General features: G+C 71.7%; 98 protein-coding genes, 1 tRNA gene and 3 pseudogenes. 41 read left to right on the plus strand and 61 right to left on the minus strand.

Annotated elements, in window-relative coordinates:
* Positions 1 to 260: 260 nt before the first annotated feature.
* Entirely contained in the window at positions 261 to 1,805 is a 1,545-nt protein-coding gene (locus ABT123_RS23215) for a serine hydrolase (protein ID WP_351317818.1), read from the plus strand.
* Positions 1,806 to 1,841: 36 nt separating this feature from the next.
* Positions 1,842 to 2,807 (plus strand): RluA family pseudouridine synthase, encoded by a 966-nt coding sequence (locus tag ABT123_RS23220; protein ID WP_351317820.1) that lies wholly within the window; start codon positions 1,842 to 1,844, stop codon positions 2,805 to 2,807.
* Here ABT123_RS23220 and ABT123_RS23225 read toward each other — a convergent pair.
* The 13 genes and pseudogenes from ABT123_RS23225 to ABT123_RS23285 form a co-directional block, all read right to left on the minus strand.
* Positions 2,765 to 2,973 (minus strand): annotated as a pseudogene (locus ABT123_RS23225) (hypothetical protein); the annotation flags it as partial. The gene ABT123_RS23220 and the pseudogene ABT123_RS23225 sit on opposite strands and share 43 nt — an antisense overlap.
* Positions 2,974 to 3,052: 79 nt before the next feature.
* On the minus strand, positions 3,053 to 5,908 hold the full coding sequence (locus tag ABT123_RS23230; protein WP_351317822.1) for a DEAD/DEAH box helicase: 2,856 nt from the start codon (positions 5,906 to 5,908) through the stop codon (positions 3,053 to 3,055).
* Positions 5,909 to 5,954: 46 nt separating this feature from the next.
* Positions 5,955 to 6,872, minus strand: a complete 918-nt coding sequence (locus ABT123_RS23235) for a diacylglycerol kinase (RefSeq protein ID WP_351317824.1) — start codon at positions 6,870 to 6,872, stop codon at positions 5,955 to 5,957.
* Between the two features lie 17 nt (positions 6,873 to 6,889).
* Positions 6,890 to 7,855, minus strand: coding sequence for a twin-arginine translocase subunit TatC (gene tatC / locus ABT123_RS23240; RefSeq protein ID WP_351317826.1), 966 nt, complete (start codon positions 7,853 to 7,855; stop codon positions 6,890 to 6,892).
* A 59-nt stretch (positions 7,856 to 7,914) separates the two neighbouring features.
* Complete coding sequence (gene tatA / locus ABT123_RS23245; RefSeq protein ID WP_351317828.1) at positions 7,915 to 8,211, minus strand: Sec-independent protein translocase subunit TatA; 297 nt, start codon at positions 8,209 to 8,211, stop codon at positions 7,915 to 7,917.
* Positions 8,212 to 8,395: 184 nt separating this feature from the next.
* Entirely contained in the window at positions 8,396 to 8,596 is a 201-nt protein-coding gene (locus ABT123_RS23250) for a hypothetical protein (RefSeq protein ID WP_351317830.1), read from the minus strand.
* 26 nt (positions 8,597 to 8,622) lie between these two features.
* The gene (locus ABT123_RS23255) at positions 8,623 to 8,889 is read right to left on the minus strand and encodes a CpXC domain-containing protein (protein WP_351317832.1); all 267 of its coding nucleotides are present in this window, start codon (positions 8,887 to 8,889) and stop codon (positions 8,623 to 8,625) included.
* Positions 8,890 to 9,465: 576 nt separating this feature from the next.
* Positions 9,466 to 10,455 carry a helix-turn-helix transcriptional regulator gene (locus tag ABT123_RS23260; protein WP_351317834.1) on the minus strand — a complete coding sequence of 330 codons (990 nt, stop codon included), beginning with the start codon at positions 10,453 to 10,455 and terminating at the stop codon, positions 9,466 to 9,468.
* 17 nt (positions 10,456 to 10,472) lie between these two features.
* Entirely contained in the window at positions 10,473 to 11,429 is a 957-nt protein-coding gene (locus tag ABT123_RS23265; protein WP_351317836.1) for a helix-turn-helix transcriptional regulator, read from the minus strand.
* A 156-nt stretch (positions 11,430 to 11,585) separates the two neighbouring features.
* Positions 11,586 to 11,963: an FKBP-type peptidyl-prolyl cis-trans isomerase gene (locus tag ABT123_RS23270; protein ID WP_351317838.1), complete on the minus strand. Its 378-nt coding sequence runs from the start codon at positions 11,961 to 11,963 to the stop codon at positions 11,586 to 11,588.
* 42 nt (positions 11,964 to 12,005) lie between these two features.
* On the minus strand, positions 12,006 to 13,013 hold the full coding sequence (locus ABT123_RS23275; protein ID WP_351317840.1) for an FKBP-type peptidyl-prolyl cis-trans isomerase: 1,008 nt from the start codon (positions 13,011 to 13,013) through the stop codon (positions 12,006 to 12,008).
* 147 nt (positions 13,014 to 13,160) lie between these two features.
* Positions 13,161 to 14,522 (minus strand): Pup--protein ligase, encoded by a 1,362-nt coding sequence (gene pafA / locus ABT123_RS23280; RefSeq protein WP_351317842.1) that lies wholly within the window; start codon positions 14,520 to 14,522, stop codon positions 13,161 to 13,163.
* Positions 14,523 to 14,531: 9 nt separating this feature from the next.
* Positions 14,532 to 15,807: pseudogene (locus ABT123_RS23285) on the minus strand (MFS transporter).
* A gap of 147 nt (positions 15,808 to 15,954) precedes the next feature.
* Here ABT123_RS23285 and ABT123_RS23290 point away from each other — a divergent pair.
* Positions 15,955 to 16,959: a LacI family DNA-binding transcriptional regulator gene (locus ABT123_RS23290; RefSeq protein WP_351317844.1), complete on the plus strand. Its 1,005-nt coding sequence runs from the start codon at positions 15,955 to 15,957 to the stop codon at positions 16,957 to 16,959.
* Positions 16,960 to 17,015: 56 nt separating this feature from the next.
* Here ABT123_RS23290 and prcA read toward each other — a convergent pair whose 3' ends face one another.
* From prcA to arc, 6 genes are all read right to left on the minus strand, one after another.
* The gene (gene prcA / locus ABT123_RS23295; protein ID WP_351317846.1) at positions 17,016 to 17,777 is read right to left on the minus strand and encodes a proteasome subunit alpha; all 762 of its coding nucleotides are present in this window, start codon (positions 17,775 to 17,777) and stop codon (positions 17,016 to 17,018) included.
* Between the two features lie 45 nt (positions 17,778 to 17,822).
* The gene (gene prcB, locus ABT123_RS23300; RefSeq protein ID WP_351317848.1) at positions 17,823 to 18,662 is read right to left on the minus strand and encodes a proteasome subunit beta; all 840 of its coding nucleotides are present in this window, start codon (positions 18,660 to 18,662) and stop codon (positions 17,823 to 17,825) included.
* Positions 18,643 to 19,218: an endonuclease VII domain-containing protein gene (locus tag ABT123_RS23305; RefSeq protein WP_351317850.1), complete on the minus strand. Its 576-nt coding sequence runs from the start codon at positions 19,216 to 19,218 to the stop codon at positions 18,643 to 18,645. The genes prcB and ABT123_RS23305 overlap by 20 nt, the downstream gene beginning before the upstream one ends.
* Before the next feature lie 5 nt (positions 19,219 to 19,223).
* A complete protein-coding gene (locus tag ABT123_RS23310) occupies positions 19,224 to 19,436 on the minus strand; it encodes a ubiquitin-like protein Pup (protein WP_351317852.1) in 213 nt (70 codons plus the stop codon).
* A 172-nt stretch (positions 19,437 to 19,608) separates the two neighbouring features.
* The gene (gene dop / locus ABT123_RS23315) at positions 19,609 to 21,120 is read right to left on the minus strand and encodes a depupylase/deamidase Dop (protein WP_351317854.1); all 1,512 of its coding nucleotides are present in this window, start codon (positions 21,118 to 21,120) and stop codon (positions 19,609 to 19,611) included.
* A gap of 174 nt (positions 21,121 to 21,294) precedes the next feature.
* Entirely contained in the window at positions 21,295 to 23,061 is a 1,767-nt protein-coding gene (gene arc / locus ABT123_RS23320; protein ID WP_351317856.1) for a proteasome ATPase, read from the minus strand.
* 222 nt (positions 23,062 to 23,283) lie between these two features.
* Here arc and ABT123_RS23325 point away from each other — a divergent pair, with 222 nt between their 5' ends.
* Positions 23,284 to 23,616 (plus strand): ferredoxin, encoded by a 333-nt coding sequence (locus ABT123_RS23325; protein WP_351317858.1) that lies wholly within the window; start codon positions 23,284 to 23,286, stop codon positions 23,614 to 23,616.
* Between the two features lie 4 nt (positions 23,617 to 23,620).
* Here ABT123_RS23325 and ABT123_RS23330 read toward each other — a convergent pair whose 3' ends face one another.
* The 3 genes from ABT123_RS23330 to ABT123_RS23340 form a co-directional block, all read right to left on the minus strand.
* The gene (locus ABT123_RS23330) at positions 23,621 to 24,241 is read right to left on the minus strand and encodes a hypothetical protein (RefSeq protein WP_351317860.1); all 621 of its coding nucleotides are present in this window, start codon (positions 24,239 to 24,241) and stop codon (positions 23,621 to 23,623) included.
* A gap of 261 nt (positions 24,242 to 24,502) precedes the next feature.
* The gene (locus ABT123_RS23335) at positions 24,503 to 25,402 is read right to left on the minus strand and encodes a tRNA (adenine-N1)-methyltransferase (protein WP_351317862.1); all 900 of its coding nucleotides are present in this window, start codon (positions 25,400 to 25,402) and stop codon (positions 24,503 to 24,505) included.
* 18 nt (positions 25,403 to 25,420) lie between these two features.
* On the minus strand, positions 25,421 to 26,617 hold the full coding sequence (locus tag ABT123_RS23340) for a site-2 protease family protein (RefSeq protein ID WP_502971026.1): 1,197 nt from the start codon (positions 26,615 to 26,617) through the stop codon (positions 25,421 to 25,423).
* Positions 26,618 to 26,785: 168 nt separating this feature from the next.
* Between ABT123_RS23340 and ABT123_RS23345 the strand changes: the two genes are divergently transcribed.
* A complete protein-coding gene (locus ABT123_RS23345; protein ID WP_351317864.1) occupies positions 26,786 to 27,718 on the plus strand; it encodes a RecB family exonuclease in 933 nt (310 codons plus the stop codon).
* Positions 27,719 to 27,785: 67 nt separating this feature from the next.
* Positions 27,786 to 28,457, plus strand: coding sequence for a response regulator (locus ABT123_RS23350; protein ID WP_351317866.1), 672 nt, complete (start codon positions 27,786 to 27,788; stop codon positions 28,455 to 28,457).
* A 92-nt stretch (positions 28,458 to 28,549) separates the two neighbouring features.
* On the opposite strand, the gene ABT123_RS23355 is transcribed toward ABT123_RS23350, so the two are convergent.
* The 4 genes from ABT123_RS23355 to metH form a co-directional block, all read right to left on the minus strand.
* Positions 28,550 to 30,130 (minus strand): ABC transporter substrate-binding protein, encoded by a 1,581-nt coding sequence (locus tag ABT123_RS23355; RefSeq protein WP_351317868.1) that lies wholly within the window; start codon positions 30,128 to 30,130, stop codon positions 28,550 to 28,552.
* 80 nt (positions 30,131 to 30,210) lie between these two features.
* Entirely contained in the window at positions 30,211 to 31,815 is a 1,605-nt protein-coding gene (locus tag ABT123_RS23360; RefSeq protein ID WP_351317870.1) for an ABC transporter substrate-binding protein, read from the minus strand.
* A gap of 491 nt (positions 31,816 to 32,306) precedes the next feature.
* The gene (locus ABT123_RS23365; protein ID WP_351317872.1) at positions 32,307 to 33,008 is read right to left on the minus strand and encodes an HAD family hydrolase; all 702 of its coding nucleotides are present in this window, start codon (positions 33,006 to 33,008) and stop codon (positions 32,307 to 32,309) included.
* A gap of 114 nt (positions 33,009 to 33,122) precedes the next feature.
* The gene (gene metH / locus ABT123_RS23370; RefSeq protein WP_351317874.1) at positions 33,123 to 36,632 is read right to left on the minus strand and encodes a methionine synthase; all 3,510 of its coding nucleotides are present in this window, start codon (positions 36,630 to 36,632) and stop codon (positions 33,123 to 33,125) included.
* Between the two features lie 248 nt (positions 36,633 to 36,880).
* Between metH and ABT123_RS23375 the strand changes: the two genes are divergently transcribed.
* From ABT123_RS23375 to ABT123_RS23395, 5 genes are all read left to right on the plus strand, one after another.
* The gene (locus ABT123_RS23375; RefSeq protein WP_351317875.1) at positions 36,881 to 37,657 is read left to right on the plus strand and encodes an IclR family transcriptional regulator; all 777 of its coding nucleotides are present in this window, start codon (positions 36,881 to 36,883) and stop codon (positions 37,655 to 37,657) included.
* A gap of 329 nt (positions 37,658 to 37,986) precedes the next feature.
* Positions 37,987 to 38,769 carry an MIP/aquaporin family protein gene (locus tag ABT123_RS23380; RefSeq protein WP_351317877.1) on the plus strand — a complete coding sequence of 261 codons (783 nt, stop codon included), beginning with the start codon at positions 37,987 to 37,989 and terminating at the stop codon, positions 38,767 to 38,769.
* Between the two features lie 53 nt (positions 38,770 to 38,822).
* Positions 38,823 to 40,349 (plus strand): glycerol kinase GlpK, encoded by a 1,527-nt coding sequence (glpK, locus tag ABT123_RS23385; protein ID WP_351317879.1) that lies wholly within the window; start codon positions 38,823 to 38,825, stop codon positions 40,347 to 40,349.
* Positions 40,350 to 40,397: 48 nt separating this feature from the next.
* Entirely contained in the window at positions 40,398 to 42,011 is a 1,614-nt protein-coding gene (locus ABT123_RS23390) for a glycerol-3-phosphate dehydrogenase/oxidase (protein ID WP_351317881.1), read from the plus strand.
* 157 nt (positions 42,012 to 42,168) lie between these two features.
* Positions 42,169 to 43,164 (plus strand): PAC2 family protein, encoded by a 996-nt coding sequence (locus ABT123_RS23395; RefSeq protein WP_351317883.1) that lies wholly within the window; start codon positions 42,169 to 42,171, stop codon positions 43,162 to 43,164.
* Between the two features lie 67 nt (positions 43,165 to 43,231).
* On the opposite strand, the gene mshC is transcribed toward ABT123_RS23395, so the two are convergent.
* The 4 genes from mshC to ABT123_RS23415 form a co-directional block, all read right to left on the minus strand.
* Positions 43,232 to 44,461, minus strand: coding sequence for a cysteine--1-D-myo-inosityl 2-amino-2-deoxy-alpha-D-glucopyranoside ligase (gene mshC / locus ABT123_RS23400; protein ID WP_351317885.1), 1,230 nt, complete (start codon positions 44,459 to 44,461; stop codon positions 43,232 to 43,234).
* Between the two features lie 109 nt (positions 44,462 to 44,570).
* Positions 44,571 to 45,380 (minus strand): SCO1664 family protein, encoded by an 810-nt coding sequence (locus ABT123_RS23405; RefSeq protein WP_351317887.1) that lies wholly within the window; start codon positions 45,378 to 45,380, stop codon positions 44,571 to 44,573.
* A gap of 5 nt (positions 45,381 to 45,385) precedes the next feature.
* A complete protein-coding gene (locus ABT123_RS23410) occupies positions 45,386 to 45,976 on the minus strand; it encodes a DUF3090 domain-containing protein (protein ID WP_351317889.1) in 591 nt (196 codons plus the stop codon).
* Between the two features lie 110 nt (positions 45,977 to 46,086).
* On the minus strand, positions 46,087 to 46,791 hold the full coding sequence (locus ABT123_RS23415) for a histidine phosphatase family protein (RefSeq protein WP_351317890.1): 705 nt from the start codon (positions 46,789 to 46,791) through the stop codon (positions 46,087 to 46,089).
* Between the two features lie 55 nt (positions 46,792 to 46,846).
* Between ABT123_RS23415 and corA the strand changes: the two genes are divergently transcribed.
* Entirely contained in the window at positions 46,847 to 47,839 is a 993-nt protein-coding gene (gene corA, locus ABT123_RS23420) for a magnesium/cobalt transporter CorA (protein ID WP_351317891.1), read from the plus strand.
* A 33-nt stretch (positions 47,840 to 47,872) separates the two neighbouring features.
* On the opposite strand, the gene ABT123_RS23425 is transcribed toward corA, so the two are convergent.
* Entirely contained in the window at positions 47,873 to 48,661 is a 789-nt protein-coding gene (locus ABT123_RS23425) for a ferritin-like domain-containing protein (RefSeq protein WP_351317892.1), read from the minus strand.
* 218 nt (positions 48,662 to 48,879) lie between these two features.
* A complete protein-coding gene (locus ABT123_RS23430; RefSeq protein ID WP_351317893.1) occupies positions 48,880 to 49,929 on the minus strand; it encodes an LLM class F420-dependent oxidoreductase in 1,050 nt (349 codons plus the stop codon).
* Between the two features lie 100 nt (positions 49,930 to 50,029).
* Here ABT123_RS23430 and ABT123_RS23435 point away from each other — a divergent pair, with 100 nt between their 5' ends.
* Positions 50,030 to 51,013, plus strand: a complete 984-nt coding sequence (locus ABT123_RS23435; RefSeq protein WP_351317894.1) for an aldo/keto reductase — start codon at positions 50,030 to 50,032, stop codon at positions 51,011 to 51,013.
* Complete coding sequence (locus ABT123_RS23440; protein ID WP_502971027.1) at positions 51,010 to 53,487, plus strand: helix-hairpin-helix domain-containing protein; 2,478 nt, start codon at positions 51,010 to 51,012, stop codon at positions 53,485 to 53,487. Before ABT123_RS23435 ends, ABT123_RS23440 begins: the two co-directional genes overlap by 4 nt.
* A 69-nt stretch (positions 53,488 to 53,556) precedes the next feature.
* On the opposite strand, the gene ABT123_RS23445 is transcribed toward ABT123_RS23440, so the two are convergent.
* On the minus strand, positions 53,557 to 54,195 hold the full coding sequence (locus ABT123_RS23445) for a hypothetical protein (protein ID WP_351317895.1): 639 nt from the start codon (positions 54,193 to 54,195) through the stop codon (positions 53,557 to 53,559).
* 47 nt (positions 54,196 to 54,242) lie between these two features.
* Here ABT123_RS23445 and ABT123_RS23450 point away from each other — a divergent pair, with 47 nt between their 5' ends.
* Entirely contained in the window at positions 54,243 to 54,431 is a 189-nt protein-coding gene (locus tag ABT123_RS23450; protein WP_351317896.1) for a DUF5703 family protein, read from the plus strand.
* Between the two features lie 97 nt (positions 54,432 to 54,528).
* On the opposite strand, the gene ABT123_RS23455 is transcribed toward ABT123_RS23450, so the two are convergent.
* From ABT123_RS23455 to ABT123_RS23465, 3 genes are all read right to left on the minus strand, one after another.
* Positions 54,529 to 55,428, minus strand: coding sequence for a chaplin (locus tag ABT123_RS23455; protein WP_351318003.1), 900 nt, complete (start codon positions 55,426 to 55,428; stop codon positions 54,529 to 54,531).
* Positions 55,429 to 55,636: 208 nt separating this feature from the next.
* Positions 55,637 to 55,870 carry a chaplin ChpH gene (chpH, locus tag ABT123_RS23460; protein ID WP_351317897.1) on the minus strand — a complete coding sequence of 78 codons (234 nt, stop codon included), beginning with the start codon at positions 55,868 to 55,870 and terminating at the stop codon, positions 55,637 to 55,639.
* A gap of 149 nt (positions 55,871 to 56,019) precedes the next feature.
* The gene (locus ABT123_RS23465; protein WP_351317898.1) at positions 56,020 to 57,345 is read right to left on the minus strand and encodes a M20/M25/M40 family metallo-hydrolase; all 1,326 of its coding nucleotides are present in this window, start codon (positions 57,343 to 57,345) and stop codon (positions 56,020 to 56,022) included.
* A 164-nt stretch (positions 57,346 to 57,509) separates the two neighbouring features.
* Between ABT123_RS23465 and ABT123_RS23470 the strand changes: the two genes are divergently transcribed.
* A tRNA-Leu gene (locus ABT123_RS23470) sits at positions 57,510 to 57,594 on the plus strand.
* A 117-nt stretch (positions 57,595 to 57,711) separates the two neighbouring features.
* On the opposite strand, the gene ABT123_RS23475 is transcribed toward ABT123_RS23470, so the two are convergent.
* From ABT123_RS23475 to ABT123_RS23485, 3 genes are all read right to left on the minus strand, one after another.
* Positions 57,712 to 59,163 (minus strand): amino acid permease, encoded by a 1,452-nt coding sequence (locus ABT123_RS23475; RefSeq protein ID WP_351317899.1) that lies wholly within the window; start codon positions 59,161 to 59,163, stop codon positions 57,712 to 57,714.
* 241 nt (positions 59,164 to 59,404) lie between these two features.
* Positions 59,405 to 60,949 carry an APC family permease gene (locus ABT123_RS23480; protein ID WP_351317901.1) on the minus strand — a complete coding sequence of 515 codons (1,545 nt, stop codon included), beginning with the start codon at positions 60,947 to 60,949 and terminating at the stop codon, positions 59,405 to 59,407.
* 30 nt (positions 60,950 to 60,979) lie between these two features.
* Complete coding sequence (locus ABT123_RS23485; protein ID WP_351317903.1) at positions 60,980 to 61,927, minus strand: hypothetical protein; 948 nt, start codon at positions 61,925 to 61,927, stop codon at positions 60,980 to 60,982.
* A gap of 207 nt (positions 61,928 to 62,134) precedes the next feature.
* Between ABT123_RS23485 and ABT123_RS23490 the strand changes: the two genes are divergently transcribed.
* Positions 62,135 to 62,578 (plus strand): ASCH domain-containing protein, encoded by a 444-nt coding sequence (locus tag ABT123_RS23490; protein ID WP_351317905.1) that lies wholly within the window; start codon positions 62,135 to 62,137, stop codon positions 62,576 to 62,578.
* A gap of 288 nt (positions 62,579 to 62,866) precedes the next feature.
* On the opposite strand, the gene ABT123_RS23495 is transcribed toward ABT123_RS23490, so the two are convergent.
* Positions 62,867 to 64,522: an FAD-binding dehydrogenase gene (locus ABT123_RS23495; protein WP_351317907.1), complete on the minus strand. Its 1,656-nt coding sequence runs from the start codon at positions 64,520 to 64,522 to the stop codon at positions 62,867 to 62,869.
* 56 nt (positions 64,523 to 64,578) lie between these two features.
* Between ABT123_RS23495 and ABT123_RS23500 the strand changes: the two genes are divergently transcribed.
* The 7 genes from ABT123_RS23500 (at position 64,579) to ABT123_RS23530 (ending at position 69,613) form a co-directional block, all read left to right on the plus strand.
* On the plus strand, positions 64,579 to 65,103 hold the full coding sequence (locus tag ABT123_RS23500) for an NUDIX hydrolase (protein WP_351317909.1): 525 nt from the start codon (positions 64,579 to 64,581) through the stop codon (positions 65,101 to 65,103).
* Between the two features lie 9 nt (positions 65,104 to 65,112).
* Positions 65,113 to 65,511, plus strand: coding sequence for a YidH family protein (locus ABT123_RS23505; protein ID WP_351317911.1), 399 nt, complete (start codon positions 65,113 to 65,115; stop codon positions 65,509 to 65,511).
* Positions 65,508 to 65,858 carry a DUF202 domain-containing protein gene (locus ABT123_RS23510; protein WP_351317913.1) on the plus strand — a complete coding sequence of 117 codons (351 nt, stop codon included), beginning with the start codon at positions 65,508 to 65,510 and terminating at the stop codon, positions 65,856 to 65,858. The genes ABT123_RS23505 and ABT123_RS23510 overlap by 4 nt, the downstream gene beginning before the upstream one ends.
* Positions 65,859 to 65,920: 62 nt before the next feature.
* Complete coding sequence (locus tag ABT123_RS23515) at positions 65,921 to 66,217, plus strand: hypothetical protein (RefSeq protein ID WP_351317915.1); 297 nt, start codon at positions 65,921 to 65,923, stop codon at positions 66,215 to 66,217.
* Between the two features lie 72 nt (positions 66,218 to 66,289).
* Entirely contained in the window at positions 66,290 to 67,201 is a 912-nt protein-coding gene (locus ABT123_RS23520; RefSeq protein WP_351317917.1) for an MBL fold metallo-hydrolase, read from the plus strand.
* Between the two features lie 140 nt (positions 67,202 to 67,341).
* On the plus strand, positions 67,342 to 68,379 hold the full coding sequence (locus ABT123_RS23525; protein WP_351317919.1) for a phosphotransferase family protein: 1,038 nt from the start codon (positions 67,342 to 67,344) through the stop codon (positions 68,377 to 68,379).
* A gap of 13 nt (positions 68,380 to 68,392) precedes the next feature.
* On the plus strand, positions 68,393 to 69,613 hold the full coding sequence (locus tag ABT123_RS23530; protein WP_351317921.1) for an acyl-CoA dehydrogenase family protein: 1,221 nt from the start codon (positions 68,393 to 68,395) through the stop codon (positions 69,611 to 69,613).
* Between the two features lie 62 nt (positions 69,614 to 69,675).
* Here ABT123_RS23530 and ABT123_RS23535 read toward each other — a convergent pair whose 3' ends face one another.
* The 3 genes from ABT123_RS23535 to ABT123_RS23545 are packed head-to-tail and all read right to left on the minus strand — an operon-like array spanning position 69,676 to position 72,863.
* Positions 69,676 to 70,290: a TetR/AcrR family transcriptional regulator gene (locus ABT123_RS23535; protein ID WP_351317923.1), complete on the minus strand. Its 615-nt coding sequence runs from the start codon at positions 70,288 to 70,290 to the stop codon at positions 69,676 to 69,678.
* A gap of 33 nt (positions 70,291 to 70,323) precedes the next feature.
* On the minus strand, positions 70,324 to 72,093 hold the full coding sequence (locus tag ABT123_RS23540; RefSeq protein WP_351317925.1) for a class I adenylate-forming enzyme family protein: 1,770 nt from the start codon (positions 72,091 to 72,093) through the stop codon (positions 70,324 to 70,326).
* A complete protein-coding gene (locus ABT123_RS23545; RefSeq protein ID WP_351317927.1) occupies positions 72,090 to 72,863 on the minus strand; it encodes an SDR family oxidoreductase in 774 nt (257 codons plus the stop codon). The genes ABT123_RS23540 and ABT123_RS23545 overlap by 4 nt, the downstream gene beginning before the upstream one ends.
* Before the next feature lie 99 nt (positions 72,864 to 72,962).
* On the opposite strand from ABT123_RS23545, the gene ABT123_RS23550 reads away from it, so the two are divergent.
* From ABT123_RS23550 to ABT123_RS23565, 4 genes are all read left to right on the plus strand, one after another.
* Positions 72,963 to 74,219 (plus strand): exo-beta-N-acetylmuramidase NamZ family protein, encoded by a 1,257-nt coding sequence (locus ABT123_RS23550; protein WP_351317929.1) that lies wholly within the window; start codon positions 72,963 to 72,965, stop codon positions 74,217 to 74,219.
* A gap of 98 nt (positions 74,220 to 74,317) precedes the next feature.
* Positions 74,318 to 75,601 (plus strand): serine-threonine protein kinase, encoded by a 1,284-nt coding sequence (locus ABT123_RS23555; RefSeq protein WP_351317931.1) that lies wholly within the window; start codon positions 74,318 to 74,320, stop codon positions 75,599 to 75,601.
* 89 nt (positions 75,602 to 75,690) lie between these two features.
* Positions 75,691 to 76,260, plus strand: a complete 570-nt coding sequence (locus ABT123_RS23560) for a hypothetical protein (RefSeq protein ID WP_351317933.1) — start codon at positions 75,691 to 75,693, stop codon at positions 76,258 to 76,260.
* A 10-nt stretch (positions 76,261 to 76,270) separates the two neighbouring features.
* Positions 76,271 to 76,930: a 3-keto-5-aminohexanoate cleavage protein gene (locus tag ABT123_RS23565; RefSeq protein WP_351317936.1), complete on the plus strand. Its 660-nt coding sequence runs from the start codon at positions 76,271 to 76,273 to the stop codon at positions 76,928 to 76,930.
* Here ABT123_RS23565 and soxR read toward each other — a convergent pair.
* Positions 76,927 to 77,370 (minus strand): redox-sensitive transcriptional activator SoxR, encoded by a 444-nt coding sequence (gene soxR / locus ABT123_RS23570; protein WP_351317938.1) that lies wholly within the window; start codon positions 77,368 to 77,370, stop codon positions 76,927 to 76,929. The two genes, ABT123_RS23565 and soxR, sit on opposite strands and share 4 nt — an antisense overlap.
* A 261-nt stretch (positions 77,371 to 77,631) precedes the next feature.
* Here soxR and ABT123_RS23575 point away from each other — a divergent pair, with 261 nt between their 5' ends.
* Entirely contained in the window at positions 77,632 to 78,093 is a 462-nt protein-coding gene (locus ABT123_RS23575) for a MaoC family dehydratase (protein WP_351317940.1), read from the plus strand.
* Here ABT123_RS23575 and ABT123_RS23580 read toward each other — a convergent pair.
* Genes ABT123_RS23580 through ABT123_RS23590 form a run of 3 tightly spaced genes read right to left on the minus strand, consistent with a single transcriptional unit; the run spans position 78,084 to position 80,302 of the window.
* On the minus strand, positions 78,084 to 78,728 hold the full coding sequence (locus ABT123_RS23580; RefSeq protein WP_351317941.1) for a TetR/AcrR family transcriptional regulator: 645 nt from the start codon (positions 78,726 to 78,728) through the stop codon (positions 78,084 to 78,086). The genes ABT123_RS23575 and ABT123_RS23580 overlap by 10 nt on opposite strands.
* A 59-nt stretch (positions 78,729 to 78,787) precedes the next feature.
* Positions 78,788 to 79,087, minus strand: coding sequence for a YiaA/YiaB family inner membrane protein (locus tag ABT123_RS23585; RefSeq protein ID WP_351317943.1), 300 nt, complete (start codon positions 79,085 to 79,087; stop codon positions 78,788 to 78,790).
* Between the two features lie 60 nt (positions 79,088 to 79,147).
* Entirely contained in the window at positions 79,148 to 80,302 is a 1,155-nt protein-coding gene (locus ABT123_RS23590; RefSeq protein WP_351317945.1) for an acyl-CoA dehydrogenase family protein, read from the minus strand.
* A 69-nt stretch (positions 80,303 to 80,371) separates the two neighbouring features.
* Between ABT123_RS23590 and ABT123_RS23595 the strand changes: the two genes are divergently transcribed.
* Positions 80,372 to 81,010: a TetR/AcrR family transcriptional regulator gene (locus ABT123_RS23595; protein WP_351317947.1), complete on the plus strand. Its 639-nt coding sequence runs from the start codon at positions 80,372 to 80,374 to the stop codon at positions 81,008 to 81,010.
* Positions 81,011 to 81,088: 78 nt separating this feature from the next.
* Here ABT123_RS23595 and ABT123_RS23600 read toward each other — a convergent pair whose 3' ends face one another.
* The 6 genes from ABT123_RS23600 to ABT123_RS23625 all read right to left on the minus strand — a co-directional run bounded on the left by ABT123_RS23600 (position 81,089) and on the right by ABT123_RS23625 (position 89,545).
* The gene (locus ABT123_RS23600; protein WP_351317949.1) at positions 81,089 to 82,168 is read right to left on the minus strand and encodes a Zn-dependent alcohol dehydrogenase; all 1,080 of its coding nucleotides are present in this window, start codon (positions 82,166 to 82,168) and stop codon (positions 81,089 to 81,091) included.
* A 22-nt stretch (positions 82,169 to 82,190) separates the two neighbouring features.
* Positions 82,191 to 83,603 carry an aldehyde dehydrogenase family protein gene (locus ABT123_RS23605; protein ID WP_351317951.1) on the minus strand — a complete coding sequence of 471 codons (1,413 nt, stop codon included), beginning with the start codon at positions 83,601 to 83,603 and terminating at the stop codon, positions 82,191 to 82,193.
* 80 nt (positions 83,604 to 83,683) lie between these two features.
* The gene (locus ABT123_RS23610) at positions 83,684 to 85,114 is read right to left on the minus strand and encodes a CitMHS family transporter (RefSeq protein ID WP_351317953.1); all 1,431 of its coding nucleotides are present in this window, start codon (positions 85,112 to 85,114) and stop codon (positions 83,684 to 83,686) included.
* 73 nt (positions 85,115 to 85,187) lie between these two features.
* Positions 85,188 to 87,467 (minus strand): molybdopterin oxidoreductase family protein, encoded by a 2,280-nt coding sequence (locus tag ABT123_RS23615; protein ID WP_351317955.1) that lies wholly within the window; start codon positions 87,465 to 87,467, stop codon positions 85,188 to 85,190.
* Between the two features lie 86 nt (positions 87,468 to 87,553).
* Entirely contained in the window at positions 87,554 to 88,183 is a 630-nt protein-coding gene (locus ABT123_RS23620) for a TetR/AcrR family transcriptional regulator (protein WP_351318005.1), read from the minus strand.
* A 21-nt stretch (positions 88,184 to 88,204) separates the two neighbouring features.
* The gene (locus ABT123_RS23625) at positions 88,205 to 89,545 is read right to left on the minus strand and encodes a hypothetical protein (RefSeq protein WP_502971028.1); all 1,341 of its coding nucleotides are present in this window, start codon (positions 89,543 to 89,545) and stop codon (positions 88,205 to 88,207) included.
* Between ABT123_RS23625 and ABT123_RS23630 the strand changes: the two genes are divergently transcribed.
* Positions 89,501 to 89,695 (plus strand): hypothetical protein, encoded by a 195-nt coding sequence (locus ABT123_RS23630; RefSeq protein ID WP_351317959.1) that lies wholly within the window; start codon positions 89,501 to 89,503, stop codon positions 89,693 to 89,695. The genes ABT123_RS23625 and ABT123_RS23630 overlap by 45 nt on opposite strands.
* Positions 89,696 to 89,786: 91 nt before the next feature.
* Here the strand turns inward: ABT123_RS23630 and ABT123_RS23635 are convergent, their stop codons facing one another.
* Together ABT123_RS23635 and ABT123_RS23640 are read right to left on the minus strand one after the other, a co-directional pair.
* Positions 89,787 to 90,605, minus strand: a complete 819-nt coding sequence (locus ABT123_RS23635) for a cupredoxin domain-containing protein (RefSeq protein ID WP_351318007.1) — start codon at positions 90,603 to 90,605, stop codon at positions 89,787 to 89,789.
* A gap of 161 nt (positions 90,606 to 90,766) precedes the next feature.
* Positions 90,767 to 93,166 carry a right-handed parallel beta-helix repeat-containing protein gene (locus ABT123_RS23640; protein WP_351317961.1) on the minus strand — a complete coding sequence of 800 codons (2,400 nt, stop codon included), beginning with the start codon at positions 93,164 to 93,166 and terminating at the stop codon, positions 90,767 to 90,769.
* 149 nt (positions 93,167 to 93,315) lie between these two features.
* Here ABT123_RS23640 and hmgA point away from each other — a divergent pair, with 149 nt between their 5' ends.
* Positions 93,316 to 94,671 carry a homogentisate 1,2-dioxygenase gene (hmgA, locus tag ABT123_RS23645; protein WP_351317963.1) on the plus strand — a complete coding sequence of 452 codons (1,356 nt, stop codon included), beginning with the start codon at positions 93,316 to 93,318 and terminating at the stop codon, positions 94,669 to 94,671.
* 52 nt (positions 94,672 to 94,723) lie between these two features.
* Positions 94,724 to 95,473, plus strand: a complete 750-nt coding sequence (locus tag ABT123_RS23650; protein WP_351317967.1) for a GntR family transcriptional regulator — start codon at positions 94,724 to 94,726, stop codon at positions 95,471 to 95,473.
* Positions 95,474 to 95,486: 13 nt separating this feature from the next.
* On the opposite strand, the gene ABT123_RS23655 is transcribed toward ABT123_RS23650, so the two are convergent.
* A complete protein-coding gene (locus ABT123_RS23655; RefSeq protein ID WP_351317969.1) occupies positions 95,487 to 95,651 on the minus strand; it encodes a hypothetical protein in 165 nt (54 codons plus the stop codon).
* A gap of 115 nt (positions 95,652 to 95,766) precedes the next feature.
* Between ABT123_RS23655 and ABT123_RS23660 the strand changes: the two are divergent.
* Positions 95,767 to 96,877 (plus strand): annotated as a pseudogene (locus ABT123_RS23660) (type ISP restriction/modification enzyme).
* 25 nt (positions 96,878 to 96,902) lie between these two features.
* On the opposite strand, the gene ABT123_RS23665 reads toward ABT123_RS23660, so the two are convergent.
* Positions 96,903 to 97,622 carry a TetR/AcrR family transcriptional regulator gene (locus ABT123_RS23665; RefSeq protein ID WP_351317971.1) on the minus strand — a complete coding sequence of 240 codons (720 nt, stop codon included), beginning with the start codon at positions 97,620 to 97,622 and terminating at the stop codon, positions 96,903 to 96,905.
* 71 nt (positions 97,623 to 97,693) lie between these two features.
* On the opposite strand from ABT123_RS23665, the gene ABT123_RS23670 reads away from it, so the two are divergent.
* The 3 genes from ABT123_RS23670 (at position 97,694) to ABT123_RS23680 (ending at position 100,725) form a co-directional block, all read left to right on the plus strand.
* Positions 97,694 to 98,659, plus strand: coding sequence for an ATP-binding cassette domain-containing protein (locus ABT123_RS23670; protein WP_351317973.1), 966 nt, complete (start codon positions 97,694 to 97,696; stop codon positions 98,657 to 98,659).
* The gene (locus ABT123_RS23675) at positions 98,656 to 99,444 is read left to right on the plus strand and encodes an ABC transporter permease (RefSeq protein ID WP_351317975.1); all 789 of its coding nucleotides are present in this window, start codon (positions 98,656 to 98,658) and stop codon (positions 99,442 to 99,444) included. The genes ABT123_RS23670 and ABT123_RS23675 overlap by 4 nt, the downstream gene beginning before the upstream one ends.
* A gap of 84 nt (positions 99,445 to 99,528) precedes the next feature.
* Positions 99,529 to 100,725 (plus strand): CaiB/BaiF CoA transferase family protein, encoded by a 1,197-nt coding sequence (locus tag ABT123_RS23680; protein WP_351317977.1) that lies wholly within the window; start codon positions 99,529 to 99,531, stop codon positions 100,723 to 100,725.
* A 38-nt stretch (positions 100,726 to 100,763) separates the two neighbouring features.
* Here ABT123_RS23680 and ABT123_RS23685 read toward each other — a convergent pair whose 3' ends face one another.
* Positions 100,764 to 101,033: a hypothetical protein gene (locus ABT123_RS23685; protein WP_351317979.1), complete on the minus strand. Its 270-nt coding sequence runs from the start codon at positions 101,031 to 101,033 to the stop codon at positions 100,764 to 100,766.
* Positions 101,034 to 101,305: 272 nt separating this feature from the next.
* Between ABT123_RS23685 and ABT123_RS23690 the strand changes: the two genes are divergently transcribed.
* Positions 101,306 to 102,328, plus strand: coding sequence for a serine/threonine-protein kinase (locus ABT123_RS23690; protein WP_351317981.1), 1,023 nt, complete (start codon positions 101,306 to 101,308; stop codon positions 102,326 to 102,328).
* 23 nt (positions 102,329 to 102,351) lie between these two features.
* Here the strand turns inward: ABT123_RS23690 and ABT123_RS23695 are convergent, their stop codons facing one another.
* Positions 102,352 to 103,158 (minus strand): SGNH/GDSL hydrolase family protein, encoded by an 807-nt coding sequence (locus tag ABT123_RS23695; RefSeq protein ID WP_351317983.1) that lies wholly within the window; start codon positions 103,156 to 103,158, stop codon positions 102,352 to 102,354.
* A 246-nt stretch (positions 103,159 to 103,404) separates the two neighbouring features.
* Between ABT123_RS23695 and ABT123_RS23700 the strand changes: the two genes are divergently transcribed.
* Entirely contained in the window at positions 103,405 to 104,511 is a 1,107-nt protein-coding gene (locus ABT123_RS23700; RefSeq protein WP_351317985.1) for a DUF5925 domain-containing protein, read from the plus strand.
* Positions 104,512 to 104,616: 105 nt separating this feature from the next.
* On the opposite strand, the gene ABT123_RS23705 is transcribed toward ABT123_RS23700, so the two are convergent.
* Positions 104,617 to 105,003 (minus strand): GntR family transcriptional regulator, encoded by a 387-nt coding sequence (locus ABT123_RS23705; protein WP_351317987.1) that lies wholly within the window; start codon positions 105,001 to 105,003, stop codon positions 104,617 to 104,619.
* Positions 105,004 to 105,075: 72 nt separating this feature from the next.
* On the opposite strand from ABT123_RS23705, the gene ABT123_RS23710 reads away from it, so the two are divergent.
* On the plus strand, positions 105,076 to 106,029 hold the full coding sequence (locus tag ABT123_RS23710) for a GNAT family N-acetyltransferase (protein ID WP_351317989.1): 954 nt from the start codon (positions 105,076 to 105,078) through the stop codon (positions 106,027 to 106,029).
* A complete protein-coding gene (locus ABT123_RS23715; protein ID WP_351317991.1) occupies positions 106,026 to 106,517 on the plus strand; it encodes a ribonuclease FAU-1 family protein in 492 nt (163 codons plus the stop codon). Before ABT123_RS23710 ends, ABT123_RS23715 begins: the two co-directional genes overlap by 4 nt.
* 10 nt (positions 106,518 to 106,527) lie before the next feature.
* On the opposite strand, the gene ABT123_RS23720 is transcribed toward ABT123_RS23715, so the two are convergent.
* A complete protein-coding gene (locus ABT123_RS23720) occupies positions 106,528 to 106,980 on the minus strand; it encodes a GNAT family N-acetyltransferase (RefSeq protein WP_351317993.1) in 453 nt (150 codons plus the stop codon).
* Positions 106,981 to 107,226: the final 246 nt, after the last annotated feature.

Raw genomic sequence — 107,226 nt, forward strand, 5'->3', positions numbered from 1 at the left:
AGCCCGGCACGGGATCGGGGCACAGCCCCAGGATTCGGGCGCAGCCCGGCACGGGATCGGGGCACAGCCCCAGGATTCGGGCGCAGCCCGGCACGGGATCGGGGCACAGCCCCAGGATTCGGGCGCAGCCCGGCACGAGTGCCGCGGCGCGGCCCCTGCCCTTCGGGCGCAGCCCGACAGGAGGCCGGGGCGCAGCCCCGGGCTTCGGGCGGGGCGGAGTCCCGCAGGCGGTGGGGTGGCGTCGGCGGGAGAATGGGCGCATGGATCGGAGGCTGCGTGCGCTGACGGTCGCCGGGGTCGCGCTCCTGATGGCCGCGGGCACCGCGATGGCCCCGAGCCCCCCACCCCCGCCCAAGCCGCAGTTGAGCGACGCCCAAGTGGACACCGCGCTCGCCCGCCTGGACACCGCCATCGCCGAAGGCATGGCCGAGACCGGAGTCCCCGGCGCCGCCGTGGCCGTGGTCCGCCAGGACAAGGTGGTCTACCTCAAGGGCTTCGGCCTGCGGAAGGCCGGCCAGACCGACCGCGTCGACGCGGACACCGTCTTCCAGATCGCCTCCCTGTCCAAGCCCATCGCCTCCACCGTCGTCGCCGGCACCCTGAACGACCCCGCCGACTGGGACCGCCACACCACCCTCCCCGGCTTCGCCCTCAAGGACCCGTGGGTCACCGCGCACCTCACCACCGCCGACCTGTTCTCCCACCGCAGCGGCCTCCCCGACCACGCCGGCGACCTCCTCGAAGACCTCGGCTACGACCAGGCGTACATCCTCGGCCACCTCCGCGAGGAACCCCTCGACCCGTTCCGCGCGAGCTACGCCTACACCAACTTCGGTCTGACCGCCGCCGCCGAGGCGGTCGCCCGCGCCCACGGCGTCAGCTGGCAGAAGCTCAGCGAGGACACCCTCTTCAAACCGGCCGGAATGAACCGCACCGCCACCACCTTCGCCGCCTTCGAGCAGGCCACGAACAAGGCCGTCACCCACGTCCGCGCCGCGGACGGCACCTGGAGCGCCCGCTTCGTCCGCGACCCCGATGCCCAGTCCCCGGCCGGCGGAGTCAGCTCCACCGCCCGCGACATGGCCCGCTGGCTGCGGCTCCAGCTCGGCACCGGCACCCTCGACGGCAAGCAGATCGTCAAGGCCGGCCCCCTCGCCCGCACCCACCTGCCCGAGATCGTGTCCCAGCCGCCGCGCTCCCCCGACGGCCGCGCCGGCTTCTACGGTCTCGGCTGGAACGTCTCCTACGACGACGCCGGCCGGCTCCGCCTGTCCCACTCCGGTGCCTTCGCCCTGGGCGCCAACACCAACGTGACCATGCTCCCGCTGGAACAGCTCGGCATCGTGGTCCTCACCAACGGCGCACCGGTCGGCCTGGCGGACGCCATCGCCCTCGACTTCTTCGACACCGCCGAACACGGCAAGCCCACCACCGACTGGCTGGCGCTGGCCGGCTCCCTGTACGCGCAGGAGGAAGAGGCCGCCCGCTCCGACACCGACTACACCAAGCCGCCCCCCGACCCCCGGCCGGCCCGCGCGGACAGCGCCTACACCGGCACGTACGAGAACCCGTACTACGGCAGGCTCACCGTCACCACGGCGGCCGACGGCAAGGGCGGACTCACCCTGGCCCTCGGCCCCGCCCCGATGCGGTTCCCGCTCACCCACTACAACGGCGACACCTTCAGCTTCGAGACCACCGGCGAGAACGCGGTCGGCCGCACCGGGGTCACCTTCGCCGAGAACGGCACGGTCCGCATCGAATACCTGGACGCCAACGGCCTGGGCACCTTCACCCGCGGCTAACCGTCTCTTCCGGATCTTGCCTAGGCTGGGGCCGAGATGAGACGCCGCACCCCCCTCCCGCCTTCCCCGCTGCCCCAGCGGGCCGGTATCGACCCGGTCCGGCTGCGGATGCCCGCCGAGGCCGGGTACCCGACCGTCGGGGCCTTCCTGGCCGCCCACTACGCGGGCGGCGCCGGCGCCATGGCCGTCGCCGAACTGCTGCGCACCGGCGGGGTGGTCGGGCCCGACGGCCGGAGCCTGCGCGCGGAGGACCCGTACACGCCCGGCGGTTATCTGTGGTTCCACCGCGAGCTGCCGCCGGAGGCCCCGGTGCCCTTCGCACTGCCCGTCGTGTACCGCGACGCACACCTGCTGGTCGCCGACAAGCCACATTTCCTGGCCACCACCCCGCGCGGCAGCCACATCACCCAGACCGCCCTGGCGCGGCTGCGCCACGAGCTGGAACTGCCGGATCTCTCCCCCGCGCACCGGCTGGACCGGCTGACCGCGGGTCTGGTGATGTTCAGCATCCGTCCCGAGGACCGCGGCGCCTACCAGCTGCTGTTCCAGCGGAAGGCAGTGCTCAAGGAGTACGAGGCGCTGGCCCGGTACGATCCGGCGGCCGACTTCCCCCGTACCGTGCGCAGCCGGATCGAGAAGACCCGCGGGGTCATCGCCGCCGCCGAGGTCCCCGGCGAGCCCAATGCGCAGACCACGGTGGAACTGCTGGAGCACCGGCCCGGGCTGGGCCGCTACCGGCTGATCCCGCACACCGGCCGCACCCACCAGCTGCGGGTGCACATGAACAGCCTCGGCCTGCCGATCCTGGGCGACCCCGTCTACCCGAAGGTCACCGACCCGGCGCCGGACGACTACCGCCGTCCGCTGCAACTCCTCGCCCGCAGGCTGGAGTTCACCGATCCGGTGACCGGACTGACACACCGCTTCGAGAGCGGGCGGACCCTGCGGGCCTGGACGGACTACCGGGCCTGGTCGGAGGGGAGCGAGGGCCCCGAGGCCTGAGGCTGGCTGACGCCCGCGATCCGCAGGGCCGCGTCCGCGGTCGCCTCGGCGAAGATCTGCACCGGCCGGTCCGGGGCGCGAGTTCGGCCCGCATCCGGCGGAACGGGGCGAACCGTTCGCCGCTCACCTCGGGCAGCAGGTAGAGCGCGCCCGGATGGTGGTGGCCGCGTACCCGTTGCGGGTGAAGAGCTCGGCCGCCGCGTCGAGGAGTTCCTCGCGCGGCGGCCGGCCGCTCACCGGTCTCGCTAGCCCACCGAGCTGTAGGCCACCACACCGCGCAACAGGGCGTCCACGGCCTTGCGCGCATTCCGCGCCACCGTGCTGCCGTTGCCACCCTCCGCCGAAGCCGGACCCGAGGCCGGAGCCGCCGCCGCGATCTGCCCGAGCACGTCGATGACCTGCTTGCACCAGCGGACGAAGTCCCCGGCCGGCATCTCCGCCTCGCGCAGCACCTCGTCCAGGCTCTTGTCGGAGGCCCACTGGTACACCGGCCACGCGAAGCCGAGGTCCGGCTCCCGCTGGCCCACGCCCTCCGTCTGGTTGATCCGGTGCTCCTCCTCCAGCGCGTCCAGCCGGCCCCAGATCCGCACCATCTCACCGAGCGCCGCCTTGGCCGCGCCACCCGGCACCTTCGGTGCCACCGCGTCGTCGGACTGCCGCGCCTCAAACACCAACGCCGAGACGCAGGCGGCCAGTTCGGCCGGGGACAGCCCCTCCCAGATGCCCGCCCGCAGGCACTCCGAGGCCAGCAGGTCCAACTCCCCGTACAGCCGGGCCAGTCGCCTGCCGTGCTGGGTGACCTCGTCCTCGCGCAGGTAGTCCAGCTCGGTCAGCAGCGCATGGATCCGGTCGAAGGTGCGGGCGATCGTGTTCGTCCGGCCCTCGATCCGCCGCTCCAGCTGCTTGGTGTCCCGCTGCAGACGGAGGTACCGCTCCGCCCAGCGGGCGTGGTCCTCCCGCTCGTCACAGCCGTGGCAGGGATGCGCCCGCAGCGCCGCGCGCAGCCGCGCGATCTCACGGTCGTCGGCCGCCTCGGCCCGGCCGCGCCGGTGGCGGTCCGGCACGATGTGCCCGGCCTTGGTGCGCAGCGCCGAGGCCAGGTCCCGACGGGACTGCGGGGAACGCGGGTTGAAGGACTTGGGGATCCGCATCCGCTCGACGGGCTCCACCGGCACCGGGAAGTCGATCCCGGCCAGCCGCTTGACCTGCCGCTCGGCGGTCAGCACCAACGGCCGCGGCCCCTCCTGGTATTCGTGCCCGCGGTGCCCGTTGGACCGCCCGGCCGGCACGCCCGGGTCCAGCACCAGCGCCAGCCCGGCGAACTTGCCGGTGGGCACGTGGATGACATCGCCCGGCTTGAGCCGCTCCAGCGAGGCGGCGGCCTGGGCCCGGCGCTGGGCCGCGCCCTGCTTGGCCAGATCCGTCTCCCGGTCCTTGAGGTCGCGGCGCAGCTGCGCGTACTCCTCGAAATCCCCGAGATGGCAGGTCATGCCCTCGCGGTAGCCCTCCAGGCCCTCCTCGTTGCGCTGCACCTGCCGGGAGATCCCGACCACCGAGCGGTCCGCCTGGAACTGCGCGAAGGAGGTCTCCAGCAGCTCGCGCGACCGGTGCCGGCCGAACTGCTGGACCAGGTTGACCGCCATGTTGTACGAGGGCTTGAAGCTGGACCGCAGCGGATACGTACGGGTACCCGCGAGGCCCGCCAGGGCTCCCGGGTCCATCCCGCGCTGCCACAGCACCACCGCATGGCCCTCGACATCGATTCCGCGCCGCCCGGCCCGGCCGGTCAGCTGGGTGTACTCACCCGGGGTGATGTCGGCGTGCTGCTCGCCGTTCCACTTGACCAGCTTCTCCAGGATGACTGTCCGCGCGGGCATGTTGATGCCCAGCGCCAGCGTCTCGGTGGCGAACACGGCCTTCACCAGGCCCCGGACGAACAGCTCCTCCACGACCTCCTTGAAGGTCGGCAGCATGCCGGCGTGGTGCGCGGCGATGCCCCGCTCCAGGCCTTCCAGCCACTCGTAGTAGCCGAGTACGTTCAGGTCCTCGGCGGGGATGGCGGCGGTCCGCTCCTCGACGATCTCGCGCACCTTCAGGCGCGCCACGTCGTCGTTGAGCCGCAGGCCCGCGTACAGGCACTGCTGTACGGCGGCCTCGCAGCCGGCCCGGCTGAAGATGAAGGTGATGGCGGGCAGCAGGCCCTCGCGGTCGAGCCGCTCGATGACCTCGGGGCGGCCCGGGGTCCAGATCCGGTTGCGGGAGCGGCGCTCCCGCTCGCGGTCGGCCTCCCGGACCATCTTGCCGCGCCGCCGCTCGCGCGGGTTGTACGTCCGGCTGTTCTCCTCCCGCGCCATGCGCAGCAGGTCGGGGTTGACCTCGCGGCGGGCGGAGCCGCGACCGCCGTGGTCGGACTCCTCCTCGAAGAGGTCGTAGATCCGCCGGCCGGCCATGACGTGCTGCCACAGCGGAACCGGCCGTTCCTCGGAGACGATCACCTCGGTGTCGCCGCGCACGGTGTCCAGCCAGTCGCCGAACTCCTCGGCATTGGAGACCGTGGCCGACAGCGACACCAGGGTCACCGACTCGGGGAGGTGGATGATCACCTCTTCCCAGACGGCCCCGCGGAACCGGTCGGAGAGGTAGTGCACCTCGTCCATCACCACATAGCCCAGGTTGAGCAGCGACTGCGAGCCCGCGTACAGCATGTTGCGGAGCACCTCGGTGGTCATGACCACGACCGGCGCCTCGGAGTTGACGCTGTTGTCACCGGTGAGCAGGCCGACCTTCTCGGCGCCGTAGCGCTTGACGAGGTCGGCGTACTTCTGGTTCGACAGGGCCTTGATGGGGGTGGTGTAGAAGCACTTGCGGCCCTGGGTCAGGGCGAGGTGGACGGCGAACTCGCCGACGATGGTCTTGCCCGAACCGGTGGGGGCGGCGACAAGCACGCCCTTTCCGGTCTCCAGGGCCTTGCAGGCGTCGATCTGGAACGGGTCCAGATCGAATTCGTACATCTCGCGGAAGGGGGCCAGGGCAGTGGCCTCCTCTGCGGCGCGGATCCGGGCAGCGGCGTACCGCTCGGCGGGAGAGAGGTCCTCGGTCATCTTGCAGTCGAGCCTACCCGCCCCCTCTGACAACAGTCGCGATCATTTACATGATCAGCTGCACCGCACCCGGCACGCATTCGGCGGTCACCGGAAGCGGCCCCTGCGGCTCGCCGTCGGCGTAGGCGGTGATCCCCGGCGCCGCCAGGGTGATCTTCGCGGCGCGGTGCACGGTCACTTTGGGGTGGCCGAGGTGGGTGCCCTTGTACACCTGCGGGAACACCTTCAGCAGGGTGGCCCGGGAGCAGTCGCCGACCACCGTGATGTCGAAGAGCCCGTCGTCGGGGACCGCGTCCGCGCAGATCTGCATGCCGCCGCCGTACGAGGACCCGTTGCCGACCGCGACCAGCGTGGCCTCGGTCTCGATCACCGGACCGTCGTCCAGGGTGATCCGGTACGGGAAGGGCCGGAAGGCGGCCAGTTCGGCGACCATCGCGAGGTCGTACTTGAACCGGCCGGACGGCCACCGCATCCGGTTGCCCCGGTCGTTGACCCGCGAGTCGAAGCCGGAGCACAGCACGGTCCCGTACCAGCGGCCCGCGGAGTCCGACATGGGGTCCGCCGCGGAGCCGATCCGGCCCAGGTCGATCTCCCGGACCCGGCCCTCCTTGAGCGCCTCGGCGGCCAGCCGGCCCGCCCCGGCCGGATCCCGTACGGGCAGCCCGAGCGCCCGGGCGAAATCGTTGCCGGTGCCCACCGCGATCACCCCGAGCGGGGTCAGGGTCCCGGCCAGCGCCTGCAGCGCGAGGTGGACCACCCCGTCGCCGCCGACGGCGATCACCGCGCCGGTGCCCTCGCGTACGGCGGTCCGCAGCCGGGCCAGCGCGTCAGCGGCGTCGGTGCCGACGACCGTCCGTACCGAATAGCCGGCGGCCCGGAGTGCGGAAGCGGCCGGCTGCGCGGCGTGCGCGCCCCGGCCGCGTCCGGCGGTGGGATTGACGAAGAGGGTGATCTCGGCGCTCACCCACCGAAATGTACCTGTCAGGTCGCGTCGTCGTAACCGTTGATCCGGTGCCGGCCCCCGTCGGCCTGCTCGGGCAGCGCGGCCGGGGCTGCCACCGATTCGATCTCGCCGAGGGGGGCGGGGGTCAGATCCAGCTCCGCGGCCTCGTCGTCGTCGAGCCCTGCGTTCGGGTCGTTCCGCTGCCGCCGCTTGTCGTTGATCAGGCAGATGCCAAGCGCAATGAAGTAGAGGGCCACGATCGGGGCGGCCAGCGACAGCATGGTGAGCGGGTCACCGGTGGGCGTCGCGAAGGCCGAGAAGACCGTGATGCCGAGGATGAAGGCACGCCACCAGCCGGCCAGCCGCTTGGCGGTCAGCACTCCGGTGAAGTTCAGCAGGACCAGTAGCAGCGGCAGCTCGAAGGCCAGCCCGAAGACGAGCACCATGCGAGTGACCAGGTCGAGGTAGTCGTCGACCGGCAGCAGGTTGCGCGCGTGCTCGGGGGTGAAGTCGAGCAGGATCGTGGCGGTCTGCGGAAGGATCGTGTACGCGAGCACCGCGCCGCCCGCGAACAGGGGCGCGCCGATCGCGACGAAGCTCATCGCGTACTTCTTCTCGTGGCTGTGCAGGCCCGGGGCGGCGAACGCCCACAGCTGGTACAGCCACACCGGTGCGGACAGCACCACACCGGCCATCAGGGACACCTTGAGGGCGATCGAGAACGGCGCGATGAGGCCGTTCACGGTCATGTCGGCACAGGGCCGGCCGTTGCGCTGGTCCACCACTCCGTCCGTACAGCCGACGGAGTCCAGCATCGGCTTCAGCAGGAAGTCGATGAGGTCCTTGTAGAAGAAGGCCGCGACGATGGTGATCACGAGGATCGCCAGGACCGACTTCAGCAGGCGGTTTCGCAGCTCACGCAGGTGCTCGACAAGCGGCATCCGCCCTTCGGCGTCCTTCTCCTGCTTGCCTGGTTTCTCCTGCTTGCGGGCAGACTTGAGCAACCCACGTCCCTTGTCTCGTTGCAGCTGGCTGACGGTGCGTCCGGGGCGTCCGGCGGGGATCAGCCCTGCGTGGTGCGGTTGGGCTCGTTGACCGGGCGCGAGCTGGTGACATCACCGGGCGCGGCCTGGATCGTACGCGGGGCAGCCTGCTGCGGGGCGTCGGCGGTGGGCGCGGCCGGCGTGGCGTCGGCCTGCGGGTCCTCGCCGTCCTTCTTCATGGCCTTGGCCTCGCTCTTGAGGATGCGGGCCGACTTGCCGAGGGAACGGGCCATCTCCGGCAGCTTCTTGGCACCGAACAGCAGCAGGATGACAGCGATGATCAGAATGATCTCGAGAGGCTTCAGATTGCCGATCATGTGTGACTTCCTTCTCACCGAAGCGGCTGGAGGTGGTGATGGCGGCCGGTCCGGACGGAAGTCCGGAAGCCGTACTGCCAAGGATCGTAACCCGCAGGGGTAAACGCGCGGCAATCCCCCGGGGTACCCCTGCTTGCCTGGGACCGGGAGAGTGAACGGCGTGAGAACGGGGAGCTACGGGAGGCTACGGCCGTACGGCGTGGCCGGTCCGCGCCAGGTCCTCGGCGGCGCGCTCGAGGTCGCCGGAGGCGTCCCCGATCCTGCGCGCCGACTCCGCGACCTGCCCGGACAGCCGTCTGACCTCGATGCCGACCTTCAGGGCCAGCACGGCGAGGACGGCGAGCCCGAGGAATCCCAGGGCGATTGCGAGCATCGGCCACAGCATGGACCGAGCCTAGGGCACCGACCGGATCAGATGCTGCGCAGGGTGCTCACGCCGCCACCGGTGAGGAGCTCGACGATGCGCTCCCCGGCGGGTTTGCGGACCGCGGCGCCGCACTCGGGGCAGGTGAAGGAGTAGAAGGTGGTGCGGCGGCTGCCGCCGATGGCCAGGCGCAGGGCGCCGGCGGCAAGCTCGAAGCGGGCGCGGCAGTCGGGACAGGCCGCTTTGAAGCTGACGCGCCCCGCGCCCGTGCCGGCCTGCCCGGCCACCCCCGACCACCCGAAATCCCCTGCCATCCCCGCAGCCCCCTCACTCCCGCCACCCCGACCACCCGGGGCCTAGCCCGGCCCCACCATCCCACCCAACCCCCCACCCCCGCCGGATTTCCCCCCACCTCACCCACCCGGGGCCCCACCCGGCACCCGCCCTGGCCGGTACGCCCGGCCCCGTGGCCCGGCGGGAAGGCGGGCCCGGCGCCCGGCCCCGGACACGGCTCGGGCGGTACGGCCGGCCCCCGTACCGCCCGGCCCGGGACGGCGCAGCGATGCCCTGGGCCGGATCCGGCCATCCGTGCCGGAGCCCCGAGCCGTAAGGCAGGATGCCGACCACCGTCGGCGCGACCGGCCTGCGCCGTGGCCCGGCGTCCTGCCGTACGACCCAGCCGGACTCGCCCACCCGCCGGGCTCGATCGGGGGGCCGGCACCGGCCCGGCCGGAGTACCAGCTCCGCCAAGGCACAGCCGGCGCTCCGACCCGCCGGGGCCCGCCTGGGCCCTGCCCGGGGCCGGCCCCGACACGAAACCCCGGCCCGGGCACCGGCCCGGCAGGCGCAGGCCTGCCCCAGTGCCGCCGGAGCGCCGGCTCAGCCGAGGCTCAGCCTGCCGGCGGCACGCCATGGCCGTAGTGGGCCAGCGCGTCCGTGGCCGCCTGCCTGGCGCTCTCCGCCAGGCCGGCCGGCGCCACGATCCGGCCGTCCCGGCCCAGCCGCAGCGCCAGCCGCCGCAGGCTCGCCGGGTCCGGGGTCCGCAGGGTGATCCGCAGGCCGCCGTCCGGCAGCTCGGCCGCGCTGTCGTGCGGGTAGTACTCGGCGACCCAGCGACCGCCCGGCCCCACCTCGACCACCACCTCCGGGTCCTCGGCCGCCGGCTGCACCAGCCCCTCGGACAGATCGCGCGGCTCGATGGCCGGTGGCTCGGCCCGCTCGTCCAGCAGCCGGATCTCCGCCACCCGGTCCAGCCGGAAGGTCCGCCGAGCCTCCGACAGATGGCACCAGCCCTCCAGGTAGGTGTGGCCCACCGCGAACAGCCGGATCGGGTCCACCGTCCGCTCGGTCAGCTCGTCCCGGGCCGGCGAGTAGTACCGCAGCCACAGCCGCCGCCCCTCGGTGATCGCCCGGTCGACGTCCGCGAAGACCCCGCCCTCCGATTCGAAGGTCACCGACAGCCTGGCGCTGGCCCCGGCCGCCTCTCCCGCCGCCGCCTCCAGCTTCGCCGTGGCCCGCAGCAGCGCATCCCGGTCGCTCTCCCGGAGCCCCGGCAGGGTCGCCACCGCCCGCGCCGCCACCAGCAGCGCGGTCGCCTCGTCCGCGGCCAGCCGCAGCGGCTCCGCCGTGGACTCCCCCGACGCGTCCGGGTTGCGCCACCAGATGCGCTCCCCGTCCGTGTCGATGTCCAGCAGGTCCCCGCCCCGGAAACTGGTCCCGCACATGGGCAGAACGTCCAGGTCCGAGATCAGCTCGTCCTCGGTGATCCCGAAGGCCCGCGCCACATCGGCAATGTGCGCCCCCGGGCGCTCGCGCAGATACGTCACCAGGGACAGCATCCGGCGGGTCTGGTCAATCGCGTTCGCAGCCTTCGCAGCCATCGCGGTACGAATCCCCCTCAGCCCTTGGCCACGGCACGCAGCCGGTCCACCACATCGGCCCGCAGATCAGCGGGTTCCACCACCACCACGTCCGGCCCGAACTCCACCAGCCAGGCGTCCAGCCCGTGCCCGTACGGGATCTCCAGCTCGTCCCAGCCGTCCCCGCCCTCCCGGACCACGGTCGCCCGCGCCCGCAGCGGATAGCCCGCCCCGGCCCGCAGCCGGATCCGCGCCGTCCGGTCCGTGATGTCCCCGGCCCACTCGGCCACCGTCTCCCGTACGGTCACCACGTCCGGCACCTCGGCCGTGTACCGGCCAGCCCGCGAGCGGACCTTGCCGGTGATCCGGGACAGCCGGAACACCCGCTCCGCGCCACGGTCGCGGTCGAAGCCCGCCAGGTACCAGTGGCCGCGCCAGCACTCCAGCGCCCACGGCTCCACCTGACGCGGCTCGGGGCGCGCCGCATTGGACTTGCGGTAGTCGAAGACCACCGGCCGCCGGTCCCGGCAGGCCAGCATGAGCGGCTCGAACGCCGCCTCGTGCACGGGGATCCGCGGCTCGATCGCGCTGTGCCGGCCCTCGTACGGGTCCTCGGCCTCCGGCATCCCGCCGGCCCTCAGCTTCTGCAGCGCGCCACTGGCGGCACCGGCCAGCCGGGCCTGCTGCCACACCTTGGCGGCGAGGCCCAGCGCGGCGGCCTCCTCGGCGTCCAGCGAGACCGGGGGCAGGGTGTTGCTGTCCCGCCGGGCGAGATAGCCGATCTCCCCGTCCAGGTTCTCCACGGTCTCGATCACCAGGCCGAGTTCCCGCAGATCGTCCTTGTCCCGCTCGAACATGCGGTTGAAGGACTCGTCGTTGCCGGCCTCCATGTACGCCTCGATGGACCCCCGCAGCTCGCGCTTGCTGAGCGGCCGGCGGGTCCCCAGCAGACACAGTGCCAGGTTCATCAACCGCTCGGCCTTGGCAATCGCCATCGACGCCCGCCCCACCCTTCTCCGCACGTACAGAAGCAGAACTCACCAGAACTCACCAGTCGTGACCGCTGACCGTACCGCCCCGGCGCGCCCGGGCAAAAGCGAGGGCCCCCGCCGTACGGCGGGGGCCCTCACAACCGATCACGCGTACGCGGATCAGGCGCCCATCAGGTCGCAGACGAAGATCAGCGTCTCGCCCGGGGCGATCGCGTTGCCCGCGCCACGGTCGCCGTAGGCGAGGTGCGCGGGGATCGTCAGCTTGCGACGGCCGCCGACCTTCATGCCCTGGACACCCTGGTCCCAGCCCGCGATGACCTGGCCGACACCGAGCTGGAACTGCAGCGGCGCGCCGCGGTTCCAGGACGCGTCGAACTCCTCGCCGGTGGAGAAGGCCACGCCCACGTAGTGGACCGAGACCCGGGAACCGGCCTTGGCCTCGGTGCCGTTGCCCTCCCAGAGGTCCTCGATGACAAGGTCCTTCGGGGCCGCGCCCTCGGGGAAGTCGATCTCGGGCTTCTCGAGCTTGTCGCTCACTGCACTGCTCCTCAGACGTACGAACCGGTCAAGGGGACAGTCTTACATTGCCCCGACGATGTCGACGACGAACACCAGCGTCGAGTTGGCCGGAAGCTCCGGGCCCTTGTCCTGGTCCTTGTACGCCTGCGCCGGCGGGATCACCAGCAGCACCCGGTCACCGACCTTCTTGCCGACCAGACCCTTGTCCCAGCCCTCGATGACCTGGCCCTGGCCGATCACCGTGGTGAACGGCGCGCCGGTCTTCCAGGAAGTGTCGAAGAGGGTCGCCTTGTCCTTGCCCTCGTTGACCTTCCAGGCGGCACCGCTGTACTGCATGTACACCGTCTGACCGCTCTTGACCTCGGCACCCTTGCCCTCGATCAGCACCTTGCTGACGAGCTCCTTCGGCGGGTCGTTCTTGGGGATCTTGATCTCGGCGGCCTCGTCCTTGTCCGCCTTGATCTGCGGCAGCTCGGCCGGGATCGACGCCTGCGTACCCTCGGCCTTCTTCGGCATCAGCTCGGCCACATCGAGCACGAACACCAGGTTGTCGGTCGGGGCGACGCCCAGCTCCTGCTTGCCCTGCTCACCGAAGGCCGCCGACGGCGGCGCCACGACCAGCACCCGGCTGCCGACCTTCTTGCCGGTCACGGCCTCACTGAACATCGGCAGCATGGTCGGCGCGCCCGCCGTCACCACCAGCGAGGTGCCGCCCTGGTCGTAGGAGCCGGGAGCCAGCTCCTTGCCGCTCTTCCAGACCTTGCCGGTGTACTTCGTGACCACCAGGTCGTTCTTCTGCACCACCGGCCCCGAACCCTCGGTGAGGGTGGCCACCACGAACTTCCCGCTCGGGTCACCCTTGGGCACGGTGATCTCCGGCTTCTTGCCCGCCTCCCCGGCCACCGTCGGCATCGGGTCGGCCGCAGCGACCGGCTTGGGAACCTCGGGCATCTGGGGCGACTGCGAAGCCTCGGCGCCCTTCGTCTTCCCGGAATCGTCGCTCTCTCCGCAGGCCGCGGTGAGCATCAGGGCCGGCACGATGAGCGCGGCAGCAAGTCGGCGTCGCACAGTGGTCCTCGGGGTAGCAGGGGGTGGTCGTCGGTCCCAGCCACTCTACGGGCTGGTAGCCGACAACCAAGCCCCCGGCAGCACACCGGCCCCGTGCACCACATGCACGGGGCCGGCGCAACGTCCGACATGCCGACTGCATACCGCCTACATACCGGCGATCAGCTTCTCCACCCGGTCGTCCACCGAACGGAACGGGTCCTTGCACAGCACCGTGCGCTGCGCCTGGTCGTTCAGCTTCAGGTGCACCCAGTCCACCGTGAAGTCCCGGCGCTGCTCCTGCGCCCGCCGGATGAAGTCGCCGCGCAGCCGCGCCCGGGTGGTCTGCGGGGGCACCGACTTGCCCTCGAAGATCTTCAGGTCATTGCAGATCCGCGCCGTCTGCCCCTTGCGCTCCAGCAGGTAGTACAGCCCCCGCCGACGGTGGATGTCGTGGTACGCGAGGTCTATCTGGGCCACCCGCGGATTGGACATGGTCATGTTGTGCTTGGCCCGGTACCGCTCGATGAGCTTGTACTTGATCACCCAGTCGATCTCGGTGTCGATCCGGTCCAGGTCCTCCTGCTCGATCGCGTCGAGCGTGCGGCCCCACAGCTCCAGCACCTGCTCCACCGTGCCGGTACGGATCCCCCGGCGCTCGGCGAAGTCCACGGCCTTGTCGTAGTACTCCCGCTGGATCTCCAGCGCAGAGGCCTCCCGGCCGCTGGCCAGCCGCACCTTCCGCTGACCGGTGATGTCATGGCTGACCTCCCGGATCGCCCGGATGGGGTTCTCCAGGGTGAGGTCCCGCATCACCGTGCCCGCCTCGATCATGCGCAGCACCAGGTCGGTCGCGCCGACCTTGAGGAGCATGGTCGTCTCGGACATGTTCGAATCGCCGACGATCACGTGCAGGCGCCGGTAGCGCTCGGCATCCGCGTGCGGCTCGTCCCGGGTGTTGATGATCGGCCTGGACCGGGTGGTCGCGGAGCTGACGCCCTCCCAGATGTGCTCGGCCCGCTGGCTGACGCAGTAGACCGCACCCCGGGGCGTCTGCAGCACCTTGCCGGCCCCGCAGATCAGCTGCCGGGTCACCAGGAACGGAATGAGAATGTCCGCCAGGCGGGAGAATTCCCCGTGCCGTGCCACCAGATAGTTCTCGTGGCAGCCGTAGGAGTTGCCCGCAGAGTCGGTGTTGTTCTTGAAGAGGTAGACGTCGCCCGCGATTCCCTCCTCGTGCAGGCGGCGTTCGGCATCGACGAGCAGGCCTTCGAGAATGCGCTCGCCGGCCTTGTCGTGGGTGACCAGTTCGGTCACGTTGTCACATTCGGGAGTTGCATATTCCGGATGTGAACCCACATCGAGGTACAGGCGGGCGCCGTTCCGCAGGAAGACATTGCTGCTGCGGCCCCATGACACAACACGGCGGAAGAGGTAGCGCGCCACTTCGTCAGGAGACAGTCGGCGCTGTCCCCTGAACGTGCACGTGACGCCGTACTCGTTCTCCAGCCCGAAAATGCGGCGGTCCATGACTGAACATTACGCCTTCTGCTGTGTTCTGAAACCGGGTTCGAGAGCGCCGTTTCGATCAGTTTTCCATGAGCACACCCGCGGAGCCCGCCACCGTACGCGCCCGGGCAGGAGCCGCCAGGACCTTCTGAGTGACCATCAGGACCAGCAGGGCCAGGCCCCCGCCCACACTCGCCACCCCGAAGCTCGCCGCCGTACCGCCCAGTTCCACGGCCGGCCCCGCCACCGCCGTACCGATCGCCGCGCCCACCCCGAAAAAGGTCACCAGCCAGGAGAACGCCTCCGTGACCGTACCCACCGGAGCATGCCGGTCCACCACGATGAACGCACAGGCGATGGCCGGCGCCAGGAACACCCCCGCCAGCGCGGCGAGAGCCGTCATCGCCACCGGACCCGGCGTCAGCATCAGCGGCAGATAACACACGGCCAGCAGCGCCACCAGCGCCCGCAGCCGCCGCTCCGGCGCCCCCGCCCACTCCCGCGCCCCGTAGGCCACCCCGCCGATCAGCGCGCCCAGCCCCAGCGCCGCCATCAGCCACCCGTACACGGCCTCGTTCCCGTGATCGTCCGCATAGGCCACACCCGCGACGGTGATCGACCCCAGCGCCGTCCCCACGAAGAAGAACGCACCCAGCAGCGCCAGCAGCCCGCCCGAGCGCAGCGCCCCCAGCCAGTGCGCCTCACGCGGCTCCGACCGCCAGGTGCGGGAGGGCTCCGACACCACCACGGAGAGCGCCCCGAGCACGCCCACCGCATTGAGCACCAGCAGCGCCACACCCGCGTCCCACACCGCCACGCACAGCGTCACCAGCAGCGGTCCGACCGTGAACATGACCTCCTGGGCCACCGCATCCATGGCGTACGCCTTGTGCACCTGCTCCTCCCGGCCGCCCAGCACCTTCGGCCACAGCGCCCGCAGCCCGCCCTCCAGCGGCGGCGTGAAGAGACCGGCGACCACCACCGCGGCATACGCCGCGACCGGCGCACCCGTACCCGCGGCCACCAGCCACACCATGCCGAGCGCGGACAGCAGCGCCGCCGGCAACTGGACCCGGGGCTGCCCGAAGAGGTCCACGGCCCGGCCCAGCAGCGGCTGGCCCACGGCGTTCGCCACGCCGTACACAGCCGCGAGGGCGCCCGCCAGGCTGTAGCTGCCACCCTCCGCCCGGGTGAACAGCACGATCGCGATCGGCGCCGTGCCATTGGGCAGCCGGCCCACGAGAGTGCCTATGAGCAGCCTCGCCGCGTGCCGGGTTCTGAGCAGTTCCGCGTATCCAGCGGCCATGGAACGCCCCTTTCCGCCATTTCGCCCCGGAGCCTACTACCGAGGTAATACGTATAACGTGACGGGTCATACGTACCATGGCCACAATCCCCGGGTCCACCCCGAGAACCCCGACCCACCCGCGACCTCGCACAACAGGAGCCGCATGTGACGAGACCCACCAGCCGGGACGTCGCCCGCCGGGCCGGCGTCTCCCAGGCCACCGTCTCCCTCGTCCTCGGCGACAAATGGCGCGGCCGGGTCTCCGAACGCACCGCCGAACAGGTCCGCCACGCCGCCACCGAACTCGGCTACCGCCCCAACCTCGCCGCCCGCAGCCTCCGCCTCGGCTCCACCCGCACCGCCCTCCTCGTCGTCCCCGCCCTCACCAACGAATTCTTCGCCCGCGTCTACACCGGCGCCGCCCAGATCGCCGCCGAACACGGCTTCAGCGTGGTCCTCTACCTCTCCCCCGACGGCACCGGCCCCGCCCGCAACCCCTTCGCCTCCGCCAGCGCCGCCCTCGACGGAGTCATCGCCTCCTCCATGGCCGCCGACGCCCTCGCAGCCATCAGCGGAGCCGGCACCGAACTCCCCCTCGTCATGCTCGACAGCGACCCCACCACCGGCGGAGCCGCCGCCTTCGTCAACCTCGCCCTCGCCGACGGCACCCGCCAAGCCACCGAACACCTCCTCGGCCTCGGCCACCGCAGCTTCCTGCACCTCGCCTCAGCAGTGGACTCCTGGACCTTCGACGTCCGCGCCAGAGCCCTCACCGAGGCGCTCGGCCCTCACACCCGGCTGCGCACCGTCCGCTCCGCACTCGACGTCCCCGCCGCCACCGCCGCCATGGAAACCGCCCTCTCCGGCCCCGGCCCCCACCCCACCGCCGTGATCTGCGACGACGACATCCTCGCCGTCGGCGCCTGCAAAGCCGCCCGCCGACTCGGCCTGCGCATCCCCGAAGACCTCTCCGTCACCGGCTTCGACGACCTCGCCCTCGCCACCGCCGTCGAACCCGAACTCACCACCGTCTCCCTGCCCGCCGAACACGTCGGCCGACAGGGCATGAGCGCCCTCCTCGCCGTCCTCGACGGCCAGACCTGGACCGCCCCCGACATCCCCGTCCACCTCGTCGTCCGCGGCTCCACCGCCCCGCCACCGACCCCCTGAACACAACAGCGCCCCGGCCCGCCGAACGGCGGACCAGGGCGCTGTCATACGACCTGCTACTCGGAATCCTCGGGCGCCTCGTCGTTCGAGACGGCATCCGCCTGCGCAGCCGGCGTCACCTCCGGCTCCAGCAGCCGCGCCAGCTGCCGGCCCCGGATCCGCTTGAACTTCCGCTGCTGGGTCCGCGTACGGTCCAGCACCGCAACCTCCAGCCGCTCCGCCGGAATCTCCCGGTCGGCACCATTGGCCTGGCTGGACAGCGCCTGCACCGCCAGCTTCAGCGCCTCGGGCAGGGACATCCCGTCCTGATGGCGCTGGTCCAGGTAACTGCTGATCTGCTCGGCATTGCCGCCGACCGCCACCGAACCGTGCTCGTCCACGATCGAGCCGTCATGCGGCAACCGGTAGATCTGGTCCCCGGCGGCCGTGGCCCCGACCTCCGCCACCACCAGCTCCACCTCGTACGGCTTCTCCCCGGCCGAGGAGAAGATCGTGCCGAGCGTCTGGGCATAGACGTTGGCCAGCCCACGGGCCGTCACATCGTCCCGGTCATAGGTGTACCCGCGCAGATCGGCATAGCGCACACCGCCGATCCGCAGGTTCTCGTACTCGTTGTACTTGCCGGCCGCGGCGAAGCCGATCCGGTCATAGATCTCGCTGAACTTGTGCAGCGCACGGGACGGGTTCTCACCGACGAACACGATGCCGTCGGCGTACTGGAGCACAACCAGGCTGCGACCGCGCGCAATGCCCTTCCGGGCGTACTCGGCCCGGTCGGCCATGGCCTGCTGAGGTGAGACGTAGAACGGAGTCGACACCGGCTATCCGCCCCTTTCTTCTTCTGGGCTGACGACAACTTACGCTTACAGAAGGGCGGCACGCGGGCCGTCGGGCTGCTCCATCCGCCGTTCCGTGACCGAACGCGCCAGCGCCGAGGACTCCTCTTCGGAGAGCCTGCGGAAGCCCTCGTCGGTGATGACGGTGATGATGGGGAAGATCCGCCGGTACAGGTCCGGCCCACCGGTCGCCGAGTCGTCGTCGGCGGCATCGTAGAGGGCCTGCACGACCAGGGTGGTCGCCTGCTGCTCCGTCAGATCGCTGCGGTACAGCTTCTTCATGGAACCCCGGGCGAAGATCGACCCGGAGCCGGTGGCGGCGAACCCGTGCTCCTCGGAGCGACCGCCGGTCACGTCGTAGGAGAAGATCCGGCCCTTCTCCTTGCCCTCGTCCCAGCCGGCGAACAGCGGGACGACGGCGAGACCCTGCATGGCCATGCCGAGGTTGCTGCGGATCATGGTGGACAGGCGGTTGGCCTTGCCCTCCAGGGAGAGCGTCGCGCCCTCCACCTTCTCGAAGTGCTCCAGCTCCAGCTGGAACAGCTTGACCATCTCGACGGCGAGACCGGCAGTGCCGGCGATCCCGACGGCCGAGTACTCATCGGCCGGGAACACCTTCTCGATGTCCCGCTGCGCGATCATGTTCCCCATGGTCGCCCGCCGGTCACCGGCGAGCACGACCCCGCCGGGGAAGGTGGCGGCCACGATGGTCGTCCCGTGCGGCGCCTCGACGATCCCTTCCGGCAGCTGACGGTTGCCGGGCAGCATCTCGGGCGAGTGCGCACCCAGGAAGTCCATGAAGGATGAAGAGCCCGGCGTCAGGAAGGCAGCCGGCAGACGCCCCGCATTACGTGTGTTGGCTTCCACGCGATCCCTCCAGGTATTGGATGGCCCGACGAATACGGTCGGGGCTCTCCTTCAATAGGCCAAGGCCCGTGTTGCAGTTGAGGCAAAGTACGCCTCGGACCCTACCCGTCTTGTGGCAGTGATCCACATGCGCGGCCGGCGCTCGAAGGCAGATGATGCAGAGACCACCCTGGGCACGGACCATTGCGTCCCGCTCGGCCTCCGTAATGCCGTACTTGCGCTTCAGGTGCCCTTCACGATCCCTGGGCTTTCGACACGCCTTGCAACGCGAGGACAGCCCGTCGGGAGCGCTCTTCCTCCGATACCACTCGCCGTGAGGCTTGACCTCACCGCAGGTCCGGCACAGCTTGTGCCCCGTGGGCACCTCGACCTTCTCCCGGACCTGCTTGCCCTCTGCCGCCCGGCGAGCTCGGTAGCGCTGCGCACAGTACTCGGACACGCACTGACGACAACGCGTCTGGAGCCCGTCGGGGCGGCTCCGATCCGCCGCAAAGGAAGCAGGGTCAAGCACCTTGAAGCAGCATCGACACTGCCTCCCGTTCGGCGAATCGGACATTTACCTCATTGCCCACCTTTCTGCACAAATGAGCGCACGAAGTCCTCTGCGTTCTCCTCGAGTACATCGTCAATCTCGTCAAGAACTGAGTCGACGTCGTCCGACAGCTTTTCCTGTCGTTCCTTGAGGTCGGAGCTCGCCTCGGCAGCCGTCTCCTCGACCTCCTCGGTCGAGCGCGTTGCCTTCTGCTGTCCGCCGCCGGTGTCCTTGGTCGCCATGTCTACCTCACCCCGCTCGGTTCGCACGCTCACGATGAGAGACCCCGGATCGGGATCTCTCAAGATCAGACCTTATGTCGGACCCTACAAGGAGGGTCCGACATTCGTCCCCGCACTTTCATAACGTCCGGGTTCCTTCATGATTCCCGGCCGCGCGGCCTTTCAGCCGCGATCAGCCCCCGGAAAGAACCCGGACCAGGTCCTCCGCCGTACGGCAGCGGTCCAGGAGCTCCTTCACGTGGTTCCGGGTACCCCGCAGGGGTTCCAGGGTCGGAACCCGCTGGAGCGAATCGCGGCCCGGGAGGTCGAAGATCACCGAGTCCCAGGAGGCCGCGGCCACATCGTCCGCGTACTGCTCCAGGCACCGGCCCCGGAAATACGCCCGGGTGTCCTCCGGAGGCTTGCTCTGGGCCCGCTGCACCGCCGGCTCGTCCAGCAGCCGCTTCATCTTGCCGCGGGCGGCCAGACGGTTGTAGAGGCCCTTGTCCTGGCGTACGTCGGAGTACTGGAGGTCGACCAGGTGCAGCCGGGCCGCGTCCCAGCCCAGGCTGTCGCGACGCCGGTAGCCCTCGAGGATCTCCCGCTTGGCGATCCAGTCCAGCTCGCCCGCCAGGCTCATCGGGTCGCTCTCCAGCCGACCCAGCACGTCCTCCCAGCGCGAGAGGACGTCCTTGGTCTGTTCGTCCGCGTCCGCGCCGAACCGCTCCTCCACGTACTTCCGCGCCAGCTCGAAGTACTCCATCTGGAGTTGTACGGCGGTCAGCGTGCGCCCGCTGCGCAGCGTGATCAGGTGCTGGAGGTCCGGGTCGTGGGAGACCTGGTGCAGGGTGCGCACCGGCTGGTCCACGGCCAGGTCCACGTTGATGAAGCCGTCCTCGATCATGGACAGCACCAGGGCCGTGGTGCCGAGCTTCAGGTAGGTCGAGATCTCGGAGAGGTTCGCATCGCCGATGATCACGTGCAGTCTGCGGTACTTCTCCGCGTCCGAGTGGGGCTCGTCGCGGGTGTTGATGATGGGCCGCTTGAGGGTGGTCTCGAGGCCGACCTCGACCTCGAAGTAGTCCGCGCGCTGGCTGATCTGGAAGCCGTGCTCGCGGCCGTCCTGGCCGATGCCGACGCGGCCGGCGCCGGTCACCACCTGGCGGCTGACGAAGAACGGGGTGAGGTGCCGCACGATGTCCGAGAAGGGGGTCTCCCGCTTCATCAGGTAGTTCTCGTGCGTGCCGTAGGAGGCGCCCTTGTTGTCGGTGTTGTTCTTGTAGAGGTGGATCGGCTGGGCGCCGGGCAGCTGGGCCGCCCGTTCGGCCGCCTCGGCCATGATCCGCTCGCCGGCCTTGTCCCAGAGGACGGCGTCGCGCGGGTTGGTGATCTCGGGCGAGCTGTACTCGGGGTGGGCGTGGTCGACGTAGAGCCGGGCGCCGTTGGTGAGGATGACATTGGCCAGGCCGATGTCCTCGTCGGTCAGCTGGCTGCTGTCGGCGGCCTCGCGGGCGAGGTCGAAGCCGCGGGCGTCCCGCAGCGGGTTCTCCTCCTCGAAGTCCCAGCGGGCGCGTCGCGCCCGGTGCATCGCCGCCGCGTACGCATTGACGATCTGGGACGAGGTGAGCATGGCATTGGCGTTCGGGTGACCGGGGACGGAGATCCCGTACTCCGTCTCGATCCCCATTACGCGCCGTACGGTCATGCGGCCCTCCTTGCCCGGCGGCGCTCCCGACCGGGAGCGGTACGGAAGAGCCTAGAGCGGCTCCGCGCTGGTGGGGAGATCATTTCTGTCATTGAATTGTGGTCCGGGCGGCTGAAAAGCAGGCGGCTGCGGTCGCCCTTTTCAGGGCCTCCGCAGCCGCCCCGCTCCGGTCGGTCAGAGGTACTGACCGGTGTTGGCCACCGTGTCGATGGAGCGTCCGGTGTCCGCGCCCTGCTTTCCGGTGACAAGGGTGCGGATGAAGACGATCCGCTCGCCCTTCTTTCCGGAGATCCGGGCCCAGTCGTCGGGGTTGGTGGTGTTCGGCAGGTCCTCGTTCTCCTTGAACTCGTCCACGCAGGCCTGGAGGAGGTGGGAGACGCGGAGGCCCTTCTGGTTGTGCTCGAGGAAGGCCTTGATGGCCATCTTCTTTGCACGGTCGACGATGTTCTGGATCATGGCGCCGGAGTTGAAGTCCTTGAAGTAGAGGACTTCCTTGTCGCCATTGGCGTACGTGACCTCGAGGAAGCGGTTCTCCTCGGTTTCCGCGTACATCTGCTCCACAACGGTCTGGATCATGCTGTGGACCGCGACCTCGGCGGATCCCTGGTGCTCGGAGAGGTCCTCCGTGTGCAGGGGCAGCGAGGCCTTGAGGTACTTGGCGAAGATGTCCCGGGCCGCCTCGGCGTCCGGGCGCTCGATCTTGATCTTCACGTCGAGCCGGCCGGGGCGCAGGATGGCCGGGTCGATCATGTCTTCGCGGTTGGAGGCGCCGATGACGATGACGTTCTCCAGGCCTTCCACGCCGTCGATCTCGGCGAGCAGCTGGGGGACGATGGTGTTCTCCACGTCCGAGCTGACGCCGGATCCGCGGGTGCGGAAGAGGGATTCCATCTCGTCGAAGAAGACGATGACGGGGGTGCCTTCGCTCGCCTTTTCGCGGGCACGCTGGAAGACGAGGCGGATGTGCCGCTCGGTCTCGCCGACGTACTTGTTGAGGAGCTCGGGTCCCTTGATGTTGAGGAAGTAGGACTTCCCGGCGGCTTGTCCGGTCACCTCGGCGACCTTCTTGGCAAGGGAGTTGGCCACCGCCTTGGCGATGAGCGTCTTGCCGCATCCGGGGGGGCCGTAGAGCAGGATGCCCTTGGGCGGCCGGAGTTCGTGCTCCTTGAAGAGGTCGGGGTAGAGGTACGGGAGCTCGACGGCGTCGCGGATCAGCTCGATCTGGTCGCCCAGGCCGCCGATCTTGTCGTAGTCGATGTCGGGGACCTCTTCGAGGACGAGGTCCTCGACTTCGCTCTTCGGGACGACCTCGTAGACGTAGCCGGAGCGGGGTTCGAGCAGGAGGGCGTCGCCGGGGCGGATGGTGATGTCCAGGAGCGGCTCGGCGAGCCTCACCACCCTTTCCTCGTCGGTGTGCCCGACCACCAGGGCGCGCTCGCCGTCCTCGAGGATTTCCTTGAGGGTGACGATGTCCCCGGCCCGCTCGAATTCCATGGCTTCGACCACGTTGAGCGCTTCGTTGAGCATGACCTCCTGGCCGCGCCGGAGGTCTTCCGGTTCGACGCTGGGGCTGACGTTCACGCGGAGCTTTCGGCCGCCGGTGAAGATGTCGACGGTGCCGTCTTCGTTCGCCTGAAGGAAGACACCGAAGCCGGCCGGCGGCTGGGCGAGCCGGTCGACTTCCTCCTTGAGTGCCACGATCTGGTCGCGGGCTTCACGGAGGGTATTGGCCAGTCGCTCGTTTTGTGCGGAGACGCCGGCCAGGTTTGTCTGGAGCTCGACGATCCGCTCTTCGAGAATCCTCGTGTGTCGCGGAGAGTCGGCGAGCTTACGTCGCAGGACGGCGATTTCCTGCTCGAGATAGGCAACCTGGCCGGCGGGGTCATCGGACCCCCGACCGGGCCGGATGCCGCGGTTGATGTCGTCGTCGTGGGCTGCCACGGTCCTCACCTCCTCCAAGGGGAGCTGGACGCTTCCTGACCCTACCTGGGCTGGTGGTGATTGAAACCCCTAGATCACAAAGACGGTAGGGGCGTGTCCGATCTTCACCCTTGCGTATCCCCTCACGCCAGGTGAATACCCACCCATCAACATCGGAAAGCGGCCAGTTGTAAGGTCGAACTGTTCAACACCCGCGCACAGCACAAGGGGACGGCAGAGGATATGACCGTGCAGCAGGAGGCTCCCGTCGACGGAACCGCAGGATCCGGAGGCGTCGCCGGAGAGCCGCTGGAGGTCTGGATCGACCAGGACCTGTGCACCGGCGACGGCATCTGTGTCCAGTACGCGCCGGAGGTGTTCGAGCTGGACATCGATGGTCTGGCGTATGTGAAGAGCGCGGAGGACGAGCTGCTGCAGGAGCCGGGGGCGACTGCTCCGGTTCCGCTGGTGCTGCTCCAGGACGTGGTGGACTCGGCCAAGGAGTGCCCGGGCGACTGCATTCATGTGCGTCGGGTTTCGGACCGGGTCGAGGTGTTCGGGCCGGACGCCGAGTAGCCGGTCAGGCACTCCGCGCTTCGGTGGTTGTCAGCTGCAAGCTGAATTTTCCGGCGGTCCATGCCCACTTGGCGTGCTCGCGGGTGTCGGGGCAGCAGCGCGGGACCTCGGGGGCGGAGTAGCCGAGGAGGGTCGCAGTGACGGCTCCGTCACGTACCGCGAGCTCGGTGACGTGGCGGCGCCGCTCGGCCGGGAGCAGGGTGGCGACGACCCGGGAGCGGGTGCGGTCGGCGGGGTCGGGGGCGAGGACGTAGAGGGCGTTGGGCGGGGTTCCCAGGCCTGCTTCGCAGCGGACGGCGACCACGGTGTCGGGGTGTCCGTCGCCGTCGAGGTCGCCTTGGGCGGTGCCGGTGATCTGGTGGGGTCCGCCTCGGCAGTCCAGGGGGTACGCGGCGGCCTGGGGGTCGGGTGCGGGGGCCTGGGGGGCGGGTTGGGTGCCGGGGGCCTGGGGGCCGGGTGCGGCGGCGGCCTTGGGGGTGGGGGTGGGGGTGCGGGCGCCGGCTGCGGGGGTGGGCTGGAGGAGTCCGGCTGCGGCGATGATGGCGGCCATGGCGGCGGCGGTGGTGAGCCAGTGCAGGGGCCGGGCGTGGGTGTGCGGGAGGGCGGGCTCGGCGGGGTTGTGCACGGGGGCGTCTCCTGCGCGGGGGATGACGGGGAGCCAGCATCGTGCCATATCGCTGCGCTGGGCGATGGGGGTACCCCCTGCTCGAGCGAAGCCGAGAGCTTGGGGGAGGGTGGGTCCGGGCCCGTGGGTGCCGTGTGCCCACCCGTGCCGCCCTGCGGCACGATTGCCCACACGGCGGGTTCGTGTAACGCGGAGGCGCCGTGCTGCAGTTCCGGGAAATGTCCCGGAACTGCAGCACGGCGCCTTGGGGTTGTGGTGGGGCTAGCCGCGGCTGGAGCTGCTGCCGGGGCCCTCGTAGTCCTCGCCGTAGGCGCCCTTGGCGGGGCGGCGGCGGCGCAGCGGGGGCTCGACGCCGTCCGCGAGGCGGCGGGCGGTGACGAGGAAGCCGGTGTGCCCGATCATGCGGTGGTCGGGGCGGACGGCGAGGCCTTCCACGTGCCAGTTGCGGATCATCGATTCCCAGGGCTGCGGCTCGGCGAAGCAGCCGATCTCGCGGATGGACTCGACGGTCTTGGACAGCTGGGTGGTGGTGGCCACGTAGCAGCAGAGGATGCCGCCGGGGACCAGGGCCTTCTTGACCGCGTCCAGGCATTCCCAGGGGGCGAGCATGTCGAGGATCACGCGGTCGACGTCGGTGTCGGACAGGTTGTCCTGGAGGTCGCCTACGGTCAGCTGCCACGCGGGGTGCGGGCCGCCGAAGTAGCGCTCGACGTTGTCCTTGGCGATCTCGGCGAAGTCTGCGCGTCGCTCGTAGCTGTGGAGCATGCCCTGGTCGCCGATGGCGCGCAGCAGGAAGCTGCTGAGCGAGCCGGAGCCCACGCCTGCTTCCACGACGCGGGCGCCGGGGAAGATGTCGGCGAAGGCGAGGATCTGGCCTGCGTCCTTGGGGTAGACCACGGCGGCGCCGCGGGGCATGGACAGGACGTAGTCGGGGAGCAGGGGTCGCAGCGCAAGGTACGCGACGTTCCCCGTGGTACGGACAACACTGCCCTCGGGAGCGCCGATCAGCTCGTCGTGCGGGAAGGAACCCTTGTGGGTGTGGAAATTCTTCCCGGCTTCGAGCGTGAACGTGTAGTGGCGTCCCTTGGGGTCGGTGAGCTGGACCTGGTCCCCGACCTTGAAGGGCCCGCGTCTGCGGGCGGCACCGGTCGGTTCGGACATGTGAACAGTGTATTGGCTTCAGGAGTGGGGCCGTGCCATGGCCTTGAAGAAGGCCTTTTCGACGTCGAGGGTGGACAGGACGCCGTAGATGGATCCGTCGGGCTGGAGGACGAGGTATTCGGTGGCGGGGGTGGTGCGGAGGTGGTCGAGGAGTTCTTCGCCGGCGAGGTCGGCGGAAACCTTCATGCCCTCGCCGAGGTCCTGGGCGAGGGTGCTGACGGCGACCCAGGGGCGGCGGTGTTCGGGGACGGAGGCGATGGAGGTTTCGCGGACGATGGCGGTGGGGTCGCCGTGGCCGTCGGTGACGACCAGGGCGCGGGCGCCTGCTTCGTTGGCGCGGCGGAGGGCCTCGGAGAGCGGGGTGGCGGCTTCGACGGGGATGGCGCGGCGGGTGAGGGCGCGGGCGCGGAGTTCGGGGAGGTGTTCGCGGAGGCGGGCCATGCGGAGGCTGTTGCCGGCGCCGGTCCACATGATCGCCGCGAGGATGGCGGCGAGGAGGGCGTTCATGACGGTGTCCATGCCGCCGGCCTCGTCGTTGCCGGAGCCGATGACTCCGGTCTCGGTGAGGAGGGGGAGGCCGAGGAGGACGGCGACGGCGATGGCGCGGCCGACCCAGGCGGCGGCGACGGTGCCGGACATGGCGCGGCCGGTGATGCCCCAGATGACGGCGCGGAGCATGCGACCGCCGTCCAGGGGGAGGCCGGGGAGCAGGTTGAAGACGGCGACGATCAGGTTGGCGATCATCAGGCCGGCCAGCAGGACGCCGGGGACGGTGCCGGGGTCGACGGCGTTCATGCCGAGGTAGAAGGCGCCGGCCAGGAGGAGGGAGAGGAGGGGGCCGACGCCGGCGAGGACGAATTCGCGGCCGGGGGTGCCGGCCTCGTCGACGTGGGTGGCGCCGCCGACGAACTGGAGCTGGATGCGGCGGACGGTGAGTTTGAAGCGGAGTCCGGCGACGGCGTGCGCGAGTTCGTGGACGAGTACGGAGGCGTAGAAGGCGATGGCGAAGAAGAGGGCGATGAGGTAGCGGACGGCGCCGAGGTCGGGCAGGACCTGGCCGAGGCGGTCGCCGAAGATCCAGGTGATGAGGGCGGCGACCACGAACCAGCTGGGCGAGACGTAGACGGGTACGCCGAAGGGGCGGCCCATGAGGAGTCCGCCGCCCGGTTCGGAGCGCCGGCCTGGGCGCTCGCCGGTTTCGTCGGTGTCTGCCACGGCCTGTCCTTCGTTCGGTGAGCGTCGGCCGGCGGGGGCCGCTGTGTCTGGTGTGTCCCGGCGGGGTCCCCGCCGTTGCACGGGGTGATGCTCCGATCATGCAGTGCGAGGGGTGCTGCCGTCGATGGTATGCCCGTGCTGTCGGTGGCGGGTCGTAGGGTCTTGGACATGACGACGAGTCCCGGTGCGGTGCCAGGTGCCGCGAATCCCGATGCCGCAGGTGCCGATGGCGCAGGTGCCGATGGCGCGCCGGTCGCTGCCCGGCCCAGTTCGCTGTCCCCGTCGCGGGCGAGCGATTTCATGCAGTGCCCGTTGCTGTACCGGTTCCGGGTGATCGACAAGCTGCCGGAGAAGCCGAGTGCGGCGGCCACGCGGGGGACGCTGGTGCATGCGGTGCTGGAGCGGCTCTTCGATCATCCGGCGGAGGAGCGGACGGCGCCGCGGGCGAAGGCATTGGTTCCGGGGCAGTGGGACCGGCTGCTGGAGTCGCGGCCGGAGCTGTCGGGGCTGTTTCCGGCGGATGACGGGGGTGCGGGGCTGGCGCGGTGGCTGACGGAGGCCGAGGCGCTGGTGGAGCGCTGGTTCTCGTTGGAGGACCCGACTCGGCTGGAGCCGGTGGAGCGGGAGTTCTTCGTGGAGACGGAGCTGGAGTCGGGGCTGCGGCTGCGCGGGATCATCGACCGGGTGGATGTGGCGCCGACGGGTGAGGTGCGGATCGTCGATTACAAGACGGGGAAGGCGCCGCGGCCGGAGTATGCCGAGGGTGCGTTGTTCCAGATGAAATTCTATGCGCTGGTGGTGTGGCGGCTGAAGCAGGTGGTGCCGCGTCGGCTGCAGCTGGTGTATCTGGGCAGCGGGGATGTGTTGACGTACGACCCGGTGATTGCGGATCTGGAGCGGGTGGAGCGGAAGCTGCATGCGCTGTGGGAGGCGATCAAGGAGGCGACGGAGTCGGGTGACTGGCAGCCGCGGCCGACGAAGCTGTGCGGCTGGTGTGATCATCAGGCGGTGTGTCCGGAATTCGGGGGTACTCCCCCGGCCTACCCGTTGGTGATCATCCCCAGGTCCGATGCGGCGGGGGTCGGCCCGGAGGAATCCTGATCGTCCGATGAGGGCAGAATGGGCGGCGTCCGTCGAAGCCGCCGTACGAAATTCCGAGGGAGATCCTGTGGCGATCCGCGTCCTTCTGGTCGACGACCAGCCGCTGCTGCGTACCGGGTTCCGGATGATCCTGGAGGCCGAGCAGGACCTTGCGGTCGTCGGCGAGGCCGGGGACGGTCTGCAGGCGCTGGACCAGGTGCGTGCGCTGCAGCCGGATGTGGTGCTGATGGACATCCGGATGCCGCGGATGGACGGGGTGGAGGCCACCCGGCAGATCACCGGGCCGGGCCGGGACGGTCCGGCGAAGGTGCTGGTGCTGACCACGTTCGATCTGGACGAGTACGTGGTGGAGGCGCTGCGGGCGGGGGCGAGCGGGTTCCTGTTGAAGGATGCGCCGGCCAATGAGCTGGTGCAGGCGATCCGGGTGGTGGCGGGCGGCGAGGCGATGCTCGCGCCGTCGATCACGCGGCGGCTGCTGGACAAGTACGCGGGGCACCTGCCGTCCGGTGAGGAGAGTGTTCCGGACACGCTGGGGACGTTGACCGAGCGTGAGGTCGAGGTGCTGAAGCTGGTGGCCCGGGGTCTGTCGAACGCGGAGATCGCGGCGGATCTGTTCGTGAGCGAGACGACGGTGAAGACGCATGTCGGGCATGTGCTGACGAAGCTGGGGCTGCGGGACCGGGTGCAGGCGGCGGTGTACGCGTACGAGAGCGGGCTGGTCCGGCCGGGCGCGCAGTAGTCGCCCAGCAGGCGCACAGCGGGCGCGCAGTAGCCGAATACGCCGGAGGGGCCGGATCGCGGTGCGATCCGGCCCCTGCTGCGTGTGCGGGCTCAGCCCTTGCTGATCTCCCAGAAGCGGAAGACCGTGGAGGCGTCCAGGGACCACTGGATGCCGGTGACGTTCGGGCGGGCGACCGCGTACTGCTTGCTCTGCCAGAGCGGGAGGATCGGCAGTTCGTCGGCGACGATGTCCTGGAGGCGGGCGTAGTCGGTGGAGGTGGCGGTGCGGTCGGAGACGGCCGAGGTGGCCGGGATGATCCGCTCGCTGATCTCCTTGTTGAGGTAGTTGTTCTTCAGGACGTTGTCCTTGCCGAAGAACGGCTGGGTGAAGTTGTCGGCGTCCGGGTAGTCCGGCACCCAGCCCTTGACGTAGACGCCGTACTTGCCGGCCTCGATGTCCTTCTCGTACTGGCCGAACTCGACGGACTTGACCTCGGCCTGGAACAGCCCGCTGTCGTTGAGCTGCTTGGCGATGACCTGGAACTGCTGGTCGGTGGCCGGGCCGTAGCGGGTCGGGGTGGACCACAGGGTCAGCTTGACCTTGCCCTTGATGCCGCCCTTCTCCAGGACCTCCTTGGCCTTGTCGGGCTGCGGGGAGGAGCCGTACTTGTCGAAGAAGGCGGTGGTGTGGCCGCTGATGCCGGCCGGGACCATCGAGTAGAGCGGGGTGGCGGTGCCCTGGTAGACGGCCTTGGTGAGGGCCTCGCGGTCCAGCAGGTAGGCGATGGCCTTGCGGACGGGGAGCTTGCCCGCTACGGGATCGTTCATGTTGAAGACGAGGTGCTCGACCTCGGCGCCGGTGCCCTGGACCGCGGAGGGCTTGCCGTCGGAGCCGTTGGAGGCGGCGGGCGCCGGGATGTCCTGGGGGGCCAGGCCGCGGAAGGCGAAGTCGACCGAGCCGCCGTCGAGGGCCTTCTTCAGGGCGGCCTGGTCCTCGTTGAAGAACTTGATGGTGACGCCGGTGTTCTTGGGCTTGGCCTGGCCCTTGTAGGAGTCGTTGACGGAGAGGCTCGCGTCCTTCTCGCCGAAGGAGTCCAGCTTGTACACGCCGGAGCCGACGGCCTTGCCGTCGGTGCGGAGCTTGTCGGCCGGGTATTCGCGGTGGTCGACGATGGAGCCCGCACCCGAGGCGATCTTGCTGGGGAAGGTCGCGTCGGAGGTCTTGAGGCGGAAGACGACGGTCTTGTCGTCGGGGGTGTCTATCCCGGCGATGGACGAGAGCATCACGGCCGGGCCGTTCTCGTCGTTGATCTTCAGCGTGCGCTCGAAGGAGTACTTGACGTCCTTGGAGGTGAGGGCGTTGCCGTTGCTGAACTTCAGCCCGTCGCGCAGGGTGCAGGAGAAGCGCTTGCTGTCGCTGCCGTCGAAGCTGCAGGCCTCGGCGGCGTCGGGGGACGGGGTGGTGGAGCCCTTGGGGAAGTGCAGCAGGGACTGGAAGACGTTGTTGAACAGCAGCCAGGAACCCGGGTCGTAGCCCGACGCGGGGTCGGTCGCCTTCACCTCGTCGGACATTCCCATGACCACCGACTTGTTGCCTGCGCCGGTGCTCTCCTGCGCGCCGCAACCGCTGAGCAGCGCCGCTGCGGTGACCGCGCCGAGCGGGGCCACCAACCACTGGTTACGAATCTTCACGGAAATGTCCTTCACAGTGTTGTACGCCTTGTACGCCTTGATCGCCGGCCGCGACGCCCGCTGCCGGTTGCCCGCAGGTCTCAGCCGCTGACGCCGCGGCCGAGTTCCCACAGCTGGAGGTCGGAGATGGAGTTGACGGACCACTCCACTCCGGTGATGCCGTCGCGTGCGGCGACGTACTGCTTGCCCTGCCAGAGCGGCAGGACGGGCACGTCCTCGGCGACGATGTCCTGGATGTCCCCGATGGCGGAGGCGGCGAGGTTCCGGTCGGCCGCGCGCCGGGATTCGGGGATCAGCTTGGTGCGCACCGTGCTGTTCGCGTACGGCGTGCCCAGGAAGTTGTCCTGCTCCAGGAAGGGAGCGAGGAAGTTGTCGGCGTCCGCGTAGTCGGGGAACCAGCCGAGCCCGTAGGCGGCGTAGTCGCCCTTCTTCTGGGCCGGCCGGAAGTCGGCCCAGTCGGTGCCCTGGACGGTCACGTCGAACAGCTTGGTGGCGTTGAGCTGGGCCTTGATGGCCTCGAACTCGGCGGCCGTGCCGTCGCCGTAGTGGTCCTTGGTGTAGTTGAGGGTGAGCTTGACCGGGGTCTTGATGTTGGCCTGGCGCAGCAGGTTCGCGGCGGCCTGCGGGTCCGAGTCGCCGTACTTGTTGTAGAACGAGTTGACGTGCCCGGAGACGCTGCTGGGGACGAGCGAGTACAGGGGCTGGGCGCTCTTGCCGTAGACCGCGCCGATGAGCTTGCCGCGGTCGATGGAGGCGGCCAGCGCCTGGCGGACGGCCTTGTCCTTGACCACGGGGGCTTCGGTGTTGAAGCCGATGTAGCGGATCTCCAGGCCGGGCAGCGGGACCAGCTTGACGCCCTTGGGCGGGGTGGTCGAGAACTGCTGGATCTGGGCGGGCGACAGGGTGCGGGAGACCATGTGGATGTTCCCGTCGGTGAGCGCCTTGCCCATGGACTCGGAGTCCTCGAACATGCGCAGTTCGACCTTGTCGTTCTGCGGCTTGAGGTCGCCCTGGTAGCGGGTGTTGCGGCTGAAGACGGCCCGGACCAGCTGGTTGTCCTTGACTTCGGCCTTCATGGTGTACGGGCCGGAGCCGTCGACCTCGAAGCCCTCGCGGAGCTTCCGGGCGTCGTAGGTCTTGCTGTTGACGATGCCGGTGGCGGGGGTGGCGAGCTTGTGCGGGAAGGTCGCGTCGGGGGTCTTGAGGTGGAAGACCACCGTGTCCTCGCCCTTGGTCTCGACCTTGTCGAGGGTGGAGAGGAGGCTCGCGGGGCCGTTCTCGTCCTTGATGGCGAGGACCCGGTCGATGGAGAACTTGACGTCCTTGGCGCCGAGCGGGTCGCCGTTGGCGAAGGTCATGTCGGGCCGCAGGGTGCAGCGGTAGGTCTGGTTGCCGGTGTCGGTGAACCGGCAGTCGGAGGCGGCCTCGGGGACGGGCTGGCCGCCGCCGCGGGGGGTGTGCATCAGGGTCTGGACGGTCTGGCGGAGCACGTTCCAGGCGCCGGCGTCGTAGGCGTAGGCCGGGTCGAAGGGTGCGGGGGCGAATTCTGCGGCCTCGAACCGGTCGGTGGTTCCGACGACGATCGCTCCTGAGCCTGCTCCTCCGCCGCCGGCGCTGCCGCATGCGGTCAGCACGGGGGTGAGCAGACCGGCCGCGGCCGTCAGCACCATGGTCTTGCGGTTCATCCTGGAAGTTCTCCCTCAACCGGCACTTGCTCACAGCGGTACAGAGGGCGTGTCGCGGCGGTCGCCCGTTCTGGGCGGAACGATCGGGCCGGTGTAAAGACGATCGGTCCAGGCGGTCCCGGCACGTGGGTGTGTGTCCGGGGCGGCTGAGGTGCGGCGAGGTGCCCGCGACGACATTAGTGGCCTGGGACGGGATGGCTGGAACTGGCCGGACTTGGGGTGTAATCGCACCGTGATGGGAGGGAACTGCCTGGTCACCCCCAGGCCCCCGCAGATTCGGTCAGGGGCTGATCAATCCGGACACAAGGGAAGCATCGAGGGGGTCGGGAGGCGTCCCGGGGCACCTGCACGGGTGACCAAGCTCACCCCGGACAACTCGCCGGGCAAGGATGGAATTTCGGCCTCCGGTCCTCTGTACGAGAGATCCTTCCGCGAGACCGGGGGTGGGGCGGTGTTCCGTTCGGCTACGGCCTGGTACGCAGCGTGCGCGGTCAGTTCATCCGGGTGATGAGGGAGCGGAGGAACGGAAGGTCCACGTCCTCCAGCGAGCCGACGACGGTCCGGCCGGGGGCGGGGGCGATCAGGCCCACCGAGGGAACGGCCACGACGGGGCAGCCGGCGGCCTCGGCGGCGGCGACTCCGGTGGCGGTGTCCTCGACCACGGCGCAGCGCGAGGGGTGGGCTCCCAGTGCCTGGGCGGCGAACAGGTACGGGTCGGGGTGCGGCTTGGTGCGGGGCACCTCGTCGCCGGCGACGGTCAGGGCGAACCGGTCGGGGCCGAGGGACTGCAGGATGCGGTCGATGACCCGGCGGTGGGAGGCCGAGACCAGGGCGGTGGGTACGTTGTTCCGGGCCAGCTCGGACAGCAGCCGCTCGGCGCCGGGCATCAGCGGCACCTGGTCGGCGATCCGCGCCTCGAAGCGCTCGTTGAGCAGCACGCTCAGCTCGCCGACGGAGATGTCCGCTCCGGTGGAGTCGATGAGGAAGCGGGCGCTGCGGGTCATCGGGCCGCCGACCACGATGGACCGCCAGGACTCGTTGAGCCGGTGACCGAGCTCGCCGAAGACCGCCACCTCGGCGTCCCACCAGAAGTCCTCGGTGTCGACGAGGGTGCCGTCCATGTCCAGCAGCACCGCCTGGAGGGCCGAGCCGTCTGCCGTCCGGGCGACGGCGGCGGAAACGGTGCTGGTCATGCGCTACGACCTCTCGGAAGGGACGAGAAGGCCGGTCACCTCTCTCCCCTGGGCGTGCCCGGGAAAGACAGGCGACCGGCCTGTATGGGACCGACAAGTGTACGTCGATCCGTCTCAGCGTGCGTTGAAATACTTCGCTTCGGGGTGGTGGATCACGATCGCGTCGGTCGACTGCTCGGGGTGGAGCTGGAACTCCTCCGAGAGGTGGACCCCGATCCGCTCCGGCTGGAGCAGGTCGGCGATCTTGGCGCGGTCCTCCAGGTCGGGGCAGGCCCCGTAGCCCAGGGAGAACCGGGCGCCCCGGTACTTGAGCGCGAACATGTCCTCGACGTCGGCGGGGTCCTCGCCGGCGAAGCCGAGCTCGGAGCGGACCCGGGCGTGCCAGTACTCGGCCATGGCCTCGGCGAGCTGGACGGAGAGGCCGTGCAGCTCCATGTACTCGCGGTAGGCGTTGTCGGCGAAGAGCCGGGCGGTGGCCTCGCCGATCTTCGAGCCGACGGTGACCACCTGGAGGCCGACGACGTCGGTCTCGCCGGACTCCTCCGGGCGGAAGAAGTCCGCGAGGCAGAGGCGGCGCCCGCGGCGCTGGCGCGGGAAGGTGAACCGGGTGCGCTCGTTGCCCTGCTCGTCGAGGATGATCAGGTCCTCGCCCTTGGAGACGCAGGGGAAGTAGCCGTAGACCACGGCCGCTTCCAGCAGGTTCTCGGTGTGCAGCTTCTCCAGCAGGCCGCGCAGCCGGGGCCGGCCCTCGGTCTCCACGAGCTCCTCGTACGTGGCACCGCCGGCGCGGGCCTGCTTGAGGCCCCACTGGCCCTTGAACAGGGCGCCCTCGTCCAGCCAGGAGGCGTAGTCCTTCAGCGGGATGCCCTTGACCACGCGGGTGCCCCAGAACGGCGGGGTGGGGACCGGGTTGTCGACGGCCACGTCGGAACGGCCGCCCGGCTCCGGCTCCGCCACCTCCAGGACCGGCACGTCGCGCTTGGCGACCCGGCGCTGCTTGAGCTCGGGCAGGGCGGCGCCGGGGACTCCGCGCTTGACGGCGATCAGGGCGTCCATCAGGCGCAGGCCCTCGAAGGCGTCGCGGGCGTAGCGGACCTCGCCCTCGTAGATCTCGTGGAGGTCCTGTTCGACGTAGGCGCGGGTGAGGGCGGCACCGCCGAGGATGACCGGGTAGTCGGCGGCCATCTTGCGCTGGTTCAGCTCCTCCAGGTTCTCCTTCATGATCACGGTGGACTTCACCAGCAGGCCGGACATGCCGATGACATCGGCCTTGTGCTCCTCGGCGGCTTCCAGGATCGCGGAGACGGGCTGCTTGATGCCCAGGTTGACCACGTTGTAGCCGTTGTTGGAGAGGATGATGTCCACGAGGTTCTTGCCGATGTCGTGGACGTCGCCGCGGACGGTGGCGAGCACGATGGTGCCCTTGCCTTCCGCGTCGGACTTCTCCATGTGCGGCTCGAGGTAGGCCACGGCGGTCTTCATGACCTCCGCGGACTGGAGCACGAACGGCAGCTGCATCTGGCCGGAGCCGAAGAGCTCGCCGACCACCTTCATGCCTTCGAGCAGGGTGTCGTTGACGATGTCGAGGGCGGGGCGGGTCTGGAGGGCCTCGTCGAGGTCGGCCTCCAGGCCGTTCTTCTCGCCGTCGATGATGCGGCGCTGGAGGCGCTCGTCCAGCGGCAGGGCGAGGAGTTCCTCGGCGCGGCCGGCCTTCAGCGACTTGGTGTTGACGCCCTCGAAGAGCGCCATCAGCTTCTGCAGGGGGTCGTAGCCCTCGGCTCGCCGGTCGTAGATCAGGTCGAGGGCGGTGGTGACCTGCTCCTCGTCGAACCGGGCGATCGGCAGGATCTTGGAGGCGTGCACGATCGCCGAGTCCAGGCCGGCCTTGACGCACTCGTCGAGGAAGACGGAGTTCAGCAGGACGCGGGCGGCCGGGTTGAGGCCGAAGGAGATGTTGGACAGGCCGAGGGTGGTCTGGACGTCCGGGTGGCGGCGCTTGAGCTCGCGGATCGCCTCGATCGTCGCGATGCCGTCCTTGCGGGACTCCTCCTGGCCGGTGCAGATGGTGAAGGTGAGGGTGTCGATGAGGATGTCCGACTCGAGGATGCCCCAGTTCCCGGTCAGGTCGTCGATCAGTCGTTCGGCAATGGCGACCTTGTGCTCGACGGTGCGGGCCTGGCCGTCCTCGTCGATGGTGAGGGCGATCAGCGCGGCGCCGTGTTCCTGGGCCAGTCGGGTGACCTGGGCGAACCGGGACTCGGGGCCGTCGCCGTCCTCGTAGTTGACCGAGTTGATGACCGCACGGCCGCCGAGCTTCTCCAGGCCGGCCCGGATGACGCCGACCTCGGTGGAGTCCAGCACGATCGGCAGGGTGGAGGCGGTCGCGAAGCGGCCGGCCAGCTCCTCCATGTCGGCGACGCCGTCGCGGCCGACGTAGTCCACGCACAGGTCCAGCATGTGCGCGCCCTCGCGGATCTGGTCGCGGGCCATCTCCACGCAGTCGTCCCAGCGGGCCTCCAGCATGGCCTCGCGGAACTTCTTCGACCCGTTGGCGTTCGTCCGCTCGCCGATCGCCATGTACGAGGTGTCCTGGCGGAACGGGACGGTCTGGTAGAGGGAGGAGGCGCCCGGCTCGGGGCGCGGCTCGCGGGCCACCGGGGCGAGCTCGTGGACCCGCTCGGCGACCTGGCGCAGGTGCTCGGGGGTGGTGCCGCAGCATCCGCCGACCAGCGACAGGCCGTACTCGCGGACGAAGGTCTCCTGGGCGTCGGCGAGCTCGCTCGCGGAGAGCGGGTAGTGCGCGCCGTCCTTGCCGAGGACGGGCAGGCCGGCGTTGGGCATGCAGGAGAGCGGGATGCGGGCGTGCCGGGCGAGGTAGCGCAGGTGCTCGCTCATCTCGGCCGGGCCGGTGGCGCAGTTCAGGCCGATCATGTCGATGCCGAGCGGTTCCAGCGAGGTGAGGGCCGCGCCGATCTCGGAGCCGAGCAGCATGGTGCCGGTGGTCTCGACGGTCACCGAGCAGATCAGCGGGACGTTCACGCCGAGGGCCTCCATGGCGCGGCGGGCGCCGATGATGGAGGACTTGGTCTGCAGCAGGTCCTGGGTGGTCTCCACCAGGAGGGCGTCAGCGCCGCCGCTGATCAGGCCTTCGGCGTTGATCTGGTAGGCGTCGCGGATGGTGCCGTACGAGATGTGGCCGAGGGTGGGCAGCTTGGTGCCGGGGCCCATGGAGCCGAGAACCCAGCGCTGGCGGCCGGTTTCGGCGGTGAACCGGTCGGCGACCTCGCGGGCGATGCGTGCGCCCGCCTCCGACAGCTCGAAGTTGCGTTCGATGATCTCGTACTCGGCCAGTGCCGCGTAGTTGGTGCCGAAGGTGTTGGTCTCGACGCAGTCGACGCCGACGCCGAAGTACGCCTCGTGGACCGAGCGCACGATGTCCGGGCGGGTGACGTTGAGGATCTCGTTGCAGCCTTCGAGCTGCTGGAAGTCGTCGAGCGTCGGGTCCTGCGCCTGGAGCATGGTCCCCATGGCCCCGTCGGCCACGACCACACGGGTGGCGAGCGCCTCTCGGAGGGCGTCGGCCCGGGTCTGGGTGTCGGCGGGCGGGTTCGGCAGCGAGGCCATGGTGTAGCTCCCTGGGATGCGACGGCTGTCGGCTTTGCGTCTTCGTTCTCATCGAAGGCGCACGCGGTCAGGGTAACCGCGCCGGGCACGGCCCGGTTAGGGCGTCCCACGGGCCGGACTGCATTCTGTGCGCGGGGGACTGTCCCCGTCGACGCGGCCTTGACAGACTTTGTCAACAGTGCGCGAGGTCGGCATCGACCGATAGTGTTCAGCATTGTCGAACTACGTGAGCAGGAGGAGGCTGCCCGATGGCACGGAACATCCAGTCGCTCGAACGAGCCGCTGCGATGCTGCGGCTGCTGGCCGGCGGGGAGCGCCGGCTGGGGCTGTCGGACGTGGCGTCCTCGCTCGGCCTGGCGAAGGGGACGGCGCACGGCATCCTGCGCACGCTCCAGGCCGAGGGCTTCGTCGAGCAGGACCCCGCCTCCGGCCGGTATCAGCTGGGCGCCGAGCTGCTGCGGCTGGGCAACAGCTATCTGGACGTGCACGAGCTGCGGGCCCGCGCCCTGGTGTGGACCGACGACCTGGCCCGGGCCAGCGGCGAGAGCGTGTACGTGGGGGTGCTGCACCAGAGCGGGGTGCTGATCATGCACCACGTGTTCCGGCCGGACGACAGCCGCCAGGTGCTGGAGGTGGGGGCCATGCAGCCCTTGCACTGCACGGCCCTGGGCAAGGTGCTGTCGGCCTACGACCCGGTGGCGCACAGCCAGGCCCTGGAGGCCGAGCGGGAGGCGTTCACGCCCCGTACGGTGACCGATCCGGAGGGCTTCGAGTCGGTGCTGGCGCTGACCCGGGCCCGCGGCTGGGCCGCGGACGTCGAGGAGACCTGGGACGGCATCGCCTCGGTGGCCGCCCCGATCCTCGACCGGCGCCGGATGCCGGTGGGCGCAGTGGCCGTGGCAGGCGCCGTGGAGCGGGTCTGCGGGGGCCCCGGAGAGTCCGGCGAGCCGCGGCCGGCCCTGGTAGCAGCCGTTCGGGATTGCGCAAGAGCGGTTTCCCGCGATCTCGGCGCAGGCCGGTTCTGACCTTCCCCTCATACGCCCAGAGGCCACCTTGTGGCCTCTTTTGGCGTTTTTTCGGCCGGTTCTCGCCGCGTTCTGGCCATCAGATGGCTTGATTTGGGCGATCGTACCTAGTGGTAACGATCCGGCAATCTGACCTGACCGGGTCTTGACGCTTTATTCACCTGGCCGGAAAACTGCCGTTCATCGGTCGGCATTGTCGAACACCTACCGGCAATACGCGCTAGGGTGTAGCAAGGCCAGGACCGGTGAAGCACTCACCGAGTGCGGCGGACGACCGGGCGGGACCGGTCTCCAACCCACCCTCTGGACGTAGGACAAAGGAGTCGCGGGTGTCCACCTCCGACATCTTCATCGGCGAGACCATCGGTACCGCCCTGCTCACTCTGCTCGGCGGTGGCGTCTGCGCCGCGCTGACGCTCAAGGCCTCCAAGGCCCGTAACGCGGGCTGGCTCGCGATCACCTTCGGCTGGGGTTTCGCCGTTCTGATCGCGGCCTACGTGTCCGCGCCGCTCTCCGGCGCGCACCTGAACCCCGCCGTCACCGTCGGCATCGCCGTCAAGACCGGGGTCTGGAACGACGTCCCCGTCTACTTCGCCGGCCAGATGCTCGGCGCCATGCTCGGCTCGGTCGTGATGTGGATCGCGTACTACGGCCAGTTCCAGGTGCACCTCGCGGACCCGGACAACATCCGTGACGCCAAGCTCGGCCCCGAGGACCCGCACCCGCACGACCAGGCGGGCCCGGTGCTCGGCATCTTCTCCACCGGTCCGGAAATCCGTCACGTCGTGCAGAACCTCGCCACCGAGATCATCGGTACCTTCGTTCTGGTCCTTGCGATCCTCACCCAGGGTCTGCAGGGTGACGGCAAGGGTCTCGGCGTCATCGGCGTCCTCATCACCTCCTTCGTGGTCGTCGGCATCGGCCTCTCGCTCGGCGGCCCGACCGGCTACGCCATCAACCCGGCCCGTGACCTCGGTCCGCGCATCGTGCACGCCCTGCTGCCGCTGTCCAACAAGGGCGGCTCGGACTGGGGATACTCCTGGATCCCGGTGGTCGGCCCGCTCGTCGGTGCCGTCCTCGCCGGCGGTCTGTACAACATCGCGTTCGCCTGATCAGCCCCCGCGTCAGCATCAGCCACTCACGAGACTTGTCAGGAGCAGCCACCATGACCAGCAGCACCGGCCCCTTCATCGCCGCGATCGACCAGGGCACCACCTCCTCCCGCTGCATCGTGTTCGACCGCGACGGCCGCATCGTCGCCGTCGACCAGAAGGAGCACGAGCAGATCTTCCCGAAGCCGGGCTGGGTCGAGCACGACGCCAAGGAGATCTGGACCAACGTCCAGGAGGTCGTGGCCGGCGCCATGGCCAAGGCCGAGATCACCTCCGCCGACGTCAAGGCGGTCGGCATCACCAACCAGCGCGAGACCACCGTCCTGTGGGACAAGAACACCGGTGAGCCGGTGCACAACGCGCTGGTCTGGCAGGACACCCGTACCGACGCCCTCTGCAAGGAGCTCGGCCGCAACGTCGGCCAGGACCGCTTCCGCCGCGAGACCGGCCTGCCGCTGGCCAGCTACTTCGCCGGCCCGAAGGCCCGCTGGCTGCTCGACAACGTCGAGGGCCTGCGCGAGCGCGCCGAGGCGGGCGACATCCTCTTCGGCACCATGGACTCCTGGGTCATCTGGAACCTCACCGGCGGCGCCCAGGGCGGTGTGCACGTCACCGACGTCACCAACGCCTCGCGCACCATGCTGATGAACCTGCACACCCTGGCCTGGGACGAGAAGATCGCCGAGTCCATGGGCGTCCCGCTCAACGTCCTCCCGGAGATCAAGTCCTCCGCCGAGGTCTACGGCGAGGTCAAGGAGGGCGTCCTCGCGGGTGTGCCGGTGGCCTCCGCGCTCGGCGACCAGCAGGCCGCCCTGTTCGGCCAGACCTGTTTCGCCGAGGGCGAGGCCAAGTCCACGTACGGCACCGGCACGTTCATGCTGATGAACACCGGCGACAAGATCATCAACTCCTACAGCGGCCTGCTGACCACGGTCGGCTACCAGATCGGCGACCAGAAGCCGGTCTACGCGCTGGAGGGCTCCATCGCCGTCACCGGCTCGCTCGTCCAGTGGATGCGCGACCAGATGGGCCTGATCAAGTCCGCGGCCGAGATCGAGACCCTGGCCTCCTCCGTCGAGGACAACGGCGGCGCCTACTTCGTGCCCGCCTTCTCCGGCCTGTTCGCCCCGTACTGGCGCTCCGACGCCCGCGGTGTGATCGCCGGCCTCACCCGGTACGTCACCAAGGCGCACATCGCCCGTGCCGTCCTGGAGGCCACCGCCTGGCAGACCCGTGAGATCACCGACGCCATGACCAAGGACTCGGGCGTCGAGCTCGCCGCCCTCAAGGTCGACGGCGGCATGACCTCCAACAACCTGCTGATGCAGACCCTCTCGGACTTCCTGGACGCCCCCGTGGTCCGTCCGATGGTCGCCGAGACCACCTGCCTCGGTGCCGCCTACGCCGCCGGCCTGGCCGTCGGCTTCTGGCCCGACACCGACGCGCTGCGCGCCAACTGGCGCCGGGCCGCGGAGTGGACCCCGCGGATGCCCGCCGACCAGCGGGAGCGCGAGTACAAGAGCTGGCTCAAGGCCGTTGAGCGGACCATGGGCTGGGTCGACGACGAAGACGCCAGCTGACCGCCGCACTGGTTGAGCTGACGCAAGCGACGACGAGGAGCTAAGACAATGAGCAGCCTGCAGAGCGTGCCCGCCTCCCTGGGCACGCACCCGACCGCCGGTTCCAACGCGAGCCGTGCCGAGACCCGCGAGCAGCTGGCGAAGGCCACGTACGACCTGCTGGTCATCGGCGGTGGAATCCTGGGCACCTCGGTGGCCTGGCACGCCGCGCAGTCGGGTCTGCGGGTCGCCATGGTGGACGCCGGCGACTTCGCCGGCGCCACCTCCTCGGCCTCCTCCAAGCTGGTCCACGGCGGTCTGCGCTACCTGCAGACCGGCGCGGTCAAGCTGGTCGCCGAGAACCACCACGAGCGCCGGGTGCTGGCCAAGGACGTGGCCCCGCACCTGGTCAACCCGCTCACCTTCTACCTGCCGGTCTACAAGGGCGGACCGGTCGGTGCGGCCAAGCTGGGCGCGGGCGTCTTCGCCTACTCCGCCCTCTCGGCCTTCGGCGACGGCATCGGCAAGGTCATATCCCCGGCCCGTGCCGCCGCCGACAACCCGGGCCTGCGCACGGACAACCTGAAGGCCGTCGCGGTCTACTACGACCACCAGATGAACGACTCCCGGGTCGCCGTCATGACGGTCCGCGCGGCCGTCGAGTCCGGCGCGGTGGTCCTCAACCACGCCGAGGTCACCGGCCTGCGGATGACCCAGGGCCGGGTCTCCGGCGCCGAGCTCAAGGACCGCCTGGACGGCACCGAGTTCGGGATCGACGCGCGCGTCGTGCTCAACGCCACCGGCCCGTGGGTGGACCACCTGCGGCGCATGGAAGACAAGCACTCGATGCCGTCGATCCGCCTCTCCAAGGGCGCGCACATCGTGATGAAGCGCAAGTCGCCGTGGAAGGCCGCCATGGCCACCCCGATCGACAAGTACCGCATCACCTTCGCCCTGCCGTGGGAGGACCAGCTGCTGCTGGGCACCACCGACGAGAAGTACGAGGGCGACCCGGCGGACGTGCGCGCCACCGAGTCCGACATCGCGCAGATCCTCGACGAGGCCGCGTTCTCGGTGAAGGACGCCGACCTCGACCGGTCCCTGATGACCTACGCCTTCGCCGGCCTGCGGGTGCTGCCGGGCGGCCCCGGCGGCGTGGAGAAGGCCAAGCGCGAGACCGTGGTCTCCGAGGGCAAGGGCGGCATGCTGTCGGTCGCCGGCGGCAAGTGGACCACGTACCGCCACATCGGCCGCGTGGTGATGGACAAGCTGGCGAAGCTCCCGGGCAGCCCGCTGACCGAGGACATGGAGCCGGTGAAGTCCCTGGTCCGCCGGGTCCCGCTGCCCGGTGTCGCCAACCCGAACGCGGTCGCGCACCGGCTGCTGGTGGACCGCGAGCCGGGCATGCGGATGGACCCGCTGACCGCGCGGCACCTGGCCTCCCACTACGGTTCGCTGGCCTTCGACATCGCCCGCATGGTCAACGAGCGCCCCGAGCTCGGCGAGCGGATCCACGAGGACGGCCCGGAGATCTGGGCGCAGGTCGCCTACGCCCGCGACTTCGAGTGGGCCCAGACCGTCGACGACGTGCTGCGCCGGCGGACCACGGTGACGGTCCGCGGCCTGGACGACGACGCCGTGCGGGCGCGCGTCGAGGAGATGCTCGCGGCCCGCAAGGTGTAGCAAGGCATGGCTTAGGCGGGGGCTGCCGCGCAGGCTCCCGCGTAGCGGCGAAGGGGCGGTTCCGGACGGGACCGCCCCTTTGCCGTGGGCTGTAACAGGCGTCGTTTCAAGGCATAGGCTGGCCCTTGTACACGAGGAACTTCGGAAGGAGACCTGGGTGATCGAGCTGGAGGGCATGCCCGAGCTGATCGACCCGGTCATGGTGGCCGCGTTCGAAGGATGGAACGACGCGGGCGACGCGGCCTCCGGTGCGGTGGCGCACCTGGACCGGGAATGGAAGGGCGAGGTCTTCGCGGCGCTCGACGCCGAGGACTACTACGACTTCCAGGTCAACCGGCCGACGGTGTGGCTGGACAACGGAACGCGGAAGATCACATGGCCGACGACGCGGCTGTCGGTGGTGCGGATCGGCGGGGCCAAGCCGCGGGACCTGGTGCTGGTGCGCGGGATCGAACCGTCCATGCGGTGGCGGTCGTTCTGCAACGAGATCCTCGGCTTCGCCCACGAGTTGGGCGTGGAGATGGTAATCGTCCTGGGCGCCCTGCTGGGCGACACCCCGCACACCCGGCCGGTGCCGGTGTCCGGGGTGACCTCGGACCCGGATCTGGCGCGGACGATGGACCTGGAGGAGACCCGGTACGAGGGCCCGACGGGCATCGTCGGCATCCTCCAGGAGGCCTGTACGCACGCGGGTGTTCCGGCGGTCTCGCTCTGGGCGGCGGTCCCCCACTACGTGTCGCAGCCGCCCAATCCGAAGGCCACGCTGGCGCTGCTGAACCGGCTGGAGGACCTGATCGACATCAGGATCCCGCTGGGTGAACTGCCGGAGGACGCGCGGGCCTGGCAGTTGGGCGTGGACCAACTGGCCGCGGAGGACAGCGAGGTGGCGGAGTACGTCCAGACGCTGGAGGAGGCGCGGGACACCGCTGACCTGCCGGAGGCCTCGGGCGAGGCGATCGCCCGCGAGTTCGAGCGCTACCTGCGGCGCCGGGACCCGGCCGCAGGTCCCGGTCCCGGGTCCGGGCCGGAGCCGTCGGACGGCTCGTACTTCCGCGACCCGTCGAGCGGGCGGGGGGCCCAGCCGCCGCTCCGCCGCCCGGAGGACCCGGGCGACCTCCCCGGCCCGGAAACCCCTGACACGCCCGAGTCCTGACGAGCGTGACGAACTCCGCCCCGGCCCGCATCAGATCGGGCCGGGGCGGAGCTTCGGGATGTGGGAGCTAGAGGGCGACGCCCAGCAGTGCGTCCACGGTGCGGGAGACCAGCCCCGGGGCCGACTCGTCCTCGCCGTCCGTGACGAGCTGACGCTCGACCCAGTGGTCCACGGCCGCCAGCGCCGCCGGCGCGTTCAGGTCGTCGGCAAGGGCCTCCCGGACCTCCTCGACCAGCGCGTCCGCCGGAATGCCGTCCGGCCGGGACACGGCCGCCCGCCAGCGGTCCAGCCGGTCCACGGCCTCGGCGAGGACCTCGTCCGTCCACTCCCAGTCCGCCCGGTAGTGGCGGGACAGCAGGGCGAGGCGGATCGCGGCCGGGTCCACGCCGGCCCGCCGCAGCGCGGAGACGAAGACCAGGTTGCCCTTGGACTTCGACATCTTCTCGCCGTGCAGGGCGACCATGCCGGCGTGTACGTACGCCTTGGCCATCGGGAACTCGCCGGTCAGCACCTGCGCGTGCGAGGCGCCCATTTCGTGGTGCGGGAAGGCCAGGTCGGAGCCGCCGCCCTGGATGTCGAAGCCCATGCCCAGGTGGTCCAGGGCGATGGCGACGCATTCGATGTGCCAGCCGGGCCGGCCGCGGCCCAGCGAGCCGCCGTCCCAGCTCGGCTCGCCGTCGCGTGCGGCCATCCACAGCATCGGGTCGAGGGGGTTCTTCTTGCCGGGGCGCTCGGGGTCGCCGCCGCGCTCCGCGGACAGCAGCCGCATCGCCTCGGCGTCGAGGCCGGAGACCCCGCCGAAGTGCGGGTCGGCCTCGACCGAGAAGTAGATGTCACCTTCGAGCTCGTACGCGGCGCCCGCCTCCCGGAGCCGCTCCACCAGCGGAACGATGCCCGGTATGGCTTCGACCGCGCCGATGTAGTGCTGCGGCGGCAGCATCCGCAGGGCGGTCATGTCCTCGCGGAAGAGCGCGGTCTCGCGTTCGGCGAGCTCGGTCCAGTCGTGGCCGTCGCGCAGGGCCCGCTCCAGCAGCGGGTCGTCCACGTCCGTGACGTTCTGGACGTAGTGGACCTGCCGCTTGGTGTCGAGCCACACGCGCTGTACGAGGTCGAACGCGTTGTAGGTCGCCGCGTGACCCAGGTGGGTCGCGTCGTACGGGGTGATGCCGCAGACGTAGATACGGGCGACGGGACCGGGGGAAAGGGTGACCTTCCCGCGGGTCGCGGTGTCGTGGATCTGGAGGTCGCGGCCCTTGCCGGGCAGGGCGGGAACCTCAGAAGCGGGCCAGGCATGCATGTCTTGAGCCTAACCGGACGGATGTTCCGGAAACGAACCGGATCCGGAGTGTTGGCCGGATCGGCGCTCTTGTGCTCCTGCCGGTTCTGTGCATGGGCCGCTGCCCAGGTCAGACGGGTGGCCAGGGAATCGAGGGCCACTGCCCGGAGGGGCTCGGGTGCGTCCGTGTACGCAGCAGTCCGGCCACTCGCTCCCGTACGGCATCCAGCTCGGCGGCGGTGATCAGTTCGGCCAGTCGGGTGGCGAGCGGGGCCCCCTCGGCGAGTTGCCCGGCCAGCGAGCCCAGCACGTCGACGGCCTCCTCGGTGAGCGGCTCCCCCGCCCAGCCCCACAGCAGGGTCCGCAGTTTGTCCTCGGCGTGGAAGGTGACCCCGTGGTCGATGCCGTACAGCCGTCCGCCGGGGGCGGGCAGCAGGTGCCCGCCCTTGCGGTCGCCGTTGTTGATCACTGCATCGAGGACGGCGAGCCGCCGCAGCCGGGCGTCGTCGGCGTGCACCAGCAGCGCCGTGCGCCCCTCGCCGACCTCGGCGAAGGCGACCGGTTTCCAGCCTTCGCCCGCTTCCTCGCCTTCGACCAGGGCGAGCAGAGTGCCGTCCGGGGACTGCTCTTCGGCGCCCTCGATGCCCTCGATCCAGTGCTGGACCATGCCCTCGCCGTAGGGGCCGTCGCGCAGCACGGTGGGCGGGATCAGCCCCCATCCGGTCGCCTGGGAGACCAGGTAGGCGGCCACCTCGCGCCGGGCGAGGTTGCCGTCGGGGAAGTCCCACAGCGGTCGCTCGCCCTTGACCGGCTTGTACACGCATTCGGCGGTCGCGCCGTCGAGGCGGACCGTGCACAGCAGGACGGCGTTGGAGGCCCCGGCGATCCGGCCGCGGACGGTGAGCTCACCGCGGGTGAGCAGCTCCTCGATCGAGGTCATGGTGGTCACACCTGACGCCGGTACCCGTTCTGGCGCGGACACACATGTCCTTCCGGGTCCAGGGGCAGGCTGCACAGCGGGCAGGGCGGCCGGCCGGCGTTGACCACGTCCAGGGCCCGCTTGGCGAAGGCGCGGGCCTGTGTCCCGGTGAGGCGGACCCGCAGCATCGGCGGGCCGTTCTCCTCGTCCTGGAGCAGCCGCTCCTCTGCCTCGGCGAGGTCCTCCTCCGAGTCCGCGTCGAGCTCGACCAGGGCCTGTGCCTCGACGATCATGCGCTGTTCCTCGCCGTCCCAGGCCAGGGCCATGGTGCCGACGCGGAACTCCTCGTCCACCGGTACGTCCAGCGGGGCGGTGTCGGCGCCCTCGGCGGGGGCGACGGCCGGGACGGGGGCGTTGCCGCCGGTGCGGCGTACGACCTCGTCGAGCAGCTCGTCCATGCGCTCGGCCAGCGCGGCGACCTGGGTCTTCTCCAGGGAGACGCTGGTGACGCGGGGGCCGGAGGAGGCCTGCAGGAAGAACGTACGGCGTCCAGGCAGCCCGACCGTACCCGCAACGAAGCGGTCCGGCGGGTCGTAGAGGAACACCTGACGGGGCACGTCCAGTCTCCAAGTCTCGGCGGCGGGGCCAGGCGCAGGTCCGGCCCTCAGTGGCGCCGGCGGCAGGTCTGCGTACGCGGTCGGTCAGTCCACCCTACTGCGCCGTTGGATCACCCGGCGCCCGCGCCGCCGCCCACGACCGCGTTCCCGCCGTCTTCGACGGCTTTGTCCGCGTTGCTGTCGCGCGGGGCGAAGGAGTCGAAGTCCCCGGTGTCGCCGAGCCGGAGGAGGAAGGGCCGGGAGGGGGTGTAGCGGATGGCGGTGACCGAGCAGGGGTCGACGTGGAGGCGCTGGAACAGGTCGAGGTGCATGCCGAGGGCGTCGGCGACGAGCGACTTGATGATGTCGCCGTGCGAGCACATCAGGTAGACGGCGTCCTGGCCGTGTTCCGCGTCCATGCGGGCGTTCCAGTCGCGGACCGCGTCCACGGCGCGGGCCTGCATGGCGCGCATGGATTCGCCGCCGGGGAAGGCGGCGGCGGACGGGTGCTGCTGGACGATCTTCATCAGCGGTTCGTCGGCGAGTTCGGAGAGTTTGCGGCCGGACCAGTCGCCGTAGTGGCATTCGCCGATCCGCTCGTCGGTGTGCAGGACGAGTCCGGGGCGGGCGGCGAGCAGCGGTTCCAGGGTCTGCCGGCAGCGCTCCAGCGGGCTGGTCACGGCAGCCGCCAGCGGCAGCCCGGCGAGTCGTGCGGGCAGGGCGGCGGCCTGCGCGGCGCCCCGCTCGTCGAGGACCACTCCGGGGGTCCAGCCGGCGAGCAGCCCTGCGGTGTTGGCGGTGGACCGCCCGTGTCGTACGAGGATCAGCGTGGCCATGCGGCCAAGGGTAGGTGGTGGGCCCGGCGTGCGGGGGCGGGCGAGGCAGGGAAGAATGCCCCGCGTGATTGTCGACTGCGCGATTTACCGGGACGGCCGGCGGACGGAGGGGCCGGAGGACTTCTCCGATGCCCTGGACGAGGCACGGGCCACGGGCGACGCCTTCCTGTGGGTGGGCATGTACGAGCCCACGGAGAAGGAGTTCGATCATGTGAGCCGGGAGTTCGGGCTGCACCCGCTGGCGGTGGAGGACGCGCTGACCGCACACCAGCGTCCGAAGCTGGAGGTGTACGACGACTCGATGTTCGTGGTCCTCAAGCCGGTCCTGTACGACGACGACACGGACACGGTGAGCGCCGGCGAGCTGATGGTGTTCGTCGGCGACTCCTTCGTGGTGACCGTGCGGCACGGCGAGGGCGGGGCGCTGACCGCCGTGCGCAAGCGCCTGGAGCGGGAGCGGACGGTGCTGCGGCACGGGCCGACCGCGGTGCTGTACGCGGTGAGCGACGCGGTGGTGGACCACTACATCGAGGTGGCGGCGGAGCTCCAGTCGGATCTGGAGGAGCTGGAGGCGGAGGTGTTCGCCCCGAATCCGACCGATGCGAAGACGATCGCGGGGCGGATCTACGGTTTCAAGCGGCAGGTGCTGGAGTTCCGGCGGGCGACCAGTCCGCTGCTCCAGCCGATGAACCGGCTGGCCTTCGGCAATGTGCCGTTCGTCGACGAGCATTCGCGGCCGTTCTTCCGGGATGTCGCCGACCACCTGACCAAGGCCAACGAGTACATCGAGGGGCTGGACCGGCTGCTGTCGGACGCGCTGGCGGCGCATCTGGCGCAGATGGGGGTCCGGCAGAACGACGACGTGCGGAAGATCTCGGCCTGGGCGGCGATGGCGGCCGTCCCGACGATGGTCGCGGGGATCTACGGCATGAACTTCGACCACATGCCGGAGCTCCGGCAGTGGTGGGGCTATCCGGCCGTGCTGCTGGTGATGGCGGGGGCCTGCCTCGGCCTGCACCGGTTGTTCAAGCGCCGCGGCTGGCTGTAGCGACAGGCGGGGCCCCCGCGGGCCGGCCGGCGCTCAGGCGAACTCGGGGGCGGTGGTGACCGGTCCGCCCAGCGCGTCGAGCCGCTCCGGCATCCGCAGGCCGACCATCCGGTGCCAGCCGCTGAACCGTTCGTACGCGTACATGCCGCGGATTCCGGCGGCCAGGACGGCGGCCTTGGGCCTCGGCCACTTCAGGATGCGGCCCATGTGGTCCATGACGGCCAGGCTCACGTCCCGGTAGATGCCGATCTCGGTGAGGGCGCTGTCCCGGAGCACCCGCTGGATGGTCCGGCCGTGGCCTGCGCGGGCGAGCCGGAGCAACTCCTCGTGGCAGTAGGCGAGGTGGTTGTCCTCGTCGTGGCTGATCAGGCGGATGGCCTTGCCGAGCTCGGGGTGCTCGCCGAAGTGCCTGACCAGCATCTCCATCTGGTCGGCGGCGCGTTGCTCGGTGACCCGGCTGTGCGCGAGGTAGACGACGATGTCCTGCTCGGTGAGCGGCTCGTCGCCACGCAGCTTGGAGTGGGCGAGGCCGATGCCGCGCCGCTCCAGCAGCATGGTGTAGTCGGTCTCCGGCGGTACCGGGACCGGCGGCAGCCCGCGATTGCGCAGCAGCGCGTTGAAGATCCGGCCGTGCTTGTCCTCGTCGGCACCGTGCCGGGTGATCTTGGGGGCCATGTCGCGCATGGCCTCCGGCACCAGGGCGGCGATCCGGGCGTTCTCCCAGCCGCCCTGGGTCTCACCGCTGGCGGCGATGGAGCAGAACAGCTGGAAGGAGTCGTCATCGTCGACGATCTCCTGGAACAGGCTGCGGGCTGAGAGCACGGTCCACCTCCGGGCGTGAACACCCCCTGGAAGCTCACTCAAGTCCCGATCGGACGAACGGGCAACCGGATACGTCGCACTACTCGGCCGAACGAAGGACCCGAAGGGGTGCCCGCGGGGGCGTAACCCGGCGGGCGGGCCGCGCGTTGATGGGGGTGACGGCCGTGGCGGGGAAGACCCCCGAGCCCCCACCACGGCCGCAGTGCTTCGGATCTCTCCTAGGCCAGGCCGGCCCGCTCCAGGGCCTCGGTGCCGGCCCGCAGGGCGGTGAGGCGCTCGTCGAGGGTGAACCCGGCCGGAGCGAGGGTGAGGGTGGTGACCCCGGCCTCCGCGTAGGCCCGCATCCCGTCGGCGATCCGCTCCACCGGCCCGAGCAGGGCGGTGGAGTCGATCAGCGAGTGCGGAACGGCGGCAGCCGCGCCCTGCTTGTCGCCGGCCAGGTACTTGTCCTGGATCTCGGCGGCTTCCTTCTCGTAGCCCATGCGCTGGGCGAGCTGGTTGTAGAAGTTCTGCTTCCGGCTGCCCATGCCGCCGACGTACAGGGCGGTGTACGGGCGGAACATGTCGGCGAGGCCGGTCACGTCCTCGCCGACGGCGAGCGGCACGGTCGGGCAGACGTCGAAGCCGTCCAGGGTCAGCCCGGCCTTCTCCCGGCCGGCCCGGATGTGCCGGAGCGCGGTGTCCTCGAGGTGCGCGGCGGACGGGAAGATCAGCAGGGCTCCGTCGGCGATCTCGCCGGTCTGCTCCAGGTTCTTCGGGCCAATCGCGGCGATGTAGAGCGGGATGTGCTCGCGCTCCGGGTGCACGGTCAGCTTGATCGGCTTGCCGGGGCCGCCGGGCAGCGGCAGGGTCCAGTGCTCGCCGTCGTGGGTGAGGCGCTCGCGGCTCATCGCCTTGCGGACGATCTCCACGTACTCGCGGGTGCGGGACAGCGGCTTGTCGAACTTCACGCCGTACCAGCCCTCGGAGACCTGCGGTCCGGAGACGCCGAGGCCGAGCCGGAACCGGCCGCCGGAGAGCGAGTCGAGGGTGGCGGCCGTCATCGCGGTCATGGCGGGCTGGCGGGCCGGGATCTGCATGATCGCGGAGCCGACGTCGATCCGCTCGGTCTGGGCGGCGACCCAGGCCAGCACGGTCGGCGCGTCGGAGCCGTAGGCCTCGGCGGCCCAGCACACGTCGTAGCCGAGGCGGTCCGCCTCCCGGGCGACGGCCAGGTTGTCGGCGTCCATGCCCGCACCCCAGTAGCCGAGATTGATGCCGAGCCGCATAGGTCGTCCCCTTACCGGTTTACCGATCAGTAACGTAGGTCTGCGGGGACTGTAGCGCGCCGGAGTGCCGTCCGTCAGTGCCCCAGTAGTCTCAGCGCTCATGGAGCAGAGGCATCTCGGCCGCACCGGCCTGCGCGTGTCCCGGATCGGCCTCGGCACGCTGACCTGGGGACGGGACACCGGTGACCAGGCCGCTGCCGACCAGCTGAAGGCCTTCTGGGAGGCGGGCGGCACGCTCGTCGACACCGCCGACGCGTACGGCGGTGGGGAGGCGGAGTACCTGCTGGGGCAGCTGGTCGGCGGGCTGGTTCCGCGCCAGGACCTGGTGATCGCCACCAAGGCGGGCTCGGTACGGGACCCCGACCGCCGGATCGACGCCTCGCGCGGGCACCTGCTGGCTGCGCTGGACGATTCGCTGGCCCGGCTGGGCACGGACCACGTGGACCTCTGGCAGGTGCACGCCTTCGACCCGGGAACCCCGTTGGAGGAGACCCTCCAGGCGCTCGACCTGGCGGTGAGCAGCGGCCGGGCCCGGTACGCCGGGCTGGCGGGCTTCTCCGGCTGGCAGCTGGCCAAGGCGGCGACCTGGCAGCTGGCGGCGCCGGGGGTGCGGACCCGGCTCGCCTCGACGCAGATGGAGTACTCCCTGCTGCAGCGGGGCGTGGAGCGCGAGGTGCTGCCGGCCGCGCTGGACCTGGGCGTGGCGCTGCTGCCGTCCTCCCCGCTGGGCCGCGGGGTCCTCACCGGCAAGTACCGCTCCGGGGTCCCGGCGGACTCCCGCGCCGCGTCGGAAACCCTCGCCGCGTTCGTCGAGCCGTACCTGGACGATACGGCGAGCGGGATCGTGGACGCGGTGGCGACGGCCGCGCACGGGCTGGCCGTGACCCCGCTCCAGGTGGCCCTGGCATGGGTCCGGGACCGCCCGGGCGTGGCCGCGCCGATCGTGGGCGCCAGGACATCGGCGCAGCTCAGCGAGGCTTTGTCAGCGGAGCCGCTTACCCTTCCGGAGGAGATCCGCCAGGCACTGGACGACGTTTCGGCCCCGGTGCACCGCTACCCCGACCAGGACTGGAGCACACTGTGACCACGGACCCGGCCCAGCCGGCCCCCACCCCGTCCCCCAAACCACCCGGGCCAGAGCCCCACGACGGGGCCCCGGGGTCGGAGCCCAGCACGCGGGCCGGGGCGGAGCCCAGCGCGCCGACATCTGGGGCGGAGCCCGGGGGCGCGGGCGCGGAGCCCGGCGCGCCGGAGTCCGGGGCGGGGCCCCAGAGCGGGGGCGCGGGGTCGGAGCCCAGCACAGCGGGGTCCGGGGCGGAGCCCCAGGACGGGGACCCGGGGGCGGAACCCGGCACGCCGGGGTCCGGGCCGGAGCCCCGGGACGGGGACGCGGGGGCAGAGGCCCAGGACGAGGGCCCGGCGGCGGAGCCCAGCGCGGCGGCATCCGGGGCAGAGCCCCAAAGCGGGGGCGCGGGCGCGGAGGCCAGCGCGCCGGAGTCTGGGGCGGAGCCCCGGGGCGGGGGGCCGGGGGCGGAGCCCTCGGTTTCGGGGAGGGGCGGGGTGGGGGAAAGCGCCGCAGGCAGCGGAGCCGCGCCCGGGTTGAGCGAGGCCGAGGCCGAGCTGGCCGCGCAGAAGGTCGAGCGCGACCGCATCGCCCGCCGCAAGGCGGAGCGGACCGCTCCGATCGAGGCCGGCGCCGCCCTCAGCGGCAAGGCCGCCGACCTGCTGGCCGCCGTACGCGCCGTGGAGAGCGGCGAAAAGCCCGCACCCGTGTACTTCGACGAGGCACCGGCCGTGCCCCGCCGGACCCCCGTCTCCCCTCCCCCTCCCTCTCCCCCGGCCCCGCGCCCGGCAGCCGGCCCCACCCCTGAGACCGTCGCCGCGGTCCGCACGCTGCTCGCCCGGGCCGGTGCCCCCGAGGCAGCGGCCACCCGGGCCGCCGAGGTGCTCGGCGAGACCGCGGCCGACCGGCTGGCCGAGGACCCCTGGCAGCTGCTCGCCGTCACCGGCATCCGCCCCTCCCAGGCGGACGGCTTCGCCCGCGCCCTGCTCGGCTCCGAGTGCGGCCCCGGGGACGAGCGCCGGACCACCGCCCTGGTGGCCTGGCTGCTGGACCAGGCCGCCCTCAAGGGCCACACCGTGCTGGACGCCCCGGTCCTGCAGTCCGCGCTGGCCCAGTACGCCGTCCCCGACCCGGCCGCCGCCCTGGAGCAGGCCATCGCCGACGGGACCGTGCTGGTGTTCCAGGAGCCGGTCGGCGAGCCCGCCGCGGAGGGCGAGGAGCAGCCGGTCCGGATCCTGGTGGGCCTGGAGGGCTGCGCCCTGGCGGAGGAGAGCCTGGCGGACGGCCTGGCCCGGCTGATCAACACCTTCGGCACCGGCCACCCGGACACCACCCCCGACGCCTGGCAGGCAGCCGCCTCCGCCGCCCCCAGCCCCTCCGCCGCCGAGCTGATCCGCGCGGCAGCGGAACACGGCCTGGTCACCCACACCGGCGGCGAGGCCGCCCGCGCGGAACCGCTCGCCCTGCTGGCCGCCGCCCGTGACCTCGGCCTGCGGGCCTGGGCCGCCGCCCACACCCCGGCGCCCGGGGTGGTGACCGTCGCCGGTCTGCTGGCCGGGGCCGAGGGTCCCGCGCGGGACCCGGACGGCCAGTGGGAGCTGGACCTGTTGATCGTGCTGGACGCGCCCCAGCTGGACGTGGAGAGCGGGGCCGCACTGGTCGAGTCGGTGCCGGACGGTGCCCGGCTGGTGCTGTCCGGCGACCCCGGGGTGCTCGGATCGGCGGGCGCCGGCCGGGTGTTCGCGGATCTCCTCGCCGCCCGGGCCTGCCCTCAGCTGGTCTCCCGGACCCCGGACCCCGGTCCGCTGGGCGAGCTGGTCTCGGGCATCGGCATCGGGGAGCTGAACCAGGTCGACGCCCCGGGCAAGGAGGTCGTCATCGTCCCGGTGCGGGATGCGGGCGAGGCCGTGCACCGCACGGTGCAGCTGGTGGCCGAGTCCGTGCCGCGGGCCTTCGGCATCCAGCCCGACGGCGTCCAGGTGATCACCCCCGGGCACGGCGGCTCGGCCGGGACCCGGGCCCTCAACACGGCCCTGAAGGAGCGCCTGAACCCCGGGCCGGGCCGGTTCGGCGGCTTCGACCCGGACGACCGGATCGTCCACGTCCCCGCCCCCGGCCGGGCGGTCCCGGGCCGGGTGCTCTCGGCCGACGCCGAGGGGCTCCACCTGGACTGCGGTCCCGCGGGCGGGCGGATCACCGTACCGAAGGACCGGGTCGAGGCGGAGGTCCGGCACGGCTGGGCGGTGACCGCGCACCAGGCGGCGGGCGCGCGCTGGCCGGCCGTGGTCGTGGTGCTGCCGGGCGATGCGGCGGACGCGCTGTCCCGGGACTGGGTCTACACGGCCTTCGGCCGGGCGGAACGGCACCTGTCCGTGGTGCACGGCGTGGACCAGGCGCTGCCGAAGGCGGTGGCGGAGGTCCGGCCGAAGCCGCGCACCACCCGGCTGACCGGGCTGCTGCGCACGCTGGTCGCCTCGGCGGCGCCCGCGGAATGATCTGCTTCCCGTTCGCGGGCCGGGAACCGACGGCGGTTCCGTGGGTCCCCGGCCCGCGAACGGCCGCTGTCAGCGGTGGGGTTCGAGTTCCTCGTCCTCCTCGTCGTCGAGCTCGTCGTCGAAGACGGAACTGACGTCGAAGCGGTGCAGCACGTGCTCCGGATCGGCGTGGTCGAAGGGCGCACCGAGCCACTCGCCGGGTTCGGGGACTACCCCGCCGGCCGTGATCCACAGCGTGGAGTCGCCCTCCTCCAGCCCGAACTCCTTGTAGCGGGAGGCGATCTCGTCCGGCTCGTACTCCCCGAAGAGCACTCCGAGCGCACCCGCCGTCCCGGCGCCCTCGACGAGGTCGGCGTCCTTGTCGTGTGCGGCGACCCGCTCCGCCTGGGCGACCAGCCGCTGCGGCTCGGCCACTGCGTAGTCGCGGCGGATCAGCACGCTGAAGGCGGCCGGCTCGGCCGGGCCGCTGTACGGGACTCCGTCCTCGGTGGCCGGGATCTCGAACGGGGTGACCTCGTCGTAGCGTTCGTAGAGCAGCTCGTCGTACTCCTCGGCCGCGGCGGCGAGTTCGTTGAACGCGACGTAGACCTCCGGGTCCTCGTCGCCTGACCTGCGCTCGACCGCCGCGAGGTGACGGTCCAGCGCGGCTTTGACCGCCTCGGCGGCGGCGCGTACCTCGGCAACGGTGGGCAGAGCGGCATCAGACATAGTGCAGACGCTATCCGTACCGGGCCACTGCCCGCACAATAGATGCGATGCCGGAATACGAATTTGTCGACGTGTACGTGCCGCGAGGCGTCTCCCGCAAGGAGGCGACGCGGCTACTGACCGACCACGCAGAGTACGGGCACTGGGAACTGGACCGGCTGACACTGTTCCGGGACGGCAGCCGCAGGGTGCGGTTGCGACGGCGGATCATCCGTCAGGTCCGCGCCACGTGGTGACGCGGGCCCCGGATGCGTCCGGGGCCCGCGGTTCCGCCGCGGGCGGCGGTGCGGTGCGGCTCCGCCGCGGGCGGCGGTGTGGTGCGGTGCGGTGCCGTCAGGCGGCGGTGCGGGCGCGCCGGTAGAGCACGGCGCCGGCCAGCAGCAGCCCGCCGGCGAGCGGCACCCCGGCACTGAGCGCCCCGGCCCCGGTCTCCGCAAGCCTCCCACCGGGGTTGCCCGGGGTACCGGGACCGCCGGGGTTGCCCGGGGCACCGGGGTTGCCCGGGGCACCGGGGTTGCCCGGGTTCCCCGGGTTTCCAGGACCGCCCGGGTTCCCCGGGGTACCGGGGTTGCCCGGACCACCCGGGTTACCGGGACCACCGGGGTTGCCCGGGGTACCGGGGTTCCCCGGGTTGCCAGGCCCACCGGGGTTGCCCGGGTTGCCGGGACCACCCGGGTTCCCAGGACCACCCGGGTTGCCCGGATTGCCGGGACCACCGGGGTTCCCCGGACCACCCGGGTTACCGGGACCACCGGGGTTACCGGGGTTGCCCGGACCACCCGGATTGCCCGGACCGCCGGGGTTCCCCGGGCCACCGGGGTTGCCCGGACCACCCGGGTTGCCGGGGTTACCCGGCTCGCACGGCTCGTCCGGTCCGCCGGGACCGCCGGGCCCGCCCGGACCACCCGGCCAGCCGGGACCGCCGGGACCACCCGGACCACCCGGCCAGCCAGGACCGCCCGGGTGGCCAGGGCCGCCCGGCCCGCCGGGGTGGTCCGGGTTGCCGGGGTGGCCCGGCCTCGGCTTCGGCTTTGGCTTGGCTTGGCCGTTCGCGCAGTGGTTGCCGAACGCCGGGTTCAGGCCGCCCACCACCGTCACGGTGTTGCCACAGACGTTCACCGGCGCATGCACGGGCGCCTGCACGGTGTTCCCGGAGAGTACGCCCGGGGAGTTCACGGCCCGGCCCGTCGCTCCGGCGTCCGCCTGCGCGTAACCCCCACCCAGCGCGAGCATCCCGCCGGCTGCCGCCACGATGGTGAGCGTTTTCTTCGCGGTCGCGGTCACAGTCGTGGTCGCGGTCGCGGTCGTGGCCGCATGCGCGGCCTGTCGCTTCTGCACTCGTCCCCCTGCTGTTCCTTGAATGAAAACCCAGCGGCCCCGGAGCGCTGGAATGCGCCCCGGGGCCCGGTACTTCCGACGTCAGTCAGCCTCAGGCTCAGACTCAGGCGTTGACGCAGGTGTTGCCGAAGGCCGGGTTCAGCAGGCCGATGATGTTGACCGTGTTACCGCACACGTTCACCGGGATGTGGATCGGGACCTGGACGACGTTGCCCGACAGGACACCGGGGGAGCCGATAGCGGCACCCTGCGCGCCGGCGTCGGCGACAGCCATGCCCGCACCCGCGAGAACCAGGCCACCGGTGGCAGCCGCAGCAGCGACAACCTTCTTGATCATCATTCCTCCTAGTAGGCAATGCGGTCCCAGCCGCGGACCGCACCACCTGTAACGAGGAGTTCCCACCGGGGCTACGAGCGTATGAGCCCATTCACTCTTCTCAGTGAGATACGCACACCCTCCCGATTCCCCCGGCGGCCAGAGACGTTTCAGCAGTTGTCGATGAACCGGTCCAGCACCCGGACTCCGAACTTCAGACCGTCCACCGGCACCCGCTCGTCCACCCCGTGGAACATCCCGGCGAAGTCCAGCTCGGGCGGCAGCTGGAGCGGGGCGAACCCGAAGCAGCGGATGCCGAGGTCGTCGAAGGACTTGGCGTCCGTGCCGCCCGAGAGCATGTAGGGGACCGCCCGCGCAATGGGGTCCTCGGCCTTCAGGGCACCCTGCATGGCATCGACCAGACGCCCGTCGAAGTCCGTCTCCAACGCCCCGTCCCCGTGGACGTCCTCGCGCTTGATCCGCGGGCCCAGGATCCGGTCGAGGTCGGCGAGGAACTCGTCCTCGTAGCCCGGCAGGAAGCGGCCGTCCACATGCGCCACCGCCTGCCCCGGGATCACGTTCACCTTGTAGCCGGCGCCCAGCATGGTCGGCTGGGCGGTGTTCCGCAGGGTGGCCCCGATAATCTTCGCGATACCGCCCAGCTTCGCCAGGGTGGCGTCCATGTCCTCCGGGTCCAGCGGGGTGCCGAGCGCATCCGAGAGCTCGTCCAGGAAGGACCGTACGGTCTTGGTGACCCGGACCGGGAACTTGTGCCGGCCCAGCCGGCCCACCGCCTCGCACAGCTCCGTGATCGCGTTGTCGTTGTTGGTCATGGAGCCGTGGCCGGCCGTGCCGTCCACGGTGAGCCGCATCCAGTGCATGCCCTTCTGGGCGGTCTCGATCAGGTAGAGCCGCAGGTTCTCGTTCACGGTGAAGGAGAAGCCGCCGACCTCGCCGATGGCCTCGGTGACACCCTCGAAGAGATCCGGGTGCTTGTCGACCAGATGGCGGGCTCCGTAGATACCGCCGGCCTCCTCGTCGGCGAGGAAGGCCAACACGATGTCGCGGGGCGGCTTGCGACCGCTGCGCAGCCGGTCGCGCACGACAGCCAGGGTCATCGCGTCCATGTCCTTCATGTCGACCGCGCCACGGCCCCACACGCAGCCGTCGGCGATCTCGCCCGCGAAGGGGTCGTACGTCCAGTCGGCCGCGTTGGCCGGAACCACGTCCGTGTGTCCGTGGATCAGCAGGGCCGGGCGGGAGGGGTCTTCGCCCTCGATCCGGGCCACCGTCGAGGCGCGGCCCTTGTGCGACTCGAAGATCTGCGGTTCCAGGCCCACCTCGGCAAGCTTCTCGGCCACCCACTCGGCGGCCTTGCGTTCGCCGGGGCCCGAGTGGTCGCCGTAGTTGCTGGTGTCGATCCGGATGAGATCCCGGCAGAGATCGACGACCTCGTCCTCGCCGGAGACGGTCCTGCCCGCGCTCGACTCGCTCACGCTGCTTCCTCCCACTGATCGGATGTACCTCCCACATCCTCCCGCTCCGGCTGCCGCTCCCCAAGGGGGTTCCCCGCCGACCGGCAGGTGATCGGGGCACTCCGAATCCCTGGTAATGTTCTCTTCGTCGGAACGGCCCGCGAGGGACGCGAGACAGACACCTTGTCCGGGTGGCGGAATGGCAGACGCGCTAGCTTGAGGTGCTAGTGCCCTTTATCGGGCGTGGGGGTTCAAGTCCCCCCTCGGACACAAAAAGAGAAGGACCCCGCTTCGGCGGGGTCCTTCTTCGTTGTCTGCACGGTAGACCGCGGTACGACTCAGGGGGCCCCGGGTGGGGCCCCCTGAGGTGGAGCGTGTCCGGGTGCGTCAGCCGCGGGCGGCGGCGATGCGGGCCACGCGCTTGCGGATGCAGTACCAGCCGACGACCAGGGCCGCGCCGATCAGCGGGACCAGGCAGACCGTCCAGCGGCCGACGCCGCCGTCGCTCCACATCAGCACCAGGACGGTGGCCAGGAAGACCAGGGTCACGATCTGCGTGTACGGGGCCCAGGGCAGCCGGTAGGAGGGCCGCTCGACCAGGCCGGCCTTGGCGCGGCGCCAGAAGAACAGCGAACAGAGCATGACCATGCCCCAGGTGCCGAGGATGCCCAGGGAGGCGAGGTTGAGGACGATCTCGAAGGCCTCGCCGGGCATGAACTTGTTGAGGACCACGCCACCGATGCCGAAGGCGGCGGTGAAGAGGACGCCGCCGTAGGGGACCTTGCCCTTGTTCATACGGGCGGTGAACTTCGGCGCAGAGCCGGTCATCGCCATGGACCGCAGGATGCGGCCGGTGGAGTAGAGGCCCGAGTTGAGCGAGGAGAGGGCGGCGGTCAGCACGACCAGGTTCATGATTCCGGCCGCGCCGGGGATGCCGAGGTGCTCGAAGACCGTGACGAACGGGCTCTGCTTGGCGCCGTACGCGGTGTAGGGGAGGAGCAGGGCGAGCAGGACGACCGAGCCGACGTAGAAGACGCCGACCCGCCACATGATCGAGTTGATCGCCTTCGGCATGATCTTCTCGGGGTTCTCGGTCTCGCCGGCCGCGACGCCGCACAGCTCGACGGAGGCGTAGGCGAAGACCACGCCCTGGATCACCAGGAGCATGGGCAGCATTCCGGCCGGGAAGATGCCGCCGTTGTCCGTGATGGTGGACAGCCCCGGGGTGTGGTCGCCGATCTTGTGGCTGGTGGCCACCAGGTAGATGCCGATCAGCATGAAGAGGACCAAGGCGCCGACCTTGACGATGGAGAACCAGAACTCCATCTCGCCGAAGTACTTCACCGAGATCAGGTTGGCGGTGAGCACGATGGTCAGGGCGATCAGGGCGAGGATCCACTGCGGGATGTCACTGAACGCGGACCAGTACTGGGCGAAGACCGCAGCGGCCGTGATGTCGGCCACCGTGGTGGTGGACCAGTTCAGGAAGTACAGCCAGCCGGCCGTGTAGGCGCCCTTCTCGCCCATGAACTCGCGGGCGTAGGAGACGAAGGCGCCGGAGGACGGACGGTAGAGGACCAGCTCACCCAGGGCCCGTACAACGAAGAAGGCGAAGATGCCGCACACCGCGTAGGCGATCGCCAGGGACGGTCCGGCGTCGGCCAGCCGGCCGCCCGCGCCGAGGAACAGGCCGGTGCCTATCGCCCCGCCGATCGCGATCATGTTGATGTGGCGGGACTTCAGGTCCTTGCTGTAGCCCTCGTCGCCGGCGTCGACATGCCTGGACGTCGACGGGTCCGAGGCGGCCGGGGAGGCCTTCGTCAGGGTGCGGTCACTCATGTATGACTTCGCCTTCGTGGGTGGGACAGGCAGGCCCGGGGGGCACGCGCAGGGGATTTGGGTGGTGTCCCCTGTGCCGCGTTCCGGTGTTCGTGCCCATGTGCTGGGGGGTTTTATCGCCCCAGGAGACCACGCATGGCTGTGGGTGCCAAAACCGGGCTTCGCTCCCCCTTCGAATGCGAACGCCCCCGGAACCCTTCGAAAGGGGTGCCGGGGGCGTCGGTGAGGCCTGGGAGCAAGGTCACTCGCGGAGCGTGGCCTCGGCCGCCTGGTCGAGCCGGAAGGCTTCGTTGCCCAGGCCGATCCGGGCGTGGGTCTCGGGGCGCTTGGCGCGCAGGACCAGGCCGTAGCCGAGGCCGATGAGCACGGCGGCGGCGATGATTCCGGGCAGTGCCCAGCTGAGCGCGGAGCCCTCGGCGGCGCCGACCAGGACGCCGAAGTCCTTGACCGTGTAGCCGGCGATGCCGAGCAGGGCGACGCCCGCGGTGCCGGCGGCGGTGAGCCGCCAGATCTGGGCGCCGGCGGTGCCCCGGCGGACGAAGAAGGCGATCACGGCGAACGAGGCGGCGGCCATGAGCAGCGTCACACCGAGGGCGCCGACGCTGCCCATCCAGGTGAAGAGGTGCAGGACGGGCGCGGTGGGGTCGCCGGTCGGCTTGTCGTCGGTGAGGGCGAAGGCGAGGACGACGAGGGTGGCCACGCCGGTCTGCAGGAGGGAGCCGGTGGCGGGGGCGCCGGTGCCGGTGTTGGTACGGCCGAAGGCGGCCGGGAGCAGGCCCTCGCGGCCCATCGCGAAGGCGTAGCGGGCGACCACGTTGTGGAAGCTGAGCATGGCCGCGAACATGCCGGTGACGAAGAGCACGTGCAGGACGTCGGTGAAGGTGCTGCCGAGCCGGGCCTCGGTGAGGAAGAAGAGGAGGCCGGGGCCGCTCTCCGCGGAGGTCTTGACGACCTCGGAGGGGCCGGTGGCGACGGTGATCGCCCAGGCGCTGAAGGCGAAGAAGAGGGCGACGAAGCCGATGGCGAGGAACATGACCCGGGAGACGACGATGTGCGGCTTGCTGGTCTCCTCGGCGTACACCGGGGACTGCTCGAAGCCGACGAAGGCGGCGATGCAGAAGCAGAGGGCGGTGCCGAGGCCGGCTCCGCCGAGGGTCTCCGGGTTGAAGGCGTGCAGGGAGAGGCCTTCCCTGCCGGGTTCGGCGAGGGCGGCGATGTCGAAGACGAGGACGAGGCCGCACTCGATCAGGAGGAGGACGCCGAGCACCTTGGCGTTCAGGTCGATCTTGAGCCAGCCGAGGGCGCCGGTGGCGGCGACCGCGAGCAGGGCGGGGATCCACCAGGCGAGTTCGATCTCCAGGTAGGTGGCGAACAGGCCGGAGATCTCGAAGCCGAGGATGCCGTAGACGGCGACCTGCATGGCGCTGTACGCGACCAGGGCGACGAGGGAGGCGCCGACGCCGGCGGTGGGTCCGAGGCCGCGGGCGATGTACGCGTAGAGGGCGCCGGCGTTGTGGACGTGCCGGCTCATCTCGGCGTAGCCGATGGCGAAGAGGGCGAGGACGATGCCGAGGATGACGAACAGCAGCGGCTGTCCCGCGATCTCCATGAGGCCGAAGGTGGTGGGCATCACGCCGGCCACCACCAGGAGGGGGGCGCTGGCGGCGAGGACGGAGAGCAGCAGGCCGGCGGTGCCGAGGCGGTCCGCGCGCAGGGCCCGGTCCTGGCCCTTGTAGGTGCGGATCTCGGCCGCGGGGTTGAGCGTGGTGGATCTGCCCGTCGCCATGGCGGGTGGTCCTTTCCGGGGTCAAGAAGTTCAGGCGGAGCCGAGCGCGGCACTGCGCGCGGCGAGGAAGGCCTTGTGGGGGTCGAGGTCGGGGTACGACCAGGGGGCATGGGTGGCGTGCCGCCCGATCCGGTGGAAGAGGGCGGCTGCCTCGGCGGGGCGGCCTTCGCAGAGCTTGGCGTGCGCGAGGAAGTTGAGGTCGACCCGGTTGCGGGGGTGGTCCTCGCGTTCCCATTCCAGCCACCAGTCGAAGGCGGCGCGCAGCACCTGGCGGGCGCGGCGGCCGGACCAGTGCTGGGCGGCATTGTCGAAGGTGTGGCCGTGCTGGGTGGCGAGGACCCGGTAGCGCTCGGCGTGGGCGATGACCGGGAGGACGGCGAGCGGGGAGTCGGCGGGGGACTCCTCGGCGGCCCAGGCGGCGAAGTCGTAGACCTCGTGGAGCGGGTCGTGGCCGGTTCCGGGGGCTCGCTCGGCGAGCCGGGCGACCATCAGGTGGTGGGCGTGGTGGTGCTCGCGGTGGCGGGCCCGGACCTGGTCGAAGTGCCGGGTGAACTCCTCCTCGTTGCCGAAGGCGCGGCTGAGCATGAGGAGGCCGAGCCAGGGGGTGGGGTCGGCGGGAAGCAGGGCGGCGGCGCGGCGGCAGGCTTCTTCGGCCGCCTCCGGGGTGCCCTTGCGGCGCAGGGCGGCGAAGACGGCTGCGCCGGCGTGCAGGGTGAGGGCGTCGGCGCTCTCGGGTTCGGCGAGCAGCCATTCGCCGGCCCAGGCTCCGGCGGCCGGGGTCTGGGCGAGGACGACCAGGCGGTGGCCGCGGCGGTCCCAGTCGTCGCCGGTCGCGGCGAGCAGGGCGCGGGCGCTGGACCAGCGGCCCTGGGTGAACCGGGCGCGGACGTCGACGAGTTCGGTGTCGCAGAGGGCCGGATCGAAGAGCTGGGCGTCCCGCTTGCGGGAGCGGCCGAGAGGTGGCGGAGGCGGGGACATCCGCGGCTATCCCTCCAGGACGCGAGCTTCGGTCGGGCGTGATGTTGAATGATCACGGACAGCAAAGCGGTAGGTACAGCTCCGCGTCAAGGTCCGGACTTCTGGGTGGCGCGTTTCAACTGGTGCAATTCGTGGTTAAGTTGGGTTGGTTGTGTCGGTTCGCGCGGTGGGTGTGGGGTCGGTGCGGGGCGGATTACGCTGGGGCGCATGACCTCGGACGATGATCTTCCGCCGTATCTGCTGGGCTTCCCCGGACCGCTGCGCGACCGGCTCGTCGATGCGGTCCTGACCGGCCTGAAGACCACGACGACCGGGCTGTTGGCCGGCTACGAGGCCGAGCGGGAGCCGCTGCCGGTGGTCGGGGAACGGCACGTGCTGGTGGACTCGGCGGAGCGGCCGGTGGCCGTCCTGGAGATCACCGAGGTGCGGGTGGTCCGGCTGGCGGAGGTGGACCTGACACATGCGCGGGACGAGGGCGAGGGATACGCGTCCGTGGCCGAATGGCGTGCCTCGCACGAGGAGTTCTGGCAGGGGGCGGAGTCGCGGGCGGTGCTCGGGGATCCCTCGTACACCGTCGACGATGACACGTGGGTGGTGACGGAGCGGTTCCGTGTGGTGCGGGTGGTGGGGGCTGCGGCCGACCCGGCCTGACGGGGCCGGGGCCGCTGCGCAGGCCTTTCCCCACCCCGCCCCTTCCCGAAACCGGGGCTCCGCCCCGGACCCCGTGGGGGTGTGCGGGCTCCGCCCGGCACCGCCCCCGTGCCGGGGGGCTGGGGTGCACAAGCCCCGCGCCCGCGGGAGCGTTCGGGCTCCGCCCGACACCGCCCCCCGTTCCGGGGGGGGGCTGGGATGCAAGCCCCCGTGGGGATGCGCGGGCTCCGCCCCGCACCTGCGCCGGGAGGCTTCGCCCCCGAACCCCCGCCCCGGCAGGGGCTGGGCCTAAGCGGTGGCTGTGGCTGCTGCGCGGCCGGCTGTGCGGCCTGAGAAGATGCAGCCGCCCAGGAAGGTGCCCTCCAGGGCGCGGTAGCCGTGGACTCCGCCGCCGCCGAAGCCCGCCGCCTCGCCGGCCGCGTAGACGCCGGGCAGCGGATCGCCGGCCGGGGTCAGTACCCGCGAGTACAGGTCGGTCTCCAGGCCGCCCAGGGACTTGCGCGTGAGGATGGAGAGCCGGACCGCGATCAGCGGGCCGGCCTTGGGGTCGAGGATCCGGTGCGGTGCGGCGGTCCGGATCAGCCTGTCGCCGAGGTACCTGCGGGCTCCGTGGATGGCCGTCACCTGGAGGTCCTTGGCGAACGGGTTGGCGATCTCCCGGTCCCGGGCGGTGATCTCGCGCCGGAGGGCCGACTCGTCGATCAGGTCCTCCTTCGTCAGCTCGTTCATCCTCCGCACCAGCGCCGGCAGCTCGCGCTCCACGATGAAATCGGCGCCGCGGTCCATGAACGCCTGGACCGGGCCGGGGACCGCCTGCCGGGCACGGTCGATCACCTGCCGTACGGACTTGCCGGTGAGGTCCGGGTTCTGCTCGGAGCCGGACAGCCCGAACTCCTTGCCGATGATCCGCTGGTTGAGCACGAACCAGGTGTGGTCGTAGCCGGTCTTCATGATGTGGTCGAGGGTGCCCAGGGTGTCGAAGCCCGGGAAGAGCGGCACCGGGAGGCGTCGGCCGGTGGCGTCCAGCCAGAGAGAGGACGGGCCGGGGAGGATGCGGATGCCGTGCCGGGACCAGATCGGGTCCCAGTTCTCGATGCCCTCGGTGTAGTGCCACATCCGGTCCTTGTTGATGTGGCTGGCACCCGCCTGCTCCGTGATGCCGAGCATCAGGCCGTCCACATGCGCCGGGACCCCGGACAGCATCCGGGCGGGCGGGGTGCCGAGCCGGGCCGGCCACTGGGCCCGGACCAGGTCGTGGTTGCCGCCGATACCGCCGGAGGTCACGATCACCGCCTGGGCGCGCAGCGAGAACGCGCCGGTGGTCTCGCGGCTGCTGGCAGTGCCCCGTACGGCGTCCGAGGGCGCCAGGACCTCCCCGGTGACCGTGTCCACCGCGCCCGCCGTGCGGTCCAGTCCAGTGACCCGGTGCCGGAACTTCAGCTGGACCAGGCCCCGGGCCACGCCGGCCCTGATCCGCCGCTCGAAGGGTTCGACCAGGCCGGGCCCGGTGCCCCAGGTGATGTGGAAGCGGGGGACGGAGTTGCCGTGCCCGGTGGCGTCGTAGCCGCCGCGCTCGGCCCAGCCGACCACCGGGAAGAAGCGCACCCCCTGGGCGTGCAGCCAGGACCGCTTCTCCCCCGCCGCGAAGTCGACGTACGCCTCGGCCCAGCGGCGCGGCCAGGCGTCCTCCGGCCGGTCGAAACCCGCCGTGCCCAGCCAGTCCTGCAGGGCCAGGTCCGGGCTGTCCTTGATCCGCAGCCGGCGCTGTTCGGGGGAGTCCACGAAGAACAGCCCGCCGAAGGACCAGTGGGCCTGCCCGCCGAGGGACTGCTCGGGCTCCTGGTCGAGCAGGATGACCTTGCGGCCCGCGTCGACGAGCTCGGCGGTGGCTGCCAGACCCGCGAGCCCGGCCCCGATCACGATCACGTCTGCGTCGTACGTCATGCGCAGATCCTGGCTACGCGGCGGTAACCCGTCAACAGTCCTGCTTGGATGAATCCGTGAGCGCAGCCGATGAGGTACTGGACGTGGTGGACCGCGAGGACCGCGTGGTCGGGCAGGCCCGACGGGCCGAGGTCTATGCGGAGGGGCTGATCCACCGCTGTGTGTTCGTGCTGGCCCGGGACGAGCGGGGACGGGTGTTCGTGCACCGCCGGACCGACTCGAAGCTGGTCTTCCCGTCGTATTACGACATGTTCGTGGGCGGGGTCCTGGGCGCCGGCGAGGGCTATGCCGAGGCCGCGCTGCGGGAGGCCGGGGAGGAACTGGGGGTGACCGGGCTGCCGGAGCCGGAGCCGCTGTTCAAGTTCCTGTACGAGGGGCCGGGCGGGGCGTGGTGGTCGTATGTGCACGAGGTGCGGTGCGCGGCGGCTGACGTTCGGCCCCAGGTGTCCGAGGTGGCCTGGCACACCTTCCTGCCGGAGGAGGAACTGGAGCGGCGGGTCGAGGAGGGCGGCGGCTGGTCGTGGGTGCCGGACGGGCTGGAGGCCTACCGGCGGCTGCAGGAGTTCCGCCGCCGTGCGTAGATTGCCTGTGTGATCGACTTCGTCAAAGACGTGCGCCTCTGGTTCGCACCGCAGCGGGTCCGGGACGAGGGCGAGACGCCCGACTACCGGTTTTCGCTGGCCAATGAACGAACCTTCCTGGCCTGGGTCCGGACCGCGCTGGCCCTGGTGGGCGGCGGGTTCGCGGTGGACCAGTTCCTGCCGGACCTGCGGTGGGGCGTCCGGGTCGGGATCGCGGTGGCCCTGCTGGTGGTGGGTATGGCCTGCGCCTTGCGGGCGGTGAACCACTGGGTGCAGTGCGAGCGGGCGATGCGGCGCGGCGAGGATCTGCCGGTGTCGCGGTTCCCGGTGCTGCTCAGCCTGGGGGTGGCGCTGGTCGCCGTGGCGATGATCGTGGTGGTGCTGATGGGCTGGACGAAGAGCCCGTGAGCAGCGCCGGGGCCGCCGGGGCCGCGGGCGCGGCAGGGGCCGACGGGGGCCGGGATCCCGGGCTCCAGCCCGAACGCACCCGGCTGGCGTGGCGGCGTACGACGCTGACCTGCACGGTCACCGCCGTGCTCGCGGTGCGGCAGGCGCTGCGCGGGACCGGCTCGGGCGTGGAGATCGCCGGCACGGCCTTCATCGTGCTGGTGTGGCTGGTCTTCACGGGGCTGGCCCATCGGCGGATCCGGGAACTGGCGGCGTCGCGGACGGCCGGGCTGGCCCCGCGCAGGGCCCTGGCGGCCACGCTGTGCACGGTGGCACTGGCAGTGTTCGCGCTCGCCGTGATCATCTGAAGTTGGGCGCGGCATGGCGTCAAAACGGGCGATATCGTAACGATCTCACTAGCCTCGGAACCATGACGACCATGCACCAGGAACACTCCACGCACGAGCACGCGCACGGTCCCGGCTGCGGGCATACCGAGGTCACCCACGGAGACCACGTCGACTACTCCCACGACGGCCACCTGCACCGGCAGCACGAGGGGCACTGGGACGAGTGCGAACCCGGCGGGCATGTCACCCACGAGGGCCACGAGCATGCCCACGGCAGCGACTGCGGCCATCAGGCCGTCCCGCACGGGGACCACCTGGACTACCTGCACGACGGCCACCGGCACGCCGAGCACCAGGGCCACTACGACGACCACTGACCCCCACTCCCCTGGTTGCCCGTCGGCTGACAGGATGCATGCGTCTGTCAACGCGACCCGGGGAGAGCGCAGATGACCGCCGACAAGCCCTACCTCGTCCGGCCCGCAGCCGGCGTGCACGCCTATATCCAGCCGGACGGCGGCTGGTGCCTGAACAACGCGGGCTTCGTCTCCGACGGGGGCCGGACCCTGCTCGTCGACACCGCCGCCACCGAGCGCCGGGCACTGGCGCTGCGCGATGCGGTGTCGGCGGCCGGGGCCCCGCTGCCGCGCATCGTGGTGAACACCCACCACCACGGCGACCACACGTACGGCAACGGCGTGTTCACCCCCGAGGCACTGGTCCTCGGCCACGAGAACGCGCGCGCCGAGCAGCTCGCCGCCGGGCACCAGCTGGAGATGATCTGGCCCACGACCGACTTCGGCGCCATCGAGATCACCCCGCCCACCCTGACGTACAGCGACCGGATGACCCTGCACGTGGGCGAGACCGAGGTCCGGGTGATCCACCCCGGCGTCGCGCACACCACCGGGGACTCGGTGGTGTGGCTGCCGCAGCAGCAGGTCGTCTTCACCGGGGACCTGGTCTTCGCCGAGGGCACCCCGTTCCTGGCCATGGGCTCGCTGGCGGGGTCGCTGCGGGCGCTGGAGCTGCTGCGCTCGCTGGACGCCCAGACCGTCGTACCGGGGCACGGCCCGCTGACGGATCCGTCGGCGTACGAGGCCACGGAACGCTATCTGCGGTACGTGGACGAGCTGGCCCGGGAGGGCCGGTCGAAGGGGCAGAGCCCGCTGGAGACGGCCAGGGGTGCGGACCTGGGCGAGTTCGCGGCCTGGCGGGAGAGCGAACGGCTGGTGGCGAACCTGCACCGGGCGTACTCCGAGCAGGAGGGAGAGCCGGCGGGGGCACCCCTGGACATCGTGGCGGTACTGCGCGACATGACGGTGATGAACGGGGGCGTGCCAGTGGCTTGCCATGCCTGACGGCGTCCGGGGCGGATGACGGGGCCCGCGGCGGGGCCCCGCCCGGCCGGGGCCTCATTTCGGGGTGGGCTCTGGACGGCATACCGACTGGTCGGCATGATGGGGGCCGACAGCATCGGCTCCGTATGGAGGTGCGCACCATGAGCTCTGCCGATCCCGGCCCCGACCCGCGGGGCCTCGACCTCGAGCGGCTGCGCGGCCATCTGGACCGCGCCCGGCCCGGGCTCGTGGCCGGGGCGCTGACCGGCCGGCTCATCGAAGGGGGCCGGTCGAACCTGACGTACGCGGTCACCGACGGCACCGGACGGTGGGTGGTGCGCCGGCCCCCGCTCGGCCATGTGCTGGCCACCGCCCACGACATGCGGCGCGAGCACCGGGTGATCGCAGCCCTGCACGGCACCGCGGTACCGGTACCCGAGCCGGTGCTGCTGTGCGAGGACGAGGAGGTGCTGGGGGCGCCGTTCTACGTGATGGAGTACGTGGACGGGGTGCCGTACCGGACGGCCGCGCAGCTGGCCGCACTCGGTCCGGAGCGGACCCGGCAGGCCGTACTCCACCTGGTCGACACCCTGGTCGACCTGCACGCGGTGGACCCGGCGGCGGTGGGCCTCGCTGACTTCGGCCGGCCGGAGGGCTTCCTCGACCGGCAGCTGCGCCGCTGGGGCAAGCAGTTGGACGCCTCCCGCAACCGGGACCTGCCCGGGATCGACGAGCTGCACGGCGCGCTGGGCCGGGCCCTGCCCACCTCCCCCGCCCCGACGGTGGTGCACGGCGACTTCCGCCTCGACAACGTCCTGATCGGTGGCACGGACGACCGGATCCGCGCGGTGCTCGACTGGGAGATGTCCACCCTCGGCGATCCGCTCACCGACCTCGGCCTGCTGGTGATGTACAGCTCGGACCTCGGCCTGACCGAGTCCCCGGTCAGTACGACCAGCAGCGCGCCGGGGCATCCGGCGCCGGCCGAGCTGATCGAGCGGTACGCCGCCCGGTCGGGCCGGGACACCGGGGCGATCGCCTGGTACACGGCCTTCGCCTGGTTCAAGCTCGCGGTGATCCTCGAAGGCATCCACTACCGCTACACGCTCGGCCAGACCGTCGGCGCGGGCTTCGACCGGATCGGCGAGCTGGTCCCGGTCTTCATCGAACACGGCCTGACCACCCTCCAGGAAGGCTGAGGAGCCGATCAGCATGGACTTCGCATTCGACACCCGGACCGAGGAACTCCGCGAGCGGCTGCTCGCGTTCATGGAGGAGCACGTCTACCCGGCGGAGGCCGTCGCCGCCGAGCAGCGGGCTGCCCTCGCCTCGCCCTGGGACACCCCGGCGGTCTTCGGGGAGCTGCGGGCCGAGGCCCGTCGGCGCGGGCTGTGGAACCTCTTCCTTCCGGATTCCGAGCACGGCGCCGGGCTGACCAACCTCCAGTACGCCCCGCTGGCGGAGATCACCGGCCGCAGCCCGCACCTGGCGCCGATGGCGGTCAACTGCGCCGCCCCGGACACCGGGAACATGGAGCTGCTCGCCCAGTTCGCGAGCGAGGAGCAGAAGAAGCAGTGGCTGGAGCCGCTGCTGGCGGCCGAGATCCGGTCGGCGTTCGCGATGACCGAACCCGAGGTGGCCTCCTCGGACGCGACGAACATCGAGACCCGGATCGAGCGGTCGGCGGACGGGTCGGAGTATGTGGTGACCGGCCGGAAATGGTTCATCTCCGGGGCGATGAACCCGGACTGCAAGATCTTCATCGTGATGGGCAAGACCGACCCGGAGGGCGCGGACCCGCGCCGTCAGCAGTCGATGATCCTGGTGCCGCGCGACACCCCGGGGGTGGAGGTGCGGCGGGCGATGACCGTGTACGGGTACGAGGACCACGACCACGGCGGCCACGCCGAGGTGGTCTTCGACGGCGTACGGGTGCCGGCCGCCAACCTGATCGGCGAGGAGGGCTCCGGGTTCGCCATCGCCCAGGCGCGGCTCGGGCCGGGCCGGATCCACCACTGCATGCGGCTGATCGGGATGGCGGAGCGGGCGATCGAGCTGATGTGCCGGCGCGCGGTGGGGCGTACCGCCTTCGGCAGGCCGCTCGCCGCGCAGGGCGTCGTACAGAACTGGATCGCGGACGCCCGGGTGACCGTCGAGCAGCTGCGGCTGCTGGTGCTGAAGACGGCATGGCTGATGGACACGGTGGGCAACCGCGGGGCGCACACCGAGATCCAGGCGATCAAGATCGCGACACCGCGGGCGGTGGTACGGATCCTCGACGACGCGGTGCAGCTGCACGGCGCGGGCGGGGTCAGCCAGGACTTCCCGCTGGCCGAGCTGTGGGCGGCGGCGCGGACACTGCGGCTGGCGGACGGGCCGGACGAGGTGCACCAGCGGTCGCTGGCACGGCGGGAACTGAAGCAGTACCAGTAGCCTCCGGCGGGCGGGCGGGGCCGGGCCGCTGCCCGGCCCCGGCCTCTTCCCCGCGCCCCCCGTCAGGGGCGCAGCGCGCGCAGGAGCAGGTCGGCGAGGTGGTCGGCGACCTGTTGCGGGGTGAGCGGTCCGTCCGTGCGGTACCAGGTGGACAGGTGGTGGACGGACCCGAAGTGGTAGTCCACCACCAGGTCGGCCGGGGTCGCGGTGGAGAACACCCCGGACTGCTGACCCTCTTCGATCAGCGCCCGGAACCGCTCGTGGTAGCGCCGCCGCTCGGCCCGGACCTGCTTGAACTTCTCCGGGCTCAGCTGGTGCATGGACCGGAAGAAGATCATCGCGTCGTCGAGGTTCTCGATGGTGGTCACCACCACGTCGGCGGCGGCTGCCCGCAGCCGGTCCTCCACCGGGGCATCGGAATCGGCCACCGCGTCCAGCCGCTGCTGCTGGAGCCGCAGCATGCGCGCGTACACCTCGTGCAGCAGATCGTCCTTGGACCCGAAGTAGTGGTACAGCGCGCCCTTGGTGACCCCGGCCGCCTCCACGATCTCCTGGACGGAGGTGCGGTCGTACCCGCGCTCCGCGAACAGACGGGTGGCCACGGCGAGCAGCCGCTGCGGTACCGGAGTGTCCGCTTCCTCGCCGCTCCTCACGGGTGGCGTGGTCCTGGCAGCCATGGCCGTTCCCTTCGTATGGTTCTCCGGCTGTTTTCAGCCGCGTGCGCGCAGTTCTCGTCGCAGGATCTTGCCACTGGTCGTCTTGGGAAGAACAGCCAGGATCTCGACCTCGCGCGGGTACTTGTAGGCGGCGATCCGCTCGGCACAGTACGCGGAGAGTTCCGCGGGCTCGGCGGCGGCGCCCGGGCGCAGGCTGACGTACGCCTTCACGGTCTCGCCGCGGTAGGGATCCGGGACCCCGACCACGGCGGCCTCGCGGACCGCGGGGTGGGTGTAGAGGACGTCCTCGACCTCCCGCGGCCAGACCTTGAACCCGGACGCGCTGATCATGTCCTTCTTGCGGTCGACCACGTACAGCCAGCCGTCCCGGTCCATGAACCCGACGTCTCCGGTGCGGAGTTCACCGTCGGGGAAGGCCTTGGCGGTGTCCTCGGGCAGCTTCCAGTAGCCCGGCACCACCTGGGGGCCGCGGACCGCGATCTCGCCGGTCTCGCCGAACGGCAGCTCGCGGCCCCGCTCGTCGAGGATGCGTACGACAGTCTCGGCGCCCGGGACCCCGACGGAGAGGGTGCCGGAGGCGGGGTCGACGGGGGCTTCGAGGTGGGCGGGGACGGCGGACACGGCGCCGGTGGACTCGGTGAGGCCGTAGCCGTTGCGCAGGTCACAGCCGAGGGTGGTGCGCAGCCGCTCGACGAGGGCGGGTGGCAGCGGGGCGCCGCCGGAGGAGACGATCCGGAACGAGGCGAAGTGGTCGCGGGTGACCGCGGGGTGCGCGGCGAGGGCCATGAAGGCGGTGGCCGGGCCGATGGTGTAGGCGGGGCGGTGTTCCAGGAAGGCGTCCAGGACCACGCCCGGGTCGAAGCGGTGGGCGAGGGCGAGGGTGCCGGCGTTGACGAAGCAGGCGGTGAGCTCGCAGACCATGCCGGTGATGTGGAAGAGCGGGGCCAGCGCGAAGTAGCCGGCGCCCTCGGCTATGGGGTGGCCGGCGACCTGGCGGGCGGCGTTGTGGGTGAGCGCGCCGTGCGGATTGAGGGCGCCTTTGGGCGTGCCGCTGGTGCCGGAGGTGTAGCTGATCAGGGCGGTGTCGCGGGCTGCGGCTTCGGGGACGGCGGGGGCGGGATGGCCCTGTCGGGCCACGTCGGCCAGATCGGCGACGGAGCCATTGACGGCTGGGGGCACCAGGGCGGGACCCGGAGCGGGAGCGGGACCGGAAGCCGGGGCCGGGAGCAGGGTCGGAGCCGGGGCAGGAGCCTTGGCCGGGGGCGGGAAGATGCGGGGGTCGTTGCGGGTTTGGAAGTCGCGGTCGTTGGTGGTCAGCACGGCGCGGGCGGCGCTCCCCCGCGCCGCCTCCCCCAGGTACGCCGCCCAGGCGCCCGCCGCGCAGACCAGCGCAACAGCACCGGAGTCGGCGAGGACGTGCCGTACCTCGCCGGCCTTGTACATCGGGTTGAGCGGGACGACCACCGCGCCGGCCTTCCAGGCGGCCAGGACCGCCAGGACCAGGTGCGGGGTGTTCTGCAGCATGACCGCGACCCGGTCCCCGGGCCGTACGCCGTGGGCGGCGAGGTGGCCGGCCACGGAGTCAGAGAGCGCGTCGGTCTCGGCGTAGCTCAGCCGGCCGTCGAAGTAGGCGAGCGCGGTGCGTTCCGGAGCCCGGGCCGCCGCCGCCCGGAAGGCGTGCAGCACGCTGGGCGGCGGCGTGAGGGGAGCCCGCTGGGCCGGGCTGAGCCGGCCCAGCCAGGGCCGGCCGGCGGAGGGCGGACCCGCGGCAGCCGAAGGCAGCTCGGCCTCGGTCTCGGTCACGCGCCCTCCCAGGTCCGCTGGAGATGGTTCATGCCGGTCAGCCAGCGGTCGGGGTCCGTGGCGCGCGCCGTGTAGTACCCGGCGACCTCCGGGTGCGGGAGGATCATGAAGGTGCCCTTCGCCATACCGTCGAACAACGCGTCCGCGACCGTTTCCGGTTCGATCGCGGTCGGCGCGAGGACCAGCTCGCCGGCCGAGCCGGCGGCGGTCAGCATGTCCGTCCGTACCCCCTGCGGGCAGATGGCGTGGACCTGGATGCCGCGGTGGCGGTAGGTCAGCGAGAGCCACTCCGCGAAGGCGAGCGCACCGTGCTTGGTGACACTGTACGGGGCCGCTCCGATCATGGTCAGCAGCCCGGCGGCGGAGACGGTGGAGACGAAACGGCCGCTGCCCCGCTCCAGCCAGTCCGGCAGCAGCAGGCGGGCGGCGCGGATATGGGCCATCACATTGGTCTGCCAGGCCGCGTCCCAGACGGCCTCGTCGGCGAAGGCATCGCCGCCCGAGGCGATTCCGGCGTTGGCGCAGTAGATGTCCACGGTGCCGCCGAGCGCCTCCTTGGCCTCCGCGACGACGGTGGAGGCGTCGCCGGGCACGGCGACGGCACGGGCGCCGATCTCGGCGGCGACCGAGGCGGCCCGTACCGGGTCGAGGTCGTTGACCACGACCGTCGCGCCCTCCGCGGCGAAGCGGTGCGCGAGGGCCGCGCCGATGCCGCCGCCGGCTCCGGTGACAACGACTCGAGTGTCCTGGTACGCGCCCACGGGGATCACCTTTCGTAGCGGGAGGCAGGCCGGTGGAGGCCGCTGCGGGCGCCAGACTAACCAGTCGGTATGTCGGCACGGAAGGGGCCGCGGGCCTAGCGTGGCGGGATGAGCCTGTCGAGACGCGGACTGCTGGGACTGGCGGGGGCCATGGGGACGACGGGGGCCGTGGGGGCCATGGGGACGGCTGCCGGAACGGCGGCGGAGGCCGCCGGGCGGGTGCGGACCGGCTTCGAGCAGCTGGCGGCGGACGGGTACCGGCTGCTGGCCGGGCTGCGGGTGGGGGTGGTCACCAACCCCACCGGGATCACCGCCGACGCCCGCCACCTGGTCGACGTCCTGCACGCGGACGAGCGCGTCGACCTGGTCGCGGTCTTCGGCCCGGAGCACGGATTCCGGGGCACGGCACAGGCGGGCGGGTCCGAGGGCCGCGCCCAGGACCCGGCGACCGGGCTGCCGGTGTACGACACCTACGGCAAGAGCGGGCAGGCCCTCGCGGACGTGTTCACCGCCGCCGGGGTGGACACCGTCCTCTTCGACATCCAGGACGTCGGGGCCCGCTTCTACACCTATATCTGGACCCTGTACGACTGTATGCGCGCAGCTGCGGCGGCCGGGAAGCCGGTGGTGGTGCTGGACCGGCCGAATCCGATGGGCGGGCGGCGGGCCCTGGGCCCGGTGCTGGAGCGGCCGTACGCGAGCTTCGTCGGGCGGGAGCCGATCGCGCTGGCGCACGGGATGACGGCGGCGGAGCTGGCCCGCCTGTTCAACGGGGAGTTCCTGACCGGGCGGCCGGTCCGGCTGGAGACCGTACGGATGTCCGGGTGGCGGCGCGAGTCCTTCTTCGGGGAGACGGGGCTGCCCTGGGTGCCGCCGAGCCCGAACATGCCGACCCCGGACACGGCGCTCGCCTACGCCGGGACCTGCCTGTTCGAGGGGACCAACCTCTCGGAGGGGCGGGGTACCACCACCCCGTTCGAACTGGTGGGTGCGGAGGGCATCGACCGGCGGTGGGCGGAGGCGGCGAACGCGCTGGAGCTGCCCGGGGTGTGGTTCCGGGAGGCCTGGTTCACCCCCACCTTCTCCAAGTTCGCGGGGCGGACCTGTGGCGGCGTACGGATCCTGGTGCACGACCGGGAGGCCTTCGACCCGGTGCGGGCCGGCATCGGGCTGCTGGTGACGGCGCGGCGGACCTGGAGCGGTTTCGCCTGGCGGTCCGACCATTGGATCGACCGGCTGACCGGTTCGGACCGGGTGCGCCGGCTGGTCGACGCGGGCGCGGGGGTGGAGGAGATCGCGGCGGACTGGGCGGCGGGGCTGGCCCGGTTCTCGGCGGTACGGGAGAGCTACCTGCTGTATCCGTGAGCGGGGGCGCGGCCAGGTGTGCCGGGGGGCTGGCCGGATGCGCGGTACGGCGGGATGCTGGAGCGCACGGGCGGGCGGGCGCGGCGGAGGGGGACCTCATGTCGGATGCGGGACTGGGCGGCGCGGGGCTGGGCGCGGGCCTGGGTGTGGGGCCGTATGCGGAGCTGCGGTTCGATGCCGAGGGGGACGTGGACCCGGCGGGCCGGGCGGCGGTGGCCCGGCTGGACGCGACCGACCTGCTGGTGTTCTCGCACGGCTGGAACAGCGAGCGGTCGACGGCGACGCGGCTGTACGCCCGCTTCTTCGCCCCGTTCCCGGGGCTGGTCCGGCCTGCGGTGCGGTTGGGTTACGTGGGTGTGGTGTGGCCCTCGATCCGTTTCGCGGACGAGCCGATCCCGGACTTCGAACTGCGCGGGCCGGAAGGGCGCGGCGACGCGGCCGAGGAGGCGGGCCTGGATACCGAAACCCGGCGGGCGCTCGGGGAGTTCTGGCCGGGCCACGAGACGGAGCTGGATCGGATCTCCGAACTGCTCGTGCAGCGACCGGAGTCGGCTGCCGATATCGCCGAATTCGGGCTCCTGGTACGGGCTTTGGCGGGTCTTCCGGCGGCCGACGGCATCGGCGGGGCGGAGGAGCCGGTGCCGGCCCTGTTCGGCGGGGATGCCGCGGTCAGCTGCCGCGCGCTCGGCGACGGGCTGGCCGAAGCGGGCCGGGAAGGGCCCGGCGCCCTGTGGGACGGCGGAAAGGAACTGCTGCGGCAGGCCACCTACCACCGGATGAAGAAGCGGGCCGGGGTGGTGGGCGAGCGCGGGCTGGGACCCGTACTGACCGACCTCTCCCGAGGCTGTCCGGACCTGCGGGTGCATCTGATCGGGCACAGCTTCGGGGCCCGGGTGGTGGCCTTCGCCTTGCGGGCGGTGCCGGACGGCTGGGACTTCGTCCGCTCCTTGACTCTGCTTCAGGGAGCCTTCTCCCACTACGCGTTCGCCGAGCGGCTGCCCCACGACCAGGGCCGGTCCGGGGCGCTCGCCGGTCTCCAGCGCAGGGTCCGCGGCCCGGTGGTGTCCTGTTACTCGCAGCACGATTCGGCGCTGAAGGTGTTCTATCCGCTGGCCTCCCGGATGGCGGGGGATTCGGCCGGTTTCGCGGGCTTCGATGCGCGGTGGGGCGCGATGGGCCACGACGGGATCCAGGCGGTGCCGGGTGCGGCCCGCCTGGCCCTGGACGCGGTGCTGCGCGGTGGCATGCCGGAGGCCGGATGTGTGAGCGTGGACGCGGCGGCGGTGGTGCGGCGGGGCGGGGCGCCATCGGGGGCGCACAGTGACATCTGCCATGAGGAGCTGGCCCGGGTGGTGGTCGCGGCGGGCCGGATGGGGCGCTGAGTTCCGGCCATGTGCCACCCGTACGCCTCGACCGCCCCCGCATGCGCCCACATCCCGCCGGGCATGTTGGCCCACGGAGGTGAGACGTGATGGCGGGATTCCGGAGTCTGGCGGTCCAAGTGCGCGATGCGCGCAACGACCGGGCCCTGCGGCGGCATTCGCTGCGCCGCTGCCTGGAGAGATTCGCGCCGTACGGGCACCGGGCGACCTGGTGGCACCTGTGCGACCGGCACGGGATCGCCCCCGAGGACCGGGCGGCCGACCCGCAGCGGCTGGTGGCGGCGCTGGAGGAACTGGAGGAGGCCAGGGCGGTCTGGCTGGAGTACGAACGGCACTTCGCCGAGCGCCGGCGCCGCGAGAAGCACCACGGGCTGCGCCGGCCGGAGTGGGTGTGGTGCGGGGTGGCGGTGGTGCGCTGTGCCGACCCGGGGGTGCGGCCGGACGGGCCGCTGGGCGAGGTGCTGCGGCGGCTGGTGAAGGCGCTGGAGTCGGAGCCGGGGACGGCCTGCCCGGTCTGCGGGGCGCAGGAGCTGCGCTGGGGGGCGCCGCCCGGGATCGCCGGGATCACCGGGGCCGATGCCCGGGGGCCGTGGGGCGGGCCGGTGTGCGCCGGGTGCGGGATCGTCGTACCGCGGCCGGCGCTGGCGGACACGGCGTGAGCCGGGCGTGATGCAGGTTTCGCTGAACGGGTCCCGTACGGCGGCGGACGGCGCGGCCGTGCCGATGTCGCCGGAGGCGCTGGTGGCGGCGGCGGTGGGGGCCGTGGCGGCGGGGGCCGCCGAGATCCTGGTGCACCCGCGGACGCCGTGCGGGCGGGAGAGCCTGTCCCCGCGGGTGGCCGGGCCGCTGCTCGCCGCACTGCGGGCGGCGGTCGCGGTCCCGCTGTCGGTCTGCGCGACCGTTCCGGGCGAACCGGATCCGGTGGGCCGGATCCGTGCCTGGGAGCTCCTCCCGGACCGTGCCACGGTGGACCTCGCGGATCCGGCCGCGGCTGCCGTGGCTGCGGCGCTGGCCGAGCGGGGGGTCTCGGTGGACGGCGTGCTGCGGCCGGGCCCGGGTGCCGGGCCGGCGCCGGCGGTTCCGGTCGCCCGGCTGGTGGTCGAACTGGCCGCGGCCGATCCGGCCCTGCTGCGCGGGCTGAGCCTGCCCGGCGCGGGCCGGACGGTGCTGTACGGGCGCGGGGCGGCGGCCTGGCCGGTGCTCCGGATGGCGGTCGCCCTCGGCCACACCTGCCGGACCGGCATCGGCGACGTCCTCCACCTCCCGAACGGCCTCCCGGCCCGCTCGAACGCGGACCTGGTCTCCGCCGCGGCGCTGGAGAGGGCCTAAAGACGCGAGCCGGTGAGGCGGTCGCCGAATGCGTCGTCCGGGTTGGACAGCACGCAGCTCTCCAGCGAGAGGCAGCCGCACCCGATGCAATCCGTCAGGTGGTCGCGGAGCCGGCCCAACCGCTTGATGCGGGCGTCGAGTTCGGAGCGCCAGGCCTCGGACAGGCGCGCCCAGTCCTCGCGGTTCGGGGTGCGTTCCTCCGGGAGCTGTGCCAAGGCCTCGCGGATCGTGATCAGCGGGATGCCGACCCGCTGGGCGGCGCGGACGAAGGCCACCCGGCGCAGCGCGTCCCGCGAGTAGCGGCGCTGGTTGCCCGAGGTGCGGCGGCTCTTGATGAGTCCCTTGGCCTCGTAGAAGTGGAGCGCGGACACCGCCGCTCCGCTGCGCGCGGACAGCTGGCCGACGGTGAGTTCGTGGACGTTCTCGGGAATCTGCGGCACCCGCCCGAGCCTAGGGGATGTTCGGCGGATCATGGCCGGGCCCGGCCCGCCTGGCACCGCGGCTTGCCGCGTTGTCGTCGGTCGCCGACGCTCCGCGTCGTCTCCCTCCTCCGCCTTGCAATCCACGGCACCAGACGACCCGGGCTATCCGACCCTGATCCGCCGAACACCCCCTAGTCGGCACGCCTCCGGTCCGTTGACAGATACATACCGCCCAACCATGCTGAGCAAGCGCTTGTTCCGATTGGGAGAGGGAGACGCATGGCCGAGCCGAGGATCTTCACGTCCGCCGAGGAGTTGCACGCCGGGACCGGTGCGCTGCTGGGGCCCAGCGACTGGCTGGAGGTCGACCAGAAGCGGATCGACCTCTTCGCGGACGCGACCGGCGATCACCAGTGGATCCACGTCGACCCCGAGCGCGCCGCCTCCGGCCCGTTCGGCTCCACCATCGCGCACGGCTACCTGACCCTGTCGCTGCTGCCCAGCCTGGTACCGCAGATCATGCGGGTCGAGGGCATGCGGATGGGCATCAACTACGGGACGAACAAGGTCCGTTTTCCCTCCCCCGTCCCGGTCGGTTCGCGGCTGCGCGCGACCGCCGTGATCACGGAGGTCACCGAGGCGGGCGGCGGGGTGCAGGTCGCCGCGACCGTCACGGTGGAGCGCGAGGACGGCGACAAGCCGGTGTGCGTGGCGGAGACGGTGTCCCGCTACTACTTCTGAGCCGAGCCCACCATGCGGAGTACGAGGTCGGCGTAGAGCGCGCCGACCTCGTCGGGCGTGCGGTTGCCGGCGGTGTTGAACCAGCGGGCCACGTCGATGCAGAGCGAGAGCACGGCCAGGGTGGTGCCGGGCACGTCGGGGACGTCGAACTCCCCCGCCGCGACCCCGTCGGCGAGGATGCGGCGGACGGCGGCATCGCTCTCCCGGCGCAGTGCCACGATTTCGGAGCGGTGCTCCGTCCCGAGAGCATCGAGCTCGTACTGGACCACCCGTGCGGTGGTGTGGTGCGCGGCGTGCCACCGTACGAAGGACCGTACGGCCGCATCGAGCCGCTCGGCGGCGGTGCCCGGCCCCTGGGCTGCCGTCCGCAGGATCTCCAGCGCCTTGTCGTGGCCGATCCGGCTGATCCGGTGGAGCAGCTCTTCCTTGGTCTTGTAGTGGATGTAGAGGGCGGCCGGGCTCATGCCGGCGCGCTGCGCGATGTCCCGGGTGGTCGTGGCGTGGTAGCCGCGCTCGGCGAAGGCCTCCACCGCCGCGATCAGCAGCCGCCGGGCCGCGTCGGGAGCGACCTCCGACCACGGCACGTATCCGTCGCCGCTGCCGCCGGTCTCCGCCGCGCTGTCCGCGCTGTCCATCGCTCGCTCACCTCTCCGCCGTGTGGAAGTGAACACCCTACCGGAGGGTGAGCAAGCGCTTAGGGCTTCGGGGCCTTCGGGTGGTAGGGGTCGTACTCCGTCATGATCTTCTCCATCCGGGCCTGGTCCACCCGGCTGACGATCTGGTCGGCCTCCTGCCGGTCCCGGATCACCTTGGCGAGGGTGAAGGCGGAGGTGGTCAGGTACAGGACCGCGATCCCCATGAAGGCCCGCACCCAGGGGCCCGTGTCCATGTTGTAGATGCCGACCGCGACCGCACCGAGCGCGATGGCGAAGGACGCGACGGCCTGGCCGTAGTACGCCCCCGTGTTCTGCTGCTTGACCGGTGTCTCGTTCATGGGTCCACCATCGCGGCGGGCCGGTCGGCGCGGCATCCGCTCAGGTACTCAGTCAGGTACTCAAAAGGCCGAAACCCCCGTGCGGGCGCGGCCGATGAGGAGCTTCTGGATCTGGCTGGTGCCCTCATAGAGGGTCATCACGCGGGCGTCGCGCAGCAGCTTGCCGGCCGGGTACTCGTCGATATAGCCGTAACCGCCGTGCACCTGGAGGGAGTTGCTCGCCGCCCGGACGGCGGCCTCGGAGGCGAAGAGCTTCGCCGTGGCCGATTCGGTGGCGAACGGCTGCCCCCGGTCGATGAGATCGGCGACCCGCCAGGTGAGCAGGCGGGCGGCGTCCACGTCCACCGAGATGTCGGCGATCAGCTCCTGCACCAGCTGGTGCTGGGCGATCGGCTTGCCGAACTGCTCGCGCTCGGCGGCGTACGCGACGGCCGCGTCCAGCGCCGCCTGGGCGAGGCCCACACAGCCGGCGGCCACCGACATCCGGCCCTTGGCGAGCGCCGACATGGCCACCGTGAAGCCCTTTCCCTCCAGGCCGAGCAGGGCGGCGGTGGGCACCGTGACGTCCTCCAGGACCAGCTCGGCGGTGGCCTGGCCGCGCAGGCCGAGCTTGCCGTGGATCTCGCGGCGGGTCAGGCCGGGCGTGTCGGTGGGGACGAGGAAGGCGGAGACCCCGCGGTGGCCGGGCTCGGCGGGGTCGGTGCGGGCGAAGAGCAGCACCACATCGGCCCAGGTGCCGTTGGTGATGAACATCTTGCTGCCGTTGAGAACGTATGCATTGCCGGACCGGACGGCGCGGGTGGTGAGGCTGCCGGCATCGGAGCCGCTGCCGGGTTCGGTCAGCCCGAAGCAGCCGAGGGCATCGCCCGCGCAGAGCCGCGGCAGCCACTCGCGCTTCTGCTCCTCACTGCCCCAGGCGGCGATGGTCTTGGCGACCAGACCGAGGGAGACGGAGACGATGCCGCGCACCGCGGAGTCGCCGCGTCCGAGCTCCTCGGTGACCAGAACGTAGGAGAGGTGGTCGCCGCCGGAACCGCCGTACTCCTCGGGCACGGTGAGTCCGAGGAAGCCGACCTCGCCGAGCTTCTTGACGATGGCGCGGTCGACGCTCTCGGCGCGGTCCCAGGCCGCGGCGTACGGGGCGATCTCGCGCTCGGTGAACTCGCGGGCCAGCCGCCGTACGGCGGTCTGCTCCTCGCTCAGCTCCAGATTCATGGCCACCCCTCGCACGGTGCGTTAATTAGCAGCGGTAGTTTTTGGCGGGCACGGCTTACTATGTGGCGCATGGCCAGACCGCGCAAGCCCCTCCTGAACCGGGAACGCATCGTCGAGGCGGCGGGCGTCCTGGTCGACCGGGAAGGGCTGGAGGCGGTGTCGACGCGGCGGCTGGCCGCCGCGCTCGGGGTCAGCGGGCCTTCCCTCTACAACCACTTCCGCACCAAGGACGAGATCCTGGAGGCGGTGGCCGACGCGGTGAGCGCGCGGGTCGATCTGTCGATGTTCGGCGAGGAGGATCCGCGGGACTGGCGGACCGCGCTGCACGACTGGGCGCACTCCTACCGGGACGCCCTGGCCGACCATCCGAACATCGTGCCGGTGCTGGCGCGTGGCCCGGGCCGCCGGCCGTCCGGGCTGCGGGTGGCAGACGCGGTGTTCGGCGCCATGACGGCGGCGGGCTGGCCCCCGGCCCAGGCCACCCGGATCGGCGCGCTGATGCGGTACTTCATCCTGGGATCGGCGGTGGGCTCGTTCGCCCGCGGGTTCGTGGACGACGAGGCGGCCTACGACCCGGCGGACTATCCGCACCCGGGTCAGGCCCATCTGCTGGCCGAGCGGCAGCGGGAGGTCGACGAGGGGGCCTTCGAAGCCGGCCTGACGGCGCTCCTGGACGGGCTGGCACTGCAGTACGAGGCTTTGGCCTGAACCGGGGGTACCGGGGGGCGGGGGCCGGGGGGCCAGACCCCGCCGCCGCAGGCCCGGCCGCCCCGGCCCTCTCCCGTCCTAGAAGACCACCAGTGAGCGGCCACCCTTCCCGGCGAGCATCGCGTCGAACGCGGCCGGGATGCCCTCCAGCCCGATCCGGTCGGTGACCAGCGCGCCGAGGTCGAGGCGGCCGGCCAGGGCGTGTTCGGCGAGCACCGGGAGGTCGCGGGCGGGGTCGCTGTTGCCGTAGACGCAGCCGGTGAGGGTGCGGGCGAAGTGGAAGATCTCCAAGGCGTGGAAGCTCACCTGCTGGTCCTTGCCGCCGATGCCGACGACCGTGGTGCGTCCGCCGCGCCGGGTGGACTCCCAGGCGGTCCGGATGGTGTCGGCGCGGCCCACGCATTCGACGGCCACGTCAGCGCCCTGGCCGCCGGTCAGGGTGCGGATCTCCTTGGCGGTGGCCTCGGAGGCGAGGACGAACTCGGTGGCTCCGGCCGCCCGGGCCAGCTCCTCCTTGGCCGGGGAGACGTCCACCGCGATCACCGGGCCGGCCTGGGCGATCCGCGCCGCCTGGAGCGCGGCGAGGCCGACCCCGCCGGCACCGAAGACCGCCACCGATTCGCCGGGGCGCACCTGGGCGCTGTGGTGGACGGCGCCGTAGCCAGTCAGGACGGCACAGCCGAGCAGGGCGGCCTCGGCCAGCGGGATACCGGCCGGGGCGGGCAGCACGCAGTTGGCCGCGACCACGGTCTCCTCGGCGAAGGCGGCGACGTTGAGGCCGGGGTGCAGCTCGGTGCCCTGGGCGTCGTGGGCGTAGATGTCCCCGACCCCGGCGAGGGCCTTGGCGCAGAGCCAGACCTCGCCGATGGTGCAGTGGTGGCACCGGCCGCAGGAGGGGGCCCAGTTGAGGACCACTCCGTCGCCGGGTGCGACATGGGTGACGCCCTCGCCGACGGCGAGGACGGTGCCGGCGCCCTCGTGACCGAGGACGGCGGGCACCGGCACCCGCATGGTGCCGTTGGTGAGGGAGAGGTCGGAGTGGCAGACCCCGGCAGCGACGAGTTTGACGCGGACCTGCCCGGGACCGGGATCGGGCAGCACGATCTCCCGTATCTCCAGGGGGGCTCCGACGGCGGGCAGTACGGCGGCGCGGACCATGGTGGCTTCTCCGTCGGGGCGGTCAGAACTGCAGGGACTTGGTCTGGAGGTACTCGGCCAGGCCGTGCGGGCCCAGCTCGCGGCCGACGCCCGACTGCTTGTACCCGCCGAAGGGCGCGAGCGGGTTGAACCGGCCGCCGTTGATGTCCACCTGGCCGGTGTCCATACGGCGGGCGAAGGCGACCGCCGTCTCCTCGTCGGCCGCCCACACGGCGCCGCCGAGGCCGTACACGGTGCCGTTGGCGATCCGGAGGGCTTCCTCCTCGTCCTCGTACGGGAGGATCGCGAGGACCGGGCCGAAGATCTCCTCCTGGGCAATGGTCATCTCGGGGGTGACGTCGGCGAAGACGGTGGGCGCGACGAAGTAGCCCTGCTCGTGCGGCGCCTCGGGGCCGCCGGCGACGAGTCGGGCGCCTTCCTCGATGCCCCGGGTGATGTACGCGCGGACGCGGTCCCGCTGCTTCGCGTTGATCACGGGGCCGAGTCGGGTCGCGGAGTCGCCCGGGTCGCCCACGGGGTACCCGGCAACCGCGGCGGCGGCGAGGGCGACCGCCTCCTCGTACTGGTCCCGGTGGACGAGCATCCGGGTGAGCGCGTTGCAGCTCTGGCCGGAGTTGTTCATGACATGGCCGACGCCGGTGGCGACCGCCTTGGCCAGGTCGGCCCCGGGCAGGATGACATTGGCCGATTTGCCACCCAGTTCGAGGGCCACCCGCTTGATCGCGGCACCGGCGGTGGCGCCGACGAGTCGGCCGACGGCGGTCGAGCCGGTGAAGGAGACGAGGTCGACCCCGGGGTGGGCGGCCAGCGCCTGTCCGGCGACCGGGCCGGTGCCGGTCACCAGGTTGAAGACGCCGGCCGGCAGGCCGGCCTCGTCCACCGCCTCGGCGAAGAGCTGCGCGGTCAGCGGGGTGTCCTCGGCGGGCTTGAGGACGACCGTGCAGCCCGCCGCGAGAGCGGGTGCCACCTTGGCAACGATCTGGTGCAGCGGGTAGTTCCAGGGCGTGATGGCCCCGACCACGCCGACCGGTTCGAGCAGCACGGTGGAGTTTCCGATGCGCTCCTCGAAGGCGTGGCCGACGCCCAGTTCGGCGAACGAGGAGGCCACCGCGATGGGGGCTCCGACGTGCACCATCTCCGAGAAGCCGCGCGGGGAGCCGAGCTCGGCGGTGATGAGCTCGGCGAACTCGCCCTTGCGGGCGATCAGCACGTCGCGCAGGGCCGCGATCCGGCCCGCCCGCTCGGCGGGCGGGGTGGCCGCCCAGCCGGGAAAGGCCGCGCGCGCGGCGCGTACCGCCGCGTCGATGTCCTCGGCCGTGCCGGCCGGGACCCCGCCGAGGATCTGTTCGTCCGCCGGGTTGAGGACCTCGATCCGGTCCCGGCCGGCGGCGGGCCGCCATTCCCCGCCGATGTACATGCCGTCGTGGGCCTTCATCGCATTCCTCCCGAGCACCAGCGCATCGAACCTCGCGAACACCCTACAAACCAGCATCGGTGGTTCTCGGCACGCCAGGGTCAGATGATGCCGAAAACGATCCCTGCCGCCAGCACCACGAGGGAGGTGAGGGCGGCCCACTTGACCGTGAAGCGGGTGTGGTCGCCGAACTCCACCTTGGCCATGCCGACGAGTACGTACACGGCGGGGACCAGCGGGCTCGACATGTGCAGGGCCTGACCCACCAGGGAGGCCCGGGCGATCTCCAGCGACGAGACCCCGTGGGCGGCGCCGGCCTCGGCGAGGACCGGCAGGACACCGAAGTAGAAGCCGTCGTTCGACATGAAGTAGGTGAGGGGCAGGCTGAGCAGGCCGGTGACCAGTGCCATGTGTGGGCCCATGCCCTCGGGGACGGCGCCGACCAGCCAGTCGGCCATGTGCTTGACCATGCCGGTGCCGGTGAGGACCCCGGTGAAGACGGCGGCGGCGAAGACCATGCCGGCCACGTTGAGGACGTTGTCGGCGTGGGCGGCGATCCGGGCCTTCTGGTCCGGCATCTTCGGGAAGTTGACGGTGAGCGCGAGGGCGGCGCCCAGCAGGAACAGGACCGGGATGGGCAGCAACTCCATGATCATCGAGGTGAGCAGGAGGAGGGTGAGACCGGCGTTGAACCAGTAGAGGCGGGGACGCAGGGTGGCACGGTGCGGGTCCAGGCCCTGGAACCCCTCGTGCTCCGGGTCGGCGGGTGCCGAATCCCCCGCACCGACGGACCCGGCAGCGGCGGACCCGGCAGCGGCGCCGGACCCGGGGGCGCCTGCCGGGGTACCGGCCGCAACCAGGGTCTCCGCAGGCTCCGCCACGGGCTCCTCTACGGACTCCTGTGCGGGAAGGGCCAGGAGCCCGACCCGGCGGCGCTCGCGCACACCCAGGACATAGGCCAGGACGAACACGAACAGCAGGCCCACGGCCAGGGCCGGGATCATGGGGACGAAGATGTCGGCGGCGTCCAGCTTGAGGGCGGTTGCGGCGCGGGCGGTGGGGCCGCCCCAGGGCAGGGTGTTCATCACGCCGTTGGCGGTTGCGGCCACACCGGTCATCACCACCAGGCTCAGGCCGAGCCGCTTGTAGAGCGGGTACATGGCCGAAACCGTGATCATGAAGGTGGTCGAGCCGTCGCCGTCGAGGGAGACGATGGCGGCCAGCACGGCGGTCCCGACGACGACGCGCATCGGGTCCGCCTTGCAGAAGCGCAGGATGCCCCGGACGATCGGGTCGAAGAGACCGACATCGATCATCACGCCGAAGTAGACGATGGCGAACATCAGCATGGCGGCGGTCGGCGCGAGCTTGCCGACCCCGTCGATGACGTAGTCGCCGAGCTGCGCGCCCTGGCCGGCGATGACGCAGAACAGGGCGGGGACGAGGACGAGTGCCGCGATCGGCGACATCTTTTTCATCATGATCAGGACGAGGAATGTCGCGATCATGGCGAATCCGAGGATGGTCAGCATGGGGGGAAGGTAGGTGCCCCCGACTCGCGTTAACAAGGTGTGAACGCGTGAGCAATATGGGCAAAACCCCAGCTCAGGGCAGGGGTATGAGCTCCACCGGGAAGCCGTTGAGGACGGCGGTCCCGGACAGCGGGTCCAGTCGGCTGCCGTCGAGCAGTTGGTTCACGTTGACCCCCGGCTCTGCGGAGGCGGCGGACAGCCGGGTGCCGGGCCGGTCGTGGCCCCAGCCGTGCGGCAGGCTGACCACACCGGCCCGCACACTGTCGGTGATCTCCACCGGGGCCTCGAGCGAGCCCCCGTCGGCACTGATCCGGGCCGCCTTGCCGTCCACGAGTCCCAGCCGGGCGGCATCCAGCGGGTGCACCTGAAGGGTGCACCGGTTGGAACCTCCGGTGAGGGCCGGGACGTTGTGCAACCAGCTGTTGTTGGACCGCAGGTGCCGGCGGCCGACGAGCACCAGGGCAGCGGGGCGTTCCGCCAGCGCCGCGCGCAGCCTGGGGAGTTCGGCGGCGATCGGTCCCGGCAGCAGCTCGATCCTGCCGCTGCGCGTCTTGAGCACGCCCGGGAGCCGGGGCCGCAGCGGGCCCAGGTCGATGCCGTGCGGGTGCGCGAGCAGCCGCTCCAGCCCGAGCCCGCCGTCGGCTGCGGCGTGGTGTGTATGGGAGTGGTGCGTATGGGAGGGGCCGAAGCCGAACCGGTCCCCGTACGGGCCGAGTCGGAGCATCATGTCCAGCCGCCGCTCCGGCGCGGAGCTGCCGGCGAGCAGGCCGGCGAGCCGGTCCGGGTCGGCGCCGTGCAGCGGCGATCCCGGATCGGCTACGGCCTTGGCCAGGCTGCTGCGGATCGCCAGGTCGTCCACGGCGGCCGGGGCGGCGCCGTGCATGCCGGACACGGCGAGGATCAGGCGTGCATGGATCTCGCACTCGTCCAGCCGGCCCTCCTCCAGGGGGACGGCTGCCGGGCTGAAACGGGCCTGGTTGCGTACCGCGAACCCGTTGAACGCGAAGTCGAAGTGCGCGCTCTGCGAGGGCGGCGGCGGGGGCAGCACCACATGTGCGTGGCGGGAGGTCTCGTTGAGGTAGGGGTCCACCGAGACCATGAAGTCCAGGCCGGCCAGGGCGGCGTCGAGGCGATGGCCGTCGGGCGCGGACAGCACCGGGTTGGCGGCGATGGCGATGACCGCGCGGATGCGGCCCTCCCCCGGGGTGTCGATCTCCTCGGCGAGGGCGGCGAGGGGGAGTTCGCCCTTGGCCTCGGGGTGGCCCGACACCCGGCTGGACCAGCGGCCGAGCGCGAAGCCCTTGCCCGGACCGGCCGCCCGGGGCGCGGGGGCGGTCGCGGAGAGCGGGAAGAGGGCTCCGCCCGGCCGGTCGAGATTGCCGGTGAGGATGTTGAGTACGTCGACCAGCCAGCTGGCGAGGGTTCCGTACTCGACCGTGCAGCTGCCCATTCGCCCGTACACGGCGGCGGTGCGGGCGGCGGCCAGCTCACGGGCGAGCGCGCGGATCTCTCCGGCCGGGAGGTCGCAGGCGGGCGCGACCTCCTCGGGGGTGAAACGGGCGAGGGCTTCGGCGAGTTCCCGGAGGCCCCCGTCGAGTAGCTCCGTCAGCGGGCCGGGGTCGGCGAGCTTCTCCTCGAGCAGGGTGTGGGCGAGGGCGGCGAGCAGCAGGGCGTCGCTGCCGGGCCGGAGCGCGAGGTGACGGTCTGCCAGTCGGGCGGTCCGGGTCCGGCGCGGGTCGACGACCACCAGGGTGCCGCCGCGGGCCCGCAGGGCCTTCAGCCGGCCGGGGAAGTCGGGGGCGGTGCACAGACTTCCGTTGGATTCGACCGGGTTGGCACCGAGGAGCAGCAGGAAGTCGGTGCGGTCGAGATCCGGGACCGGGATGGCGAAGGGGTCGCCGAACAGCAGCCCGCTGGAGACGTGCTTCGGCATCTGGTCGAGGGTGCTGGCGGTGAACAGGTTGCGAGTGCCGAGGGCCTTGAGCAGCAGCGGCGGGTAGAGGGCCCCGGCCATGGTGTGCACGTTGGGGTTCCCGAGGACCACGCCGACGGACTGGGCTCCGTACTCCCGGACCAGGCCCGGGACAGCGGCGGCGACGGCCTCGTACGCCTCTTCCCAGCCGGCCTCGCGGAGTTGCCCGCCGCGCCGGACCAGCGGGGTCCGCAGCCGGTCGGGGTCACCGTCCACCCCGCCGAAGGCCGCGCCCTTGGGGCAGATGAAGCCGCGGCTGAAGATGTCCTCGCGGTCGCCGCGGGCGCCGGTGACGGTGGTGCCGTCGAGGGTGAGGGTGAGTCCGCAGGTGGCTTCACAGAGCGGGCAGATGCGCAGGGCGGTGCGGGGAGCGCTGGGCATGGGCCCTCCTGGGGGCGGCAGGCTGCGGCACGCGGGCACGCCGAGCATACCGACCGGTAGGCACGGCCGGGAGGGTCCGGCGGAGCTCAGTCCAGGACGCGGGCGAGATAGGCCTGCATCATCACCCGGGTTTCGTCGACGATGTCCTGGTCACCGGCCGGGTCGGAGCGGAAGGCCAGCTGGATCAGGGCGTCGGTGGCCTCGACGGCAACCAGGACGGCACGCCGCAGGGCGGTGTCGGGGGTCCGCTGGAGGTGGCCGCAGAGGAGTTCGGTGAGGCGGGCGGCGACCAGGTGGTTGGGGTCGGCGGGCGATTCCTCGGCCGGCGGCGCCGGCACCCCGAAGTCGACCAGGACGAAGCCGGGGACGGTCCGCTTCATGGCGAGGTACTCGTCGAGCACGGCGTCCACGACGGGCCGCCAGTCGGTGGCCGGGAGCAGGGCCAGCCGGTCGGCGATGCCCTGGGCGTAGCGGTCGAGGTTGCGGTGGGCGAGGGCGTCGGCCATGGCCCGCTTGTTGTCGAAGAACCGGTACACGGAGCCGATGGGTACGCCGGCCCGGAGGGCGACGGCGCGGGTGCTGAGGTTTTCGTAGCCGGTCTCGTCGAGCAGCTCGGCACAGGCGTCGAGGATCCGGGCGAGCCGGTCGGCACTGCGCTGCTGGACCGGGGCGCGGCGGAGGGGACGGGCGGGAGGCAGGGGGGACACGGAGTCCATCATGCCGCTCCTCGAAGTCGATCAGTTCAGCAGGAGTCCGATTCCACCGATGGTGTAGATGATCATCAGCGCGAGCATCGGGAGCTGCCCGGCGACGGCCCGGGCGGGCGGGAAGAGCCGCACGGAACGGTCGTGGGCGGCGATGACACCGAGGACGTGACCGGTGACGACGGCGATGACCTGGAGGGCGGCCAGGCCGCCGGGACCCAGGGGTGGAGCGGGTTCGGGGGCGTTGTCAGTGCCCAGTGCCACGATTACTGTGCGTGTCCCTTCGGTCACCAGAAGGGAGAAGTAATGGGCGACGAGATAGCCGAGGGCGATCGGCAGCAGTGAGTGCGCGAAGGCGGTCAGGGGTCCGGGGAGCGGGCCGGAGACCAGGCGGGTGGCCGCTGCGCAGACGCAGTAGAGGGCGGCGACGAGGGCGATGGAGCCGAGGAGTCCGAGGGTGGCCGTGGGGGTGCGGCCGAGGGGGGAGGTCTGGACGGTATTGATCCAGGTGGGCGTGTCGGAGAAGCCGTCGTAGGCGGTGGATCCGAGCAGGACGCAGACGGTGGCGACGAGTCCGGGCTGCTCGGGCGTCCCGTCGAGCCCGTGGAAGGGATTACGGATCACCAGGCGGCCGTCGCTGCGGCGGCCGAGGGGGGAGAGCCGGGACAGGAGCACGGAGTACGCCTCGAAGGCGTCTCCGTGGGCGAACCAGCGCTCGCCGTAGCGCGCGGCGAGCAACAGCTGGGCGGCGGCGTAGCAGAGGACGGCAGTCAGGAGGGTGGTGGTCGATGCGGGGTCGGGGGCGACGAGTTCGAGCCAGGTGAAGCCGAGCAGTCCGAGGGCGGCGGGCCAGGTGCCGAGGCGGGCCGGGATCGGGCGGCGGGCGGGAGTCGGGCCGGCGGCAGCCCGGCCACCCGCGCCCCGGCCCCGGAGCCGGATCCGGATCCGGATCCGGATCCGGGCGAGGAGGCGGTGCAGGGTGCGCAGCGGGCTGAGGAGGCGCCAGACGGGGCCGAGCAGGAGGGAGGCCGGGACCAGACCGACCCAGAGGAGGACGTAGACGGCTCCGGGCGCCGGGTTCCGCTCGGGGTCGTCGGGACCGAGGAGGAGGTGCAGCAGGACGAACAGGGCCGCGGCGAGCCCGGCCACCCGCAGGGCGGTGCGGGTGAGAGGGGCATCGGCGAGGCGTTCCAGGCGGGCGGGCAGCGGGCGGCCGGACCGGTCACCGCGGAACCGGGAGGTGGACCAGAGCAGACCGAGGGCGAGGAAGGAGACGAAGAGGGCGGTGAAGGCACCGGCGAACGCATAGAAGGGAGAGATGGGCAGATCGTGGCTGGACCCCACACCATGGGCAAGGACCTGGCCGAGGTCCACCCGGAGGCCGTCCCCGGGGACGGCCTCCGGGCCAGGCCCGAAGCCGGGGTCGGTGACGGCGCCAGGGACGAAGCCAGGGCCGGACTCGGGACCGGATCCGAGGCCGGGGTCGAGGCCAGTGCTGGAGCCAGGGCCGAAGCCGGCGCCTGAGCCGGGGTCGGGACCGGAGCCGGGGCCGGAGCCGGAGCCGCCGGCTGGCGCCCGGGCCGGGCTCGGGAGGGGGCCGCTTGGCCTCATTCGGTCACCGGACCACTAGCTGGGTGAGGACGAGGCCGGACTCGTGGGTTTCGACCTCGAAGAGGCCCGTGCGGTCCACGGTCAGGACCAGGGTGGCTTCCTGGCTCGGGGGCAAGGCCAGTTCGCGGTCGTAGCCGTGGACGTGCAGGGTGTCGGCGCGGTCGCTGGTGACGCGCAGGGCAACGCGCTCGCCGCGCTTGAGCTCGGTGCGGCCGGGAGCGGGGCTGACCTTGCCGTCGCGGACGGCGACCGTCAGGGTCCGGTCCGCCTCGGGGGCGCCCGGGGCCGGGGTGCCCGGGGGTGTTGGGGTGCCGTGGGTGTGGCCCGGGGTGGCACCCGGGGCGGCTGCGGTGAGTTGCGCCGTGGCCTGGACCGGCGTGCCCGCGACCGCCCAGGCGGTGTGGTCGTCCGCGTACAGGCGGACGGTCAGGGTGTGCGGGCCCGGCGGTACCTGCGCGGCCGGCAGGTGGTGCCAGGGGCCGTACAGCCGGGCCAGCTTCCGGCCGTCGAGCTCCAGGTGGGCGTGGCCCGCGCCCGGGAGGGCCGCGCCGCCGGTGCTGCCGGGGGTGAACCGGAAGTTCTGCACGGCGAGTTCGAGGTTCCAGCCGTCCTCGGTGTCGGGGCGGACGGTGAGGCGGACCTCGGGGGCGCCCGCGGCGGGGACCTCTCGGTGGCGGTGGCCGGCCGCGTCCGTGGTGTCCAGCAGCCGGCCGGTGCTGCCGGAGGCCTGCTCGTGGCTGGTGCCGGGCTTGTGGTGGGTGGTGGGCCGCCCGCCGCAGCCCGCCGCCGTGGCGCCCGCGAGGAGCAGCGCGACGGCCAGCAGGGCCGCCGAGCGGCGGCCCCGGCCGGGCCGCCCGGGTCGGCGGGGCGGGCCCGGCGGCGTACCGCAGGCCCGGCCGGCCGGCCGGCCGCCCGCGGCTGGGCAGGTCTGGCAGGCGGGCTGCCCGGCCGGGGCTGTCGCCTCGGCCAGGCTCTCGGGGGCGGTCACGCCGCTCCCCCGAAGGAATCGCCGCTCGCGGCGTGGCCGCCCCCGGCTCCGCCGAGGGTTCCCCCCGGAGCACCGCCTTCGGCTCCGCCCAGGGTTCCCGCAGCGCCGCCCCCGACTCCTCGTCCGGCTCCTCGTCCGGCTCTTCCCCCGGCCCCGCCCGCGGCTTCGCTCCGAGCGCCTCCCCCGGCCCCGCTCGCGGCTCCACCCCGAGCGCCTCCCCCGGCTCCGCCCGGGGCCGTGCCCGGGGTCGTGCCCGGGACGGAGCCGCGGGCCGGGCCCGCGGTGGCGACTGCGCTCAGGGCCGGGGTGGGGCCGGACGGGACCGGGGTGCGGTCGCCGGCGGGGTCCTCGCCCGGGCCGCCGGGGCTGCCGCTCACCCGGCCGGGGCCGGGCCGGGCTGCGGCGATCACGGCCCACAGCACCCAGACCACGGCCACCAGCCCGCGGAGCCAGGCCGGGCTCAGCGGAATCCAGGGGACCATCAGGACCGCCTTGTCGAAGGCGTCGAGCAGGGTCAGTCCGCCGAGGAGGAGGGTGAGCCGGGCGAGCCAGGGGCGGTCCGGGCGCAGGGCCAGGCCGATCCCGGTCCACCACAGGCCCAGCAGGAGCAGGGCGAGGGCCGGTACGAAGGTGCCGGTCAGGGGCATGGTGGAGCCCGCCACGTCCAGGGCCAGGCCGGCCAGGCCCAGCAGGGAGGCCACCGTGGCCAGGCGGCTGCCGCGCAGCCGGCGCCACCACAGGACGCCGCCGACCAGCAGCAGCACCACGGCCACCGCCAGGGCCGCCTGTGTCTCCACCCGTTCCAGGCCGCGGGCGCCGTACCAGTCGCAGCCGGCCGGCAGCCGGCGGGCCTGGACGTTGTAGTCGGCGCAGACGAGCAGCTGGATGAGTTTCACCGGCTCGCCGACCAGCCGGGCCGAGGCGCCGGAGACGTCCCCGCGGGCCTTCCCGCACTCGGGGAGGGTGCCCGGGCTGGACCCGTCCGGGCCGTTCTGCCAGCAGTTACCCTTGCCCTGTCCGTCCCACCACACGTCCATGCCGTTGGGGCGGGAGGCGCCGGCCTTGTCCTTGCCGAGGACGTTGCCGGCGTACCGGTTGTGGTGGGAGGTGTCCGCCTGCTTGGACCAGGCCGACTCCCCCCGGATGAAGGCGGGGACGGCGCTGAGGAAGAACCCGGCGCGCCGGTGTCCGTACACCCAGTTGTTCTCGTAGATGTTCCAGTTGCCGCCCGCGGTGATGATGCCGGTGCCGGGGGGCATGGAGATCTGCGGGCAGACCACGCCCTGCTCGTAGCCCCGGTCGATGGGCGGTTTGGCGCAGGTGCCGTCGGCCACGTGGCGGTAGTAGTCCTGGTTGTTGTCGTGGATCAGGTTCCGCTCGAACTTGGCGTGGTTCTGCGGGAGTCCGGGGTGGCCGGGGAAGGCGCTGTCCATGGAGGCGCCGCCCATGTTCTGGTCGAACTCGTTGTCGTGGACCCAGACGGAGTCGCCGGCGGTGCCGGAGTAGCCGACCATGTTGTGGTGGCTGCGGCAGCCGGTGATCTCGATGGAGTAGCGGGGCACGTCGTAGCCGCGGCCCTCGTTGATGTTGGAGGCGCTACCCGGGTAGATGCCGGAGTCGCCGTTGCCGTAGGACTCGCAGTTCTTGTAGAGCCCGTGGTCGCTGGCGAAGGTCAGGAAGCCGTATTCGTCGTTCCAGCGGGTCAGGACGTCGTCGATGACGAAGCCGTCGCCGGCGAGCACGTACAGCGAGTTGAAGGTGGTGCGCTGGGCGGTGAAGTTGCGGAAGTAGATGCCGTTGGAGCGGTCCGCGCGGAGCCCGTTCAGCTTCTGGTACTTGGCGTCGATGACCACGTCCAGCCGGGAGGCTCCGGTGCCCTCGATCTGCAGGTTGGTCTTGCCGAGGATGGCGACGAGGTTCTGGTTGTGCCGGCACTGCACCTGCTGCTCGTAGCTGAGGATCTGGTACCCCAGGGAGGAGTCGGGCGCCTTCAGTGCGGCGCACTCGCCCGTCGGCTTGGGCAGTGAGGGCTCCTCCTCGTAGAGGCCGGGCAGGATCGCGATGTTCATGCCCGGGCGGTCGACCTTGTCGACGGCCTCCTGGAGGTGGCGGAAGCCGCTCTGCTCGCAGCGTGCGAAGAGGGCGAGGTTGCGCTGCCTGAGCTCCTCCGGGAAGCCGGCGATGCGCTTCTCGAACGCGGCCCGGTCGGTCTTGCAGACGACGAGGTCGGGTTCGGCCTTGCGGTACTCCGGTACGGATCCGGAGCCGTCGGGGAAGGTGACCGGCCGCTCCTCGTGCGCCTGCGCGGCGGGCGCGGCGAGGAGCAGGGTCAGGAGGGCGAGGAGGGCGGCGAGGAGAGCCGCCGGAACGGCAGGGAACCTGCGGGTCCACGACATGCGCGAGAGAGTAGAGCAATGCTCATCTTTTCGGATCCCCCGTGCACCACCTTTTCTCCACACCACCCGCCCCCGTCCGCCGTTGACGCCACGGCCGCGGAATCCTACTGTCGGCCATAGGATTCCTTCGACGGAGCGGGAGCGGATGCATGAGCAGCGGTAGCAGCGGCGGCGGCAGCGGCAGCGAGCAGGCCGGGAAGACGGCTGAGGGCCTGGAGTACCTCACCGGCTTCGGCAACGAGCACAGCTCGGAGGCCGTCCCCGGCGCCCTCCCCCTCGGCCGCAACTCCCCCCAGCGCGCCCCCCTGGGCCTGTACGCCGAACAGCTCAGCGGCAGCGCGTTCACCGAGCCGCGCGCCCACAACCGCCGCTCCTGGCTCTACCGGATCCGCCCCTCGGCCGCGCATCCGCCCTTCACCCGCATCGACAACGGCGGCCTGCGCACGGCTCCCTTCACCGAGACCGTCGCGGACCCCAACCGGCTGCGCTGGAACCCGCTGCCCGACCCGGCCCCCGGCACCGACTTCCTGGCGGGCCTGTGGACCCTCGGCGGCAACGGCGACGCCACCCAGCGCGCCGGCATGGCCATCCACCTCTACGCCGCCAACGCATCCATGACCGACCGGGTGTTCAGCGACTCCGACGGCGAACTGCTGATCGTCCCGGAGCGCGGCGGACTGCTGCTGCGCACCGAGCTCGGCCTGCTCGCCGTCTCCCCCGGCCAGATCGCGCTGATCCCCCGCGGGGTCCGGTTCCGCGTCGAGCTGCTGCCGGCCGCCGACGGCGCGCCGGCCCGCGGGTACGTCTGCGAGAACTACGGCATGCCCTTCCAGCTGCCCGACCTCGGCCCGATCGGGGCCAACGGCCTCGCCGCCGCCCGCGACTTCCAGGCACCCGTCGCCGCGTACGAGGACGTCGAGCGGCCGACGGAGGTGGTCAACAAGTTCTGCGGCAACCTCTGGTCCGCGACCTACGACCACTCCCCCCTGGACGTGGTCGCCTGGCACGGCACCCACACCCCGTACGTCTACGACCTGCGCCGCTTCAACGTCCTGGGCACCATCAGCTACGACCACCCGGACCCGTCGATCTTCACGGTGCTGACCTCCCCCTCCGACACCCCGGGCCTGGCGGGCGTGGACTTCGTGGTGTTCGCCCCGCGCTGGCTGGTCGGCGAGGACACCTTCCGGCCGCCGTACTTCCACCGGAACGTGATGAGCGAGTACATGGGCCTCATCGAGGGCGCGTACGACGCCAAGGCCGAAGGGTTCGTGCCCGGCGGCGGCTCGCTGCACAACATGATGTCCGCGCACGGCCCGGACCGGGAAACCTTCGACAGGGCGAGCGCCGCCGAGCTGAAGCCGCAGAAGATCGACGACGGGCTGGCCTTCATGTTCGAGACCCGCTGGCCGATCACCGCCACCGCCCAGGCGGCGGGCGCGGACCACCTTCAGCGCCGTTACGACGACGTCTGGCAGGGTCTGGAGCGGCACTTCCGCGCCTAGGATTCCTGCACACCGCAGGCCGCACACCGCCCCACCCGTACGGAGAACCGCCGTGACCGCCTTCGCACCCGACTCGCTGGTACTCAACCGGAAGCTGCCGCTCTGGTACCAGGTGTCGCAGTCACTGCGCGCCTCGATACTGGGCCGCACCCCGGACGCCTCGCTGCGCCTGCCCACGGAGGAGCAACTGGCCGAGCACTACGGGGTGAGTGTGCTGACCATGCGGCAGGCCCTCAAGGAGCTGGAGCAGGAGGGCCTGATCAGCCGGCACCGGCGGCGCGGCACCTTTATCGAGCCGGGGGCCCGGCGCAGCGCCCCGGTACGGCTGCTGGGCTCGGTCGACGCGATCGTGGCCCAGCAGTCGGGCGAGCGCACCACGGTGCTCGGGCAGGAGCGGGGGCCGGTCCCGGGGGACCTCGCCGAGTACTTCCCGGATGCCGCGGAGCTGGTCACGTACCGGCGGCTGCGCCGCGACGGCACCACGGGTGAGCCCACCAACTGGGCGGAGAACGCGGTCCGGCCGGAGCTCGCCGCGGCGGTGGAGGCGGCCGATCTGGAGCGCTGGCCGATGACCAAGGTGCTGCGGGACGTGGTCGGCGTGCGGATCAGCCGGATCACGGACACGGTGGAGGCGCGGCTGGCCGACCCGGCCACCGCCGAGCTGCTGGACGTACCGCTGCTGAGCCCGATCCTGCACTACACGGGCGTGACGTACGACGAGGACGGCCGGGTGGTGGACGTGGCGCGGATCCGGTACCGGGGCGACCGGTTCTCCTTCACCGTGACCATGGACGCGCACTGAGCCGTCCTTCTGCCTACTTCTCGTCGTCCTCGGCTCCGCGCTCGCCCTCGGCCTGCGACGGGGTGGTGCGCATGGTCTGCGGGTGCTGCCGCTGCCGGCGCTCCTTCTCGTCCATGTCGTCGTCGAGTCGTTCGCCTTCGGCCTGCGACGGGGTCGTGTATTCGTCGTACTGGCTCATGGCCGCCTCCTCGGTCGGTACATGTGCGTACAAAAGGAGCGTAGCGTGCCGGTACCGGGGATGACCCCCTAGCATCGGCGCCGTGAGCGACGACGCGCTTCTGCTGGACGATCTGATGCCCTGGTCGGTGGCCCCGCTGAGGCTGGGCCGGGCCTGGCCGGCCGCCGCCGATCCGGCGACCCTGCGGGCCCGCTGGGCGGCGCTGACCTCGGCCGAGGGAGCCGAGCGGGAGCGGCTGTTCCGCCCGAGCCGGACCCGTACGCCGGCCGCCGGGGCGGCGGCGCTGCCCGGGCAGCGCACCCGGACCGGGCGGTTCGCGCACGAGCCCGGGGAGTGCCCGGAGCCGGTGCGGGTGCTGTCCGGGCCGTTCCACGAGGAGTGGCTGCTGCCGGACCAGCGGCTCATCGACGCCGCACGCCCGGAGCTGTGGCGGGTCCGGGACGCCCAGCAGCTGTTCCTCATGGACGATCTGGTCAGCGCACACCTGCCGGCCGGGCGGCTGGGCCGCGTACGCCCGCTGCACCGGCGCCCGGCCGGCGCCGAGCCGAATCTGGCGCCCGGCCTGCTCGACTTCCTGGGCGAGCGGTACCGGACCTGGGTGACGCCAGAGGACCTGCTGTCCTGGGTACTGGCCACGGGCCGCCCGGGCCCGCGCGGGTACGAGGTCCCGCTCGCCGGCGATCCCGAGCGCTGGCGGGCCGGGCTGGAGCTCGGCCACCGCATCCTGACCGTCCAGCTGCGCGGCGCCCGGGGCGGGGAGCCGCCGAGGCTGCCGGGCGGGCGCCGGCCGTACGTACGGGCCGCCGTGCCGGCCCGGCCGGACGGGCCGGCGTACGACCCCGAGACCGAGACCCTGCACCTGGGCTCCGGGCAGATCTCTCCGGTCCCGGCCGGGGCCTGGGAGTACGAGGTGCGCGGGGTCCGGGTGCTGGAGGGCTGGTTCGCCGCCCGGACCGCCTACCGCACGGCGGAGGGGCTGGAAGCGCTCGGGCCCGCCCAGTGGCCGCAGGAATGGACCTCGGAACTGCTGGGCCTGCTGACCACCCCTGTCCCTGCTGGCCGAACTCGCCCCGGAGCGGGCCGCGTTCGAGACCGGCCCGGCCCTTGCGAGGGGCGACCTGCACAGCGCGGGCGTGCTCCCGCCACCGCACTGGTCCCGCCGCCCGGCCTCGGTCCTGGAGCACCAGGAGGAGGGCCCGGGCGGACAGTTCGCCCTGCCCCTCTGACAACCCGCGGACCTCAACGCGCCGTCTAGCCCCACCCCGCCAGCAGGCGTTCCATCGAGCGGTCGAAGGCGGCGTCGAGGTCCGGTGCGACGACCTCGGGGGTGGCGGCCGAGAGGGCCGAGGCCAGCAGGGGGTACTCCCCCGTCGCCAGCCGCGAGCCGAGGTAGGCCGTCCGGGCCCGGCGCTCCGCGTCCTCGCTCCACGGCAGGGTCCTGGCCCGCTCGGCCATGGCCAGTTCGTTGGCCGCGTAGGCGGCCACCGTCCCGTTGACCGCGGCAATCAGCTCCAGCTTCTCGCCGGGCGGGACGTCCAGCGGCGCCAGGCAGGCCAGACAGTGCTCCAGGTACCGCAGCGCATGCGGGCTGAAGCCGTACACGGGGGTCAGCAGGCCCGGCAGCCAGGGGTGCCGGTGCATCAGTTGCCGTGTCTGGCGGGCCAGTCCGGTGAAGTCGGCACGCCAGTCCCCGGTGGGCGCGGCCAGTTCGTACTCGCCGCTCACCGCATCGACCATCAGCTCGTACAGGTCCTCCTTGCGCGGCACGTAGTTGTAGAGCGACATCGTCCCGGCGCCCACTGCAGCCGCGACCCGCCGCATCGACACCGCCTCGATGCCCTCCGCGTCGGCGATTTTGACCGCCTCCGCCGCGATCGAGTCGCGGGTGTGGGCGGGCCGGGGCCCGCGGCCGGTGCGCGGCGGGCGGGCCCAGATCACCTCGGGTTCAGCGGAGCGCCCGCTGGCTGTCATCGGTCATCACCTCGTTCCTCGCCCACCATCCTAGTTACGTACAGCGTACGTAGTCCGGTATGGTCACCCACATGACTTCTACGTACGCTGTACTGAGTGAGGGTCTGGAGAAGCGGTTCGACGAGGTCCACGCCCTGCGCGGGCTCGATCTCGCCATCTCCGAGGGCACCGTCTGCGGACTGCTCGGCCCCAACGGCGCCGGCAAGACCACCGCCGTCCGCATCTTCGCCACCCTCACCGCACCCGACTCCGGCACCGCCACCGTGGCGGGAGTGGACGTGGTCCGCGCCCCCGCCGCCGCCCGCAGGCTGATCGGCGTCACCGGCCAGTACGCCTCGGTGGACGGGGAGTTGACCGGCCGGGAGAACCTGCGGCTGTTCGCCCGGCTCGGCGGGCTCCGGGGGCCGGCAGGGCGGGCCCGCGCCGACGAACTGCTCGACCGGTTCGGACTCGCCGAGGCCGCCGACCGGGTCGCCGGGACCTGGTCCGGCGGGATGCGCCGCCGCCTCGACCTGGCCGCCGGGCTGCTCACCCGCCCCCGGGTGCTGTTCCTCGACGAGCCGACCACCGGCCTCGATCCGGCCGCCCGCGAGCAGATCTGGACGGCCGTCCGAGCCCTCTCCGCCGAGGGCACCACGGTGCTGCTGACCACCCAGTACCTGGAGGAGGCGGACCGCCTCGCCGACGACATCGTGCTGATCGACCGCGGCCGGGCCGCCGAGACCGGCACACCCGAAGCCCTCAAGGCGCGGATCGGCTCCGCCGCGGAGGTCACGGTGGCCGGCCCGGAGGCGCTGCCCGGCGCGGCTGCGGTGCTGGACCGGCTCACCGGCGGCCGGCCGGTGCTGGACGAGGAACGGCTGACCGTCGGAGTGACGGTGCGCGATGCCGCCCTGACCCTGCCTCAGGTCGTACGGGCCCTGGACGCGGCCGGGGTGCCGGTCACCGACGCCCGGCTGCGCCCGCCCACCCTCGACGAGGTGTTCCTCCGCCTCACCGCCCCCACCAAGGCCCCCACCAAGGAGTACGCGACATGAGCAGTGTTCTCGCCGACGGCACCGCCGTCCTCGGCCGGCAGCTGCAGAAGGCTCGGCACGCACCGGCCCTGCTGATCCTCACCCAGACCATGCCGATCACCATGCTGCTCTTCTTCGGCTACGTGTTCGGCAGCGCGCTCGCCATGCCCGGGGCCGAGTACCGGGAGTTCCTGGTGCCCGGGCTGCTGGCCGCAACCGCCGCGAACGGCCTGATGACCGGCATGTTCACGGCCGCACAGGACGCCCACCGCGGGGTGATGGACCGCTTCCGGACGCTGCCGATGAGCCGGGCCGCGGTCCCGCTCGGCCAGACCGGCGCGGACCTGCTGACCACGGCGGTGGCGATGGTTCCGCTGATGCTGGTGGGGCTCGCCATGGGCTGGCGGGTGGAGAACGGACTCCCGGGAGCGCTGGCCGCCCTCGGCGTGCTGCTGCTCTTCCGCTTCGCCACCGCCTGGGTGGGCACGTACCTCGGCCTGATCAGCCGGAGCGAGGAGGCGGCCGGTCAGCTCGGCAGCGCCACCTTCGTCCTGCCGATGCTGTCCAGCGCCTACCTGCCCACGGCCGGGCTCCCCGGCCCGCTGCGCACGGTCGCCGAGTGGAACCCGATCAGCGCGGTGGCCACGGCCGTCCGCGAGCTGTGCGGGAACGCGGGCGGCGAGGCCGCGGCGGGCGCCGCCTGGCCGGCCGCCCATCCGGTCGCCGGGGCGCTGTGCTGGTCGGTGGCCCTGCTGGTGCTGTTCGTACCACTGGCCGCGCGCCGGTTCGCGCGCGGCCACGGCTGAACCGGCCACGACTGACCGGCCACGGCAGAACCGGCACCGGGACGGGGTGACAGATCCGGGTGCCAACCGGTAGGCACGTCTTCCATGGACATCCAACCGCTCCCGTTGGCCGGGATCACCGTCGTCGCCGTCGAACAGGCCGTCTCGGCCCCCTTCGCCACCCGCCAGCTCGCCGACCTCGGCGCCCGGGTGATCAAGGTCGAGCGCCCCGACGGCGGCGACTTCGCCCGCGGCTACGACACCGCCGCCCACGGGCTGGCCTCGCATTTCGTCTGGGCCAACCGGGGCAAGGAGTCCATCGCCCTGGACCTGAAGGAGCCGCGCGGCCGGGAGGTCCTGGAGCAGCTGATCGCGGGGGCGGACGTCTTCGTGCAGAACCTCGCCCAGGGCGCGGCAGCCCGGCTGGGCCTCGACGCGGCCTCGCTCACCGCCCGCTACGAGCGGCTGGTCGCGGTGGACGTCTCCGGATACGGCGCGGAGGGCCCGTACGCGCACAAGCGGGCCTACGACATGCTGGTGCAGTGCGAGGCGGGGCTGGTCTCGGTGACGGGAACGCCCGCGGAGTCCGTCAAGTCCGGCATTCCGGCGGCCGATATCGCCGCCGCGATGTACGCCCTCTCGGGGGTACTGGCCGCCCTGCTGCGCCGCGGTGTCACCGGACGCGGCGGCCCGGTGGAGGTGTCCATGCTGGACGCGCTCGCCGAGTGGATGGGGCATCCGCTCCACCACACCATGCACGGCGGGGAGCAGCCGCCGCGTACAGGCCTCGCCCACGCCGTGATCGCCCCGTACGACGCCTACCCGACGGCGGACGGAAGCCGGGTGCTGCTGTCGGTGCAGAACGACCGGGAGTGGCGTCGGCTGGCGGAACAGGTCCTGGAGCGGCCGGAGTTGGCGGAGGATCCGGAGTACGCCACAAATGCGGCGCGGACCGCCAACCGGGAGAAGACCGATGCGGTGGTGGCCGAGGCGGTGTCCCGGCTCGGTGCGGCGGAGGCGATCGAGCGCCTGGAGGCGGCAGGCATCGCCTGTGCGCGCCTCAACTCGGTGGCGGATCTGGCCGGGCACCCCCAGCTGGCGGCACGGGACCGCTGGCGGGAGGTGGACTCCCCGGCCGGGCCGTTGCGGGCCCTGCTGCCGCCGATCGTACTGCCGGGCGGCGCGGCACCGCGGATGGGTGCGGTGCCGGCGCTCGGCGAACACACCGACGCCCTGCTGCGCGCCCTGGGGATGACGGGCGCGCAGATCACGGCGCTGCGCCGGGACGGTGTGGTCGCCTGAGACCTGGACGGGGGTGCGTCGGGAGGACGGGGACGGTGTTACGAACGGCGGCTGCCGAAGAGGGTGCGACGCAGTCGGCGCAGCGGCGCGAACAGCGCAACGCGCGCACTCCGGCTCCGCTGGACGTGCGTGTGGTCGCGCGACGTGAGTTCACGCATCAGCAGGGTCGCCTCGGCCGCCTCGTGCTGCGGGACGGCTGGGCCGCCCAGCACGGCGAGATGGCGGTCGAGTCGCGAGCTGGTCGCGCTGCTCCCGCAGGTGATGGCAGGCACGCGAGGCGGCCTGCTGCGCATTGCTATCTGTTCCATGTCTCTCCCCGTACAAGGACACCCGGCCCGGGCAGGGTAAACCCTATCGCCCCCGCGTCGCAGTCGGGTATCCCGGTCGTGTGAATTACCCCTACTCCGAGCGGGAGTTGACGATTACTCAGCGGAGTCGATCGTCACTCTCCGCACAAATCGGCCGGTTTGGAGAGTTTCTGCGCGAGCGGCGCCACATCACACGAACTCGGATAACGTGGAGTGATCGCGTCCTTACGGGCAGCGGGCGGGGCCGGCTGATGGAGCTGAGGGGGTCTCGGGTGAGCGGAACACCGGGCGGAACGCCGGGCGAGAGGCCGAGCGGCACACCGGAGGGCGGACGCCTCGTCGCGGGCCGGTACCGGCTGCTGGGACCGCTGGGCGAAGGCACCACCGGGATCGTCTGGCGGGCCCGGGACGAGATCCTGGGCCGCGAGGTGGCGGTGAAGGAGGTCCGCGCTCCGGCCGGGACCGACCCCGCGGCGGCCCGGGAGCTGTACGCCCGGGTGGAGCGGGAAGCCGGCGCCGCGGCCCGGATCACCCACCGCGGGGTGGTCAGGGTGCACGACGTGGCCACCGAGGAGGGCCGGCCGTGGATCGTGATGGAGCTGATCCGCGGGCTGTCGCTGGCCGAGGTACTGGCGGCGGACGGGCCGCTGTCCCCGCAGCGGGTGGCACACCTCGGCGAGCAGCTGCTGGTCGCGCTGCGTTCTGCGCACGAGGCGGGGGTGCTGCACCGGGATGTGAAGCCGTCCCATGTGCTGGTGGGCAATGACGGCCGGGTGGTGCTGAGCAACTTCGGGCTGCTGCGGCCGTCCGGTCCGGAGCCCGAGTTCCTGGCCCCCGAGCGGCTGTCCGGGCGGGAGCCGGGGCCGGAGTCGGATCTGTGGTCGCTGGGCGCGCTGCTGTACGCGGCCGTGGCCGGGGCCGCGCCGCCGCCGCTGCGCGAGGGCGCGGCGGGCCTGGCCGCGCCGGCCGGGGCGGGCCCGCTGGCGCCCGTACTGGAGGGGCTGTTGCGCCGGGATCCGGCGGACCGGCTGCCGGTGGCGGAGGCCGCCCGGATGCTGCGGGTGGTGGGCGCGGGCGGTCGGGTACGAGCCTCCGACGGGCCGGTGTCGGACCCCGCGCGGGCGACGGCCGACGGCCGGGCCGGGGATGCGGACGCAAGGGCGGGTGGCGGTGGGTCCCCGGCGCCGGTACCGCCGGAGGAGGCGGTACCGCGCCGGGCCGGCCTGGTGCTCACGGCCGGGGTGCTGGTGCTGCTGGCTGCGCTGGTGGCACTGATCTGGCTGATCGCCTACTGAACTGACCCCTGAAGAGTCAGAGCTCAGGCGGCGTTGGTGAAGACGGGCAGGTAGCCCCCGGACTGGCCGGCGGCGGTGGGGTGGTACGACTCGCCGATGTTGGTCCAGTTGACGCTGTGCAGCCAGGCACTGCCGGAGCAGATCTCGTGGCCGGTGAAGGCGCCGACGACCGAGGCGTAGGTGAAGCCGTGGTCGGCGGCGCGCTTGGACAGGGCGGTGTTGAGGTAGTCGGCCGCGCCGTTGATGGCGGCGCGCTCCCCCTCGGAGAGCCCGGCCAGGCAGTTCCCGTTGAGCTTGTAGAAGCGGGGATAGCCGATGACCACCACATGGGCGGCCGGGGACCTGGCCGATATGGCGTTGTAGACCTGGTCGAGTTTGCCGGGCAGGGTCGTGTCCACGTAGGCCTTGGCCTGGTTGACGCGGTTGATGCAGGAGGACTCGGACTGCAGCACACAGGTCGTCATGACGTCGGAGAATCCGGCGTCGTTGCCGCCGACGGTGATGCTGACCAGGTCGGTGCCGCTGTTCAGCGGTCCGAGCTGGTTGGCGAGCACATCACCCGTACGGGCGCCCGAGCAGGCGGTGAAGGCGAAGGTCTGCGGGGAGTGGGCGGCGGCCCAGAGCGCCGGGTACGCGCGGCTGGTCCGCTTGCAGTTCCCGCTGCCGCTGTCGTAGTTGCCGGCGCCGACGCCGGAGGAGTACGAGTCGCCGAGCGCGACATAGCCGAAGTCGGCCTGCGGCGCGGCGGCGGCCGAGGAGGCACCGAACAGGGCGGCGCCGGCGGCCAGCAGCAGTGCGGAGGTTAACGAGGCGAAGCGCGACAGTCTCATGGATGCGGCTCCTTGTGGGGGTGGTGGGGGGGGTACCGACGAATGCGTCGAGTTACGTCGTACAAGGAGCCGGAGGGTTCTGGAAGTGTCCATGCCAAGAATGTTCGGCGTGGGGATGGGGAGGGTGATCCGGGCGGAATCTTCACTGCGGAAGCCGTTTGAGGACGGAAGTTGCCCACCCGATCCAGCGAACGAACCGGGGAAACACGGGTGCACGAGGGCACTCCGTGCCGGATCATGGGCGCCATGTCAGTCACCGCAGACGACCCACAGCACGCGCTGCCGATCCGGCTCAACGTGGATGACAGCGATTCACCGTCGGACGTGGTCGACGCGCTGTTCCTCGGCCGGTTCGCCTCCGGCGAGCAGCCGTACTCGCACAGCGTCACCATCGAGCGGGTCAAGGCCGGAGCCACCCTGCTGCCGCCCTCGGCCTCGGTGCTGCGCTCCGCCCGCGACACCGACCGCAGCGCCATGCTCGCCGAGGGCGAGGGCTGGACCATGCTGGTGTCGCGCTGGAGCCGGGGTGCGGATGTGACGGTGACGGCGGTCAGCGACGAACTGGCCTCCAGCGTGCTCGGCGAGGCCACGGACGGGGCTCAGGACGAGCCCGAACCGCAGCCCGAGAACGTCACCATGGGCTTCTGGTACGTGTCCCCGCGGCGCGGCCCGTACCGTACGACGCGGCAGATCGCGGCCGGCACCTGGGCGGAGGTCCGGCCGAACTACACCGCCCCGGTGGCCACGGCCATGGACCGGCTGATGAAGGTGACCCCGGACGACATCGCGGGCCGGCTGCTGCTGCTCCACGGACCGCCGGGAACCGGCAAGACCTCGGCGCTGCGGACGCTGGCCCGGTCCTGGCGGGACTGGTGCCAGGTGGACTGCGTCCTGGACCCGGAGCGGCTGTTCAACGACGTCGGCTACCTGATGGACATCGCGATCGGCGAGGACGAGGGCACGGCCAAGGGCCGTTGGCGGCTGCTGCTGCTGGAGGACTGCGACGAGCTGATCCGCGGCGAGGCCCGGCACACGGCCGGCCAGGCGCTGTCCCGGCTGCTGAACCTGACGGACGGTCTGCTGGGGCAGGGCCGCAACGTGCTCGTCGGCGTCACCACCAACGAGGACCTGGAGCGGCTGCACCCCGCAGTGGTCCGGCCCGGCCGCTGCCTGGCCCGGATCGAGGTCGGCAAACTCACCCACGACGAGGCGGTGGACTGGCTGGGCTCGGACGAGGGCGTATCCCGCGAGGGCGCAACCCTGGCCGAACTGTTCGCCCTACGCCGCGGCGCAGGCCCGGCAGCAGTCCTCCCACCCCAGCCCCACAGCCCGGCAGCGGGCCTGTACCTCTAGCACGGACGGTGTGGGCAATCGTCCCGCAGGGCGGGACGGGTGGGCACACCGGGACCGCCGCCAGCAGCTCTCACCCCGCCCTGCCCGCAGCCCCGTACCCCTGGGTTACCGCCCGTAGCGCGCCCGAAGCGCATCCAACGCGGCAGCCTCGGCCTCGTCGAAGGTGAGGCCAAGGCGTTGGGCCCGCTCCGCATACACCTGCGCCGCGCCCGCGGCTTCGCGGGCCGCCGCGTCACCCGCCGCCGCGACGAACGTGCCGTGCCGGCCCCGCGTCTCGATCACCCCGTCCGTTTCCAGCGCCCGGTACGCCTTCGCCACCGTGTTCGCCGCCAGGCCCAGTTCCTCCGCCAGCCCGCGGACCGTCGGCAGCTTGAACCCCGTCGGCAGCCCGCCCGACCGTGCCTGCTCCGCGATCTGCGCGCGCAGTTGCTCGTACGGGGCCACAGCATCGGCCGCCCGGTCCAGGGTGATCTTCAGATTCGTCGAGGTCACACGGCAGATTGTGCGCCATCGGCCCGGAAATTCGGAGGCGGGTGGCCGGACGTGGCGCATACCGTCCGGCCCATGACCGTACTTGTCCGGGACCTCCGCCCCGCCGACCCCGCCGATGTGGAGGCCTTCGTCCGGGTGCGCCGTGCCGCCCTGCCGTTCATGATCGCCACCCCGGAGATCACCGGCTTCGAACTGGCCTGCGCCCACCCCGCCAAGCGCTACCGGCTACTGGTCGCCGAAACCGCGGCAGGGGAGGTCATCGGCACCGCCCAGGTCGGATTCGCGTACGAGAGCCCGGAGCCCGGCCGGTCCTTCGCCAACACCTACGTCCACCCGGACCGCCGGAGTCTCGGCGCCGGCACCGCGCTGCTGCGCGCCGCGGAGGCGTACCTCGCGGCCGAGGGCGCCGCCGAGCTGTTCGTCTGGGTGCTGGACGAGCCCGCCAACCGGGCCTTCGCCGAGCGCCACGGCTACCGGGCCGGCCGGTCCGCACACTTCCTCCGGCTCGACCTGGCGAACGGGACCCTGCCCCCGGTGCCGGAGCTGCCGGCCGGTGTGGAACTGCGGCCCGCCTCGGCCTTCGCCGCCGACCCGCGCCCGGTGTTCACGGTGGACGCGGAGACTGTGGCCGACGAACCGAGCGATGTGGGCACTGAGCTCGACTTCGGCGACTACCAGCATTGGCTGCGGTACACCTGGAACCATCCCGCCCTCGACAAGGAGCTGACCATGGTCGCCCTGGTCGACGGCGAGGTCGCGGCCTTCACCGCCGCCCACACCGACGGCGCCGGCCGCTACGGCACGGCCATGACCGGCACCCGGCGCGCGCACCGCGGGCGCGGCCTGGCCAAGCTGGCCAAGGCCGCCTCCCTGCACCGGGCCCGGGCGGCCGGCTACACCGAGGCCTTCACCGGGAACGACAGCGGGAACGGCCCGATGCTCGCGATCAACCGGTGGTTCGGGTACGAGATCTGCGCCGCCGAGGCGCGCTATGCAAAGCACCTGACGAGGAGTACGGAAGCATGAGGAAGTTCCTGGACGTGGTGCTGGTCAAGGCCGGCCGGACCAAGATCCGATACAAGGCGGGGCTGCTCGTCGACGACGGCACCCGGATCAGCGTCCGCGCGCCCTGGGCCGCCCCGGACGCCCGCGACTTCGGGTTCGTCCGGTTCGAGCCGGGCGACGTGTTCATCGAGCACTACTGGCGGGACCGCTGGTACGCGGTCAAGGAGGTCCGGACCGGCGACGACGACCTCAAGGGCTGGTACTGCGACATCACCCGCCCCGCGGTGGTGCGCGAGACGGACGGGCCGACCGAGCTCGTGGTCGAGGACCTCGACCTCGACCTGTGGGTCTCGGCGGACGGGTCCGACGTACGACGCCTGGACGAGGACGAGTTCGCGGACAGCGGGCTGGCCGGGCGGGACCCGGAGGCGGCCCGGCAGGCCCTCGCCGCCCTCGACGAGCTGGAGCGGATCGCCAAGGAGGGCGGCCTGACCGGGCTGCTGGACTGACCGGGCTCGGTCAGTCCAGGTGCTTGCGGTAGTGGAAGCGGTCGTACGGGCCGTCGACCCGGCGTTCCACCAGCTCGTACCCGTAGCGCGGGTAGAGCTTCCGGTTCTCCCACATCAGGGCGTTGGTGTAGAGCCGGATCTCGGGCAGGCCCAGCTCGCGGGCCCGGGCCTCGGCAAAACCGAGCAGGGCGCGGCCCAGTCCGGTGCCATGGGCGTCCGGATGCACGGCAAGGCTGTCAAGGAAGAGATGGTCCGCTGCCGGCACCAGCACCACCAGGCCCGCCACCGGCTCTCCGAGCACGAAGACGTGCCCGGCGGCGACCTCGGCCGCGTGATCGGCGTCCATCGGCGCGGGCCGGATCCCGATCCGCTCGATATAGGGGTGGTACGCGGCATCGGTCACGGCACGCACGGCCGGCACATCCGCAGCCCGGGCGACCCGGGGCAGGGGCGAAACGATCATGTGGGCCACGCTATCTGTCGGCCCGCTTAGCGCCTCCTTAAGCGGACCCTAAAGATCGGCCTCCGGGCCCCGGAACGGGCGAAACCCGTGGCCGGAGTGGCTAGCTTGGCCGGGCCAGGGAAGGCCGGAGGCGGCGCCGCGACCCATGGGTTGGGGACGAAGAAGAAGACCGGGTCCTTGGTGAGGATCTCGCTCGACGGCTTCAGCGCCGAGGAGAACATCCAGTACACCGGGAAGACGAACACC

Origin of the sequence: Streptomyces sp. NPDC002054, assembly GCF_040296685.1 — a bacterium.
GTDB lineage: Bacteria > Actinomycetota > Actinomycetes > Streptomycetales > Streptomycetaceae > Streptomyces.

What these genes read in the sequence shown, in the direction of transcription:
- mshC (WP_351317885.1), bottom strand. Translation starts at nt 44,461, where the DNA reads ATGCATGCCTGGCCCGCTTCTGAGGTTCCCGCCCTGCCCGGCAAGGGC.
- ABT123_RS23515 (WP_351317915.1), top strand. Translation starts at nt 65,921, where the DNA reads ATGACGACCATGCACCAGGAACACTCCACGCACGAGCACGCGCACGGT.
- glpK (WP_351317879.1), top strand. Translation starts at nt 38,823, where the DNA reads ATGACCAGCAGCACCGGCCCCTTCATCGCCGCGATCGACCAGGGCACC.
- ABT123_RS23640 (WP_351317961.1), bottom strand. Translation starts at nt 93,166, where the DNA reads ATGTCGTGGACCCGCAGGTTCCCTGCCGTTCCGGCGGCTCTCCTCGCC.
- corA (WP_351317891.1), top strand. Translation starts at nt 46,847, where the DNA reads ATGCCCCGCGTGATTGTCGACTGCGCGATTTACCGGGACGGCCGGCGG.
- ABT123_RS23530 (WP_351317921.1), top strand. Translation starts at nt 68,393, where the DNA reads ATGGACTTCGCATTCGACACCCGGACCGAGGAACTCCGCGAGCGGCTG.
- ABT123_RS23405 (WP_351317887.1), bottom strand. Translation starts at nt 45,380, where the DNA reads ATGACCTCGATCGAGGAGCTGCTCACCCGCGGTGAGCTCACCGTCCGC.
- ABT123_RS23605 (WP_351317951.1), bottom strand. Translation starts at nt 83,603, where the DNA reads ATGAAGGCCCACGACGGCATGTACATCGGCGGGGAATGGCGGCCCGCC.
- ABT123_RS23455 (WP_351318003.1), bottom strand. Translation starts at nt 55,428, where the DNA reads ATGCTCGCGCTGGGTGGGGGTTACGCGCAGGCGGACGCCGGAGCGACG.
- ABT123_RS23310 (WP_351317852.1), bottom strand. Translation starts at nt 19,436, where the DNA reads ATGGCGACCAAGGACACCGGCGGCGGACAGCAGAAGGCAACGCGCTCG.
- pafA (WP_351317842.1), bottom strand. Translation starts at nt 14,522, where the DNA reads ATGGACCGCCGCATTTTCGGGCTGGAGAACGAGTACGGCGTCACGTGC.
- ABT123_RS23255 (WP_351317832.1), bottom strand. Translation starts at nt 8,889, where the DNA reads ATGGCAGGGGATTTCGGGTGGTCGGGGGTGGCCGGGCAGGCCGGCACG.
- ABT123_RS23580 (WP_351317941.1), bottom strand. Translation starts at nt 78,728, where the DNA reads ATGGACAGCGCGGACAGCGCGGCGGAGACCGGCGGCAGCGGCGACGGA.
- ABT123_RS23590 (WP_351317945.1), bottom strand. Translation starts at nt 80,302, where the DNA reads ATGAATCTGGAGCTGAGCGAGGAGCAGACCGCCGTACGGCGGCTGGCC.
- ABT123_RS23475 (WP_351317899.1), bottom strand. Translation starts at nt 59,163, where the DNA reads ATGAGTGACCGCACCCTGACGAAGGCCTCCCCGGCCGCCTCGGACCCG.
- ABT123_RS23215 (WP_351317818.1), top strand. Translation starts at nt 261, where the DNA reads ATGGATCGGAGGCTGCGTGCGCTGACGGTCGCCGGGGTCGCGCTCCTG.
- chpH (WP_351317897.1), bottom strand. Translation starts at nt 55,870, where the DNA reads ATGATCAAGAAGGTTGTCGCTGCTGCGGCTGCCACCGGTGGCCTGGTT.
- metH (WP_351317874.1), bottom strand. Translation starts at nt 36,632, where the DNA reads ATGGCCTCGCTGCCGAACCCGCCCGCCGACACCCAGACCCGGGCCGAC.
- ABT123_RS23375 (WP_351317875.1), top strand. Translation starts at nt 36,881, where the DNA reads ATGGCACGGAACATCCAGTCGCTCGAACGAGCCGCTGCGATGCTGCGG.
- ABT123_RS23620 (WP_351318005.1), bottom strand. Translation starts at nt 88,183, where the DNA reads ATGGACTCCGTGTCCCCCCTGCCTCCCGCCCGTCCCCTCCGCCGCGCC.
- ABT123_RS23525 (WP_351317919.1), top strand. Translation starts at nt 67,342, where the DNA reads ATGAGCTCTGCCGATCCCGGCCCCGACCCGCGGGGCCTCGACCTCGAG.
- ABT123_RS23575 (WP_351317940.1), top strand. Translation starts at nt 77,632, where the DNA reads ATGGCCGAGCCGAGGATCTTCACGTCCGCCGAGGAGTTGCACGCCGGG.
- ABT123_RS23265 (WP_351317836.1), bottom strand. Translation starts at nt 11,429, where the DNA reads ATGGCGATTGCCAAGGCCGAGCGGTTGATGAACCTGGCACTGTGTCTG.
- ABT123_RS23565 (WP_351317936.1), top strand. Translation starts at nt 76,271, where the DNA reads ATGCAGGTTTCGCTGAACGGGTCCCGTACGGCGGCGGACGGCGCGGCC.
- ABT123_RS23490 (WP_351317905.1), top strand. Translation starts at nt 62,135, where the DNA reads ATGACCTCGGACGATGATCTTCCGCCGTATCTGCTGGGCTTCCCCGGA.
- ABT123_RS23585 (WP_351317943.1), bottom strand. Translation starts at nt 79,087, where the DNA reads ATGAACGAGACACCGGTCAAGCAGCAGAACACGGGGGCGTACTACGGC.
- ABT123_RS23595 (WP_351317947.1), top strand. Translation starts at nt 80,372, where the DNA reads ATGGCCAGACCGCGCAAGCCCCTCCTGAACCGGGAACGCATCGTCGAG.
- ABT123_RS23685 (WP_351317979.1), bottom strand. Translation starts at nt 101,033, where the DNA reads ATGGAACAGATAGCAATGCGCAGCAGGCCGCCTCGCGTGCCTGCCATC.
- ABT123_RS23345 (WP_351317864.1), top strand. Translation starts at nt 26,786, where the DNA reads ATGACGACGAGTCCCGGTGCGGTGCCAGGTGCCGCGAATCCCGATGCC.
- ABT123_RS23415 (WP_351317890.1), bottom strand. Translation starts at nt 46,791, where the DNA reads ATGGCCACGCTGATCCTCGTACGACACGGGCGGTCCACCGCCAACACC.
- ABT123_RS23325 (WP_351317858.1), top strand. Translation starts at nt 23,284, where the DNA reads ATGACCGTGCAGCAGGAGGCTCCCGTCGACGGAACCGCAGGATCCGGA.
- ABT123_RS23520 (WP_351317917.1), top strand. Translation starts at nt 66,290, where the DNA reads ATGACCGCCGACAAGCCCTACCTCGTCCGGCCCGCAGCCGGCGTGCAC.
- ABT123_RS23220 (WP_351317820.1), top strand. Translation starts at nt 1,842, where the DNA reads ATGAGACGCCGCACCCCCCTCCCGCCTTCCCCGCTGCCCCAGCGGGCC.
- ABT123_RS23495 (WP_351317907.1), bottom strand. Translation starts at nt 64,522, where the DNA reads ATGACGTACGACGCAGACGTGATCGTGATCGGGGCCGGGCTCGCGGGT.
- ABT123_RS23305 (WP_351317850.1), bottom strand. Translation starts at nt 19,218, where the DNA reads ATGTCCGATTCGCCGAACGGGAGGCAGTGTCGATGCTGCTTCAAGGTG.
- ABT123_RS23485 (WP_351317903.1), bottom strand. Translation starts at nt 61,927, where the DNA reads ATGTCCCCGCCTCCGCCACCTCTCGGCCGCTCCCGCAAGCGGGACGCC.
- ABT123_RS23435 (WP_351317894.1), top strand. Translation starts at nt 50,030, where the DNA reads ATGGAGCAGAGGCATCTCGGCCGCACCGGCCTGCGCGTGTCCCGGATC.
- ABT123_RS23390 (WP_351317881.1), top strand. Translation starts at nt 40,398, where the DNA reads ATGAGCAGCCTGCAGAGCGTGCCCGCCTCCCTGGGCACGCACCCGACC.
- ABT123_RS23720 (WP_351317993.1), bottom strand. Translation starts at nt 106,980, where the DNA reads ATGATCGTTTCGCCCCTGCCCCGGGTCGCCCGGGCTGCGGATGTGCCG.
- hmgA (WP_351317963.1), top strand. Translation starts at nt 93,316, where the DNA reads ATGAGCAGCGGTAGCAGCGGCGGCGGCAGCGGCAGCGAGCAGGCCGGG.
- ABT123_RS23430 (WP_351317893.1), bottom strand. Translation starts at nt 49,929, where the DNA reads ATGCGGCTCGGCATCAATCTCGGCTACTGGGGTGCGGGCATGGACGCC.
- ABT123_RS23680 (WP_351317977.1), top strand. Translation starts at nt 99,529, where the DNA reads ATGGACATCCAACCGCTCCCGTTGGCCGGGATCACCGTCGTCGCCGTC.
- ABT123_RS23365 (WP_351317872.1), bottom strand. Translation starts at nt 33,008, where the DNA reads ATGACCAGCACCGTTTCCGCCGCCGTCGCCCGGACGGCAGACGGCTCG.
- ABT123_RS23695 (WP_351317983.1), bottom strand. Translation starts at nt 103,158, where the DNA reads ATGAGACTGTCGCGCTTCGCCTCGTTAACCTCCGCACTGCTGCTGGCC.
- ABT123_RS23260 (WP_351317834.1), bottom strand. Translation starts at nt 10,455, where the DNA reads ATGGCTGCGAAGGCTGCGAACGCGATTGACCAGACCCGCCGGATGCTG.
- ABT123_RS23715 (WP_351317991.1), top strand. Translation starts at nt 106,026, where the DNA reads ATGAGGAAGTTCCTGGACGTGGTGCTGGTCAAGGCCGGCCGGACCAAG.
- ABT123_RS23450 (WP_351317896.1), top strand. Translation starts at nt 54,243, where the DNA reads ATGCCGGAATACGAATTTGTCGACGTGTACGTGCCGCGAGGCGTCTCC.
- ABT123_RS23480 (WP_351317901.1), bottom strand. Translation starts at nt 60,949, where the DNA reads ATGGCGACGGGCAGATCCACCACGCTCAACCCCGCGGCCGAGATCCGC.
- ABT123_RS23700 (WP_351317985.1), top strand. Translation starts at nt 103,405, where the DNA reads ATGTCAGTCACCGCAGACGACCCACAGCACGCGCTGCCGATCCGGCTC.
- ABT123_RS23335 (WP_351317862.1), bottom strand. Translation starts at nt 25,402, where the DNA reads ATGTCCGAACCGACCGGTGCCGCCCGCAGACGCGGGCCCTTCAAGGTC.
- ABT123_RS23665 (WP_351317971.1), bottom strand. Translation starts at nt 97,622, where the DNA reads ATGACAGCCAGCGGGCGCTCCGCTGAACCCGAGGTGATCTGGGCCCGC.
- tatA (WP_351317828.1), bottom strand. Translation starts at nt 8,211, where the DNA reads ATGATCGGCAATCTGAAGCCTCTCGAGATCATTCTGATCATCGCTGTC.
- ABT123_RS23710 (WP_351317989.1), top strand. Translation starts at nt 105,076, where the DNA reads ATGACCGTACTTGTCCGGGACCTCCGCCCCGCCGACCCCGCCGATGTG.
- ABT123_RS23445 (WP_351317895.1), bottom strand. Translation starts at nt 54,195, where the DNA reads ATGTCTGATGCCGCTCTGCCCACCGTTGCCGAGGTACGCGCCGCCGCC.
- ABT123_RS23360 (WP_351317870.1), bottom strand. Translation starts at nt 31,815, where the DNA reads ATGAACCGCAAGACCATGGTGCTGACGGCCGCGGCCGGTCTGCTCACC.
- ABT123_RS23555 (WP_351317931.1), top strand. Translation starts at nt 74,318, where the DNA reads ATGTCGGATGCGGGACTGGGCGGCGCGGGGCTGGGCGCGGGCCTGGGT.
- ABT123_RS23535 (WP_351317923.1), bottom strand. Translation starts at nt 70,290, where the DNA reads ATGGCTGCCAGGACCACGCCACCCGTGAGGAGCGGCGAGGAAGCGGAC.
- ABT123_RS23550 (WP_351317929.1), top strand. Translation starts at nt 72,963, where the DNA reads ATGAGCCTGTCGAGACGCGGACTGCTGGGACTGGCGGGGGCCATGGGG.
- ABT123_RS23615 (WP_351317955.1), bottom strand. Translation starts at nt 87,467, where the DNA reads ATGCCCAGCGCTCCCCGCACCGCCCTGCGCATCTGCCCGCTCTGTGAA.
- dop (WP_351317854.1), bottom strand. Translation starts at nt 21,120, where the DNA reads ATGACCGTACGGCGCGTAATGGGGATCGAGACGGAGTACGGGATCTCC.
- ABT123_RS23670 (WP_351317973.1), top strand. Translation starts at nt 97,694, where the DNA reads ATGACTTCTACGTACGCTGTACTGAGTGAGGGTCTGGAGAAGCGGTTC.
- ABT123_RS23600 (WP_351317949.1), bottom strand. Translation starts at nt 82,168, where the DNA reads ATGGTCCGCGCCGCCGTACTGCCCGCCGTCGGAGCCCCCCTGGAGATA.
- ABT123_RS23655 (WP_351317969.1), bottom strand. Translation starts at nt 95,651, where the DNA reads ATGAGCCAGTACGACGAATACACGACCCCGTCGCAGGCCGAAGGCGAA.
- ABT123_RS23560 (WP_351317933.1), top strand. Translation starts at nt 75,691, where the DNA reads ATGGCGGGATTCCGGAGTCTGGCGGTCCAAGTGCGCGATGCGCGCAAC.
- ABT123_RS23610 (WP_351317953.1), bottom strand. Translation starts at nt 85,114, where the DNA reads ATGCTGACCATCCTCGGATTCGCCATGATCGCGACATTCCTCGTCCTG.
- ABT123_RS23250 (WP_351317830.1), bottom strand. Translation starts at nt 8,596, where the DNA reads ATGCTGTGGCCGATGCTCGCAATCGCCCTGGGATTCCTCGGGCTCGCC.
- ABT123_RS23675 (WP_351317975.1), top strand. Translation starts at nt 98,656, where the DNA reads ATGAGCAGTGTTCTCGCCGACGGCACCGCCGTCCTCGGCCGGCAGCTG.
- ABT123_RS23230 (WP_351317822.1), bottom strand. Translation starts at nt 5,908, where the DNA reads ATGACCGAGGACCTCTCTCCCGCCGAGCGGTACGCCGCTGCCCGGATC.